The sequence below is a fragment of the Candidatus Microthrix parvicella Bio17-1 genome (assembly GCF_000299415.1).
GTDB classification, from domain to species: Bacteria; Actinomycetota; Acidimicrobiia; order Acidimicrobiales; family Microtrichaceae; genus Microthrix; species Microthrix parvicella.
This window is the reverse complement of sequence record NZ_AMPG01000002.1, coordinates 859,327-970,835: the sequence shown is the minus strand read 5'-3', so window position 1 is coordinate 970,835 and position 111,509 is coordinate 859,327. Positions and strand designations below refer to the sequence as shown.

Genomic DNA, 111,509 nt, shown 5'->3' with positions numbered 1-111,509 from the left:
GTTGTGAACGTACATGAGGCCAAGACGCACCTCTCTCGCCTGCTCGAACGAGTTGAGCAGGGGGAGCGAATCGTTCTCGGGCGCAATGGCCGACCCGTGGCTCGTCTGGTGCCCTACGTCGATGAGCGCCAGCCTCGGCGTCCCGGCGCGCTGAAGGGCCAGATCCGAATAGCGGACGATTTCGATGACACGTCGAGCGAGATCATCGAGTCGTTCGAAGGCATCGGGGACTCGTGAGGTTGCTGGTCGACACGCACGTGTGGCTGTGGTGGCTTGCCGGAGAGCCACTCTCCAAGAAGGCCGCCGACCTCGTTGCCGATCCCGTCAACGAGGTGTGGCTGAGTTCGGCGTCGGTGTGGGAGGCCGCCATCAAGGCGTCGCTCGGCAAGCTGGACGTTCCCGAAGGTGCGCTGGATGCGTCGCTGGGGTTCGATGAGCTCGCCATCAGGTGGGCCCACGCCGAGGCGGTGAAGGAGCTGCCGCTCCATCACCGCGACCCGTTCGATCGCATGATCATCGCTCAGGCACAGGTTGAGTCGATGACCGTTGTCACCCGCGACCACCAGTTCGACGCCTACGAGGTACAACTCGTCGCGGCGTGAGCGATGACGGCCTCCCGTGGGCGTCTTGGGTCATGGCGACTGCAAGACTCGGCAAGGGAGGTCGCATGGATTGCGCACGATGCAAGGCAACGGTTGAGTCGGGCTCGCGTTTCTGTGGCTTTTGCGGCGCACCCGCCGCGGTTGAGGCGCGGCTGAACTGGGATGACCCAAAGTTGGCGGTGGCGTCGGATCCGCCACTGCGTCGCACCTACCGGCTGCTCCAGAGCTGGTACCGGGAACACGTTCTTGGCGCCGACTACGGATACACGCACGGCAAGACCACACGTCCGGTTGGCAGCTTGCTGGCACCTGATGCGGTGGCCAGCGACCGGGCGTTGAACTTCTTCGACGACCGGTCGATCCTTGACTATGTCGACCATCGGTTGCCCGAGGTTCAGGCGGAATCCGGCACCCTTGAAGAACACCGGCTTCGTCACAACATGTTGTCGTCGATGCCGATGGCGTTCAGCTTTGTCGCCGCGCTCCGTCAGGCCGAGGACCGTGCCCGCATCGTGTCGCAGTTGTTCGGAGTCGACTGCGCCGAGGTCATCGAGGTGTTCGCTGAGTGGACACCCAACCGGCCGTCAGCTGAGCTCCTGAACGATCGCACTGCGTTCGATGCAACCATCCTGTACCGCTCATCGACCGGAACGACCGGGCTCATTGGGATCGAAACGAAGTACACCGAGCCGCTGTCGCAGCGGAAGTACCTCAAGGATCGGTACGTCCAGGTCACCAACGACTGCGGCTGGTTCCGGCCAAGCGCCGAAACGGCTCTGGTGGCCAGCAAGACCAATCAGCTCTGGCGCAACGCCATGCTCGCAGCGGTGAGCGAACGCTTGATTGTCGATGAGGCTCGATTGGCAATCATCGGGCTTGACCAGGACGCCAGCCTGTGGAAGTCGGCCGATGCGCTGACCGCGCAAATGGCCAAGCCCGAGCGGATTCTGTCTCGCACCTGGGAATCGGTGATCGAGTCGCTCAGTAGCAGCTCGATCGCGTCGTTTGCGGCGCTCTTCAACGGGCGCTACCTCGACACCAGCCCGCTCGATCGTGCCCAAGGAGGCTCCGCGGTTGCGTCGGTCGACAGCCGCTGCTGAGGGCAACGACGGTGGAGTTTCGTCGAGTGGCCCCGGTCAGGTAGTGGGCACCTTGAAAGTGCCGATGCGTGGTCGGTCTTGGTGCCGATGGTGTGGCGGGCGCTCAGCGACCCCACTCGCACCTTGGCGATACCTGCCGCCCCGCCCAACGACTTCGACCGCACCCTGGGTTGGTGGGCTCCGTGCATTGATCTCATGATCTATGAGCTTGGCTGGCAGTCTCCTGCTCGAGCTTTGACCAAATGGATGGGCGCGGGGCGGCCGCCCACGGACGTCCGCTTGTCGCTGATCGAAACCGTCTGGGGCCGGCATCTCGATGCCATGAGCCACTTCCTGTGGCATGGCCACGAAGAGTTTGAATGGCAAGCGGCTTCCTTGCTCAGCCTCGCACCGCTTCATCGTCCTGACAGTCCGCCGGAACTCCCTGTACTCACCGAAGCATCGACGACTGTCGGGAATCCGACCACAGGAGGGTCGGACCCACTGCATCTCACCAAGCATTGTTGGGATCCACTTGTACGAAATCCCTCCGGACCGGGCACGGTGAGCATAGGGACATTGAACTCCGACCCCCAGTGTCCGGGGCCGACGGTGAGATCCCAGAAGATGTGTAATCACCATGTTCTATAGTCGACCACCCCCAGACGCCAACTCATGACGGGCAATCGGAACTCCCGCGCGAGTCAGCGCTATCGGGTGAACGCACAACTTTAGATACACACGAGTATGTATCTGAACCCGAGGTGGATAGACGGATGGACACGGCCAGCCCAGCCTCCGGGTTGTTCCATTTGAGGCGTACCTCCTCCCCAAACTGACTTCCACCCTGGTAGCTGTCCAGTGCCTGACCATTAGCACGGGTGATTTGGAATCGGTCTGGCAGATCGATTGCTACAGCAGAAGCGGAGTTTGGTTGAAGCCTGGTATCCGCCGGAAACTGTAAAGACATTTCCCAAATGCCGCAGTTCTCAGAGAGTGAACCCGCCGCAGCCACGTTGTAGCCCTTCGAAAAGCCCTCTTCTATCAGTACGTCAGCGCTCACGCCACCTTTTTCGTAGACCTCAATGTTCCTTTCGATTGAGTAGGCAGCCGATGAGTCTTGGAAGCACGGTGAATCAACAGTGACACCAGCTCCACACTGGATTGAATCAACGCTCACTGGTTGGTCGGAACTATTGATCGCTGTTGCTGCAATACGCATCTCATCACCCCGCTTTAAGGTCTGGAGATTCCGCAACGCCAAGCCGTCCACATCGAAAGTGTGTTCGTTGGGACTGGCCGGTGGTATTTGAACTCGTTCGTCAGCGAAGACCTGAAACGACGAGATAGTCAGGAACGCTCCGAGTAGGCAGCAAGATAGCCACACCCAGGGCTTTGTGAATAGTGGCGCCAGCGGGTGGGTGTGGACTAGCTGCCGAATTGAGGTCCATAGTCCTAATGCGAAGATCCAAAATAGAACGACGCCTGTCGCCGCCATGAGAATGTACCACAACGTTGCGACGCCCGAGCGCGTACTTTTGGAAGAATAGAGCTGCACCACCAAGCCAGTAAACAAGGCACCGGCCGGGGTGAACATCCGAGCGATCGAACGGAAATCCACCAGGCTCGGTTTAGTCTGCCTCAGCCCGAGGCTGGTCATGACCGCTCTTGCTAACACTCGCGCCTTCGCAATCGGACCGTTGGGCCTGTCGCAAGAGAACATGGTCTGCCCGGTCGAGGGTTTGGTGGCGTTGTCACCACCCCGACGGGACGATTCATGGTCCGGCATGACGACTTCATTTCGGTCATTGTCCGGCATAGCGACTTCATTTCGGAAGCGTCTGGGCGAAGCCCAAGACAGGCTTCGTCGGTCCTTACAGCTATCATAGAGGCTCGTGGGCATCAGTGGACGACATTGTCTCAACGCAAAACGCCGCGTCGCGAGTTCATTGCCTCACGCAGGAACCACTGCGTATGGCCGGGCGTGGACGGAGGGCGAGTTCCAGGGGATGCTCCTATGAAGGTCAAGGGCTGATGTTGAAGTCTGCTCGGATGGCTTGGTAGACCTCGCGGACGATGTAGCGCTTGAGGCAGCGGATGATGTCTTGGGTGGATTTCTGTTCGGTTGCACGTCGGGCCCGGTAGGCGCGGGTGGTGTCGTCGTGTCTAGCCGGCAGAGGGTGATTCGGTAGAGTGCCGCGTTGGCGTGGCGCTCAACATCTCCCCGATTGAGGCGATGGCGTGTAGTCCGTCCTGAGGATGCCGGGACGGGGGCGACACCGCAGAGGTGGGCGAACGCTGCTGAGCTCTTGAGTCGTTCGGGGTTGTCGCCTGCGGTGACGAGGAGTTGCACGGCGACGTCTGTCCCGACGCCGAAGAGGTTCACCAGGGTTGGAGCGGTTGCTTCGACGAGGTAGCCGAGGTCTGAGTCGAGATCGGAGATTTCGTCGTCGAGGCTTCGGACCCGTCGGGCGAGGGTCTTGAGTGCTGCTTTGGTGGCGCCGGTGGTGCTGTCAAGGTGTCCTTCCCCGGTTCGTGGGACCCGGAATCAGACTCTCCGGTGTATCGGGTGCATTGGGGTGCGAGGGAACTCAAAGACGTGGGAGCGCTGGCTGGGTACGGCGCCGCAAAGGTCGCCGGTCCGGCGGCGCTCAAGAAGGCGGCCATGTCTGCCACAAAGTCAGGCGCGGCCAAACTCAGCGCTGTTGGTCCGATGCTCGCTGCCACCGGTCTCGCCAAGAATCCTTGGCACGTTGCGAAGAACCGCGTCAACAAGACAGGGGTCGTCTTGGCCGATCTGCTTGCTCGCACTGATTGTTGACCGCCAGCTTGGATGAGGATGGGCTGGACACTCATGGTGAGGATGGATTTGGGGTGTGCGTCCTCATCGGAACTGTCGTTGGCGGGTTCTCGGGCGCGACGAAGCAGACCGGGATGGGTGTCAGCCGGGTCTCCACCACTGCTTTGAGAGGGGCACGTTCGCGATCAGCAGCCAGCCGCCGGTGATGAACGACCCGATCTGCTGAAGGGTGCCGGTCAAGCCGGGCACCGGTGGGGCTGTTCCGAAGCGCCGCTTCCACGCGCATGCTGCACCGGCGACCGTGTGGACCATGCACGCCAGCGGCGTGTCGAACTTTGGAAGATGATCGGGCTTGTAGCGCTCCAGGTCGGACCGGAAGATTCTGGCTCGATTCGCGATGATGTCGCTATTGGCCCGTGCTCGACGCAGCCAGCCTCTGACCGTTGTGGCGGGCACCCCGACCTGTTCGGCTACCTTCCGGTGTCCCAGCCCCTGAGCGGCGGCGGCGAGGGCCGCCCAGACGGTCTCGATGCTGTCGGTGCGTCTCGGGAACGCCCGGACTGGGATGAACACGTGGGTGCGATCGCATTGACGGCAGCGTGCGCGTCGTGGGGTCACCGAGTCGGTGCCACCACCGAGAAGCCGCACCGGTCGGGTTCGTGCGGAGCCCCAGGGTTGGAAGAATCCCGAGCAGTCCGACGCTGGGCAGGGCTGGACGCCATCCGCGACGCGGGTGGCGGCGGCTTCGGGATCGAGCACGAACAGCAAAGAAGAGCATTCCTTGAGTGTGGCCGTCGAGACGGCCGGCGGGGAGGGCGAGTTCGTGTTGAAGCCTGACCTCCGATTGGCGTTCACCGCCAGAACGGTCGGTTCGTCCTGATTGCCCCTTCGCTCAGGGTGGACATGATGGTGAGGACGACCCCGTCCTCACGCAACGTGTCTCAAACCCTGGCCCCCATGCTCATCAGGCATGGCGCTCAACAACTGATGCAGATTCCTACGTGCTGGTGGGCCATAGCCTGGGCGCCAGGGTCATGGTGGTTGCCGCTCAGGCCTTGGGGACCAAGAAGGACGGCCCCCGGGTTGAGGCCGCCCACCTCGTCGGGGCGGCAATCGGCGCCAAGAGTGACTGGAGTCCGTTGACCGAGCGGGTCAACGATGCGGTCTACAACTACCACTCGACCAACGACAACGTCCTGAAACGCCTGTACAGCGTCGCTATGGCAGGCCAAAAGGCGGCTGGCCTCACCGGCTTCACGCCGACTCCTCCCAAGCTCAAGAACGTCGACGTCTCAGACCAGGTCAGGCGCCATTCTGACTACTTCGCGAACATCGCCATGGAGTGATGCGGCTTGGCGACGTTGCTCTCCAGATGGGTCAGACCGGCAGTTCACCATTCAGCATCGAAGTCCATACGCACGCTCAACAGCGTGACGGTGCCATCCGAGTCGAGCACCCCAGTCACCAGAATCCTTGGTGCAAGCACTCCGACACTGAGAGACGCGCGGTAGTCGGGACGGCCCGGGATCGGTTGGATGAGCTCGTCAAAGTCCGTTGAGAAGCGATCCGCGATTGCAGGGAGGTCGGCGAGCAAGAAGTCGGTGGCGGTGGGCTCTCCGTGGGCTCCGCGTTCAGATCCAAGTTGTTGGTCGAGAAGTTCGAAGAAGCGGTCGTCGACCTTGACCGGTCGACGTCTACTCATGGGGCAGTTGGAGGTGCTGCCGATCCGACGTCGGCGATGTGGCTTCGAATGTCGGACCGGGCTTGTTCCAGCAGATCTGCTGGAACCTTGTCGATGTCGGTGACGATGCTCTCCTGAACGACGGCATACCGCTCGTTGGGCGTCATCGCAAAGAGTTCGTCTGCGGTCCAGACCTTGCCTGAGTGCACAAATGTCATGGTAGCTCCTTGGTCGCGTTTCGATGCTTCGTCGAGCACTGTGACCAGGGCGTGTGACAATGAGGCGGGCAGGCGGCTGTTCATGGCGGGTCAGGCATCTGCCTGCCCCGCCACCGCCGAATGTGTGACTCGCCTCCAACGGCCGCCGGACATCCGGGCAGTCCACCTGATGTTGACGACCATGCCCAGAGTCTCACTGGTCCCCTGACAGGTCTCCACGCAGGCCTGCGAGACCAGGGCTGGTATCGAGATCTACACGGGCAAGGGAACGAGTTGCCGGGTCGCCCCCAAGGTCATGGTTGGCGGGTGGATGTCATCGCGGACGAGATCGGCTAGCTCGGGAGGTACCGACGATACCGTCAGGCGAAGCGGTGGTTCGCAGGTCGCCATGCGGTCCACCAGCTCGGAGCGATGTGACGGGGCCATAGCGGCGGCGGTTGGGTGCGCGCAGGCCACGGCGCGAGGCGGCATCCTTTTTGGTCGGGCGATCATCGACCCCATGAGTGGCTGCATCGATGGATAGTCGGCCATGACGTTCGTTCGTCGGTACTCACGTGGTCTCCTCGTTGATAGCGACGCCGCACTCGATGATCGCCGCCCACAACACGTCCAGGTCGAATTGGGCCACAGGGCGCCCCGGCGCCCCGTCGCACCTCCGAGATGATCGAGCTGCAGGAGACTGGCGAGCGGCCTGTTAGGCGCCACGTTCGTTGGGCATGAGCGAGGGCCTTGGTGACACTGACGGTGGGCACCCCGACGATGCCCTGACGCGCAACCCGCGCCAACGTTGGGGACGCCACGTTCGACGCGTTTTGGTCAAACGCGGTTCGGGAGGTTGAGTTTGCAACACCAACTCGCCCTGCCCACCCGGCCTGGGGGCAATCACACTGCTGGAGTGCCTCATCGTGATGATCGTCCGCGACACTGCCGCCACCGCCAGACAACTGGCCGAAGGCCACTACTTCCGTTGCCCTTGGGATGGCTGTTGCTGCACCAAGTTGTCGGCAATACGTGGCAAGGAGCCACGGATGACCAAACCATCGTGGATCCCTACGAGCGCCTCGTACTCGCCATACTGTGCGTGGAAGTGGGGAGGACTGCGGTCTCGCAAGTACATGAGGATCACGATCCCGTAGAACTCGCTGAGGCGGGGCATGTGGTTGACGGTATTGGCGTGCTGTGACAATCATTGGGACAGCGGGCGGTACAGCAACGGAAACCTCTGGGGGCGAGGCGGAGGCAGCGGTCCTGGCTGGCCCTGCGTCGAGTGAGCGCTGAGGCGCTCGACAAGCGGTGGCTATCGGCGGGCGACTCGTTCGGCGAACTGGTCGAGGGCGCGAGGATTTCGGGTGCCTGCCAGCGACGGTTTCGTTGGCCAGAGCCGATCTGGCGCAGAGCGTCGATTGATACCAGGGCGTCGATGGCATCGCCCGCCCGGCGATCGCTGATGCCCAACGCTTGGCTGATGTAGGCAACGTCGACGACGGGCTGCTTACTCACCACGTCCAACGCGCGGTGAGCTGCAGCATGGGAGCGAACCTTGAGTGCGTCCTGCCATCGGGCCCGGACCTCGGACAGGTCGGCGGCAATTGCTCGACCATGGTGCGCCGCAGCAAATGAAGCATCGGCGAAGCACTCGACGACCGGCGAGGGGTCTCCTGCTCGGTAGCGGGTGAGCGCAGCGAAGTACTGGTCGACGTCTTGCAGCAGCCCGGCAGAGACGGGCACCGTGACGTTTCGGGTGAGTCCCTTCGCCCGAAGGATGCTGTGGACGATCGCCCGGCCAGTACGGCCGTTGCCATCTGGAAACGGGTGGATCGTCTCGAACTGGGCGTGTGCGATCGCTGCTTGTTCGAGGACCGAGACGTCGTCTCGGGCAAGATGGGCGATCAAGTCGTCGATCGCCGCCGGCACCCGCTCGTGCTTTGGCGGAACAAAGTCCGCGGTGTGTGGGCCGTGGCGACTGCCCCCAATCCAGACCGGTTGGGTACGCCAGTGGCCGACGATGTCCGGGCGCATTGGCTCCATCAACTGCCGGTGCATCTCGATGATGGACTCAGCGTCGAGGCGATCTGCCAGCCTGATGGCGGCAGTCATCATGGTGCTGTTGGCGATAATCTCCGCAGCGTTGCGTTGGGATGTGTCGCCCAGTTCGGCAGCGGCGATGGCTTGAGCGGATGCGGTGAGATGTTCGATGCGGCTCGACGATGCGGACTCCGAGCGAAGCAAGATGGATGCCAATGGGGCGATCTCGTTCGACATGTCGGCGTCAAAGCGGGCGATGTGGGCGGTGGCCTCATCGAGCGCAGCCCTGGTTCCGGCGGAGAGATGAGCGTTGGCTGATGCGATGGGAGGGACGACGTTGGCCTGGTAGTCGCCGGAGTAGGCGCGCCTGTGTCGCCGGGGAATGGCGTCGACGTCGCCGACCTACCGAACCGACTCGAGTGTGGTCGCAGGCCAGCCTGTTGGTGAGCCCGGATGTGTCGCCATGGCACCTTACCGACACTTTCTCGTGGAAGCGTCGGTAATCTCCCTGTGAACCGGGCAGCGATGCTGCAACCAGAATGTCACCATGCCCCTGCTTGGGCAGCGTCCATGGTGGCTTCGGTCAGACGGGTGCCTTGGGCCGCTCGCTCGGTTTCGGAGCGAGGGGGTCCCCAGCGTTTGGACATCACGCGCGGAAGGCGCTGCCCGCACCTACCTCGCCGAGCAGCACATCGATCCTTGGTCGCCGGCTCGTCCAGATCTCGTGCTGGGAAGTAGCTCAGGTGAAATAGGCCTGCAGCGCCACGGTCACGGGTGGGATGGCCACGATCATCCCGACCATCCAGCGAGTCTGGGTTGCGAATCGATCCTGAATGCGGCCTTCCAGCTGCGCAATCTGAGCTGCCAGGTAGTCGCGGGTTACGGGTTCGTCAATTTCTCGGGCGGGGAAGTTGGTCAGCATCTCTTCGAGGGCTTCCTCTTCGATGATGTCGGTGAGGCCATTGTAGATAGCCGTGCGGCTCTTGTTGGTTAATGCCATGATGTGCTCCCGCGCCTCTCTCGTCAACGCCTCGCCAAGCGTCGTTTCCAACGTATTGATGGGTGGAGACCTTGAATATGGGTCGCGGTCTCCGGGGCGTGGTCCCCGGGTCGCGCTCCCCCCGGACGGCGCCGCGGCGCCGTCCGCCCTGCCCCATACGGGATTGCTGACCCGCATGCGACAGAACGGGTTGATGCCGTCCCCGCCCCGTGCATGTCGAAGGTTGCTGTCACGTGCGCCGCGGCGCTGTGCGGGTGATAGCAGCAGGTGGGTGCGCGAGGGTGACGTTTCCGTCGATCACCAACGTCGTGCCGATCGCTGGGCGTCATTGCAACGAGTTCGTCTGCGGTCCAGACCTTGCCTGAGTGCCCGGATGTCATGGTGGCTCCTCTGATCGCGTTCTGATGGTTGGGCCAGGGTGCCCGAGAGGTGTGACAACGAGCCGCTCAGCGAGGGCGGTCGGTGACGAATTCCGGCTGCCCTCGCTCCAACGCCGAGGTGCGACGCCCGACAGGTTTCGGGGGTCGCACCTTCCCCCGATGTTGCGGAACTGGAGGGGTCTCGCTTGCGGAATTGGAGGATCAGTCCCTGGGCGGGGAGGTGCTGCGATCAACCGGTGGGGGCGGGGGCCTCAGCGGTTTCGCGTGTCGTTGGGGTGGCCGAGTAGCGCGAGCTAATGGCGGCGATCGAAGCGACGGCCACGTCGGCCAACCCGGCGGAGAACTCGTCCTGGCTGGGGGAACCGACCGATTGCCACGACTCGATGGCGGAGAGCGCAAACCCAAACAGTCCGTCGATCATGATGGTGAGGACGTCGGTGGGGACTTCGATCCCCACGTTGCGCACCAACACCTCCGCCCGCAGGCGCACGACGCGGCGAGTGCGTTGTCGACCAGGCCGCGGTCTTCGCTGCGGATCGATCGCATGATGAACGACCGCAGCTCCGGTTCGGCGACGACGGTGTCGACCAGACCGTCGATGTAGGCGGTGACGATCTCCTGGACCGGCGGATCGGCGGGCGACCCGGTCGCCTGCGGGATGCGTTGCTCGACGATGTCGGCGAGCACCACGCTGATGGCGTCGGCAATGCCGTTCTTGTCGCCGAACTCGGCGTAGAGCACCGGCTTGCTCACCCCAGCGGAGTCGGCGATGTCGGCAACCGAAACGTCACCGCCCCCTGCTCGGACAGCGTCCATGGCAGCTTCGGTCAGGCGGGTGCGTTGGGCCGCCCGCTCGGCGTCGGAGCGAGGGGGTCGCCCCCGGCGTTTGGCCATCACCCGAGGTTGGCAGCGACCCTCACCGATGATCAACTCCGGGCGCCGTGACCAGGTACGCGGTCGCAACCTCGGTCCGGGCCTCACCCGACGGGTGGTAGCCGGGGTCGAGATAACGGGGGACTGCTTTCAACAGCAGTGACGTGGTGGGCAGCAGTCCGGCTCGCCCCGCCAGGTGAAACCGAATGATGCTGGCCCGCCGTTGGCGACGAGGAACGCTGCTGTCGTGGCGGAGCAGATGGTCGGTTCCAGCGATGAGCAGCGAGAACAAGCCGATGCAGGTCGCCAACATGACGAGACAGCGGCGGATGTAGCCGCCGCCCATCGCTTCGTAGGCGTCAAACGCCACGCTGCGATGTTTGCGGGCATGGGTGGCTTCCTGGCCGATGAACGCTTTGACGTCGCGGTCCAGATCGGGGTCGTCGATCAACGGCAGCGCCTTGCGGTACACCTGGCCAAACCATCGTTCGCCGGCCGGCAGCAGCAGGTGCAACACGTTGATGACGTGGGTGGTGTTCGGGTAGCCGGGCACCCAGTGGTCGGCGGTGGCGTCGTGGTCAAACCGCACCCGCCGAGGGCGGAACGGCACCTGCTCACCTGCGGGGTCGAGGGCCACCGGGGCGGTGGAGCGGGTGATCGTTGCGATCATGTGGTTGATTCCTCCGGGATTCGGTCGGTGACGGTCGGCGTGGGCTGGCGAGCCGAGTTGTTGGGGTGCGCTGCGATGCCTTCGGCGATCAAGTCGGCGACGCGTTCGGGGTGGGTCCGCGGCGACCAGCGGCCCGCAGCAACCTCCGAACGGGTGAACTCGTCCACGTACTGCTCGGAGCACGCCAGCACGCTGGGGCTGACATAGAAGTCCTTGGTGGCGACGATTTGATGGACCGGCACCCGCGTCCGGCGGGGGTCGGGTGCGGCCACCTTGCGGGGAATGTTGCTTCGATAGAGCGGAACCGCCGCGATCGCGTCGGCGGCCAACCCGGGTCCGAGATAGTCGCCCCTCGGATCGATCCCTTCGGTCAGCTTCAGCCAGTGGCGAAACAACGGCGCCAGCCAGAGCCGCCACAGCACGGTTCGCACGATCGGAATGCTCAACACCAGGGTGTAGAGCGACTTGGCCCCTTGGCCCCTTGGCGCACGGCGGCCTGAGGGCTGGATCGCATCGCTTCGCCGGTGTGGTCGAGGTTTGGGCCGGACACGGTGGTGAACGACTTCAGCTTCGTGGTGCAGCGATCGGTTGAGACGTACTCCCAGCCGATGACGCCACCCCAGTCGTGGCCCACCAGATGGACGCGCCGGTTGGGGCTGGTGGCGCCGATCACCGTGTCGATGTCGGAGGCCAATTTGTCGAGGGTGAAGGGCTGGTGCACGGTCGCGGGCAGGGAGTGGCCAACACCGCGGGTGTCGAAGGTGACCACGTGGTGGCCGGGCACGCGGGACCCGTCCGCCAGACGCTCGGCGACCGGACCCCACAGATCGCTGCGGTCGGGCCAGCCGTGCACCATCACGATCGTTTCGTTGTCTGTCGTTGGTGTTCCCCGTTCGGTGACCGCAAGCGCGGCGGTACCTGAAACCACTGTTGAACGCTTCACCGTGCCGCCTCGCTCAGTGCCCGACTGGGTGGCGACACGTCCAACGACGACGGGGAGCCCCGGTGTGTTTGGCCCGCCCGAAGGAAGGTGCCGGTGCGGCGGCTTCGCTCGAAGCCTGGGTCGAACGCTCCGTCTTCGAAGACGACCTCGCCTCCCACGAGGGTCGCCCGGACAGTGTCCTCGTTGCGTCGAACCATCCGAGACAGCCCTCCGAAGTGCGGCATTGGGGCTTCGTGGTAGTCGCCGATCGTGTCGTCGAGATGTTCGGGGTCGACGATCACCACATCGGCTCGGTCGCCGAGGCGCAAGTGCCCGGCGTCGAGACCAAACCAGTCGCTCAGCTCACCGGTGAGCCGGTGCACTGCCCGCTCGACGCTCATGAACGGGTGGCCGTCGCGTTCGGCGTCGTGGACCCGTCGAAGGAGATGCAACCCAGAGTTGTAGAACGCCATGTTCCTCAAGTGAGCCCCGGCGTCGGAGAACCCGATCTGCACGCTCGGAGAACCGGCGATGCGTTCGAGCATCTCAGGTCGGTGATTGGCCACGGTGGTTCGCCAACGCACGTTGCTGCCGCCGAGTTCGACCAACAGGTCTCAGAACGCGTCGAGCGTGCCGACCTTCCGCCAGCTGTTCGGGAGGATCGCCGCCGGAAGTTGTCCGAGACGATCTGCGACATCTTTTACAACCGGAAAGGCCGTCAATGGCACGGCGAACCGCCTCAAGTTTGAACTCTTTGCTGTAGTGAATTCCTGAACCATTGGTGGGCTCCTCTCGGATCACGCTACCGCTCGCGCCTTCGCGAAATCCGGTTCTCCTGACGTTTGTGTGGGTGTTCAAGCGGCCTGAACTTGGGTCGGGTGGGGGCCGGGGATTGGTGTGGGCCCGCAGCACAGGTTGATGATTGAAAGGGCAGCTTCGGCGGTGTGGAAGCCGTGGGCCCGAGCGAAGATCGTGCGGATCGCGGAGTGGGTGCCTTCGTTGCGGGCGTTGGTGATCCCGTAGAACCAGGCGTTGGTGACCTCGTCGAATCGTGTGCGGAGGGTTTTGGCCAGCTTGATGAACTGCGACAGCTGGGACCGTTGAGCCCTTGAGATCCAACGGTCGAGAAGCCACCTTGAGTCATCAAAGCTGAGCGAGTGGTCGGCGTAGATACTCCTGAGTGCTTCTTTGAGCTGGTAGGCACGCCAGATGCCCCGCCCGTAGCGTTTGATGTCGGTGAGCTGGGTGGCCTGGTTGTCGGTGAGGTTCTCGGGGTTGTGGAGGAGGACGTAGCGGGTTCGCTTGAACGTCTTGGCCTTTTCGGGATCGACTCGCTTCATCTCTGCGACGAGATCGCGGCGGGTTTCGTCGAGGGCTTTGGTGGCCATGGCCACGGCGTGGAAGGGGTCGAGGCAGATCGCCGCGTTGGGGGCGCACTCGCGGGCGGCTTTCGCGTATGGGGCACCGAAGTCCATCGAGATCGCCTCCAACTCGGCGGTTTTGTCGGGGCCGAGCTGCTCAAAGAACGCCTTCAGGGTGACCGCTGTGCGGTCTTTGGCGCCCCAGATGACATCACCGGTGTCGTGATCGACAACCAGGGTGAGGTATTTGTGGCCGCGTTTCCAGGAGATCTCATCGACACCGATGTGGACGAGGTCTTTGATGCGGGAGAGGTCCGGTGTGGCGGGGACGACCCGTTCGATGATCTTGTTCACGGTCCGCCACGCCACCCGACACAACACGGTGGCGGCGGTGCGGTCCATGCTGGTGACGCACCACACCACCAGGTTCTCGAAGTCGCTGGTGACCCTGGCGCCGGGGCGGGCGAAAGGCACCTGCTCGATCCGGACCCCGTGATTGGGGCACGCCAGGCGTCGAAGCGAACACGCAATGGTGAGGGGTCGGCCGCAGACGTCGAGGTGCCGCCATGTCGACGGTTTGGGACGGTGGTCATAGACCGCCCGGGTTGAGAACGTGCAGTCAGGGCATCGGAGCCGCCGGCGGGCCAGGCGGACGGTGACGATGATCTGGTCGGGTTCGAAAGCAACGGCCTGTACCCAGGTGGCAGACAGGCCAAGAAAACGGTTGAATGCTGTGGTGACGCGCACGGGTGATCTCCGTTCGAGGTTCAGGCGTAGACACCCCGAATCTTGACCGGCCCACCTGTGCGCGTCACACCCGACCGTTGAACCCCAAAACTCACCGCCCTACCGGCCGCTCCCAACAACGAATCCGCCGTTCTCAACCCGAAATCAGGCCCACACGAACGTCAGGAGCGCCCAAAATCCGGACGGCCTCCACGGATAGGTTAGAGGGCGCCAGAGCGCTTTTGGCCCTCGATTCCACCTCGCTCTGGTATTGGTCCGATGAGCACATTGAACGAGGCCTACCGTGCATGGACGTATGGGATCAGGTGCAGTCTTCGGCGGACTTAGCGAATGCCTGGATAAAGTTCATCTGCGGTAGTATTCACCGCTTAGAAGACGTGGCTGGCCATGTGGTGGAGTTGTGAGTCAGTCCGATCCGCATTTGGGCCGAAGGGAAGAAATGTGAGTTCTGAGGCTCAGTATTCGGTAGGGCAGATTGAGCGGGCAGCGGGTTCCTCCAAGACCTCGGCGACTGGACAGCTCGCCTGGGAGCTTGTCCATGCTGGTATCGATACCTTCTTCGTCGTGCCGGGTAGCCCCGCCAGCAGATTGATTTCAGATCTGAGTCTTCTTGGTGCACGGGTAGTGGACGCCCACGATGAGAAGTCGGCAGCAGAGCAGGCCTTCGGGTACAGTCTTTTCGGAGACGGAGCCGCTGTCCTAATCAAGGGGAATGGCGCGCTCTTTGCCGCAGAGCCGCTGCAGAACGCGGCGGCGCACCGATCTGGTGGCCCGCTCCTCTTCATCGTCGGCGACGACACCACCGCGACCGCCTCGACGGTGCCCACAGATGCTCGGTCCCTCGGACATCAGTTCAACCTTCCGGTGATAGAGCCGATCGGCTCAGCCACAATGCGCGCTACCGTCTGTAGCGCTATCCGTATGTCGCAAAAGGTGCAGGGGCCCACGCTGCTGCGTTTCACGAGCCAGCTTCAGGCCGTTCGCGGGTTGCCGCCGCCTGAACACCGGCTCCGAAACACCCCAGCGGAGTTGCCAACCCGAACGCGTGATCGGGTCGTTGATCATCAGCAGAGTAAGGACAGCCGGTGGGCGGACTATGCGGGCAGAAGGCTCTCCCTCATCCAACAGGAGGCTGATGAGGCTCCAACTGAACGTCGAGAGGGAATCGCTAAGCTCGGCGTGATCGTCGCTGGGAGTCTCTGGCAATCGTTTGCTCAAGTGTGCATTGACCAGGCAGTCATTCCGGCCCTTGCCCTCACGGTGGTTCATCCGTTGCCGCGCGTGGCAGTCCAGTTTGCTCAGGAGTTTGAAAAGCTACTCGTGATCGAGGAGGGCACGCCGTTCGTCGAGCGAGCACTTCGCAATGAGCTGGCCGTGCAAGGCTCGCCCGTAGTCATCCTCGGTCAAGACACCGAACACATCCCGCCCGGAGGTGCTCGTGGAGCGGATGAGGTCGACCGGGCTCTGACTGGCGAGTCGCCGGTTCCACCGCGGCCATCAATCTGGAAGGAGCACGACGCTGGCCGTGAACATCCCTACGCACCGGTGTTTGATGCCCTGCGCGAGCTGAGACGCGACTCGGAGTTGTTTGTTGCTTCCTGTGTCGGTTCATGCATTGCCGGTGCATACCCTCCATGGCAGGTGATCGACGTTGCACTAAATCTCGGAGGCGCGATCAATGTGGCTAGCGGTGTGGCTCGCCGAACCGGGGTCCCTGCCGTCGCTCTGATCGGGGATTACGGCCTATTCCACTCTGGGCTTTCGGGTCATGACCAAGTCTACCAGCAAGGGCTCGCCGTTCTCTCGATTGTGTTCGCCAACGGGCGGTCGGACAAAACAGGTGGACAACCCTCTCCCATTTCCTCCGATCTCGTCGATGGTGATCCGGTGGATTTGGGGCGAGTCCTTACCCGGGTCGCGGACACAGGGCGGGTCCACCACTATCGCCTCGACGGACACGATGCGATGTGGGTCCGACATGAGCTGCAGCGCCGCCTTCTGGACCTTCCGGCAACGGTTGTCTTGGAGGTGGGCGACGATGTTGCCCCAGCGAATATTCCGGGAGGGCTATCCTGATGAGTGTTCACGCCGTTGTGCTCGCTGGTGGTTCGGGGACCCGACTTTGGCCGGTTTCCAGTGATGCCCATCCAAAGCAGTTGCAGGCGCTCTTCTCCGACAAGCCGCTCCTACAACAAGCGGTCACCCGCTGCTCACTCTTTGCGCCGTTGGATCGTACGTGGGTGGTCGCCGATGTATGCGTGGCGCCCCAAATAGCGACCGTCCTCCCTGGGTTTGGCTTGGAGCGCATCATCGTTGAACCCGAGCGGAAGGGCACGCTTGGGGCGGTGGCTCTCGCAGCGGCACACGTAGCCACATTAGACCCCGAGGCCGTCCTCGTCTTCTTGCCGTCCGACCACTTGTGTGACCAGCCGAGCGTTCTGGCGGACGCCCTTGCCAAGCTCGCTCGGCACCTACCGCCTGGCGCTGTGGGGATCGTTGGCACTCCGGTCGAGCGGATCAACCCTCAACTTGGGCATTTTCACATGGAGCGTTCGGACTCTGAGAATCTCATCGGTGAGCCAGCGACGGTCGACCGGTACATCGAAAAGCCAAGTCGGGCCGAAGGCCTGACGCCTGGTGATTGGTTTGCCAACATGGGTGTCGTTGTTGTGTCTGCGGCCACGGTGGGCTCTCTCGCCGGGACGGCCGCGAGTGCCGCTCGGGCACTCATTGAAGGCGAAACGAGCGCCAGAGCTCAGTGGGATGGTCTCCCTGAACGACGCTTTGAGGACGTCGTGCTGCCGGTCGCAGATCGCCTCGTCGGGATTCAAGTTCCAGTCACGTGGGTCGACGTGGGGACCTGGGGCACTCTGAGCGACGCGGCCAGAGGCGGCGACCTGTTCAGCGGGCCGGTCACTGCCGCCAGTACCGAGCGCTGCGTTGCTGTGTCGACTGACCTGCGAATCGACCTCATCGGGGTTGAGGACCTCATTGTCATTGCTGCGGAGGGACGAGTCATCGTATGCCACCGGGATCGGATCAACGAGCTTGACGCGCTCCGAGCGCGGTCTGGACTAGAGGTTCAGGAGGAACTCCACAATGACGTCCGCTGACCCTTTGCCACGAGACACGCCAACGCGCGTATTGCTATGGACCGGCGCGGGCGTTTCGCATCCGGCGCCCACCAGCCTTCCACTGGGAGGTCTACTCACGCGGCGAGCGCTTGAGGACCTTTGCGTGCCGGGAACGCTTGAGGAGCTTGAGAAGGTGAGCGCCGTCCTTGGCCTAGTCGACGCCAAAGGCAAACCCCTCCCTCCTCGGCTCGAGGTCGTCCTTGGTGCTGCGATCGGTGCTGCGCCGGGAGCCGTGGCGGACCTCCTTCACGCGATCATCGATGCGCCGCCGAACGATCTCCATGAACTGGCCGCTGCCATCATTGGGGCTGGAGGCGCTTCGATTACGGTGAACTTCGACACCTGTATCGAGCGCGCCATAAACCCATCGAGTGATCGACCGCTTGATGATGTTCTTCACCTGCACGGGGCACTGCGGTCCGTCTCCGACTTACAGCACCTTGGCGCCTATTTTCACATCATCGAGCAGGGTCTTCCCGAGGAGGTCTCGGAGCAGCTAGATCGCCTGCTCTCCCAGGCGACCGATCTCTGGATAGCTGGCTACAGCGCGTCGGACTATTTCGACGTCCGCCCCTACGTCCGCAGCCTCCACACACGCGGTGTCGACCTCGCGGGTCTGCAGGTCATGTGGATAGTGCACGAGCCTGGGGCGGATCCAGTTGAACTCAACGAGTACATCTCGTGGTTGGAGGCGGCAGGGGCGACCGTGGATGTCGAGCGCGGCGCAACCGACGAAGTCCTGGTTCGACTAGCAGCATCAGCGGGGGTCTCCTGGACTCCGTCGACGTATGCGCCAACCTCTAGTGCCGACCCTTCGAAGATGCAACAGGACGATCCTGCTCGCGCCCGGGTGACGAAACGGTTCTTCGATGCACTGGGTTATACCAAGGGCATCGAAGACCTCATTGACCGAGAATTGGTGGTGCCTAGCATCGATGATCTGGGGCGCATCGCTTGGGCAAAGGGCGCCTTCAACACTGCTCGACGCATCTACCGAAATGCCCCGGCAGTGAGCCGGGCCGATCGGATGCATCGCGCCGAACGAACGGGTGCCTGCTTTTGGGCTCAGGGTCGTCTCTCTGTCGCAGCGTTCGTACTCTGGCGATCAAACGGGCTTGCAACCGCCTGCTTGGAGTCGCTTGACCCTGGGGAGGTGAACGAAGGCCTCAACTGGCTCGACACCTGCATTCGCACGCTGGACCACATGGAAAAGACCGAGCTGCGCATCGTTCCACAGGCGGAAGTACGTCGTCGCTTGCGAATCTTGCTGCCGACCTCACTCGACTCCCTACCGTTCGATCTGCGGGCACGGATCGGCGAGGTGTCAACTTGGCTCATGCACGGCACTGGCTCGGACGAGGCTCTCGCTGCTGCAGCGAGCGCTCAGGAGGGAATGGCCGAGGCAACTGCCTTGAGCGGGAACTTGAACTACCGGCACCGTGAGATCCGAGATCGCGTGTCGGATGGCGAGCGCGTGCCACCGGAGGAGTACATGTTGCTCCAAGTGCATATGCAGGAGATCGGTGCAGGCGGCGACGCCGCCCGTGTGGTGCTAATCCCGGGAGCGGAGGCAGCGTTCACAATGCCGAAGGTCGTCCGCGATGTCTTCTCCGTGCAGTTTGGGAACTGGCAGAGACTTCGGATTGTCGGGGTGTTCACTCTCAAACGGCTTCGAATACGTGCAGGAGCGTTACAGAGTCGTTAACTCCTCTCGTTTTTGGCTTCGACGGACCTGCCATTGCAACCACCCACCCCCAAGAGCTCCCCCGAGTGTGTTAAGAGCGACATCGAGTAGCGATGGGTAGCGCGTTGACGTGGCAAACAGCTGGAGCAATTCGATCATCGATCCGAGGGCTAGTGCGGATGCGAAGGGGGCCCACCGTGGTTGGAGGCGATCAGCGACCCATCTGCCGACCGGCACGAACCAGATCACGTTGAACACCAGTTGCGCCCAAAAGACCGGATCGTCCGTTGAACCGGCTTGTGGCAATAGGAGGCCTTCTAGGCGGTCGGAAGGAGGCATCCCATCCATACAGCCCGGACCGAGAACCGCTCCTGGGACCAAGCCGATAAGGAAGCACGATGCAGAGGTGCCGAGCATCATCGCTGCAGTGATCGCGATCCAGAGAGGGGCAAGCCAGTGCCGACTGTGGTGACGTCCTTTCCTGTCCACGTCCTCATCAATCATCAGAACGACCAGCGCACCGACGCGACATCGGTCCCCGCTCGATCCCCTGCAGTTCTCGATCATCCTTCAGATCCATAGCCAGTTCCTCTTCATCACCGGCGCCGGCATGTGGCTGCCCGCAAGGCCGTCCATAGAACGCCGCAGTCAGCGTCGAGTTTCAGTCGATCGAAGGACGCGACTAGTGAGGGCCAGGGGTGTTGCATTGGGTTTGGGTCTTGGACTTCGACGATTCGGGTCCAGGCGGACGGAAGAGTCTACCAACGAAGAGGCGTCAAGCCTCGAGTGCTGTCGCTCGATCATGTCGCAGGTGTGTCGGCCATGGGCGGACTATCCGCCTGTATGACCGTTTCAGGCGGTTGCCAGGTCCGGGCCTATGTACGATTCAAGGGTATGGTTTCTCGTCCACGGTCATGTCGGTCACGGTTGGGCTGCTGAGCGCAAGGGGCGTCTCGTTGGGAAGGACTGGTCAGTGCCGAAATGGTTCAGAAGTCGAGTAGTCCAACGTTGGGAATTGCTGCGCGGCGTATGGCATCGTCCGAGCTTTCGGACCAGGCTATTGATCAACTTCTTGGCATACCTGGGCGCAACTACCACGCTCTATCAACTCCTGCTCTGGATCTCGAATCGAGACAGCCTCGGATCGGCCCTCGTCAACGCGGTGCTCTTGATCGGAGGGGCGGTGATCGTACTACTGCGAACTCTGCCGTCCAGCCATCTCAAGATGAGGCATTCGAACTACTCTGCCGAGTTCGAGCTCCGAACGGCAGACATCTTCGCGGCTTCGGACGCACCGATTGTGGTGACAGCCAATAGGAATTTTGATGTATCGGGTCGCTGGGTGTCGGAGCACAGCCTGGTGGCCTTGCTCGCCGAGAATTGGTTCGCCGGTAGCCGGTCAGAACTCAAGACTGCGATCGGATTACAGGTCGCGGGCACCGCCGAGGCACCCATTGGGACGATCGTCAGGCTGGACGCGGATCTCGGAACCGCCCTGCTCCTGGGGGTGGCACGCCGCGATCCCGTGACCACTTCAACGGCACTTGTCAAGGAGATTGCTCAGGCCGAGTCAGCTCTCTGGGAATACGTTAGAGCGAACAACCTCGCCGAGATCACCGTTCCGCTGATAGGGGCGGGCTTCTCCAGGACCAAGGTAGGCCCAATTCCTCTCCTTATGGTTCTTCTCATCTCCTACGTGACGGCATCGATGGAGGTGCCAACCTGTCGGCTCCAGATCGTCTTGGGGACTGACGTGAATTTGAGCACTGCAATCGAAGTTGTAAGAGAGTTCGCAGATGCACTGGGTTTTGTTGAGATTGATTGAGAGTGGACGAATTGTTCCGCCCGGCAGTCGCTGGATTGGCCGCGTGTCTGGTGGTCGCTACTTCTCTGTGATCATGTCTTGGGACCTATTCTTGCCCACAGAGTGCGATGTCGTACCCATCACGCCGAGATCCGGGGATCTGCTGCTGGCCACCCCGACCGTGCTCCTTGTGTCGGCCTGGAGGCCTGTTCCGATAGTCCAATGTGCGAGGTCAGCAGTTGGGCGGGCTCGTCGTCTTCCAGGCCAGAGATGCGCGGCGGTAGCCGAGGCGACCCGAAGCAAACTGGTCAAGCAACCCGGCATCTCCCGGACCGACCTCTCTGGCGTCGGAGTGAGGCAGCCGCTCGCCGAGCATCCTCATAGGCGGGCCCGGGTCGGGCCGATCCGCACCAGCGCCTTGGGAGTTCTGGCTGGACCATCGCGTCAACGGCGGTGCCAGTGCCTTGCACGAGGCGGCGTTTGCGCGCCAGTCTCGGCATCACCGTTCCGGACCTCAGCCTCCGAACTATCGGACTTCTGCCTCCGATTCCGGCGCTATGGGTGAAGATTCCGCCTGGTCGGACTGGATCACGTTCGCTGCCGAGGCGGTTGCTGGAGCGCCGAGCGAGCCAGGGGTCTACCTCTTCCGTCAATCGGCGTCTCCACAGGTGATCTACGTCGGTTCGGCGGGGCCTCGGTCTCGCAACGGTGCCTCCAAACCGAGAGGCATTCAAGGTCGACTGAGGGCGTACCTGACTGGCAAGGGACTCGTATCTGGATTGGGGGAAAGGGCGTTCGACCGAGCGCTTGCCGATCCTGCCTGGGTTGGGGAGCGGCTGCACGAGATCGAGGAGGGTTGCCCGAGGGGGGCAAAAGAGTGGGGAGGGCTCGCCATGAGGCGAGCTGAATTGGAGATCTGTTGGGCAACCACAGGCATTAGGGCGGAGGCGGAGCAGCTTGAGCAGTGGATGATTGCTCGGGAGCCGGATTTGTGGAACCTGCAACGTCGTCGCGAGCTGCTTACCGGGATCGGTACAAGTCATGCAGAGGGAAGTTCTCGCTTGGAGTACCGTTCACGGAGTTATTCTTTAACCTCGCAGTAACTCCGAGTCCCTCCACCGGCCGTCTGGCAGGTTTCGTAGGCTTAATTATCGCCAACTCGTTTACGAAACGCGAAATGGGAAGAAAGCTCATTGAGGAGTTCATTCCCCACTGGGACCTCACCCATGTCGTCGACACTGATAAAGCCCGACTTTTTGATAACAATTCGGTAACAGTAATTCTATTTGGACGCAACCAGCGGCCGGTAGCGGACACGATCCGGACAGTCCAAGGAATCCGTGGCGAGCCAGCCACCCCAGCTGATCCAGCAAAGGGGCTTGTCTGGTCAGCAATCATCGACCAGATCGATGATCCCGGAAGTGAGTCTGCGTACGTCAGTGTTGCCGATATCGAACGGTCTCGATTTGCGAAGCACCCTTGGAGCATCGGCGGAGGTGGAGCCGCCGAACTAAAAGAAGTCCTGGATAAATTCGAATCAGGGAACCCAGCGACCTCTGTCCTGAGGAGAGAGCTTCATTGGTGAGCCGAGCCAGAGAAACGTAACTGGGTGGCGGTGCGACAGTTCACCCTGGATCCACCGGTGTTTGATAACAGTCGCGGATTGTGACGTTTGACTGACGCCCATTCATGGTTTGGTGTGGTTTCTGTGGTTCGGGGCGCGCCGAAACCAGGATCGTGGCAGGGTGGGGTGTGTCCGGACGGTCGGTGTTGTATGGCGGGTTCGGGGCCGCCAGGGTGGGAGCTATCCCGACCAGCGGGGCATGGCCGCGATCGAGGAGTTGCATGCTTGGATCCATTCGGCTGCGGGCCAGTCGAGAGGTCCGGAGATCCTCGGTTTGCCTTGTGGGCGACACACCCGGACCGCGAACGCGATGTACAGGTGCCGGATCGTGGCGAGGGTGGTGCGTTGTCGGACCGGGAACCCGTCGGTGTCGAAGTTGGTCGCCCAGCGGGCGATGTTGTGGGCGATCCCCGCGCAGATCACCCACGCGGCGTTGGCGTGACGGTCTGCCGACGGGATGTGGGCGAGCCCAGCGGCTTTGAGATCACGGATGTTCAACTCCACGATCGCGTGGGCACGATGGTAGGCGTCGGCCTCGACGGTTGGGAGCCCGTTCGAGGTGATGAACGCGTGGTGTTCCCACGTATCAAAGAGCGCACCGTCGGCGGTGTTACGGACCCGACGGCAGATGATCCGCCCCCACTTGTCATCGAAGATCTGGGCGACCTGGGCAACACCGGCCGGATAGACGATTGGCTCCCAACGGTCCTCGGGAACCGTGTTGATCAGGTCCCACATCCGCGAAGTTCGTTTCACCGTCACCGAATACCCGACATTCAGGTGAACACACCGGTCGATCAACTTCTCGGACCAGAACCCCGAATCGGCCCGGATCTCGATCGGTCCGACGTGCCCCGCCCGCCGAAGCCGACCAACAACGATCGACAACATCCGACGCGAACCGGCAGCGGTGTGGGCGTTGCCGTCACGGTTCCCACACGCGACGATCTCCCCGGTGTCGGCGATCGTGGCGACCAGCGGGTGATAGCCCAACTCTTTGGTGTAGCCGTAGGCGGCGCCTTCCTTCGCGGAGGAGAACACCCGGGCGATCGTCGAGTCGAAATCGACGACGACGGTGCCGTGACGCCACGGGGCCAGCCCGGCGTTCCACGCCCGGACGAACAACTCACCCGCGAGCAGATCGAGCTGGGTGACCGACACTTTGTCGAAACACCGAAGCCACGTGCCCAACGTGGACGGCGCATACGTGTGATGAGCCAACAGCTGGTTGGTAGCACCAGCGCGGAGCCGGTTGGCGTGGTCGATGTGGGAACCACCCGCGATCATCGTGGCGACCAGCGTTTCCAGCTTCGGTCCGACGTTCGCCGACCCATCCCCTTGGACGTTCACCCACCGCTGTGCGGTCTCGGCGACACCCAACCGTTCGAACATGGCTGAGACCAACATCAGCCCGCCATCACCAGACAGTTTCGGATCGTCAAAGTCGATCTTGATCGGACCGTTGCCATAGACCAGACTGCTCACCGGCAGTGCCTCCTCGTGCGTGGAAATCTTTGTGCTTTGAACACTCGAAGTTTCCCACCCCAAGGGGGCACTTGTCGCGTTGAGGAACATTCAACTCATGTCACACGCAAACCCCACCGGTGGATCCAGGTTCACCCAGCCCAACGTTGGTGGGGCTTATGGTTCAGTACGTCGGCAATGTATTTTCCGCGCGACTGGCCAGGGGCGGTGAAAGCTTCCCACTCTTGTGGCGGACAAGCTTGGTAAGCCCACTCAACCCCGTCCGGAAACCGTACCAAGATTGTTTCGGTGGCGGGGTCGTAGGCTTCCGCGACGATTCGCGTAGATCCATCTACTGCAGTCCATTCAATCATATGAGGGGATCCTAGTCAGCCCCCCGCCAACCAGCGATGGGAGTCGAAAAGTCTGGAGCAGCTGATTCTTTGCGCCAACTTTCCAGGGACGGGTCATCAGCCATAGGGAGCGGGTCTGGAAGGTCAAGAAGCGCTCTGGCGGGAAGAGCAAGTGCCTCCCCGCTGATCAGAGCCTCACCTGTTCTTAGAGATGGAAGTACGGCTGCGATCGTAGCAACGGTGTCGGGCAGCGCAGACCTGATTTTGGATTGGTCTGCCGAATTAGTGAGGCGCATTGCTACCAGTGAGCCACATTGCGCTAGGGCTGTGTCAGGGAGTTCTGAAGGTCTCTGGGTAACTAGCATTAGCCCGACCCCATACTTCCTGCCCTCCCTCGCGATGCGGTTGGCTGCGGTGCGTGCCATGTTGGATGCAGACTCTCCTAGGTAGCGATGAGCCTCTTCAAGAACCACGAGCAAGGGTCGAGAGCGTCCGATGCCATGTCCACTATCTCCCGACCTAACGGCTATCTCGAACAGCAGATTCAGCACCACTCCAATCGCAAGGTCGCTGGCAGGCGCCGGCACACCACTGAAGTCGAGCACCGAGATGGGCTTCTCTTTACCCAGCCATTCCGCGACAACCTCTGGCAGTGGGTCGGGACCTGATGCGATGCCCAGGGGCTCGCGAAAAAATCTCAATCTTTGGTCTCTCAAGCCGAGTCGAAGAAGCTCGGGCACGCTTGCATGGACCCCGTGGAGAGGTCCCTTGAAAGGTGCATTGTTTACAGGTGAATAGGAAGTGAACCCTGCAGGAGATAGGGCAGCTGAATCTCCCTCGTCTTCAGTGCATACTGAGTTCGGGTCTGACTTGATGGTTCGTGTTTCGTTGTTCTCAAAGTCGAGCTGGTACCACACCTTTCGAAGATCAAAAGGGACTGGCGTGTCCGGTGTAACAGCTGCTGTCGCCAGTTTTAGCCATGGTGCCGCCGTCACAAAGGCCCGTCGTTCGTCGGTCACGAGTTCGTCAAAGCGGCTTCTGGTGGTAGGGCTGGCGCTACCTGCGAAGACGCTGAGTATGTCTCTTGCGGGTAGCGCCCAATACGGAACCCGAAGGGCTGCATCGCCGTGGCCAAGCACAGAGCGCACCGCCGCGTCCTGGTCAAGCGCCTGCCCGTACTCACCGTGCGGATCAATCACCACTATGTTGGCCCCGGGCCAATCATCGCGAGCGAAATGCTGAAGAAGTGACACGACAGCACTGGTCTTGCCGGCGCCCGTTGACCCGACTACGGCAGAGTGTCGCATGATGAGCTTGCCAACATCTAGGCAAACGGGAACATCTTCGGCAGCGGAAAGTCCCCCGACTCGAACGCGGCCGGGGTCATCGGACGGGAAGACGATTCGAAGGTCGTCGGCGGTGGCGAAGTGCACGGGATCATCGAGACCAGGATATGAACCTACTCCGCGCCTGAAACGTGATGTGCCTCGGTCGATCTCTCCCAGCAGCTCGACCTGGAGCCACCGCTCGCCTGTCTGAACGATTTCGCTTGGCTCTGGCGCGCCTGCCAGTTCTGCGATACCAAGTAGGTCCACTTGACCGATTAGATCGACAAGACCCTGGGGAAGTCGCACAAGCGACCCGATCTGACCCAGTGGGAGCAGCTTGCCGTTGTGGATCGGCGCAACCCCCGCGAGATCAGGATCTATCGCTACGGTGACCCGGCTGCCCAGGACGTGGCGAACGCGGCCCACGCACGTCGGGTGCCGTTCAGGCACCGGCTGACTCCGCTGCCGTTGCTAGTAGTTCAGCCATCCTCGCCTCCAAGTCGCTCTGCGGGGGCGAACTCCGAGATAGGAAGGTAGCTAAGTTCGAGAACGACCCAAGTCCGAACTTATCGTCGTTCCATAGTTCGGTTGGAGTGTCGCCAGGAGCGGTCCAGCCACTCCTTTTGCAGCCTATGATAGCCTCATTGGCTCCGAGAGCCTGGAAGTTTGGTGTCAGCAAAGCTCGTTCTGCGACCTCGTCAGGAATCGATCCGTAGCTGAACGCAATAAATTCGGATCGTTGTTTCCGGGTAGCTGCATCAAAGATCATCTCATTGAGATGAGCGTCGCCGAACGAGTAGCCGCTGATCAGGACCAGCGATTCTGGATGATGGAGGGCCCGCCGAAAGCGGTCCTGAAGCACGACGAAGGGCACACGACGCGACTCGTCGTACTTTGCATCGGACGGGTAGATCGCAGCCGGTTGATCATCATGCACTGGGCCTCCCAACCTGACGACGTCGGCTCGAGGATCGTTTTCCCATGCCCAGTTCACTGACCCGTGGAGCTTCCACAATCTGGTGAAGAAGGCTGGTAGCCAGCTAGCCGATTCACTCGGGCCAGCCTCGACGTATTCTGTACGGAAGCGGGCGCGAAGTGACCCCATGAAGCCATCAAAATAGGGCAACCCAAGAGAGTCGAATGCTGTCTCGAGAAGTAGGTCGTAGTTGACGGTGAAGATCTCGACCGGGAGGTGATAGTCGGCTCGCGCCGCCCATGCCGCCAGCCGCAAGACTGGTGTGGCGTCTGCTGCTTCGAGCGAGACGCCGTCGACGATTTGACGACAAATATCTTGGTCGAGTTCTTTCGCAGCTGCGCCTGTTAGACCGTCCACCGTTCCTTCACCATCATCCAACAGCGTCGAAATCCGTCGCAGTCGACTCAATACCTGTTCGAGATTTTGATGCTCCAGCTGGGACGTGAACACATCTGCTAGAGCGTCATCTAATCCTGCCTGTATGAGTCGAGTGAGACCAGTCATATCCGGTAGCCCACACGCCCGTGACGACCCAGCCCCGAGAAAGAGGCAGACGTGGCGTGAGCGGGTCGCGAGTTTGGCCGACAGCTCATTTGCGAACCCGAGGACTTGATGCGCTGCCATGGACACGCAGCGTAGCCGTAGGTCGATCGTTGTTCGGGTTTGCTTGGCGTGAGGGGCTGGTGCCGAATCGATCTCCTGACCGTTCAGGCTGAAGTTGAAGGCGTGGCGGAGCCGTAGAGCAGGCTGCCCAAACTGCGAATCGGTGGATGAAGGGCTGAAGCTTCACAGTCGGAGGGCCAAGCTTCCAGTTTCAAACGAATTGTTGAGGCCAACTCCTCGCCGGAACAAGAACGTGTTCTAGTCTTGCGCCGTCCCGGCTGGATCGCTCCTGCGTTGATGGCTGGCGGCGACTTGTTTGGCCGTGCATCGATTAAGGGGGAACATGGCTGCTGAGACCATCGACGAGGTGCTGCGTGCGCCGCTTGTCATCGAGTACCCATTCCGGCGAACGACCGGGCCGGTGATCGGGGCGTTCTTCACCGCTGTGCGGGAGGGTCGCCTGCTGGGCATCAAGGCCGCCGACGGTTCGGTGATCTGTCCGCCCCAGGAATATGACCCGGTGACCGCCGAGCCGCTGACCGAGCTGGTGCCGGTTGGCGACACCGGCACTGTCGAGTCGTGGACGTGGGTTACGGAGCCCCGTGAGGGCCAGCCATTCGATCGGCCCTTCGCTTGGGTGCTGGTGCGCCTGGACTGCGTCGACACGCCGATGTTGCATGCTCTGGACGTTGCTTCCCCCGACGACGTGTCGGTGGGCCAGCGGGTACGGGTGGCGTGGGCCGAGGAGCGCACCGGCGCCATCACCGACTTCCACTTCGCACCGGAGACCGACGAGAGCGAGGCCTCGTCATGAGCGCCGACGACACAACCGATCGACCCATTTCCACGCTGCCTGGGGGCCTGTGGAGCCAGCCGGCCGTCGACACGTCGGCGATCGACGTGCTGGCCGACGCCGAGACGGTGGCCAGCATCCGCACGCCTGCTGCGCTGACCTACAGCTACACACCCGGCACCGCCCGATCGGCCTTTCTGCGGGGGATGGCCGAGAAGCGCCTGCTGGGGGAGCGGGACCCCGAGTCGGACACGGTGTACACACCGCCGACCGGTGTGATCCCCACCAACGGCCTGGCGGCCGCCGAGCGGGTGGAGCTGGCCCACAAGGGCACGGTGACGAGCTACTGCGTGGTGAACGTGCAGTTCAGCGGCGGCGATCACGAGCTGCCGTACGTGACCGCACTCGTGGTGCCGGACGGCTCGAGCGTGCCGCTGTACGGGCTGATCCAGGAGGTGCCCTTCGACCAGATCCACTCCGGTATGCGGGTGGAGGCGGTGTGGGTGGACGACGCCGACCTGACCACCAGCTTCGAGAACATCAAGTGGTGGAGACCCAACGGCGAAGAAGACGCCGACCCTGCCAGCTACGCCCAGTTCGTGTGAGGTGCTCATGACCCATTCAAACTTCTCAGCGGGCCAAGACGTTGCCATCGTCGGGTTCGCCCAAACCAAGCACGTGCGAGCGGCCGAGACGCTGAGCGAGATCGAGATGATCCAGCCGGTGATCGCCGAGGTGATGGAACAGGTGGGGCTCAAGCACAACGAGTTCGACTTCTACTGCTCCGGCTCGTCGGACTACCTGGCCGGGCAGGCGTTCAGCTTTGTGATGACGCTCGACGCCATCGGCGCCTGGCCGCCGGTGGCCGAAAGCCACGTGGAGATGGACGGCGCCTGGGCGCTGTACGAGGCGTACCTGAAGATCCGCTCGGGCCACGCCGATACCGCCCTGGTGTACGGCTACGGCAAGTCGAGCCCCGGCGACCTGCCCCGGGTGCTCAGCCGCATGTGCGAGCCCTATTACACCGCCCCGCTGTGGCCCACCTCGGTGGAGCTGGCCGCCCTCCAGGCCCGGGCCTGCATCGAGGCCGGCGTCACCTCCGAGGCCGAGATGGCCGAGGTGGCCGCCCGCGACCGTCGCAGCGCCCGGGACAACCCCAACGCCCAGCTGGCCTGGGACCGCAGCGCCGCCGAGCTGCTCACCGGGGACTACCTGGCCAACCCGCTGCGCCGCGACGACTGCGCCCCGATCACCGACGGGGGCGCCGCCATCGTGCTGGCATCGCCCGAACGGGCCACCGAGCTGTGCGCCCGGCCCGCCTGGATCACCGGGCTGGACCACCGCATCGACGCCCACTCGCTGTCGGTGCGCGACCTCACACGGGCCCCGTCGGCCCGCCTGGCAGCCGAGGGCGCCGGCGTTGGCGACGGCCCGATCGACGTGGCCGAGCTGCACACCTGCTTCACCCACCACGAGGCGATCCTGCGCAACGAGATGGGCCTGGCAGACGACGTGGTGATCAACCCGTCCGGTGGGCCGCTGGCCGCCAACCCGATGATGGCCGCTGGCATGATCCGCATCGGAGAGGTGGCCAACCGCATCTTCGACGGCACAGCCAACCGCGGCGTGGCGCACGCCACCGGCGGACACCTGATGCAACACAACCTGGTGGCGGTGCTCGACGCTGAGCGATCCAGTGCATCCGACCAACTATCTACATCCAACCAGCCGGAGGGCAGCCGATGAGTTCCAACCGCGTTGCCGTCGTCGGAACCGGACAGACCAAGTACGCCTCCACCCGGGGCGACGTGTCGTTGCCCGGGCTGCTGCGGGAGGCCGTGTATCGGGCGCTCGAGGACGCCCACATGACGATGGCCGACATCGACGCCGTCGTCGTCGGCAAGGCGCCCGACTTCTTTGAGGGCGTCATGGTGCCCGAGTACGCCCTGGCCGACGCCATCGGCGCGGTGGGCAAGCCGCTGTTGCGGGTGCACACCGCCGGGTCGGTGGGCGGCTCGACCGCCATCGTGGCGGCCAACCACATCGAATCGGGTGTGGCCCGCCGGGTGCTGACCGTGGCCTGGGAGATGCAGAGCTGCTCGGAGGCGATGTGGGCGCTGTCGTTTCAGATCCCGTTCCAGCAGCAGCTGGTGGCGGGTGCGGGCGGCTACTTCGCCCCCTACATCCGCAACTACATCGCCCGCTCCGGTGCGCCCGACGACATCGGCATCCAGGTGGCGGTGAAGGACCGGCTGAACGCGCTGCGCAACCCGTATGCGCACCTGCACGAGCCCGAGATCACCTACGAGTCGGTGCGCGAGTCGCTGATGCTGTGGGATCCGATCCGCTACTCGGAGACCTGCCCGTCGTCCGATGGTGCGTTTGTGATGGTGCTCGGCGACGAGGCGACCGCTGATGCGGCGGCCGCCGAGGGGCGCCAGCCGGCGTGGATCCAGGGCATGTCGATCCGTTCGGAGCCCGCCATGGCCGCCGGACGCGACCAGGTGAACCCGCAGGCCGGCCGCGACTGCGTGGCCGACGTGTATGCCCAGGCGGGGATCACCAATCCGATCGAGGAGATCGACGCGGTCGAGTGTTACGTGCCGTTCAGTTGGTATGAGCCGATGTGGATGGAGAACCTGGGCTTTGCTGAGGTGGGGGAGGGCTGGAAGCTGACCGAGTCGGGTGCCACCGGCCCCGACGGGAAGCTGCCGGTGAACATGTCCGGCGGCGTGCTGTCGTCCAACCCGATCGGTGCGTCGGGCATGATCCGCTTCGGTGAGGCGGCCATGCAGGTGCGGGGCCAGGCCGGCGACCACCAGGTGGACGGCGTGCGCCGTGCGCTGGGCCACGCCTACGGCGGCGCCACCCAGTTCTTTGCCATCTGGGTGGTCGGCACCGACAAACCCTGACAGAGTCGCTGCGGGGTCATCGGGCCTCCACTTGTCTCATCCGAGCCGTAGACTCTGATCCATGAGCAGGAACTATCAGCCTGGTGTTGCCACAAAGGTGACGTCCGCTCGCGAGCTTCTGGAGTGCCTCGGCGGAGTCGACCCAGGCCTCGACGATGGCACCCCGGCGCAAGCGCCGGTGCACCGAACCTTTGATGGCTCTGAAGCTGAAGTCCAGTTCCTGATCGACAATTACAAGCGCGAGTTCCCGGATACCCACCGGTCGGGCGCAGGCCTCCGGATCATCGCAACAGCCCCCCGGTTTCCCGACATCACCCGAGACGATTGGGACGAGCTGTTCACTGACCTCGAACCGCCGACTGAGGATGACGTCCCGTGGAAGTTCCCAACGCGCTCCCGATGAACATCCAACCGGCCCGAGATGTTTGAACCCGACCGCTGGGTCGAGCATCTGGACGCCCATCGGATCTCATACGTCTTGGTGGGTGGATACGGGGCCACGCGCAGAAGGCGACGCAGTCACGCCCGAAGTGCTCATCGAACGTGAGGTCACCACCTGGCAAACCAGCCTTGGCAGAATCGACGTCCTGGTCGGCATCCCGGACGCAGATGGGATGCCAGTCGGCTACGAAGCCCTTCAACAAGGGGCGATCGCGCTGCGACCGGCTGGGACTGACATCGACGTCGAGGTTGCCGACCTCGGCGACATCATCATTTCCAAGGAGTTCGCCGGTCGCTCGAAGGACACACAGGCTCTCCCCGAGCTTCGACGAATTGCTGGCCAAGCATCTGACCCCAGCCGACCAGATCGATGACCGAGGCGTTGGCCAAGATCCAGGATGCAGCCGAAGCGGACGAGCGGTCGATGTCAGCAAGGAGTCTCCTGAGTTGCTCGCCAGGGCCTGCCGCAAGGTCGATCCGTTCGGAGCCGGCGATGGCTGCCGGACGAGACCAGGTGGACCCGCAGGCCGGGCGTGACTGCGTGGCCGACGTGTACTCCCAGGCGGGGATCACCAACCCGATCGAGGAGATCGACGCGGTCGAGTGTTACGTGCCGTTCAGTTGGTATGAGCCGATGTGGATGGAGAACCTGGGCTTTGCTGAGGTGGGGGAGGGCTGGAAGCTGACCGAGTCGGGTGCCACCGGCCCGGACGGGAAGCTGCCGGTGAACATGTCCGGCGGGGTGTTGTCGTCCAACCTGATCGGTGCGTCGGGCATGATCCGCTTCGGTGAGGCGGCCATGCAGGTGCGGGGTCAGGCCGGTGACCATCAGGTTGACGGCGTGCGCCGTGCGCTGGGCCACGCCTACGGCGGTGCAGCGCAGTTTTTTGCGATCTGGGTGGTCGGCACCGACAAGCCGTAGGCGGCGCCGCGGCGCCGTTTCCCCCCAGCACGCCGAACTCGGGACGATCCTGCCGGTCCAGACCGGCACGATCGTCCCCGGTTGGCCAGCAGAGCTGCGGCAGCCTTGCGAGAAAGTTGATACAATTTACTCTCATGAGTATGGCGCAGAATGTTCGAGAGCATGTTGAGCGCAACCCTGTCCGGTGCTTCATCTCACCTGCGTCGATCCCGGGCTCTCGCCGCGCAGTGGAATGCGAAATGTCTCGTCTCGCCGCCGAAGGCGAGGTCGTGCGAGTCCGCAAGGGCCTCTATTGGAAAGGGCCCAAGACCCGGGCGGGCATGCCGCTGCCCCGCCCGCTCGAGGTTGCGTTGGAGATCGCTGGCCTCGGCTCGGGGCCCTCTGGAGTATCAGCTGTCCAGAGCCTCGGGCTGACCACACAGGTTCCCGCCATCGAACAGGTTGCGGTAGCGGGCAGGGTCCCAGCACCGATTGTTGGGGTGCGGTTCGCGTCCCGTTCAATCGAGCGCCGCATAGCAGGGCTGCACCCCGTGGAGGTCGCGTTGTTGGAGGTGCTTCGGGCTGGTCCGGGAGTCGTCGAAGCGCCGTGGATTGACGTGGCCGATGTGGCCGGTCGGTTGGCCAAGGGGGGAGCGATCCGCCCAGAGCTGCTCGCCCAACAGCTGGCCCGCGAGTACCACGTCGCAGCTCGGGATCGATTCGATGAACTCGGGCTCGATCAAGCTGTGAGCGCATGACCGAGCATGCCGAGTCCATTGGGCTCCCGATCGATTTCGCTGAATCGCAACCCGTCAGCATCCTCGTGCTTGAACCAATCCGGACGTTGGTCGACAAGCTCATGTTGCTCCATCACACAGCGACCGAAGGCGACGCACAACGCAATCTGTGACCGCCCGCCACTACTACGACGTCGACCGACTACTGCGAAACGATGACGTGGTCGCTCAGCTCTCGGAGCCTCCCGTCGACGTGCTCGCCCGCGAGGTCACCGAACACTCCCGAGCCGCCGGACTCCCCACCGTCGATCGGCCCAAAGGTGGGTTCGCCGCAAGCCCAGCTTGGGACGCCACCGCATCCACAGAAGCTGCCGATGCCTACCACGACATCGTGTTGGCGAATCTCGTGTGGGCTGGAGCGCCCCGATCCGACTTCGAGTCCTGTTGCGCTCGCGTGCACGAACTCGCTCACCTCCTGTAGGTGTCCGGCGAAATGGTGCGTTTGTGATGGTGCTCGGCGACGAGGCGACCGCGGATGCGGCGGCCGCCGAGGGGCGTCAGCCGGCGTGGATTCAGGGCATGTCGATCCGTTCGGAGCCCGCCATGGCCGCCGGACGAGACCAGGTGGACCCGCAGGCCGGGCGTGACTGCGTGGCCGACGTGTACTCCCAGGCGGGGATCACCAACCCGATCGAGGAGATCGACGCGGTCGAGTGTTACGTGCCGTTCAGTTGGTATGAGCCGATGTGGATGGAGAACCTGGGCTTTGCTGAGGTGGGGGAGGGCTGGAAGCTGACCGAGTCGGGTGCCACCGGCCCCGACGGGAAGCTGCCGGTGAACATGTCCGGCGGGGTGTTGTCGTCCAACCCGATCGGTGCGTCGGGCATGATCCGTTTCGGTGAGGCGGCGATGCAGGTGCGGGGCCAGGCCGGCGACCATCAGGTGGACGGCGTGCGCCGTGCGCTGGGCCACGCCTACGGCGGTGCCACCCAGTTCTTCGCCATCTGGGTGGTCGGCACCAACAAGCCCTGAGCGGGTCTCGGGGTCGGTTTGGGTCCGTCGAGCCGTCGAGCGAGAACTCGGTCGCACGGGCAAATGGGTCGACCTGCATGCCCGCAAACCCTGTACTTGTATGCTCGCAAATCCTGTACTCTGCTGTCCTCGTCTTGGTCGTGGGCCCGAGGGGAACCGGCAAGTCAACTTCGATGAGTGCGTTTGCCGACACCACGCTGGACCTCTCGGAGCCGGGCACCCGTCTGGCGGTCACCGAGGATCCCGACGGAAGTCTCGCAGCAGCAAGCGGGACTGTGCTGATCGACGAGTGGCAGGAAGCGCCCGAGGTGTTGGGGGCACTCAAACGGGCGGTCGACCGCGACCCATCGCAAACGGCCGGGCGGTTCATCGTCACCGGCTCGATCCGAGTGGCCCATCAAGCTGCCACTTGGCCGGGGACCGGCAGGCTCATCCGAGTCCGAATGTATGGATTGACCCAAGCAGAACTCCGCCACGATCCGAGATTGAACCCGATCGATGCTTGGTATTCGGCACCACAGCCCTCGCCTGTTCGGTCGGACTACACCCGCGGTGACTACCTCGAAGCCATGACCCAAGGCCGATTCCCAGCGGTGATAGGCCGCTCCGGGCGGGGACGCGACCGTTGGTACCAATCCTATGTTGAGCAACTCGTCGATCGAGATGCCGCTCAGATCAGCGATCGCACCGCTCGACCCGGAACGCTTCGCTCCGTACTTTCCTCGTGCGCCGTTCGCACCGGGCAGGAACTGAACAAGCAGGCGACTGCGGAGGATGCTGAAGTCGATTTTCGCACCGCCGATCGCGCGATTGGGCTCTTGGAAGACCTGCTGGTGATCGCTCGGGTTCCGGCCTGGCACTCGAAACGGCTGAAGCGGCTCACCCGCACTCCCAAAGTTCACCTCACCGACCCCGGTATGGCCGCGCACCTCCTCTCGGTCACAGCCGAACAGCTCGGACGCGAGCCTGGGCTGGTCGGGCAGATGTTCGAGACGTTCGTGGTGTCCGAACTGATCTCCCACATCGAGACAGCGGGGGAGCGAACGGAACTGTTTCACTTCAAGGACCGTGATGGTCGCGAGGTTGACGCCGTTCTTGAGCGGGCAGGACGGGTGGTTGGGATCGAGGTCAAGTCCTCGAGCAGCGTCGACAGAAAGGCCGCCCGTGGGCTGATCTGGCTCCGAGATCAACTCGGTCAGTCATTCCACCTCGGTGTGGTGTTGTACAGCGGGGCCAATCCGTTTCAACTCGACGACCGGATTTGGGCGCTTCCAATCAGCTCGCTCTGGCACGCCAGCCGAAGGGGCTGAGGCGGAGGGGTCACCGTGCGGGAAGTCCGCGGCACCGAGTCCGAACGCATCCAGCGCGAACGGCTGCTCGTTCCATCTACGAGCTTCGCTCCATCCCCGTCCGAAACGATCGCGTGCGGGTCGCGCAACTCAATCTTGAGCGGGCTCAGCTGAGAGTCGCTGACATGCAGGCCGGTGGCTTGCCCGGGTTTGAGGGTCTCCCCTTTCGTGCCACGTGGTGTCGCGTCTCCTTCGCTGCTGTCGACCTTCCGGTGAGCGATAGCTATCAGTTCACCGTCACTCACCGAGGGACAACGACCTTCTCGGCAGATCAGCTCGCGGCCGACGGAAACGCCGTCCTGCTCGCTTTGGGTTGACTGAGACGCAGGTCGCACCAGTGGCCCAGCTGGTTGAAGCTCAGGGCGGCTCGTCCCCAAAGGGTGCCCCACGGGCCCGATGGCGGCCGGGCAGACAACGAACCTTGTCTGCCGTCGGGCGGCCAGGTAGATTGTGGTGGTAATCCGGTCATCGTTCACGCAATGAAGTTGAGAGCGAAGTTCACCATCCTCTGATGAGGAAGTGATCACTCATGGCACACACAGACGAAGAAATCGATGCGGCCTCGCGTAGGTTCGAACAACTGGTCAACGACTTCGACCCTGCGGCGGCGGTAGTAGACAACATCGACGAGCTCAGCCAGGTCGCAGCAGCTTCCGAGGCTGTCCGCGCCGGCGAAGCCAAACTGCGCGAATCCGTTGCGATCGCTCGAGCGCGCGGCCGGTCGTGGAAGGAAATCGCCCTGGCTCTCGGCGTGACTCGACAGGCTGCTCGACAGCGATTTTCAGACAGGGCGAGCGCCTGATCCAGATCCGCGGCGCGGCCTCGACCGACATGACCGAGCTTGGACCAAGCCGGGCCGCAATCGCAATCGACCGGTCTGGCCCAGCGAAAGATTGCCCGCCTGCGACAGTTTTCCGAAGTGGAAAACTCAACGTTCTGGGAAACTCGTCTGAGTTGTCAGCAAACCTCTCGAAGCCCTGCCGGTGAGGTTCAGCCGCCGGTGACTGGCCAGCCGGAGGTGGGGGTGGGGGTGGCCGGGAGGTGTTGCGCATATGCTTGCAACATGGATGCGGCGGAAGTGCTCCATTTTGCTCGCAAAGACGCAGAGCTGACAGTTCGGGAGTTGGCAGAGCGTGCGGGGGTCGCCGCGTCGACGGTTTCGCGGATCGAGCGACGTCAGATGGACCCAACGGTCGGCATGCTCGCTCGGCTGATCGCTGCCGCTGGTCTCGAGCTTGAACTCAGATCTCTTCACACGTATCGAGGGAACTTTGGTGCGCTAGCGGACGCATTGGAAGTTGACCCAGATGGGACGACGCATCCGGACTGGACCCGGCTGCGAGCAGTCCTCGACTACCTCTACCTTCACCCCACGCTGACCCAAGCGGCGATAGCCGACAAGCCTGAGCCCTCGGGGTCCGAGTTGTTGGACAACCTTCTCGCTGGAATCGCCGAGAAGATCAGCGACGACGCCGGCCTGCCGCGCCCATCCTGGACCAAGGACGTCCCGGCGCTCACAGCGCCCTGGATCTCGCCGGGGACGCCCCGGATGCAGGCTGTGGACCGAAGTGAGACACCTCCTCAGTTGGCGGTCAGGGGTATCACGCTCGCGGCCAACAACCTGTGGCGTGACCGGAGGACCGAGGTTGCCTGAACGCGCGCTCACTGGTGCCCAGATTCGGCGCTACCTGGCTGAGGTTGCCGACACGCTGGATCCGGTTGGCCCTCAACACACACTGATCCTGGTGGGAGGGTCGTTGCTCGCTTGGCACGGACTTCGAAGCACCACTATCGATGTGGACAGTGTTCGACGGCTGGACGATGAGCTCAGCGCCGCTGTGGCATCGGTCGCGATGCGCCACGACCTCGCATCGCGATGGGTGAACTCCAACGCCCTGCCGTTCGCGCCGGCGACGTTGGTGGAGGCGGATTGCGAGGTGCTGGCCGACCATCCGCGTCTGAAGCTTCTTGGTGCGCCGTGGTCCCAGGTCTTCGTCATGAAGCTCTACGCAGGACGCACGCGAGACCGGCGGGACCTCCCAGAGATCTGGCCTCGGACGGGCTTCACGTCGGCCGGTGACGCAGCGAGGATGTTCCGTGAGGCCTTTCCGCACGCTCCAGACGATGAGTTCCTCAGCAACTACATCGAGACCGTCGTGGCTCAGGCGCCGGACGGCCCCCAAGCGATCGAGCACCGCTGCCACCCGGCCTTTGTCACCGGTTGGCGGCGGCCAGGAGGGCGTCGAGGATGAGGTCGAGGCCGAACTCGAACTCCGAGCGGAAGTCGTAGCCGGGCTGGAGCACGTAGTCGGCGGTCAACTCCGCCAGGTGCGGGTACGTTTTCGCCGGCATTCGTTCGATGATCGACTCGGCGAACTCCGTCATGTCGGCCCCGCCGGTGGCGGGGAGGTTCGCCTCCTGGAGGGCGAAGCCATACACGTAACTGTCGATGAGCGCATAGGCGTGAGCGGTCATCTCCAGCGAGAGCCCGCCCCGCCGCAGGCATCCAAGCACCGCATCGTGATGGCCGAGCGTGGCGGGGCCCGGGTTGGTGCGCGACTCCATCAGCGGCGCCGCCCACGGGTGGCATGCCAGGACGGCCCGGGCGGACAGGCAGCGCTGTCGGATCGCCGGTTTCCAGTCGAGGTCGACGGGGGGCGGATCGATCTCGGCGAAGACCAGGTCGATCATGCCGTCGAGGATGGCCTCCTTGCCGGCAACGTGGTGGTAGATCGACATCGGCCTGGTGGCGAGCGCATCCGCGAGTTTTCGAATGGTTAGCGCCTCGACGCCGATCTCGTCGGCGAGCGCCACTGCACCCTCCAGCACGCGCTCCGCGCTCAGCCGTTGTTTCCTAGGTGTCGCCCCAGCTGCTGCCATCGGCCTCCTCCAGATTTCCCGTTGCGCATGGTACTTAGTACGAGTACCGTACTCCACAACCGACTGGTACAAAGTACGAACATCGCGGAGGCGCGCCATGCGCACGACATCGAGCCACCTGACCAACTCCGGCTCGCAGCACAGCGTCGGGAGCGCCCGCATGCGGGCGGTCACCCAGGTCGAGTACGGATCGTCCGAGATCCTGGAACTCGTCACGATCGACCGGCCCACCATCGGTGACGATGAGGTGCTGATCGAGGTGAGGGCTGCCGGCCTGGACCGGGGCGTCTGGCACCTCGCCACCGGTCTGCCCTACCTCGCCCGCCTCATGGGCTACGGATTCCGGAAGCCGAAGCAGCCGGTGCCCGGCCTGGACGTGTCCGGTGTCGTGGCCGAGGTGGGCCGCGACGTCACCCGCTTTGCGGTCGGCGACGAGGTGTTCGGCATCGGCACGGGCACCTTCGCCCAGTTCGCCGCCGCCAAGGAATCGAAGCTGGTGCACAAGCCAGCCAACGTCACCTTCGAGCAGGCCGGCGTGGCCACGATCTCGGGCATTACCGCCCTGCAGGCGCTGACCACGGCCGGTCGGCTGACCTCAGGCCAGCACGTGCTGGTGATCGGCGCCTCCGGCGGGGTCGGGTCGTTCGCAGTTCAGCTGGCCAAGGCGCTGGGCGCCACGGTCACCGGCGTGGCCAGCACGGCCAAGCTGGACGCGGTGCGGGCGCTGGGCGCCGACCGCGTCATCGACTACACCGAGCGATCGATCGACGATGGCACCCAACGGTACGACCTGATCATCGACACCGGCGGCGCCAACCGACTCTCCCGGCTTCGGCGAGCGCTGACCCCCACGGGCACCCTGGTGATCGTCGGGGCCGAGACCGGGGGTCGCATCGCGGGCGGCATCGGGCGCCAGGTTCGCGCCATGATGCTGTCGCCCCTGGTCGGCCAGCGCCTGGGGGCCATGTTCAGCCACGAGACGCTGGAGAACATCGAGTCGCTGGCCGAGCATCTCGCCAGTGGCGCCGTGACGCCCGAGGTTGGGCAGCGCTTCGAACTGGACCAGGTGCCAGACGCCTTTGTGGCCATGGAGGAGGGAAGGCTCGTCGGCAAGGCCGCCATCAACGTCTCGGCCTGATCCCCCTGGGGTATCGCCAACCGTGCCACGCTCAGGTGCCGCTACCGTTCCCCGTCGTGGCCACTGACGACCCGTCCGCCGAGCAGCCCGCTGGCTCGTCCACCGCAGGGTCGCTGCTGAGGGTGCTGACCGCCCTTCCGAAGCGGAGCGACAACCTGGTGGCGGTCGTCAACGGTCTGTTCGGCGATGCACTCGACGACCGGGACTCGTCCTGGGCCACACCAATGACGATCCGTGCGCGCGACACGGTGCTGCCGCTCGACCGTGACTCGCTGCGCAACTCGCTGTCCACCGTCGACGTTGGCCCGCGCCTGTGTGTGCTCGTTCATGGGCTGATGTCGACCGAGTCGATCTGGCGCTTCCCTGGCGACCGATCGACCACCTTCGGCACGCTGCTCGCCGACGACCACGACGTGACCGTGCTGTCGGTGCGCTACAACACCGGTCGCCACATCTCCGACAACGGGCGGGAGCTCGCCCAACTGCTCAGCCACCTCGTTTCGGCGTGGCCGGTGCGCGTCCGCGAGATCAACCTGATCGGCCACAGCATGGGCGGGCTCGTCATCCGATCTGCAGGTCACTACGCACGCCGCCAACGGACGCGCGGTCGACGGCTGCCGATCGGGCGGCGCTGGACCAGCAAGGTGCGTCGGGTGGTGCTGATCGGGGTGCCGAACACCGGCGCCGGTCTGGAAGCTGTCGTCCACTCCGCCAGCGCTGCCTTGTGGGCGCTGCCCATCCCCACCACACGACTCGTTGGCCTCGGGCTCGACCAGCGCAGCGCCGGCATCAAGGACCTTCGCTTTGGCGCCATCGTCGAAGAGGATTGGGCCGAGCGGGATCCCGGCGCCCGTCAACGCAACTTCCCACACCTGCCGGATCGGCTTCACCGAGCCAAGCATCTGGTGATTGGCGGCACGATCACCACCGACCCCGACCACCCGCTGGCCAAGATGCTCGGTGACGTGCTTGTCACCTCGCCGAGCGTCTCGGGTCGCTCCACCGACGGTGACCTCTTCCCGCATGCGACGACCCGGACGTTCCCGAAGATCACCCACAACACGTTGGCCCACCACCCCGACGTCTACCAGGCGATCACCGACTGGTGGTGAGCGGCATTCCAGCGTTCCGTAGTCGATCTCCTTCGATCAGACGTTGCGACGGTCAGCCGGCGCAGGCGCGGTACGCAACGCCTGCGGGCCACGACATCTGCGGGGAGTCGATGGGCTCCACGCCCTTGGCGTCGATCGTGCGCCCGGCGGTGAACCACGCGGCGGGGCCGTCGGCGATGCGGACCTGAAGTTCGATCTCACCGTCGCCGGGGTCGATGTCCTCGACAGCCTGGCAGTCGGTTACGCGATACCAGGCGGTGAGGTCGACACTCTGGTCCGGTTCGAGGCGGAGAGGGAACCGATCGGACGGGCTCTCGGTTGGCGCGAACTCCGATGAGGCGTTGGGCTCGGTCGTGTAACCCATCAGTTTGAGTCCCGGGCGAGGACGGGCGCCGTCGACCACCTCGATGGCGACGCGCGAATCGTTCATCACCTCGGAGGTGACGCCCACCGGCCCGGTACCGCCCCACGCCACCACGCTGGTGGACACCTGCGGAATCACCGTGCCCGACGTGGCCGCCCATGAGATCGCAGCGACCATCCCGAGGAACGCCACCCAGAGAATGGCCCGCCGCCACAGCGGGCCGGGAGGTGGAACCAACTCGTCGAGGAGGTGCTCGTCGATCGGTGGGTTGAGGGTTGCGGACTCGGGCACATTGTCATACTGTCCTATGACAATGGGACAGTCAAGCAGTGCCTCACTCGCTCCGTCGGTCGCTGACGTGCTCGTCAGCCGGTTCATCGAGCGGTCGCAACGCTTCCGGCGAGCGGGTGCCATCGTCGGCATCCTCGGAATGATCTGCTCTCTGATCGTGGTCGCCGCAGGGGGCGACGGGGGCATCGAATTGAACCTCACCTTGTTCGCCTCGATCGGGCTCGCCGGCTCGATCGGAGGGTCGGTCCTGGCCGAGGGGTTCCGGATGCGGCGCAGCGGTCCTCGGATCGTGTCGCTCGAGGTTCGCGACCCGGACGTCTATCGGGACCGGATTGCGGACCAGCGGGAGCGCGTTCTGCTGGTTTTGGCTGCTCTCGGTGTCGTTGGAGCAGTGATCACGGGCCAGCACTTCGTGCGGGTGATCGCTTTGGGGGTCGTGGTGGCGGTGCTTGCGCTGGTCCGTCCCTGGGTGATGCAGCGGATCGCTGTGCGATCGCGGCCCGTCGTGCCGGCCGAAGTGGCGGCAGCCGACGACGAAGTGCGACGGATGGCCTCATCGGCCGGGATCTCTCGGCCGATGGTGACCTTGGGCGCCCTCGTTGTCTCAGCGCAGTGGTATGCCGTGTTCTCGTCTGGAACGGTCTCCGACTCGTCGCCTGCGGTCGTGTCGTGGCTTGCGTTGCTGGGATCGATCGTGCTCTTCCTCACGGCGTGCCGATGGTGGTGGACGAATCGGTCGTTTGGCCTGTCCCAACCGCAGCTTCAAGCGGCCGGCGGGTCACACTCGCACCTGGGCGGGTGGGTCCTGGGCATCGTGGCGGTCCTCGTCGTGATGATGGCGCTGCTGGTCCTGGCCCGGAGCATGGGCTGACCGTGCTGCTCCGCGTCGATGCCGACCTGCCGCTGCCGGTGTACGAGCAGATCCGCGTCCAGGTGGCTCGTCTGGCGGTGAGCGGCCAGACCGCCGCCGGCACCAGGCTGCCGACCATCCGCCAGCTGGCATCGGATCTGGGGCTCTCGAAGGGCACGGTCGAGCGGGCCTACGAGCTACTGGAGGGCGATGGGGTGGTGGAGCGCCGCGGGCGGGCCGGGACGTTCCTGCGCGTCCGCCCGACGAGCGGTGTCGGAGCGCACGACCTCACCGAGCTTGATGAGGCGGCTGACGCGCTCGCCGTCATCGTCCGTCAACTCGGCGTCGAGGAAACTGCCGCTCACGACGCGCTGGCCAGGGCCTTCGACCGCCTGCGGTGAGCACCCGGTCTCCGTCACGAATACATCATCGATCGGCGTGTAGCCGTCTTCGCCGCCGGGCTGCTGACCCTCGAGCGCCATGGTGTGGTCGACAGCGGCGACCTCCGAGGCGGCTTGGGCCGAGCCTGCTCCCGCACCGTGACGATGACAGCGAGCGCCGCCGAAGGCACCCCCCGACGCGTGCGAGCGTTCGGATGATCGGCTCGTGGCGACGCACCGCACCCCCGATGGTGTGACCCATGGTCATGGTGGCCGTCGGTCGGGCACGTACCGGATGACCCTCATCCTTGACGCCGGAGCGTTCGTCGCGCTCGAGCGCAACGACCGGGCGATGTGGCGACGGTTCAAGGCCGCACCACTTGCGGGAGTGCCGCCGCGGACCCACGGTGGCGTGATCGCTCAGGTTTGGCGTGGGGGTGCAGGCCGTCAAGCGCCACTCTCGCTGGCTCTGATCAGATCATCACTTCGGATCCGGGCGACATCGCAGCGCTCGTTGACGCCGCCGAACTGCGAAGCGACGTCGTCGCTTCCTGACCGGGACCAGGCCAATCGGGGGCAGCCGGCCATCGGAGGCTCTCCGAGCCCGTTGTCCCAGGGTGTCACCGGGTGGCGGCGCCGCTGGCAGCCTGGCGCCGTTCGAGACGGATGGCGTAGATGCCGCTGGTGACGATCACCGCGCATCCGGCGAGGGTGAGCGCATCGGGGATCTCGGCGAAGACGAGGTAGCCCAAGACGACGGCGCCGAGCAGCGTCGTGTAGCGGAAGGGCGCCGAGACGCTCAGGTCGCCCACGCGCACGGTCTGGATCGTGAAGACGTAGCCCACGGTGAGGCTCAGGCACGCCAGGACGACGAGGAGCGCGGCGCGTGGCGTGACGGTGTTCCAACCGGTGAAGACCGAGATGGCACCGGTGAGGATTGTGAGCCCAACCGCAGTGATCAGGGCGACCGAAACGGCCGGGATCGCCTTGGGGACGAGTCGGGTTGCGAACTCGCGCACGGTCATGAACCCGGCGCCGGCGACGACGACCAGCGACCACAGCGAGAAGCCGTCGGTCGCCGGCTGCACCACCAGAAGGACCCCGGCGAATCCGGCGAGGACCGTGGCGTATTGGCGTCCCGTGACGGGCTCACCCAGTGCGAGCGCCGCCGTGAGGGTGACGGCGAACGGGACGAGCAGCAGGATCGTCTGCGCGTTGGCGAAGTCGAGGTTGATGAGCGCTGCGAAGAACAGCGCCGTTCCCGCCAGCTCGGCGGCCACTCGGCCGACGAGGGGTCGCGTGAACTGCTGCCGGGTGACACGGACGCCCCGGCGGCGGGTGATCGTAGCGAAGATCGCCGTCATCGCAATCCCGCGGAGACAGAGGGCCTGGTAGACGTCGAGCCCCTCCTCGGTAGCGGCCCGAACAAGTGCGTCGTTGGTGACGTAACCGACCGAGCCGACGATCATGTAGAGGGCGCCGAGCGAGTTGGGTGACAGCCCGGCGAAGCGGGCGCCGGCGGTCGAACGGGCGGACACGGCGCCGACGGTAACGGCCCGCCTCCGGCCTCGCCGCTTCACGATGGCCCCACATGGACCGCCGCCTCGGGTGCGGCGCTTCGAGTTAACTGAGAATCCGAGATCAACAACCAGTGGGGGACCGATGGCCGAGCGAGTGACCTGGGGAACGATCGAAGACCAGACGATCACGTTTCCGATGAACGTCGACGACTTCAACGCCGCCACGATGGGCTTCAGCGTGCCCGCAGCGGCGGCGGCCGCACTCTTGCCCGGCGACGGCTTCGAGATCATCGAGATCGGGCCGGGCGTCGCCCAGTTCATCATCAGCCTCTGCGACTACCGCGACAACCCGTGGGGTGACTACAACGAGGTCAACCTTGGGTTTCTGGCCCGGCCGGCGGGGGCGGGCGACGACGTGATCGGCTCGTTCATCTACCGCATGCCGGTGGACCAGCAATTCACCTGCGAGGCCGGAAATCTGGTGATGGGCTTCCCCAAGGTCGTCACCCGGATCGACGCCGACTACACCGACGCGCAGGTGACCTTTCAGCTGTTCGACGGCGGCGAGCTTGCGTTGAGCGTGACCGTTCCCCGCGTCCGGACCGACGACGACGCCGTCCGGATCGAGACGACCAGCTACTCCTACTTGAACGGCGTCCCCCACGGGACGCCGCTGGCGATGGACATGTCGGCGGCGGTCGTCGAACCCGGCGACGTGCACCTGACGATCGGCAGCGGGCCGATCGCCGATGAGCTGACGTCGCTCGGGATGCCCGCCGAGCCGGACTTTTGCAGTTGGGGTGAACATCTGACCGCGACGTTCCAGCTGGGGGCACCGCTGTGAGCGCCGCGACGAACCACCTCGAGGGACGCACCGTGATCGTCACCGGCGCAGCGGGCGGTTTCGGGCGCCTGCTCGCCGAGAAGGCCTCGGCGCTCGGCGCCAACGTCGGTGCGTGTGACATCGACGCCGACGCGCTGGCGGACCTGGCCGGCGAGCGGGTGGAGATCGGCACGGTGGACGTGACCGACCTGGCGGCGATGCGGGCGTTCGCCGACCGGGTTGTCGCCCGCTTCGGTGCCATCGACGTGATGATCAACAACGCCGGGGTGATGCCCCTGGCGTTCTACGCCGACCACGAGGCCGCCGCCGACGCATGGGACCGCTGCATCGACATCAACATCAAGGGCGTCCTGCACGGCATCATCGCCGTGCACGACCAGATGATCAGCCAGGGCCGAGGCCAGGTCGTGAACATCTCGTCGGTGTACGGCAACGCACCGGTCGGCGGCGCCGCCGTCTACGGCGCGACCAAGGCGGCGGTCAACGTGCTGTCCGAATCGTTGCGCCAGGAGTCGCTCGGCAAGATCAAGGTGACCACGGTGCGCCCAACCGGCGTGCCCGGCACCGGACTGGCCGGCGGGATCATCAACGTCGAGGCGGTCAACCCGGTGCTCGGCGCCAACAAGGACCAGTTCTACGACAAGCTCGCCCAGGTGTTCTCCGAGAACCCGCCGGCCCGCCTCACCGACGAGGACAGCATCGAGCTGGCCGCCCTGGCGCCGGGCCAGATCGCCGACCAGGTGATCCACGCCATCAACCAGCCTTGGGGTGTCAGCATCGCTGACATCACCGTCAGGGCGAGCAACGACGACTACATCGTCTGACCGTGACCAGAATCGCTGCTGGCGGCTGAGCCACGGTCGATCAGGCGCGCACGGACAAAGTTGAACGCCCCGCCGAGCAGAAACAGGGCGCTGCCCACGACGTACTGGGTGGCGAGGAAGGCATCGACGGTTCGCGTGTCGGCGGCGCTCTGCAGGCTGAAGAGATAGGGGATGGATGCGACGAGGAACAGCACCGATCCCGTCACGAAGGTGATGGCGGTGAGGTTCATGTACTGGAGAATGCGCAGGTCCCGGGCCTGGATGATCTGCAGCACGTTGATGACCGCTCCGCAGACGAACAGCAGGCTGCCGACGATGAAGCACACGGCGCCGGCGGTGAACATCCCGACCGATGACAGGAAGAAGATGCTGCCGACGGCGAACAATACGCTGCCCGCCACGTAGCTGGCCGCAGCCCATGCCTCGATGCGGTCCCAGATCGTCGGCGTCCCCTTGAGTGATTCCCGATGCCGGATCACCTCGAGCAGGTCGTGGCCCGTAACAGCGAGGTACATCAGCGAGGCGACGAAGAAGACCCACGCGCCGCGGTTGGCCCGGCTCTCGAAGGCCGGGAAGAACAGCACACTGCCCCAGACGAACATCACCCCGCCGACGAGGTAGACCCCGGTGTTGATCGCCTCCCACCTCCGGTTGTCGCGGTCGCTTGCGTGGGGGTTGAGGACGGCATGCTGCCTCGGACGGTTGACGAACATGTGGGGCACGGCGGTCACCTTCCGGCGCCGTCCGAACCCACGGCAGGCGCTGCGCTTGGATCCTAGGTCTTGACCGCCGGGACACCACCCAGGAGCGTGGGTCGGTGACCGATAGATGGGTGCCGAACTCGCATCGAATGGTCGACCCGATGATTCCTGGTGGGTCCCAGACCACGCTGGTCTACCTGCCTTCGTAGAAACTGTCGACCTGGTACCGGGTCCCAGGCTTGCTCTTCTCCCAGCAGCTCGCGTAATGCATTCCGAGGTTGTGCGCCGGAGCCAGATCGGCCCAGCCCCCAGCCCTCAGCCCTCGCGCCGGTACGACCAGAACGTCGAGGTCGCTCAACGACTCGAACGTGGAGTCGACGGGGGATGCTAGCCCCGCGTCGGCACTCTGGTCGTTGAACGCGGTGGTGTACGCCTGCGGTGTTCGGTTGCGATCAGGGGGTGTGACACTCTTGATGACCCTGACCGCTGCCGGTGCGGCTGAGATTCTTGGTTGAGCAGACTTTGCCGTTGAAGTATCTAATATAGAAGTTAGGGAATTCGCCAGAAGTTGGAAACATATAGGTGTAGGATGAATCTTGGGGGTATAGGTAGCCCGTCCATTTGCGGGTCTTGCCGCCGTATTTGCCAGAGCATGTGACTTTTGTATTACCGTTTGTAAGTTGTTTGTCAAAGCAGTAAGTATCCCTGACGCCTTGCTGGCTAAGAGTCCAGGTTATGTCGCTCGTTGTTGGGTGGCAGCCTGCCGCCAGCACCAACGTCATCGCTGCGACAATGGCCACGCCGGTTCGTTTAATATTCATGAACAAAAGCCTTTCTGAATCGTGAAGGTTGAATCCCGAAGTATACCGGTCTGGGTGTCGCCGCTCTACCGGTGCTGAGAGCCACTGTTCCTTGGTCACTTCCGGCACGGGGTCACCGACACCCGCAGGGACTGTTGCATGCGGGCTTTGAGCCGTCTGCCAAGACCGACTTCCAGGATCGGCAGCTGGCGCTCTCGATCCGCACATATCGCCGCCACGTATCTGCGGTAGCTAGTCCGCTTGCAGCGCACTACTTCGGCCCTTCCTGAACGCCGCACAATCCCGGAGATGCAACCGAAAGCGTCGAATACACGGCGCATCTTGGCTTCTTCAGGCGGATCGAAGTGAGTGTCACTCCAATCTGGTCCGGTCGCAGGGGCCCGGCTCACTCTCGATTGACGCGTGGAGGCCGTCGATGATGACAGCTTGGCCGGTCGGTTCGTAAAGGAATTCGTCCGCGTCCGCGAGGTACCCGCCTGCCGGGTACAGCAGCGTGTTCGGGGTGGGTGTCGGTGCGGTCTTGGTGGCTGTCATAGAAAGGTTGCTCGGGTGCTTGGGCGGAGCTTCATTGAATGGATCACTCGGTCTGAAGTATGGGCCGGAACGTAGACACCTTCCAGTACCTGACCATCACGGGCAGACCTACAACCAAGAAGGGGCGACTGGGATGTAGCCGTCTTGCTGAGTTGGCGGCGGCCGGTCTTGGTAGCGCGAATAGAACGGTTTTGCTGGGAGGCTCTGGCCGCGGTCGGTGCACCGCGAATTCGGACCAAAGGTGGGTAGTGACGCAGCCGCAGGCGGATTGTCAGCCGCGTTCGGGCCTGTCTCAACCGTGTGCCCGTCGAGTGACCCCCGAGTGTCCAAGACGGTGGCACCGGCATTCGGTGAGACGTTGATTGCGGACACAAGTTGTGAACGCCCGCCGGCGCCCTTCTGCTCGGCTTCGCCGGGGCCTCTCATATACGGTGGTTTGTGAGACTGCACAAGGCCCGGCCGTTCCGCCCAACTGCGGCGCCACGGAACCGGCGCATTCGCCCGGCTGTTGACCTGGACTATGCAGAGCTCGGCTAGCGATTTCATCGCCGCCATCTCCGAGAGGGGGAACGTTCCTGGTTCTAATCAACGACCATTGTTGCTTCGACGCATGGCCGTTAGTGTCGAACACGTGTCACCAGGACGAAGGATGCCCATCATGTCGACGATTCCCACCATTTCACGCCGAAGCCTCACCTCGGTTGTCGCCCTGGTCGGACTCGCAGCCAGCAGCTTCGGTTGCGCATGCGCTGCCCCGACGCCAACCGGCCCGCCAGCTGCGTTCAAACTGTTCAACCAGCTCCGCACTGACCACTGCACCAGCCTGGGCGAACTGTCCGACGCGGTCCAAGCCACTCGGGGCCCGTCAGCCAACGAGGTCACCATGAAGCTCCGCTCGGGCGACCTTCTGATTCTCAACACCAAGAAGAAGGTTGTCTACCCCGTTGGCGGACCTACCAAGGTGTTGAAGCCATACAGCTACTCATTTAACTGCGATCCGGACATCTTCCAGGGAACCCTGGACCACTGATCCGCTGGGCCAGGATTGGAGCGGATGAGCTGAGCCCTTTCGACTGGCGCACGACAAACTGGTCAAGAGTGGGTGGGCAGGTTCTAACGGTCAGTGCGGGCGCGGGCGCGGGCGCCGGCGTAGCGCTCATCGCTCCGAGCCTCCTCCCCTTGAGCATCTCAAATACGCCGTATTTGAGGCGGCCGGGTTCGGGCCGGTGAGCGTTATGCGGCGCCCTCACTTGACCGGCGGCGACCGACTTCGCCGTATACCGAGTGGCCGCTCGCTTGGTTGGAGTCGCAATGATCGAGTGGCTCGGAACCAGGCTCGAACCGTCAGGAACACCCGACTCTTGCCAACACCCATCGAATGTAGCAACATTGCTACATTCGATGAGGAGGCACACCATGCCCACGAAGCAGCTCACCAGCCGAGAATTCAACCGGAACACCGGCAACGCATAAACCGCAGCCAACAATGGACCGGTCTACATCACCGACCGGGGCAAACCCTCCTACGTACTGCTCACCTTCGCCGACTACCAACGGCTCGCAGCCAACCGACCGAGCATCATCGAACTCCTCGCCGAGCCATCTGGGGCCGAAGAAATCGGCTTTCACACCCCAGCCTCCTCCGAGATCGCCACACCCGCCGAGTTCGACTGATGTTCGTCCTGGACACACACGTCGTCTCCGAACTCCGGAAAGCGGCAAGTGGCCGTGCCAACAAGGGCGTCACGGATTGGGCAAAGAGCGTGCCCGCAACACTGATGTTCCTCTCAGTCATCTCACTTCACGAACTCGAACACGGAATCCTGCTCGCCGAACGCAGCGACCCACCGAAGGGAGCCATCCTCCGAACCTGGCTCGACTCCAGCGTCATGCCCGCCTTCGAAGATCGACTCCTGCCAGTCAATGCCGAGATCGCCCGCCAAGCAGCGGCGATGCACGTACCCAACCCCGCTCCCTTTCGAGACGCACTCATCGCCGCCACCGCCCTCCACCACGACATGACCGTGATCACCCGTAACACCAGCGACTTCGACCGCTTCGACAAACTCACCGTCACAAACCCGTGGACCTAAGCGAGCCCGACATGGCACCGCTCCCCAAAGTTCAACGAGAATGGGCGCACCAGACCTGCACATATCCCGCCACAGCATCCCTGCCCCGGAGTGCGGGAACAGCGCCCTGTAACGGCCCCAGTCGCACGCTGCATAGTCCCGGCCAACAGCCAGCCTGAATGTCCCGGACTCGTGACCGAGATTGGTCCGAGCGGCCGGCGCCTCAGATGAACACCGCACGGCGGAAACGTAGGGCGACCCGCGCAACCGGCCGAGGATGCACCACCATGGCTGCACTTCCCGCTACGCGGCTGGTCCGCCCAGTCTAGGTTGCAGTATCGAACCCAACCCGCGAACACGAGGAGCGCCAGGTGAGCAACGATGCGCCCAGGATCGACGGGCTGACACACACGATCATCCGCCCGGGTGGCGACAACGACGTGCCCTGGATTGCGGTGCGCAGCCAGCGCAACCCCGACGGCACCGAGTCGCACGTATGGGAGCGATGGGTGGCGTTCTCGGTGGAACCGCTGTACCTCGCGCTGTTCGCCAGGTGGGATCCGGGCATGATCGTGCGCCGTCACGGGCACCACAGCCCGCACACGCTCACCGTGCTGGCGGGCGAGTTGACCTGCGACGACGAGCTGTGCGGCGTGGGCACGCATCTCGAGCTTCCCTACGGCGCCGCCTTCGGGCCCTTCGTCGCTGGGCACGCCGGCGTCGAGCTGTACGAGGTGATGATGGGCGATCCCCGCTCGTGGAGCGACGAGCCCGAGGCAATGCGCCGGATCCTGGCGGAGCGGCGGGTCGAGCAGCTGCCCGACCCGCCCATCGAGCTGCCTGCCGGGCTCGATGACCTTCGGGGCGTCTTCAGCGTTGGAGGTTCCGGGTAGGGGTAGCCGGCCGCTCACGGCCGCCGTCGATCCTTGTGTTCGCGGGCCCGAGAGGAGGTTGACACCGCAGACCTCGGTTCCTCGGATCTTCAAGCCACCTGGCCAACGCTGAGCTGTTGGCCTCCTCGAACACCAGCTGATCGAGCGGTGTCAATCGTCGCGCCGACGCCACGACGCGCGGAGGTGCTCGCGGTTGACGGTGGCGATGGCGGTGAGCGGGACCGAAGCCGGACACACCTCGGCGCACTCGCCGTGGGTGGAGCACGGGCCGAACTCGGCGTCGAGCAGGTCGACGGTGGCTCGAGCGCGTCGACCGCGTTCGGCCGAGCCGCGCCCGGAGATGGCGAGATGGGCCAGCTTGGCTCCGGCGACGAGATGGGCCGCCCCACTTGGGCAGGCGACCACGCACGCCCCGCAGCCGATGCACGCAGCAAAGTCGAGCGCCCGCTCGGCCGCCTCGTGCGTGGTCGGGGACGCGTCCGCGTCCGGCGCGGTGCCGGCGTCGACGCTGACGTAGCCGCCGGCTGCCAGCAGGCGGTCGAGGGCCACCCGGTCGACCACCAGGTCGCGAACGACCGGGAACGACCCGGCGCGGAACGGCTCCAGCGTGACGGTGGCGCCGTCGGCGAAGCTGCGGACGTGCTGGTTGCAGGTGGCGACGTTGGCGACCGGGCCGTGCGGCACGCCGTCGATCGTGATGCCGCACGCACCACAGATGCCCTCTCGACAGTCCGAATCGAACGCAATCGGGTCGACCCCACGCTCGGCCAGGGTTTCGTTGAGCCGGTCGAGCAGTTCGAGCACCGTCATGTCCGGTGCGGCATCGGGGACGGGGTACTCCTCGAACGCCCCGGGCTGGTCGGCCCTGCGCTGGCGCCACACTCGCAGCAGCAGCTTCATGCGTAGCTCCTGGTCTGGAGGTGGACATGGCGGTAGTCGAGCGGCTCGCGATGGCGGACGGGCGGCTGGGCGGCGCGGTGCTCCCACGCCGACACGAACCGCCACTCGTCGTCGTTGCGGAGGGCCTCGCCGCCCGCCGTCTGGTGCTCGATGCGGAAGTGGGCACCGCACGACTCGTCCCGGTCGAGCGCGTCGATACACATCAGCTCGGCCAGTTCGAGGAGATCGGCTACGCGTCCGGCCTGCTCCAACTGCTGGTTGAATTCACCGGGCGTTCCGACCACCTTGAGATCCCTCCAGAACTGCTCGCACAGCTCGCCGATGGCGACGATGCCGGCCCTCAGCCCCTCGGCCGACCTGCTCACCCCGCAGTGCGTGTACATCAGCGCCCCGAGCTGGCGATGGAACCAGCTGGGCGGGTGCGTGCCGTCGATGGCGCACAGCCGTTCGACGCCGGCGCGGACCTCGTCGACGACCGCTCGAACCGCCGGAGCGTCCGGAGCGAGTGCGGGGGTGCCGAGCAGAGGAGCGAGGTGATCGGGCACGGAGTAGGGGAGGGTGAACCAGCCGTCGACCGACGCCGACAACAGTGAGTTGGCGCCCAGGCGGTTGGCGCCGTGGTAGTTGTTGCCCACCTCGCCGCCGACGAACAGGCCGGGGATCGAGGTGCGCTGGTCGTAGTCGGTCCACAGCCCGCCCATCGAGAAGTGCGCGCCGGGGGCGATGCGCATGGGCACCGTGTACGGATCTTCGTCGGTGGATTCCCGATAGAGCTCAAACAGGTTGCCGTAGCGCTCGGCGATGACGTCGCGGCCCAGCCGATCGAGGGGATCACGAAAGTCGAGGTAGACGCTGTTGTTCAGCGGGCCGACGCCGTGGCCGGCGTCGATCTGCTCGCGAGCGGCCCGCGACGAGATGTCGCGCGGCGCCAGGTTGCCGTAGCTGGGGTACTTGCGCTCCAGGTAGTAGTCGCGATCGGCCTCGGGGATGTCGTTGGGTGGGCGGTCGTCGGCCGCCAGCTTGGGCACCCACACCCGGCCGTCGTTGCGCAGCGACTCGCTCATCAGCGTCGTCTTGGTCTGCCATGGGGCGTTCACCGGCAGCGCGGTCGGATGGAACTGCATGAAGCTGGGCGAGGCGAAGTAGGCGCCGCGCTTGTGGGCCCGCCAGGCCGCCGTCGGGTTGGAGTTCTTGGCGAGCGTTGAGTGGTAATAGACGTTGCCGTAGCCGCCGGTGCAGAGGACCACCGCATGACCGGTCACCGCCCGCACCTCGCCGGACACGAGGTCCCTGACGACGACGCCCTGGGCGCGGCCGTCGACCACGACCAGGTCGAGCATCTCGTGGCGGGTGTGCAACGTCACGTTGCCGCACGCCACCTGTCGCAGCAGCGCCTGGGATGCCGCCACCTGCAGCTGCTGGCCGGTCTGGCCGCGGGCGTAATAGGTGCGGCTGACCTGCACACCGCCGAACGAGCGGGTGCGCAGCGACCCTCCGTACTCGCGGGCGAACGGCGCCCCGATGGCGTCGAGGTGGTCGATCACCCGGCCCGACTCCTCGGCCAGGCGGTACACGTCGGCCTCGCGCCCGCGGAAGTCGCCACCCTTCACGGTGTCGAGCACCATCCGCTCGACGCTGTCGTTGTCCACCTTGCGGGCGCGGGCGGCGTTGATGCCGCCCTGGGCGGCGACCGAATGGGCGCGTCGCGGCGAATCGTGGAAGGTGAAGCACTCGACCTGATAGCCGAGTTCGCCGAGCGCAGCCGCGGCCCCGGCACCGGCCAGGCCGGTGCCGACCACGATCACCTTGAACTTGGGACGGTTGGCGGGGCTGACCAGCCGGTAGCCGAGCCGGCGATCGGCCCACAGCCGGGCGGGATCGTCGCCGGTCGGCGCCCGGCCGTCGAGGTCTTCGCCGAGGTGGCGTAGACCATCGAGGTCGGGTGCGAACGTCTCGCTCGTTTCGGACATCAGCTGATCACCCCGACCATGACGGCCAGCGGGATCGAGATGTTGCCGACCATGACCACTGCGGCCAGCACGGTGCCGACGATCCACCCAACGCGCCTGCTGCGACCGGCGGTTACACCGAGGTCGTTGATGGCCGCCCACGCGCCGTGCATCAGGTGTGCGCCCAGGAACACCATGGCGATGATGTAGAACACCGCAACCGCCGGCCGCTGAAAGCCGGCGACGAGGTTCTCGTACGCGAAGTAGCGGGTGTCGCCCCCGATGGTTTCGGGGTGCCGGAACCCACCGGCGCCGGTGGTGCCGACGGTCAGGTCGAGGACGTGAAACACGATGAACGCACCGATCACGATGCCGCTGGTCGGCATGGTGCGCGACGTGAACGAGCGCCACCACACCACCCGGTGACCTCGGCTGGTTCGCATCGCTCCGGCGGCCCTCGCCCGTCGGGTGAGCATCCACGCTGCGCCGATGTGGCCGACGAGACACACGATCAGAACCACCCGGAGGGCCCACAGCACCGATTCCTGGGGCAGCAGCGGCACCAGAAGCTCACGTAGGAACCCGGCGTAGTCGTTCATCGAGTCCGCCCCGAGGTACACCTTGAGGTTGCCGATCATGTGAACCGCGACGTAGCCGATGAAGACGATGCCGGTGACCGCCATGGTCATCTTGAGTCGTGCGTTCGACAGCCTCGGGCGGAACACCGCCACGACGGCGGGACGCGCTGGCGGCCCTACCATCTTGGCCCCCCACAGGTGGGTAACCCGCGCACTGCGAACATGATTCGTCCTCCGTGGTCACAAGGCGCAATCTGGCTTCGGAGCAACGCGGGTGGGAGCAGACTCGATCTTGCTTCGGGCGACAGTACACGAGGCCGAACCGGCGGTTACCTCCCGTTGCGCTCCCGGTGCTTGCACCCGGGCCAACAGCACGGGCGCCGCTTGCCTTCCTCCAACTCCTCGTTGGTCCGACGAATTCGACGTGCGCGTGTGGTGTCCTGTTTGGCGTCTTCGACCCAGCAGATGAACTCGTTGCGGGCAAGGGGCGTGATGTCGTGCCAAGCGACGAGCGCGGTGTTGTTCGCCCGTAAGGCGTCGCGTAGGTCCACCGGAAGCTGGTGGACCACGCCTCCGGGTACCTCCTCGTCGTTCATGGCTCCCACGGTAGCGACCTGCGGCCTTCAAACCCGGGCGAAACGCAGTTCCAGAGAGACCCGCGTTTGATCCGGCTCGAAGTTCCGGCCGCCGCCGTGGATGAGATATGGGGAGAAGATGAGAGCCTCGCCCGGCCCGGGGTTTGGTCGAATTGGGCGGAGTGGACGTGTGGCGCCGGTAACGGCGGGAACCGAGAACTGCACCCCATCAACCTGGGTGCCGGCGACGGTGCGTTCGGTCTCTGACTCGGGCCAAAGGTGGCTGCCCGGCACGAGCGGAAGCGACGACCGCGAGGTGCTCCCCACCAGCGGGATGTAGAGCGTGATGCTGTCCTTCAAACGATCAAGCCATGAGTCGCGGTGCAGCGGATTGCTGTCGCGAGAGCCAGGTCGAACCATGCGAACCCCGAACACCTGCGGGATTTCCGAGTTGGCCATCACTTCAACCTGAATTGCGAGAAGCGAGGAGAGGCGGGCCTCAATCAACCCGATGTCGATGGGGAACTGGTCGATCCCGAAATAGAAGCTGCGCAGTCGGGATATCTCCAGGTGTTGCTCGCTGGTGGTGACAATCGTGTGGTACCGGTCCAGGCTGAATCCGGGAGGTACGTCATGGCCGAACCTCCTGAGATCCGCAACGATGAGTTCTGTCGTCCCTGCCAGCAGTTTCGCATCCTCCTCAGCCGTCACGATCTTCTCGACGGTGTAGCCGTCGGCGCGCCAACCGGACCCGGCAGTGAGGTCGTCCTCGTGATCGAGGAGCACCTCGTCGTCGCCGAACTCGACGGCGCCATCGATGACGTACTCCAGAAGGTCGTCGCCAATCGGAACCTCAAACCGGCGGGATTCGCCCCGTTCCAGGTGGGACGTTGCTCGATCGGACTGAGAACCCATGATTCGATGATACGGCGGCCTCGGAGCCAAACCCCTGCCCCGGGTAGAGTTCGGCCGCCCACAGGCAGCCGTGGATCGGGCTGGACGCGTCGGCGCACTTGAAGGAGACCGTGTGGTGCCAGGGGAGATACAGCCTGAGGCGGTGACCGTGGTGGTGCCCACGCTGAACTCGGGGCCGTGGATCGAGGGCTTCGTCGACGTGTTGATCGCGCTGCTCCCCGGCTCGCCGATCGTGTTGGTCGACGATTGCAGCGGTGAGGAAACACTGCGGGTGTTGCGGAGGTTGGCTGCCCAACGTGAGGTCCTGACCGTGATCGAAAACCCGGAGCAGGTGGGCCAGGTGCAGGCGACCCTGGCAGGATGCCGGATCGCAACGACCGAGTGGATCGTCACGGTGGACGACGACTGGCGGCTGACGAGCGAGATCCTGGGCAAGCTGCGGGACCTTGGCGAGCACCACGATGCGGTCTACGGACATGCTCGTCGACACTCGTCGCTGGGCAATATCGGACTGTCGCGGGTTGCACGGCAACTCGGTCCGCTGTTCGGGGTGCCACGATCGGTGTGTGAAGCCAGCTCAACTCGGCTGTTCAGGCGGGAGTTGCTGGATCCGGCTGCCGATTCCCCCATCGATATGCAACTGTTTTTCACCGCGCAGCGCGTCGCGTCGTGCGACCTCGATCTCGAGATGATCGATGGGGCGCAACGCCGCACCAGCCTGGGCTCCCGGTTGGGGATGGCCGCCTCCTACTTCAAAAATCGGATACCTCGGCGGGCACCATGGCGATAGCGCGAGCGAGGGTGTACCACTCGGTGCCGTTTGACGTTCGCAACCTGGTGACGTCCTCGGTGGCAACGCTGCGGTCTCAAGGTCCGCCCGATGACCAGGTGGTCGAGACGTTTGAGCGGCGCTTCGCCGAGCACGTCGGAGCAGCGCATTGCGTGTCGTTTGCCTTTGCCCGCACCGCGGTGCATCAGGCCTTGGAATCACAGGCGCTATCCCACGGCAGCGAGGTGCTGATGCCGCCCATCACCATCTCCCCGATGATGGACGCCGTGCTCTCGCTGGGGCTCAGGCCGGTGTTCGTCGACATCGACCCAAACTCGCTGATCTTCGACGTCGAGGCCTTCGAACGCGCGATCACCCCGAACACGCGGGCAGCGCTGATCACCTACCTGTTTGGTATCGCCGCCGACCCGACGCCCTTGATCGAGGTGGCGGCGCGGGCCGGCCTGTTCGTCATCGAGGACTTCTCCCACAACCTGGGCGCATCGGTCGGGGGCAGGTCGCTGGGCACGTTTGGCGATGTGGGTGTCTACAGCTGCTCGGCCACCAAGACCCTTGACGCCTATGGGGGAGGGTTGGCCGTGACCAACTCGACATCGCTGGCCGGGCTGCTGCGTACCGCGCAACGGAGGCTGCCGCATCCGCCCGCACGCCGAGTACCGCCCAAGGTGCTGGTTGACCTGGCTTGGAACGCCGGATCGCACAAGTCGATGTGGAGCGCGGTGGCCTTTCCGCTGATTCGGGCACTTCGGCGCTGGGCGCCGGGCGTCGAGGACGCCATCTCCGGCGCCAACACCCCCGGGGCGGGCACCGGCGAGCTGGCCCCCGAGGCGTTCGAACGGCTGAGCGCGCATCAGGCACGGGTGGGTCTGGCCGTCCTGCCCTCCGTAGAGCCCGGTAACGAACAGCGCCGTCGAGACGCCGAGCGGCTTCGAGGGGCGCTGCGGGGCCTCGGCTGCAGCGTCCCCCAGGGTGCGCCGGCCGGAGTTCACGTGTTCTGGCAGACGGTGGTGGTGGTGGACGACCCGGCCGGGTTCCAACGGGCGCTGGCCAGGCTGGGGATCGATACCGCGCCGACCAACCTGCCGCTGTTGAGCGACGGCGGTCTGTACCCCGACGTGGCGAAGTCGTGCACGGTGGCGGAGCGGATCAAACAGCGGGCGTTCTACGTGCCCATGAACAACCGGATGAGCCGACGAGACCGAGCCCGGGTGACCGACGCTGTGGTGCAGGTGCTGGGCGGCAGGGGAGGCGGTTAGTCCTTCGGTGAGTCGCGCGTCGCCACAACCCAGCATCCGGTGCCGCATCCGGGGGAGTAGCCGCGCCGGACCGCCGCACCCTCCAGGCGCTCCAGCCGGGCGGCGACGGCGTCCATGAGTGGGCTGGCCATCTCCGAGGCCACAGCGTCGCCGGCCGGTGGGCGACGCTGATCACGCCAAGCAATCATGCGGGCGGCCGGCCAGGCCCAGCTGTGGAGAAACCGCCGGCTCACCACCCGAAGGCCGGCGGCCTCGCACGGTTCGACCAGGTCGATGATGTCGAAGCGGCGTCCGGTGTGGCTGACCCGGTCCTGCTGGCGGAACAGCCGTTGGTCTGCTGGCTCCTCCAGCATCAGCAGACCGCCGTTGGCGACCTGGCGGGCCAGTGATTCGACAGCATGTCGAGGGTCGGTGATCGACCGGTGGTAGAGCGAGTTGAATGCGCTGACCACGTCGAAGGTCTCGTCGCCGAGCAGATCGTCCAGTTGGTCCACGCCGCCGAGGAGGAACCGTGCATCCGGGAGCCGTTGGGTGACCCAGCGCTGTGAGGCCGTTGACGGGTCGATGGCGGTGATGTGACCGTAGCTGGACAATTCTGTGGTGGTTCCGCCGGGCCCGCATCCGACATCGAGCATGGTGAGGGCGCCGGCGCCGGGCCCCCACCGCCCGAGTGTCGCGGCGATGCGATCGGCCCGCTCCCGGTAGAGCCAGTGCCACTGGTCAACTGTGGCGAGGGCATCGATCCAGCGATCATCCATCGGCGGGTTCCTCCTGCTGGTTGGTCATTGCCAGGGTGACGATCCGGTCGGCGTTTGCCATGGCCGGCAGGGTCACGGTGGTGGCCGGCAGGTCGGGAAAGACCGAGGTGTCGACCACATGGGTTCGCCGCCAGGCACTTGGACGCCCGAGGACGTCGGTGTCGAGCGGGGAACGTCGCTGGTGCCGCATCGGTAACGAGCCGCCGACGTGCCAGGACACCGGGCGCTGATCGACCAGCTGACCTCGGGGCGGAAGGGTCGCCACGCCTGCGCGGGCCAGCGCACGACGAACCGGGTGTGCCGCCATCCGCGCTCGTGCCGGAAATCGGTCGTTGGCGACGGTGCGGATTCGAAGCTCCGGGATTCGGCCTGGTTGCCTCGTCAGCGTCAGCAGGTGATGACCGGCCTCCGACGAATGGAGGTTGCCCAACGCGGCCAGTGAGCGCCGGGCCACCAAGGTGGCCAGCGCATCGCCGACCGGCAGGCGTTTGAGTCGTCGGGCCAGCTCGGTTTGGGTCAGTTGGTTGACTGGCCCGATCTGGGTGTGAACCCAGTGCGGAGAGTCGGCCAGCCTGGATTCGATGAAGAGCGATGCCAGCGACGTGGGCCGGGTGTACACGATCATTCCGGGCGGGAGCAGGATCGGCAGACCGAAACCCTGCGTGGTCGCCAGGCGGACCGGGCGATCCCACAGCCCGAGGCTTTCCAAAACGATCCGGGTGGAGGCGATGGCCCCTGCCGCGACGAAGACCCGGTCGGCCTCGATCGTGACCGGCCCGGACGGCCCGTCGGCCGCCACGGCGACCCGGTCGTCGCGCTCGATGATGCGACGCACCACGGTGCCGGGCCGGTGATCGATCGACCCGTTTGCGGCCAACCGTTCGAGGGGCGGGGCGCTGGACCAGATCGATCCGTAGGCGCACCCGAGATGGCAGCGGCCACAGGCCCGGCAGGCGAGCGAATTCTCGGGTTCGGACTGGACCGCCACCCGTGCGTGTCCCGCGATGATGCCGTGATCGGGACGAGCCCGGCCCCGGCGCAGAAGCCGAGTGAGGATGGTGGTGGCGGCGGTGGGGATGGGCAGCTTGCCGACCGATGCGGTGTAGAGCGGAAAGTCGCGATGCAGCGGGTCTTCGCCGCCGCTCAGCGGGACCTGTTGCATCACGGCCCGATAGTGCGGTGCGAGGTCGGCCGCACCGATCGGCCACGAGGCGAGGTCGGCCTCGGCGATGGGAAGCATTGCCCCACTCCAGACGCTGCTCAAGCCACCGACGGCCAACGATGGGACGGGAGCGCCGGGGAAGTCGCAGTCGATCGGGGCCCGTTCGTCGTGATCGGCGTATGGGTAGCCCGAGCCAAACGCCAGGTGCCGCGGAAGGGGGCGGACGGTCGCTCGGTCACCGGTCAGCAGCGCCGAGTCGGCCTCTGAGAGTGGTGCAGGCGGGTGGGCGGCGAGTCGGTCCGCCATCCGCCGACGGTCGGTGTCGAGGGTGGTGCCCCCGTCGAGGACGATCGGTCGGTACCCGAGCTTCACCAGGCGATGCGCGGCGGCAAAGCCGGTGGGCCCGGAGCCGATCACCACGGTGACGGGTGTGGCGTCGCTCAACCCTCGGGCGCCACGAGCGGACGCTCGCCGATGGTGCCAAACACCCGATCCCAGAAGACGGTCGTGAACCCGAAGTTGGCGCGGGCATCGAGGTTGTGGTGACGAAGGTGGGCGTTCCAGGGGGAGCGCGACCGGGCATCGGGCGTGAACGTCTCGCTGTGGGCGTAGCGGTGCGACAGGGAGTAGGCGATCGAGCCGATGCCGACGCCTGTTGCAAGCAGCAAGCTGGAGCGACCGAAGACGATGGCGCCCAGCGCCGCCACGCCGGCAAGGGCGAGCAGGAAGGACCCGCCAAACGCGATGGAATCGCGCCACGTCAACCCCAATGGATCTCGGTGGTGCTGGGCGTGGGATCGACGGATGAACCGCGGCCCCATCTCGCTGTGCATCAACCACCGATGCCCGCAGTATTCAACCAGTGTCCAGAGCACGAAACCCGCTGCGAGTTGACCGGCGATCACGCCGACCTCAACCGGGGACATCGCCGTCGCTCGTTGCAGTCGAGAGGTGCGAAGTGGGGGAGATGAACAGAACCTACCGGAGGCTTCGGCGTCCGGCCACCGGTAGCCGTGGTCAGATGACGCCGACCCCGACCCGAGACCCGGCGAGGGCTCGGCCGCCCAAACGGCCCGCAGCGACCCCATGAGTCCTGAAGTAGTGTTCACAGGCGATTTGATGGCTGGAAGCCGGGAGGTTCCCGGAGGGGAGACGCGTTGCTGGAAGCGGTAGAGGCATCGCCCGAGGAGTTGCTGGCCTCGTCGGCAGCGATCGAAACCGACGACCCGTACACGTCGACCGCCGCCTACGCGATGCTGGGTATCGACCGGTCGGGTGAGCTTTCGCCGGCCCTCCGGTCGACACTGGAAACCCGGGGCGCGTTCGCCCGCATGATCGCGGGCTCCGCTGGGGGGCCGGGCCTGCTGACCGTGCGAACCGACCGACCGGTGACCGAGCATTTTGGCGTGGCCGCCTGGTCGGTTGATCACGTGCTCTACGGCGGGGAGTCCGGTCGTGCGGACGGCATCGAGGAACTGCTCCGCTCGGCGCTTGGCGAACTCCGGGAGCGGGGTGCATCGTTGGTCAGCGTGCGGGTGCGCGCCGATGATCTGGCCGCGTTGGCGGCGTTCCAGAGCCACGGCTTCCAGGTCACCGACACCATGGTGACGCATTCGATCAAGCCCAGGCGTCCCGACCAGCCGATGGCGTTGCGCCGCGAATACGGCGACTTGACGATTATGGCGCACACCACCGAACTGCTGCCCGACGTCGATTCGAGCGTGGTGGATGCGTTTGCGGACCTGCTGTTTCGCTACTACCGGACCAGCCGGTTCCACGCGGATCGACGGCTCGACCCCGACCTGGCCAGCTCGTACTACAGCCGCTGGTGCCGGGAGGCGTTTGCCGGCCGCTGGTCCGACGGGGTGATCGCCGCCTATCGAGGTTCCGAACCGGTGGGTTTCGTGGCAGGCAAGTTTGATGACCTGGCCATCGAGGCGAGCGGAATCAAGATCTACGGCACCGGCCTGGCGGTGTCGAGCGGCCACGGCGGGTTCAGCGCCCTGGTGACCGCAATCGCCGACGACGTCGACACCGACATCTCCGAGTTCACCACCCACGTCTCCAACTTCCCGGTCCATGCCGCGATCGCCAACCACGGCTCCCCGCGCACCCTGTGGGCGACCCACGCGCTGCACCTGTGGCTGGATTGAACCGAGGCTCCAGCGAGCGTTGGCGGCGCCTCCGTCCCGGTGTCCTTCGCGCGCTCCGAGTGGGTGCGGTCGCCATCATGGGGGCCTACCTGCTCGGCGCAGTTGCCACCAACGTGGCGGGTCGAAGAAACGACTCAGGGTGGACGCCCTTTGGCGCCGAGAGCGAGTCTCCGACAGAACGGGTCTCGAGCCAGGAGATGGAGCCGCTCGACCTGCCCGAAACACTCTTGTGGGCGTTCGTCCCGGACCTTGGGGCCGCCACCGACCTGCTGGTTGCGTCGGAAGGTGGCGGGACGGAGATTGAACCGTCGATCCGCGACTGGAACGTTGGAGTGGCCATCACCGTGCAGTACTCCGCTTTTGCTCCCGACGGGCGTGTGACGATGCACGGGAGCACGGGCATCGCAACGCTTGAGTTCCGTCCGGCAACCGGCGATGTCGCGCTTGAAGCCAAAGACGGCGCCGGTATGGTCACCGCCGCCTTTTTAAAGCCTTGGGTGCAATCGGCGGCATCGGGGAGCGACGAGGTGTTGCTCGTGCGGCGCGACGAGAGCATTGGAGTTTGGCTTGACCGAAAGTACCTCGGTGACGTGGTGGTGGGAACTCCGGAACGCTTGATCGTTGGCGGAAGTGCCACGTCGTCGGTGCTGGGAGTGCAGCAGGCCGAGGTGACCAGGTGAGCGCGTCGAGCTGGCGTCGGGTGCTGATGGTGATCTCGGCCGTCTACCTCCTCGTGCAGATCGCCAACGTCATCCTGGTGGGAAGGTCGATCGGTTTCGGTCAGCTTTTGGAGCTCGGTGACTCCACCCTGTTCATCCAGTTGAGCTCCAAGCCCTGGCTTTCCGGCGAGCTCTGGGGCGGCGGTGGCATCGTTTTTGGTTATCCGGTGCTGCTGAAACTGTTTGGACTGGGCTTCGGCATGTTGCTGCTGCAAACCCTCGGCTCTGCAGCGGCCTGGCTGGTGTTGGGGTGGGAGGTGTTCCGCGGGTCTCACCGAGCGTCGGTCGGGGTGGTGAGCGCCGGCTTTCTCATGGTGCTGAGCCTCGCGCCGGAGGTTTCCTACCTCCATCAATTCATCATGACCGACTCGTTGGGTCTGAGCGGGTTCGTCGTGATGGTGGCGATCATGTTGCGACTGCTGCGTACTGGATCCCAGGTGGCGTGTGCGCTCGTCATACCCGTGGCGTTGGTGTGGGTGGAGATCCGCCCGACCAACATCGTGTTTGTGCTGCTCCTGTCGCTCGTGGCGGTGGTGTGGGCCGCGAGGTCACGACGACGTGACATTGCGGTGCTCGCAGCCGGCGGACTGCTGCTCTGTGCCGGGTTTGCCGTGTTCCACTCCCAGCAACGCGGACAGGTGGTCACCAAATGGGTCGTTGATGTCGGCTTGGACGACCCCGAGATTCGGGCGTTTCTTGTTGCGCAGGGCATGCCGATCAACGAGACGGTGCTGAGCCTCGGAGACGGGGCCGGCATTTCAGGCGACTATGCGGGCAGGATGGCGGCCGACCCGAGTCTGCGCGAATTCAACAAGTGGGTGGAGGACGAATCGCTCGACGCCTACACCAAGTGGTTGCTCCGTGACCCGGCTGCGTTCACCGCCGATGCGAGCCGATCGTTTGCAGCCTCGCTTCCTGAGAAGCCGCCGGACTTCATCATTGTGGGTCAGGAGTTTGGCAAGAAGATCACCCCGACCGCGCGTGATGCGGTTTGGCCGATCGGCGGATCGATTGGATCGCTTGCCTGGGTGAGGCCACACCTGCTGTTGGGGCTCATCGTCGGGTACACCCTTGTTCTGGCCACGGTGGTGCTGCGGCTCCGTCCGAAAATGTGGCGCGATGCCAGGTGGCTGACCGGCTGGCTCATGCTCTACATCCTGCCCGTCCACGTGGGGGTGTCGTTCTTCGCGGACACGGTTGAGGTGGTGCGCCATGGGCTGGGCGCCGCACTGCAGTTGCGGGTGGCGCTCGTCCTCTTGATCGCGTGGAGCGTGGACGCGCTCTGGGTGGGTCGAAATGTTCAGCCGACCGTGGGGGGCCGGGGAACCTCCAGCTCGACCCGGTCCAGTGCCACGGAAGGCTTGGTTGCAACGACCGTCGACTCGGACTTGAACTCGCCGGCGTTGCCCGACGTGGATGTGTCGAGGAGCAGCTCCGTGCCCAGCTCCACGCGGAGCTGAGACCCTTGGCGCTGGAGCCTCACCGTTGGGCTGTCGCCCAGCGCCTCAGACCACGGAATCGAGCGGACCGTGCGGCGACGGCCGTTGCGATCGGCGATCAGCCGAACGTCGTCGTCGGTGAACGCAACGATCCAGGTTTCGTTCGGCCACCAGCCGGCATGCAGCTCGCTCCCGGCTGGTGAGCCGAGGTAGTGCACCGTGAAACTCGCCGGCCGTCCGTTCTCGGAGCCGACTTCGAGCATCGCAGGCCGGCTTGTCGGCCGCAGGGCGGTTCCGTCCGACACCCATGAACCCTCGGGCACGGTCCAGCCGTTCGAGTCTGGGGAGCCGAGCGGCCCGGGGACACGAAATCCGTTGGTGACGAACATGGTGGGCGAGCTCGGCTCCCCAGCGTGGGTGACGCCGCCGCTCAAGGAGTAGGCGACGATCACCACAAAGCTGAGCAGAGCAGGCAGGCCCACGAGTGCAGGGAGCCGCCAGAGCCGCCATGGGCTGCTGGACTGCGCATCGGATCGGGTAGTCAGGGCGGCGACCTCAAGCCTTCAGTAGTCGGCCGTGGGTTCGCCTCGTCCGAAGCGGACCCTGGGGCCTCCAGCCTACGCCGCAATCCCCGGCGCCGGGCCAAGGGCTACGCGACGGCTACTGCACGCCGACCACCCGCAGCGACATGGCCAGATCGCCCGACCACTTGTTGGCGTTGTGCACCTCGACGGCGATGGTGTTGGCGCCGGGTTGGAAGGCCCGGCTGGGCAGTGTGTACGACACGGGTGTCCGTTCCGGGGCTCCAAAGAGCACGGTGAGAGCGCCGGTGGACGGGGTGAGCACACCGGAGGGAAGGTTGTCGCGCACCACCTCGGTGCCGTTGATCGAGATGGCGGCGCCGTCGTCGCGCACCAACTCCAGCCGGATCGAGCTGAACTGGGACGGGTTGGGCAGGTTCAGCGTGGTGCGGAAGTAACCAACCATCGGGAAGGGGCTGGCGTTGGCGTTGGAGATCACCGTCGCAAGGTCGCTTCGGCCGAAGCCGAGCTTGGCCGGCCCTTGGACCCACCCGGTGGGGCTGACCTTGAGCGCCTGCCAGCCGGGGGGTGCGAGCGCCGGGTTGAGTGTGAACTGCCAGGCGGCATTGCTCGGCATCACCTCGGTCTCCTTCGGAGGAGCGATGAGCTGCAGGCTTGATGGCACGGTTGAAGGGCCGATATTGCCCTCCGCGTCGATGGCCGCCACCGCGTACTGGTGCTTGCCGGAGGGAATGTTGCGGTCGACGTAGTTGCCGCCCCAGCTGTAGCCGACGACCTTGCCATCGCGAAACACCAGGTAGCGCAGGTTGGCCGATGGGTCCCTCGCCGCGCCCCAGGTGACCTCCACGGTGCCGTCCGGGCGCAGCTGGGTGGTGTGGCCGTTGGGAGCGGTGGGGACGCTGCGGTCAACCGCCGAGCAGTACTTGGTAAAGCCTCCGGCCCAGTCCAGGGCGGCATTGCCCGAATAGCTGTCCCGCTTGGTGTCGCCACCCTGCCAGATGCACTCGTTGGAGTCCTTGGTCATCGCCCACGGGCCGTCGCCGGTGCCCGTGCTGATCGAGGGCAGCCACCAATCCTGGTAGGCGCCGGTGGCACCATCGTAGAGACCGACCTGCTGGATGCGGTCGGAGCGGGTGGCCCCGTTGTTCAGGTCGCGGTTGTTGCCGTTGTAGATGGTCTTGCCGGAGATGTTGACCCCGTCGGTACCGCCGCAGTGACAGGTTCCGAACATGTATCCGAACGCCTGCTCGGCGGCCTGGTAATCACCACCCTGGACGGCCAGGTTGGCTTGGGTTCTGGCGCCGGTGTCGCGGTTGTAGGCAGAGAAGAAGTGCTCCCGACCGCCGACGAAGACCTGGTTGCCGACCTCCTTGACGGTCTGGCTGTAGGTACCCGACGGACTGGACGAGGTGCGGAGCCAATGCAGCCCGGTCAGCGGGGCGCCGTCCGAGCTGCGGGTGGCGTAGGGCTCGCCGGCCACCCCGTTGATCTTGGTGAACCAGCCGGCGATGTACACCCGGTCTCCGCGCTCGGATGCGTTGATGTCGAAGACCGTGCCATTGGTCTGAGGCCGCCAGCCGCCCACCTGACCGGAGATCGCATTCACCTCGTAGGTGTTGGGCGCCGGCGCGACCCGCCCCCCGTTCACCGCAACCCCGTTGAACTGTCCACCTAGGAACAGCCGATCGCCAAGCAGGTCGATGGTCCGCACCATTCCCCGGCCGCCGTCCTTGGTGATGCGCACCCGGAAGTTGGTGTTCAGCTGACAGGTGGAAGGGTTCAGCTTGGCCAGCCCAGAGGCCACCGGGTTGCCGTTGACCTGCGTGAAGTCGCCGGCGATGAGCAGCCCGCCGTCGCTTGAAACGTCCATATCCCAGACCCGCCCGTTGAGGGTGGGCTTGCACGAAGAGATCCACGCACCGGTGTTCAGGTCGAAGGCAGCGAGGAACTTCCGGTTGATCGACCCGCCGGTATTGTTGGTGACCTTGGTGAAGGAGCCGCCCACGAACATGCGGCCGCCGGCCTCCTTCATGGCCAACACGTAGGCCTTGGATGGATCGGCGGTGGAAATGCGGCCGGTCCAGTCGGGTGGGCCGCCGACCCCCCAGGCGAGGTTCTCAGACTTGGAACTGGGCACCCAGGGAACCTGGTGGGCCGGCGAGCCGCCGGGGGGCAGGGCGGCCGGCACCGAGTCCAGGATTTTTGGGCGCAACCACACCTGGGTGAACGGGATCGGCCATCCGCCGCTGGGGGAATACCAGTAACCGCTGGTGGAGGCGCTGATACTGCCCAATGAGAAGCCCGACTGGTTGGCTCTCGAGGGTGCCTTCCAGTAGCTGTGGGTGAACACGCGGTTGGCGCCATCCGCCCCGGAGCCGGCCTGGGGCAGGTTGGTGACGCCGTCGTTGCCCTTGGTGTCGCGTGTGGTGCCTGCTTTCCGGTAGACGGTGCCGTTGATCGACATCGATGCCAGCGGCTTACCGGCGGAGAAATGCCACGACCAGGGCTCCCGGTTGGCAAGGAACCAGCGAACGTCCTGCCAGGAGGTTCCGGCCGGGTTGGCGGCACGTCGAAGCCGGATGCCGTCGGGCAGCGCCGAGGCCGCTCCGCCGTCGAGCAACCCGTTGACCTTGTCGGCCGACAGGTGCACGGGGCTTTGGGTGGCCAGACCGCTTGGATCGTTCTGGAGAAGGGCCTGGCCGCCTTGGGCGGCAGGCGACCAGTTCCAGCCCTCGCGTCCCCGGCCGATCAGCACCCACCCGCCGCCGTTGGTGGTCATGTCACACGTGAACTGTTCAGGTGCGACCAACGTGGCGGTGCGAATCCAGAAGAGACCGTTTGCGGAGGTGGGGAAGCGCTGCTTGATGCCCCAGCAGGACGCACCCGCCGTCTCCGGCGTGGTGCCGTCGCCGGACTGGGCGGGGGGTGTGGCCGCCTGCGCACCGGACCATGCCACCACCGGGCTGACCACGCCCGCCAGCATCAGTGCCCCGATGGCGGCGCGCTTCGGGGAGGTCGCCCGAGTCCGCCCGCCAAGGGTCCGGACGCCGCGAAGGGGTCCGTTGTTGGAAAGTCCGCCAAGTTTCATAGGTATCCGCCTGTGTTCTGACCCGCGTCGAACACCATCGGGCATTCGAGGCCGTGAGAAACGTCCATCCGCCGGACCGTTTCGATGACAAGGGCACGGTACGCACCTGCGGGCCGGAAGACAACGGGCCGTTGGGCCCGGGTCACCTACCCTGACGGCATGCGCAGCGCCACACGACGCGCCGGACCTCGAGGTTTGGTCGAGCCCTTGGATGCGACGGTCCCGGCGCAGTTGACCGAGCGGGCCGTCATGGCGTTGATGGTGGCGGGCGGCGCGTACGTGGCCGCATCGCTGATGGCCAACGTGATGTCGGTGCGCATCCTCTCGCTGGGAGGTTGGGCGGTGGATGCGGGCACGCTGACCTATCCGCTGACGTTCACCCTGCGCGATGTGGTGCACAAGGTTGGCGGCACGGCGGTGGCCCGCACCACGGTGGTGGCCACCGCCGGCTTCAACGTGATGTTGGCGCTGGGGCTGTGGGCGGCGGCGGCGCTTCCGGGAGACCCGGCCACCGTTGGTGCGGGCCAAAGCGAGTTCGGCAACGTGCTCAACCCGGTGTTGCGCATCACGGCGGCGTCGATCATCGCGCAGGTGATCGCAGAACTGGTCGACACCGAGGTGTACCGGGCCTGGGTGGCCCGCTACGGCGTGCAGTACCAATGGGGACGGGTGCTCAGCTCCAATGCCGTGTCGGTGCCGCTGGACTCGGTGATCTTCGCTGTGATCGCGTTCGCCGGGCGTTTGCCGGCGAGCGTGGTGTGGTCGATCATCGTGGCCAACATCGTGATCAAGGGGCTGACCGCAGTGGCCTCCACCCCGCTGATCTACACCGTGAAGGATCGCTGGGTTGACCGAACCCCGCCGACGTGAGGGTTGCGCCGAGCGGCGTGAAACCGTCGATGGTGGATCTCGTCGAACAATGCCCGATTACCCGTCATGGGCGGTGGACACTCGTCTAGGTTGTCGGCGTGTCAACGGTTCATTTCGACCAGGTCACCAAACGCTTCGGAAAGACGACGGCAGTCGACTCGATGAGCCTCGACATCGTCGATGGCGAGTTCATGGTGTTGTTGGGCCCGTCGGGTTGTGGCAAGTCCACCGCCCTGCGCATGATCGCCGGCCTGGAGTCGATCACCGAGGGCTCGCTGAGCATCGACGGCGAGGTGGTGAACCACGTCGACCCGCGAAAACGCGGGATCGCCATGGTGTTCCAGAGCTACGCGCTCTACCCCAACCTGACCGTGCGTAAGAACATCGAGTCGCCGCTCAACGCAAAGGACGTGCCACCCGACGACGGAGGGCCGCCCCGCAGGCTGAACGCCGAGGAACGCAACACCCGGGTGGTCGAGGCCGCTCGCATGCTGGACCTCGAGCCCTACCTGGACCGTAAACCCGGCGCGTTGTCGGGTGGGCAGCGTCAGCGGGTGGCGCTGGCACGGGCGATTGTGGCCCGCGCCAAGGTGCTGCTGATGGACGAGCCGCTGTCCAACCTTGACGCCAAGCTGCGGGCCCAGACCCGGGCGGAGTTGATCGACCTGCACGAACGGCTGGGTGGCACGGTTGTCTATGTCACCCACGACCAGATCGAGGCCATGACCATGGCCGACAGGGTGGCCATCATGGCCAACGGGGCGTTGCATCAGGTGGGTACCCCCGAAGAGGTGTACGACCGGCCGGCCAACACGTTCGTTGCCGGGTTCATCGGTACGCCACCGATGAACCTGATGGATGGCGTTGCCACGTCGGGCGGGGTCAGAGTGGCCGGGGCCATGCTGAGCGCTGCCCACGATCTGGCCGACGGCGTCAAGGTGACCGTGGGCATCCGCCCCGAGCACCTCGCACTTGTCGATGGAGACAGCCCACCGAGCAGTGCCTTGGCGGTGGAGGTTCGGGCGGTCGAGTGGCTGGGCTACGAGAGCCTGGTGACCGCCGACCTGGTGGAGGCGCGTCCGACCGACCCTCAGGCCTCCGCTCGGGCCGCCGCCTCACCCGGAAGCGACGCATCCGGCAGCGATTCATCCGATACGAAAACGCTCGTGAGCGATGCGCCCATCGACCACGACGACCCCGAGTCGGTCGGTGCCACCCGACGTCGGGTGATCCTCCGGGCCGACGGCCGTGTGAACGCCCGCAACGGCGACACCGTCAGGGCCGTCCCAACATCCGGCTCGGTGCAGTTGTTCGACGCAGAGACCGGCGTCCACCTGTGATCCGGCGGGTGACGTCGGGCTGTGTTGGAGGTGGGCGCTGATGGGAGTGTTGCCCGGCGCCGATGCCGCAGCGAGCAGCGGCGTCCACGGTCGCCGTGTCTTCGGATACGACCTGAAGGAGACGGGCCTGGCGTTCGCGTTTCTGGCCCCGTCGCTGGTGATCTTTGGTGTCTTCTTCTACTTCCCGTTCGCCCGGCTGGTGTCGTGGGGCTTCTACGAAAGTCGCCAGCGAGGCGCGACCTACCAGAACGTGGGGTTCAGTCACTACGTCGACGTGCTGACCTCCTCTGAGTTCCTTGACGCCCTCTGGATCTCGGTGCAGTTTGTGCTGCTGACCGTTCCCGCCGGCCTGATCCTGGGCACGCTGCTGGCCGTCGCAGCGCATCGTCGCCTGAAGGGGATCAAGATCTACCAGACGATCTTCACCTCGACGATCGCCACGTCGGTGGCGGTCGCCGCCGTGCTGTTTTTCGGGCTGATCAACCCGGCGGTGGGTGTGTTCAAGGTTGACTGGCTGTCCAATCCGTCCACGGCGTTGCCGGCCCTGGCGTTGGTGGCTGTTTGGAAGAACCTCGGCCTCAGCTTCGTGATCGTGCTCGCCGGGCTTCAGGCGGTGCCCGACGAGTTGACCGAGGCCGCCATGATCGATGGCTACGGCGCCATCGGCCGATTTTTCAAGGTGACGGTGCCCGCGCTCAAGCCGGTGCTGACGTTTCTGGTGGTGGCGCTCACCATCTTCGGCATGCAGGAGTTTGCGCTCCCCGACATCATCACCGGCGGCGGTCCGGAGGGCAGCACGTCGACCCTGGTGTACACGATCGCCCAGAAGCTCGACCCCACCAACATCACCACCGGCTCGGTCATGGCGGTCGGCCTGTTTCTCATCACCTTGGTCGTGGGACTGGGACAGTTTGTGCTGCTTGAACGGGGGATGAACCGTGACTGATGCGACCACCAGCGCGGTGATGACCGACGATCGTCGGGGCTCGGATCAACCGATCGTCGAGGCCCCACCTGTCACTGCGCAGTTGAAGAAGGCGGGCTGGTACCTGCTGCTGACCGTGTTGGCGCTGGTGATCCTGTACCCGCTGTACATGTCGTTGATGCGGGCGTTGTCCGATCCGGCCGCCTACGCCAGGGCCGGCAACCCACCGTGGCCGGTCGACGCCGAGTGGGACGTGTTCAGCCGAGCCTGGAACGGCGGCAACCTGTCGGTGGCAACGTTCTGGAGCTTCGCCATGTCGGTGGTCATCACCGTGACCCAGGTGATCACGGCCGTGCTGGCCGCCTACGCCTTCGTGTTCCTGCGGTTTCCCCTCAAGCGGCTGCTGTTCATCCTGTTCGTCGCCACCCTGATGCTGCCCCTCGAGGTGACCTTCGTGGCCAACTCGTTGACGATCCGCCAGTGGGGCTGGATCGACACGCTGCAGGGCCTGGTGGCCCCATTCCTTGCGTCGGCGCTGGGCACGTTCCTGTTGCGACAAGGATTCCTGGGTATCCCGAACGAGTTGCGTGAGGCGGCGTTCCTCGACGGTTACGGCCACTTCAGGTTTATGACCCGAATTGCGGTTCCGCTGACCGCTCCCGTGGTTGCATCCGTCGGCCTGCTGGCGTTCCTGGCATCGTGGAACCAATACCTCTGGCCCCGGGTCGTCACCGAACAGGAGAACCACCAGACGCTGCAGATCGCCCTCAAACGGCTGGCCGCGCAGAACGTTCAGCAACTGAACGTGGGGGTGGCCGGCGCCGTGCTGGCCGCCGTACCCATCTTCGCCCTGCTGATCGTGTTCCAACGGGCGATCGTTCGTGGTCTGACCGCCGGCGCGGTGAAGGGATGATCATGTTCCGCAAAGCACGAGCCGGTCTGCTGGGAGCGGCATTGTTGGCGGGGGTGACGGTTGCATGCGGACCGCCCCCCACCATCGAGGCCCAGGGTGGCGAACCGGTGGCGGCCGACAATCTGCCCGCCTGCCCGATGGCAGCGTTGGACAAGGCCACCGGGGTCACCAACATCGTCGTCTGGCACGCCCTGGGTGCCGAGCCGGGCAAGGCCCTCGAACAGATCACCAAGTCGTTCAACGACAGCCAGGACAAAGTGAAGGTGACCCTGCAAAACCAGGGAGCCGATTACGACGAGGTGCTCCGCAAGTACACCGCCGCGGCGGCGAGCGGCACCGGCGTTCCAGCGGTGGTGTTCTTGGAGGACACCACCATCCAAACCGTGGTCGATACCGGAACGCTGTTTCCGGCTCAGTCCTGCGCCGAGGAGGTGGGCTTCGACATCGACGCGGTACAGCCTGCGGTTCGCAGCTACTACACGATCGATGGTGTCTTCTACCCGGGTTACGTCAACATCTCCGGACCGATCCTGTTCTACAACCGCACTCATTTCAGGAAAGCCGGCCTGGATGTCAACAAGGCACCCAAGACCCTTGCCGAGGTGCGCACGGCGGCGGAGGCCCTCAAGAAGTCGGGTATCGAGAAACCCCTGGCTCTGAAGCTTGAGCCGTGGTTCTTCACCTGCTGGGTGAACGGCGCCGGCGAGGACATCGTCACTCCGGACAATGGGCGGTCGGGCCCGGCCAAGGCGGCCAACCTGGTCAACCCTGCGGCCATCGAGTCGCTGCAGTGGGTGCAGGACATGGTGGCCGACGGCCTGGCCGACCCCATCTCCGATACGCCCGGTCAGATCAACCAGTACCTCAACGTGGCCCAGGAGAAGTCGTCGATGCTGATCGAGACCTCGACCGCGTCCACCTCCATCAAAGCATTTCTCGGAGGCAACCTCGACACCGGTGGCCAGGATGCGTCCTCGGTGGATACCGCAGGATTGGACCCCGCAGCGGTGCCGTTCCCAGGGCTCAGCGAGCCTGGCCAGGTGCGCGTCTCGGGTGGTTACTTTGGCATCTCCAACCGCGTGCCCAAGGCACAGCAGGCAGCGGCCGCCCGGTACCTCGGCTTCATGGCCCAACCCGAGCAGGTGGTCACCTGGCACCTCGTCGGGTCATACCTTCCGGTCATCGGCGACGTTGCCAAGGACCCCCGCATCCAGAAGTTCTGGGCAGAAGATCGGGCGGGACAGCTCTTGAAGGTGGGGTACGACCAACTGTCGTTGATCGACCCCAAGCGGCCCGGACCACTGATCGGCCCCTACCCCGAATACGTCAGCGCCATGCAGACCGCGCTCGAGTCGACTGCCCGCTCCGGCACCACGCCCAAAGCGGCGCTGGAGAAGGCGAACGCACAGGTCAACGCCGACCTCAAGCAGTACTACGGGTAGCGCGCAGCGCGTGAGGCGACCGACCCCGTGAGGGCCGGCGGCTGTTATACCTTGCGCCCGAGGAAGGCCGCCAGTTGCGTGGCGTTGTTCGCACCAGCGGGGGCGTGCTGCTCTGGGCCGAACAGCGAGCCGTCCTCGGTGCGGAATGCCGGTTGGATGGTATGGCGGGCGCCGACGAGAGCCTGAGCCGACAGTTCTGGTGCCAGGTCGTTGTTTTGACCGGTGGCGGTGGCCAGATCCCATGCGTGGCAGATGGTGTCGGTGACGGCCAGGCCGAGCAGCCCCGTGGCCGGCATGTCGCCGAACCCGGGGTTGACCGTGCGCTCCATGGCGCCGTCTTCGCTGAACGCATCGAGCGCGTCCTGGGCGGCTGCCTGGAACGCGCCGTTGAAGTCGCCCTGGGACGCACCGGCGGCATCGCGCATCTCGGATCCTCGAATGCCCGAGGCGGCCCAGTGCTGGGCGCCAACCAGATGGTCGATCAGTTGCCCGACGTTCCAGTTGTCACATGGCGTGGGCAGATCCAACTGCTCTGACGAAACGTTGGACATCACGTCGGCGGCCACCTGCTGGGCATGGTTGAGTACCTGTGGGTCCATCGAAAATCTCCTCTGGCTTGCGCGGTGACCGGTTGCCCCCGGTGGGGGACACTATACGACTCCCACATCGTCCACGACGTTCGTTGTCCCTGCCCGTCGTTACGGTGACCCCACCTTTCGCAGTACAAATCGCCCAGGGCCGTCACCGGTCGTGTGGGCGCCGTCGTCAGCCTCGGATCGGGCCGTCCTCTCAAACTCACATCGACTCCGTTGTAGGCGCTGCGTCGCTGGCGGGGGGAGGCACGGCCATGGCACTTCAACTCGTTCAGGACGCGATGCACGGTCCCAACCTAAGACTTGTCAGTCCGTCTGCGGTCGAGCCCGTTGGGTTGGGGGATCGGCTGGTGGAGATGGGCTGGCGGGCATCGGACAGCCATCACCAGGTGGTCCGCCTGGCCGCCGAATTTGCCGGCACCGTCGAATGGTCCGTTGCGGGTTGTTCCTCGGCTGCCCAATGGATGAGCGAGCGTCTGGATGTGGCGCTGCGAACGGCCCGAGAGTGGATCGCCGTCGGTCGCGCGCTGCGAGGGCTGCCGGTCCTTGATGCGGCCTTGAGCGACCGCACCCTGTCGTACGCGAAGGTGCGGATGCTGGTGCGCACGGCGACGCCGGAGACGGAGAGCGAACTGGTGGGGTTGGCTCGATCCGTCTCCGCCGGTGCGTTGGGGTCGGCGGTGGCGGCCTGGTCGCGGGCCCACGAACCGGAGGACGTTCGTGATGAGCGGCACCGCGAAACACGGGGTCTGCCGTGGCGGGTCGAGCCCGATGGCCTGACCACCGGCACGCTTCGGCTGCCGGCGGACGTGGCCGGTGGGGTGATGGCACTGATCGATGCGGCGGTGATGCGGCACCGACGGTCGAGAGGAGATCGTGACGCAGCTCATGTCTCCGACCCCGAGTTCATTGAGGACGACCTGGGGGGCACCGCGCCTTTCCCGACCCTGGCGCAGCAACGGGTTGATGCGTTGGTCAGCGTGTTGTGCGGCGGTGGAGCGGACCTGGTCGCCGAGGTGGTCCTCCACGTGCGTGGCGACGGGGCAACGTTGGACGACGGCAGCCCGATCTCTCAGTCGGCCGTTATCGGTGCGTTGTCAGGTGGTTTCGTGCGGGCACTGATCCATGACGCGGCCGGCACGCCGGTGAATGCATCGGGTCGCCAACGGCACCCGACCACTCGTCAAAAGCGGGTGGTCACCGAACGCGACCGTCGTTGCGTGGACTGCGGTGGTCACGATCTGCTGGAGTTCGATCATGTGCCGGAGTTTGCGATCAGCGGGCACACGTACGTTGACGAACTGCAGCTTCGGTGTGCGGCTTGTCATCGAGCCCGGCATGTACGGTCGGGCCTGCGTGGGTCAGGACCGGCGCCAACCCGGGAACGAGGAACACCCTGAACGCGCAAAAAGCGCTCCGGAGAGCGCTTTTGCCAAGGTAGTTGGCTCAAACCGGGCGGGCCGACAAGCCCGCCGCCGGTCAGTTGCGGCCCAGGTTGGGCTTGCGGCCGTGGTTGGCCTTCTTCTTGCGGGCGTTCTTCTTCTTGCGTTGGGTGCGCTGCGACATGATGCAAGGGTATCGCCCCCGGGCCGCGCCCCCAAGCTGTGGGGCCAACGACCGCGGGCTGCAGGACCCTCCCGGTAACGTTGATCCGGTGGGTGCCTCCTTCTGGGAACAACGCTGGGTCGGTCGATGATCGAGGCGGGCCCGTTACGGGTATCGCCCGGCTGGTGGCGCGACGTTGATGAGGTGGTGCACGACGGCGAGGAGGTCACCGAGTCGGTGCCATGCACCCGGGAGGAGCACCTCGAAGAGATTCGTCGGTTGCTGAGCGCGGCATTCGAGGTGCCACGTTTCGACACTCTGGACTATCTGCGGTGGTACTACACGCAGTGCCCGTTTGGGGAGACCTTCAGCACGCTCACACGACGTCGGTCGGAGGCGATCAGCCACCTGGCGGGCTCGCCGCGTCGGCTGCGCACGGTGGATGGCACGGTGGACATGTGGCTGATCGCCAACGTGGGGTCCATCCCCGGGGCGCGGCGCGAGGGGGCCTTCCTTCGCATGTGCATGCAGGCCTGGCTGATGATCGAAGGTTTCGACCAGGCGGGTATTTACGGGGTGATGAACGACCAGTCCCGCGAGGCCCTGGCGGCATTCGGGGTGGTGACCGAGGCGGAACTGCCGACCAAGGTGCTCAGCCCCGCCCCGTGGAAGCGGGCGTCCTTCAGCCACCACACGGTTGACGAACTGCTGCTGAGCAGCGACCGCCTGGACGAGTTCTTTGCCGACACCGACCTGGCGCCGCGCCGAGGGGTGCGGTTGTGGTGGCATCTGGACGTCGTCCGATGGCGCCTGGCCAGCCCGCTGAGCACCTACACCCTGCATGTCGCCGACGACCTGGTGGCCGTATCGACCACCACGACATGGCGCGGGGCGAAGGTGGCGGTGCTGATGAAGGTGCTGGTGCGCAGCGGGCGACGGAAGGCCGATGGGCTGGCCAAGACGCGGTTGACGCCGTCGATGGTGGGAGAGGTGTGCGCCCACCATCGCACGCCGTTGGCCCTCCACGTGGGGCTGAACTCCGACGTGAGCGTCGTTGGCGCCACCGTGCCCCAACGCTTCCTGCCGTCGCCGCTGCACCTGTGTTTCAAGACGGTGCCCCGGCGAATCGGCACCAGCGACCTGCGCTTCGACAGCTTCGAACTGTTGGACTTCGACGTGCTGTAAGACGGTCGTTCGGCGTGGTCAACCGGGCGGGTCGCGCTGCCCGTCGGCCCGCTTGCATGGCTCCGGTAGGCTGCCGCACCTCATGGAACGCTTCGGATTCGTCGGACTGCCCAACGCCGGGAAGTCATCGTTGTACAACGCCCTCGCGGGTGGTGGCGCCCTCGCAGCGCCATACGCGTTCGCCACCGTTGACCCCAACGTCGGCGTCGCGAAGGTGCTCGACAGCCGCCTGGACGCGCTGGCGGAAATGAGCCAGAGCAAGAACGTGGTGCCAACCGCCGTGCAGTTTGTCGACATCGCGGGGCTGGTGAAGGGTGCGTCGCAGGGCGAGGGGCTTGGCAACAGGTTTCTGGCACACATCCGAGAGGTGGACGCGGTGGTGTTCGTGCTGCGGGCTTTTGAAGATACCGACGTGCCCGGATCGTCCGACCCGGCCGAGCAACTGGAGATCCTGGAGCTCGAGTTGATCACGGCTGATCTTGAGGCGCTGGAGAAGCACATCGACAAACGCCGGAAGGCGGCCCGGTCGAACCCCGCCCAGGCACCCGAGGTGGCGGCGATGGAGGCGGCCATCGATGTACTCGGCGGCGGAACGCCCGTCTGGCGTGCGGGCCTGGACGAGGACACGATGGCGCTGCTCAAGGCCGAGCAGCTCCTGACCTCCAAACCGGTCATCGCGTTGGTGAACCTTGGCGAGGATCAGTTGGACGAACCGGACACGTATCTGGCCGGCGTGCGAGCGTTGCTGGGAGACACGGCGCCGGTGATCGGATTGTCGATCCAGCTCGAGGCCGAAGCGGCCATGCTGGACCCCGAGGATCGCACCGAGATGCTCGAGGCCCTCGGGCTGGGGGAAGGAGCGCTTCCCACCTTCCTGCATACCGCCTACCAACTGCTTGGCCTCCGTACCTTCTTCACCACGGGCGAGAAGGAAAGCCGGGCATGGACGTTTCGAGAGGGCTTCACCGCGCCGCAGACGGCAGGCGTGATTCACACCGATTTTGAGCGTGGGTTCATCCGAGCGGAAACGATTGGTTGGGACGTGCTGTTGGAGGCCGGTTCGTGGTCGAAGGCCCGCGACGAGGGCACGCTGCGCATCGAGGGCAAGGACTACAAGGTGGTGGACGGTGATGTCATGGAGTTCCGCTTCAACGTCTAGGCAAACGGTGCCGCCAGGCGGGGGATGCCCGGACGTGGCCCGACCCGATGGCGTGGTGACCACCGAGCTGGGAACCTCGCTGTTGTTTCGCCGGGCCGGGGGACCGGTGGGGCGGGCCAGGGGGCTGCATGCCCATCCCGGTCTGCTCGGCTGTGACGATGCTGGTGGCGATGATGAGGATGACGATCCGGTCGGCGATCTTCCGGCGGCCCTGTGGCTGGGGCGAACCCCGCAAGTGCACACCGTTGGTTTGGCGAGCCCGATCGCAGTGTTGACCGCCGGTGTCACCCACCGCGGAACGACACGCGGCCGGCCTGGGGCACTGCGTGTGCAGCGGGTTGAGCTGTTGTCCCCGGGCCGGGTCGGCCGTTGGTCGTGGCCACCACCGGTCACCCTCGAGTTGCATCCAAGCGTCCCAGACCGCCTGAAGCTGGCTGAAGGGTCGTTGCTGGACGTTCATTGGGGTGTCCCCAACAACACGGGCGCACTGTGAGCAGCCGGCCACCCGAGGGTGACGATCGCCGGCGCATGGAGCGCGCGCTGGCCGCACTGGCCGGTTCGGGGCTGGACAGCACCAGGTTTACGGTGCTCGCTGAAGTCGGCGATGCCAGGGGTCGCCTGGATCGATCGATGACCTCGGTGCTCGCCGTGCCGCCGGGTGGCATCGGCATGGTTCTCGATGACTTGGACGCCGGAGGCAGTGTCGCCTGGGTCGCCGACCCCTCGGCTGCTCCGGGTGGAGCCTCGACCGCTGATGCGGAACCGGTGGCGGAACCGGTGGCGGAACCGGTGGCGGAACCGATGTCGGATTGGAGTTTTGGAACCGTCGCGGATCTGCGAGCCGAACCGCCGATCGACGCCGATCGGCAAGCAGGCTGGCTGATCGTGGAAGCCGAGGTTCCCGGCAAGGCGAGCGACGCCGAGGTGACGGCGGCAATCGAGGAATTGCTCGCCGGGGGGACCTCTCCGTCGAGAGCCGCCAAGGAGGTGGCGCGCAGGTTCGGGGTACCCAAGCGACGGGTCTACGAGTTGGCGCTGAGGGCGGAACGCTGAGGCGGAGATCGTCGACGTGGTACCGGCAGCCCACTATGGCGTGGGAGCGGGACACTCCTGAGCCACCGAGCCGTAGAACCGAAGCAGGTCGTCGAGAAGGTTCTGGTTGTCGGAGAGAAACTGCACGAACGCACTGGACCGGATCGTCCCGCCGGAGGTGTCGACCCGTTCCTGCACGGCCTCGATCGTCCCACGGGCGCCGCCGAGCTCCTTGAGGAGTTGGCCGCTGAGCTGAGGCTCGACCTGGTCGGCGGTGGTCTGCCACCCGACGAAGTACTCCGCCAGCTCGGAGCGCGAGAGCGTGGCGAGCAGTTTGAGGTCTGGAAGGGAGGTGAGGGCGACGAGGCTGTCGCAGCGGGTGCCCCCCGACGCCGCCTTGTCGAACCTGGCGAGGACGACATCGTATGAGGCGCCGACCTGCCACGGGGCGATCTTGGCGGTCAGCGGATTGTCCTCTCCCAACAAGGTTTCATCCTCGGCCTGAGTCGAGTTGGTTTCGCTGGGTGTGGACGGCTGGTCGACGGCTGCCGATGGGGTGGAGCCACCGTCGGAGATCAGCGTGAGCACTCCGACAAACGCTGCCGCAATGATGCAGACGGCGGCGAGGAGGTGGCGCTCACCCATGGGAAGGCACCGTCACGATGTTGGATTTGGACACTGAGCCGCAACGGCCACATAAAACGGCAGAACCTTTGGGAGCTCGGTCGGCCGAGCATCGAGCAGTATCCGGGCAGCTTGAGCGTTGACCGTGCCGCCGTCGTCAGCGATGGTCTTTTGGATGAACTCGATGACCTTGCGGGCAGCGTCCATCTGGTTTGCGAGTTCATCGCTGAGTCTCGGCCGGATTTGGTCGGCGGTGGCGAACCAGTTGGCGAAGTACTCGTCGAACTGGGCCGCTGACAGGTCTGGAAACACGTTGAACTCGGGGGTGGAACTCAATGCGACCAACGGGACACACAGATCGTCGCTCTCGCCAACCTTCTCGAACCTGGCACGGACCTCCTCGACCGGCACGTCGAACTGCCAGGGGGCGATCTTGATATCGGCCAGCGAGTCGATGGTCGTTGGCGGGTTGCCGCTCGCAGGCGATGCGGCATCCGTCCCGGCCTCGCCTGCGGTTGCCGGTGTGGGATTCTCACCAACAGCGGGAGCGGCAGTGGTGGGAGGAGCGGTGGTCGGAGCCGTTGTGGCGGGTGCGGGAGCCGTTGTGGCGGGTGCGGGAGCCGTTGTGGTGGTTGCCGGCGGCATGGTGGGTGTGGACAGGGCGGAGGTGGACTGCGCCTGATCGCGCGCGTTGACGTCGTTTCCGGAGTCGTCGCCGAGGACGACGATCAACCCGCCCAAGACCAGGATCGCAGCAACGATGCCTCCGGCGATCATCCAGGCTCGTTGACTCATCGCAGGTCTCAGTTCCATCCGTCGTAGCCGTCGGGCGTCGACCGATTGTAGCGCACCATGGGTCGCTGGACGCTTCTGACACCCGAGACGCACCAGGTGGCCAGGTCCTCACCAGGTGGCGCTCCGCGGTGAGGTTTGAGGAGATGGACAGCCCTATACTTTGCCGATCGCACCCCTCCCTCCCGGATCATCCGCCGATGCGCCGACCGGCGGGTTCTTCCGACGCTGGGTGGGCATTGCCACGGCGTTGGGGGCGGCCGTGGTTCTGCTCGACATTTTGGTCGTCCGACCGCAATGTCCCAAGGACACCGTTCGGCCAGGTTGCTTTGCGGTTGTTGGGGATGCGTTGGGGCTGCTCTCCATGGCGCGGTTGTTGAGTTGGGGCAAGTTCTTCATCAGCCCGGCGCTCTACGAACTCGCCGGCGGCATCGAGGCACCGTTTGTGGGAAAGCCTCCGGCACTCGTGGGCTACATGGGCGCCGTGCTCTGGCTGAGCGAGCGGCCGCTGGTGGTCCAGGCCCTGATCGTGATGGTGGTCGGCGCGGCGGTCGCGTGGGTTTTTCGGAATCGTTGGAAGCACCCGGCGCGACGGGTGGCGGAAGTGGCCGTTCCGATCCTGGTCGTGGTGTCGTTTCTGGCCGACCGTCCGACGATGCTGGCGCGTGTTGCAACCAGCGCGATCGCATTGTTGGCGATACCGGCAGTGGCCATGGTTGGGCGACGGTTGGCCGACGAGCGGGTTGGCGTGGTGGCGGCTTTTCTGGTCGCACTGGCTCCGGCCGTGTGGGTCAATGCATCGATGTTGACGGTTGAGTCGCTCTATATCGTCGCGCTGCCGATGGTGTTGCTTGCCACCTTGCGGGCCTTCGACTCGCCAACCACGGCCCGATACGCCCAACTTGGCGCCGCCATGATGGTTTTGTCGTTCACCAGGTTGGAAGGTGCGGCGGTGGTTCTGGCCTTGTTGGTGGGGCTGGTGATCACCAACCATCGCACCGAACGCATCGGGCGGCGGGTGGGGCTGGCGGTGATGGCGCTGATGATCGTGGTGGTCCCGCTCGTCGGTTGGTCGACGATGAATGCCATGCGGCAGGGTCGGAACGCGGGGGTCTCACCGGGTGGCGGCAGCGTTCTGTGGAGTGGTGCATGCGACGAGGTGGTGTACGGCGAGCTTCGAGGCTTTTGGACGCTGTGCCCCGTCGAGGAGACCATCAAGGAGCCGGTGGTCCTCACCGAGGCCGTCGATGACGCGATCGGCATGACCGGATACGCCGAAAAGGTGTTGGACCCGAACAACGAGAGTTTGTCGCGCGCGCTCGATCGGCCGGCGCGCTCAAGCTCCACCCCTCTGGTGACCTCGGAGGGGGTCCGAGCGGAGTATGCCCGAGTGATGGGCAGGCTCCCCGATGGCAGGCGGGGCGTGGGCATCTGGGTGGATGGTCGCCCGGTGGGTGATCCGGACATGATGCTGCAACCGGGTGACTTCTTGCAGGTGGGGCCCAATGCACTGTCGGGATTCAGTGAGGCTGAGATGGACGCGGGCGCCGGCGTGCGTGCGATTCGCTATTACAAGGAACGCCCCAAGGAACTCCCCATGCTTGCCGCGGCGAGGGTGGGGCGGGCAGTTGGGGCCTACCGGCCGGTGCAAACCGTGCGGCTCGATTCGTTGGTGGAAGGTCGCGGCGCGTGGCAACCGTGGGCTGCGATGGTGTTCTGGTGGGCGTCGCTTCCGCTGGCGGTGATGGGATGGCTTCGTCTGCGAGGCCGTCGTCCCCTCTGGCCGTTCGGCACGCTCTCGATCGTCGTGATCGGTACCGTGGCCATATCGCTCGGCATCCCGCGGTACCGGCTGGGTTTGGATGTGGTGGCCTGCGTCTTGGCCGCAGTGCCGATTGCAGCTTGGATCGGACGTCGTTGGCCGGCCACGGGCCCAACCTTGAGCGAACAGTTGGCCGCCGAACCCGAGACGGTGGAGAGCTCAGCCGAGACGTGACCGTTCGGCCAGGGTGGCGAGACCGACCCCGGCCAGCACGAGCACCGACACGTCGAAGGTGGAACGAAACCTCCAGAGCCCGTACACGATGGCCGCCATTGCGATGGCCAGGGCCATCTGCGCCAGGAGGAGGCCCAGTACCGTCCGCTGCCGGCGCCGGTACAGGGTGAGCGCCCCGACGGCGGCGAGGGGTAACAGCAAGGTCATCTCGACGATGGCGATCCAACCGAGCCAGGGCTGGCGCCCCTCGCCGGTGCCGTACTGCAGCGTGTCGCTCGGGTGGTACCACCCGAGCATCCGCAGTACCCGAAAAGAGGCAACCCGGGGGAGGTCACCACGGTGATCCTTGGCGTACTCCACCGCGCGCTCGCGGTAGGCGGCGGCGACCTGTGACTCGTCGAGCGCGCCGTAGGGGTCGGTGTCGCCCAGCAGTTCGGTGAGGTCGTCGGTGCCGTCGTTGTCGAGGTCGAACTCTCGAAGACACCCGAGGGTCCAGAGCCCCACGCCCGGGCCGTCCCAGACGTCGTCGCAATACGAGCCGATGAGGGTGAAACCGTCCTGGGAGGAGGTGAAGGTTGGCTCGGCGAACACGGCAGCGTTGCGAAACACCCATGCGCCGGGTAGTACCAGGGCGGCCCCGACGGTCAGGGCCGATAACGCAATGGTTGCTCGTCCTGCCCGCCACGCCCCGAGGATGCCAACCGCCATCACGATGGGGGCGAGGATCACGAACTCGCTGCGTCCCAGCATCATCAGGCCGACGAGCGCGCCGAGCGCAACCGCCAGGCGCACGCTGGGATCGCGACGGAAGCGAAGCGCCACCAACGTGGCTCCGAGCAGCACCACGATGCTGGGGGTCTCCGACATGACCGACCCATCGCTCAGCACCAGCGGTGCGGCCACGGCGGCCAGCCCGGCGGCGGCCGTGGAGGCCCGCGGGCCGGCGATCTCCAAGGCAAGGCGGCCGATCAGGAGCACCACCACCACCCCGAGCAACACCATGGCGAGGCGCAGGGCCAGAGGAGCGGCGCCGGTCAGTCCCGCAACCGGGGCCAGCATGGTGCTGGTGAGTGGCGGGTGGGCGGCGGTCGGGTGACCCACGAAGGACTGAAGCAGCGTGTTGGGCCACAGGTACCACTTGCCGCGGGTGAGTTCGAACGCCTGGTTGGAGTAGAAGAGCTCGTCGCCCGCCAGCGGGTCGCCGCGCTTGGCCACCAACACAAAGGCCAGACGCAACACGAACGCAGTCTCCAGCGGCCACCTGGCCACCCCCCACACCGTTCTGCTCGAAGGGCGCTTTGCCCTCGCCGGGCCCGTCGGGGGAGAAGCGTCGAGGCTGTTGGCCTCGTCCGACCCAACCGCATCGGTCGGCGGACTTTTATCACCGGTCACGCAACAACACTACGGCCTCACCTGCTGAGGTCCGGCACGCTCCCGGCGTGCGTCGGGGCGCTAGCCTCATCCCGGTGAGCGGCTCTGACCAACCGGCGAGGAGCGACACCCGCCGTCGCTGGATGTCGCTGTTGGCCTGGTCGGCGGCGGTGGTTGCGGTCGTCGCCCTGGGGGTGGGGTTTGACCGTTGGTTCGGTGCCCGTGACCGACTCGGCAGCGCCGAAGCGCGGGCATCGCCCGTGCTGGCAGAGGCCGATGGGTTCAACCGGGCAGACCAGGAGGGGCTGACCCGCCCGGACAACCCCGACTTCTGGCAGACCGATGGTGTCTGGAACGTGGTCGGGGGACAGGCGAAACCGACCGGCCCGGCGGTAGCGCTCACCAGGGTGCTTGGTGGGCCTGGGGCCTTCGAGGTGCAGGTTCGCGATGCCACACCCGGCACAGCGGTGGTGTTTCGATGGGAGGACGCCAACAATCATTGGCGGCTCCGGCCTCTGGAGGACGGTCCTTGGGTCGTCGAGCGGATGGAAAACGGGCGAAGCGTCGGGGTGACCCGCACGGCCGACCTCCTGGGCTTCGAGGATGTGCGACTGCTGGTCGAGTTCAACGGTGACGAGGTGTTGGTGCGGTCCCAGGGGCGTCTGCAATGCACGGTGGTTGACGCCACTTTTGTGGACGCCGACCAACTGGGCTTCTCCAGCGATGGTGTGGGAACACCAACGTTCGACAACGCCATCTTCTGGTTTCCGCCGCCATCGTCGTCGACCGGCGACCCCTGATGTCGGCCGCACGACCGGAGCCGCAGCCACAACTGGATGCGATACGCGGGCTGGCGGTTCTGGCGGTGGTGATCGGGCACTCGATCAGCCCGTATCTGGCGGTTACCCCAACGGTGACCAACCGGGTGATCATCGTCTTCGGGGTGCTGTTGGGCCTCTCGTTCTTTCCGCTCTCGGCCTACTTGCTGGGCCAGCCGATGGCGGCGGCGTTGCTCTCGGATTCGAGCCCGGAACGATTTGGCTCGTTTATGGGTCGCCGCGTCGCCAGGGTGGTTCCGGCCGCCTGGATCGCCGTCATCGTGTCGGTCTGGGTGGTTCACTCGCTGGCCGCTCCCGACGGCTGGGGCGAGTGGTTGGTCGTGCTGGGGTTCTCTCAGGAATGGCGGGCCGAATGGCTGGCGTTGGGGCTCTCGCCCATGTGGACGCTGGGTATTGAGTGGTTGTTCTACCTCGCACTGCCGCTGGCGGCGCTGTGTGGCGCCCGGGCGTTACCCAAGGCCGCCGGACCCGAACGGCGGGCACGCCTGTTGATGTGGGCCATCGCGCCAATGCTGATCATCGGTCCGGCGTTCAGGCTGAGTGCCTCCGTTTTGGGCTACCAGTTCATGGGCGTCGGCGACAGCGTTCAGCGGTGGCCGTTTGCGTTCTTCGATTGGATCGGCATCGGCCTGATGCTGGCGGTTGTGCGGGCGGGCCTCCACCTGGGGGTGCCGATGCCGCGGCCGCTGTCCTGGTTGCTGGAGCGGCCCAGGGTGATCGCCGGGTTGATGATCGCCGGGTTGTGGCTGACCTACTCGACGCACTTGGCGTTGACCCCGGGGAGCATCGCGTTGGTGCCCTCGATTCTGTCGTCAACGATCCTTCCGTGGGTGTCGGGCCTGGGGGTGTTGGCCCTGGGGTTCACCACCCGAGACACCCCGTGGTTGCGTGTGGCCCGCACCCCCGCCCTGGCATGGATCGCCACCGTTTCATTTGGTGTCTATCTGTGGCACTGGGCGGTACTGGCCATGCTGCATCAGAAGATTGCAGACCTGAACTCCTGGCCCCTCATGATGAGGGCAGGGGTGTTGCTGGCGATCAGCTTGATGCTGGGAAGCCTGTCCTACTACGGCCTGGAGCGTCCGATTGCCGACTGGTACTCACAACGCAGGCGGCGGTTGCGGGCCCAACGGTCAGCCTGACCGGCGGCTGCGGGTGCCTCAACCGCCTGCCACGGCGATACCGACCGCAGCCGCGGTGTCCTCTCCAATGATGCCCCCGCAGTTGAAGAGCGCCCCAAGGTCGGCGCCGAGGCGTTGGCGGGAACCCGCCAGGCCGCTGACCTGCTCGGCCAGTTCCACCAACTGATACACGCCGGTCGCTCCGATCGGGTGACCGCGGCCCAACAAACCGCCCGAGGGGTTGACCGCCGGGAGGTCACCGTCCGGTTCCAGCCGCCCGGCCGTGAGCGCACCGGCTGCCTCACCTGGGGCCGTGATGCCGATTACGTCGGTGGCCCACAACAGCTCCGAGGCGTTGGCGTCATGGAGCTCGACGACGTCGGCGTCCCGGGCCTCGATGCCGAGCTGTGTCCAGAGCCGAGCGGCCACGTCGCCAACCCGGGAGTGGTAGTCGCCGGTGCCGTCGCCGCCGACCATGGTCGTTGCCGTGATCCGGGGGCCGTCACCGGTGGCGCTCAGCACCACGGCGGCGGCGCCGTCGGCGAAGCCGGAGCACATCTCGACGCGCAGCGGGTCGTTGATCAGCCTGGATGTCGCCGCATGCTCGTGGGTGATCGGTTGAGTTCGGACGCCCACGGGGTTGGCGGCGCCCAGCCGGGCGGCGCGCACTGCCGCCTCAACCAGGACATCGTCACCGAGGCCGTGGCGCGTCATGTACTCGCGTGCCCAGCGGGCGTTCAGGGCCATAACCGGGGTGCCCCGGCCCGCGGCCATGGCTGTGTACATCTGCCGATCGTCCGGAGTCATCGCGCGATGAATGGCGTCTACGGTGGCGCGGGTTGATCCGACCGTCATCTGTTCGACGCCGATGACGAGGACGGTTTCGACCCCGCTCCGAACCAGCTTGTCCGCCGTGTAGAGCGCCGTGGAGCCGCCGGCACAGCTGTTGTCGATGTTGATCACGCCCGCACCGCCAAGACCGGCGTCCCGCAACCATGCCTGCCCCCGGATGTTGTCCTGGGTTTGGAGCGGGCCGCCGAGGGCGTTGGCCACCAGAATCAACTGCGGATCCGGGTTTCCGGCGGAACGCAATGCCTTGGTCGCTGCGGCGACCGTCAAGGCGGCAACGTCGCCTGGCTCTCTGCGAAGCGGGAGCGCATGCCAGCCGGTGATCACCGGGTCATCCACGATGAGGTCCTCCTGTGGTGTGATCCGAACGCCCGGTCACTGTTGAAAGAAGTTTGACGATCTGGCCGAGGTGGGCGCGAGGATCGTCCATCGTCACCACCAGGCTGAGGTGGTTGGCGCCGGCCTGGACGAACTCGCCTGCCCGCTGCGCCAGTCGCTCATCGGCGGGCAACACCATGCGGGGTCCGATGCCGGGCAGGTTGTACAGGGACTCCAGCCACTGCCGGCCCGACTCCAGATGCTCCGGGGGACAGCAGAAGAGGAACGGGCCCCGCATCGGCGGCACGATGTGCAACCCGCTCAAACGGTTGAATTGAGCTGCGAAGTGCGAGGGACCCAGAAACGCCGGCAGCCAGTTGGCGCCAAGGGCTGCGACGGCTCGTTGCGACCCGGGGCCGCGTCCGCCGATCCATGGGCGCGGCGCGCTTCGTCCGCCGGTGCTGAGCGCGGCGGCGACCGCCCGATGGTGTTCGACCATGGCGTCCCAGCGATGTGTCGGCGCGGTGAGTCGCTCGGCGGCGTCGTACTCCCGTTGGTGCTCGCCGACACCCAGACCCCAGCCGAGGCGACCCTCGGCGACGTCGATCAGTGACCCCAACGATGCGGCGAGTACCAACGGAGGGCGCAGCAGTGCCTGGAGCACCCCGGGCCCGACCGCGATGCGGTCGGTGGCCTCGAGGCCGATGGTGGTGGCGGTGAGGGCGTCGATGAACGGGCTGTGCCACAGGATGTGATCGAAGCACCAGAGTCGATCGAAGCCCGCCGTCTCGGCTTCGTGTGCGACCGAGCGCACCAAACCCGGGTCTGGTGCACCGAATTGGAGAAAGGTTGGCAACGCCAGGCCAAGATCGAGTGCGGTTGATTCGGTTGATTCAGCCATCGCCGCAAACCCCCCAAAGCGACAGTACCTGGGTTTCGGCCACCGGGCAGAAGCGCTTTTGGAATGCGACCTGTGCCGCAGGGTCGCCGGCCTCGGCGGAGCGGTTGGGTTCGGCCAGGTTGGGGCGGGACGGCGACACGAGCACCCAGTCGGCCTGCGCCAACTCGTCGGGCAGGCTGGAACCCGCCACGTTGGTGAAGCCCGGGTCCATCTCGGAGTGGTAGGTGCCCACGGCGAGGTCGGGAAACAAGGTGTAGAGGGCCACCGGGTTGTCGTAGGCCCGGGCGAGGTCGCTGGGGGCGACGATCAGCCGGTCACCGGGCCCGGCCCTCGCCGCCAGTTCGTTGACGGTTCGCTGAACGGGCGACTGCACCGACGCGGCCACAGGCAACGAACGGTCACCTACGGTGACCACCCCCGCGTCGCGCGTGCTTTGCCCGGTGGCCGCCCGGCTCCACGGGCCGAGCACAGGTGCGGGGAAGAGCACCAGGATCAGCAACAGCGGCACCAGTGGTGCCAGCGCCAGAATGTCTGGCCTCGGGGACGACTTCCTGGCAACGAGCAACGTGGTGATGGTGACCGGCAGCGCGGCCAGGGGTACGGCGGTGGTCAGCGCCAGGTGGCCCAAATCGGGCCGCTGCACCAGCTGCGGCAGCAACGCAAGCGCCAAGCCTGCGACGGGCACCAGCGCCGGCATGCTGCGCCGAGCCGCCCAGGCAGCCGCCACCAGGAGCAGTGTGGCGGCCACCGACACCCAGAACCACAGCGCCACCTGGGCTGCCAGCGGCGGCGCGGGCAGCGGCCATTTCGGGGAGAGGCTCAGGGTGCGGCTGAGCCCCTGAAGGTCGGCGAACGGGGGTGGCGGCAGGCTTCGGTAGGGGCGCAACGTGAATACGGGGCCGGTCACCAGCACCCGCCAGGCCTTCGCCGGGCCGACGATCAGCGTGTAGGCCGCCAAGGGCGCCAAACCGGCGGCAAACCCGCCCAGCATCGGGGGCCACGCTCGCCTGATGGCCGCGCGGCTGCGTGCGGCCCACAGCGCCCCGCCCCCTGCCAACACCACGGCCAGGGCCAGGTCGGGACGGAACCCCAGGGCCAGACCAAACAGCAGCCCCGCACCGGCAAGACGAGCAAACTGAACCGGGGTTGAGGACGTTGCCAACGGCCCCCTTGTTTGCTCTCCGTCCAACAGGCCCGGTGGTACCTCCCGGAGCAGAAGCACGCCCCACAGCACCGCGGCCAGCCCGAACCACCAGGCGACCGCCACCAGGGTGCCGGCCGAATAGACGGTGATCGACGTGACCACTGCTGCGGCCGTGGCCACGTTGCGTCCCCACGGCCGCAGCAGTTGGCGCACTCCCAACACGATGGCGATCAGCAGCAGGGCACCCACCACTCGTTGCGCGCCGATCGAAGGACCAAACACCTTGAACCAAAGCCCCATGAACCATGGGCCGAGAGGGCCGTAGAGCGCGTGGAAGTCGACGCCCGGCGTCTGTCCCTGCAACACGAGTTCGGCGTGCAGGACGGTGAAGCCCTCCTCGTACAGAGGTCCGGGCGCACCCCGCAGACCCCATGCCGGCGCCAGCGCGGCGAACGCGGTGATCAGGTAGCCGGCCTCCCGGGGGAGGACCCACGTCGACCTGGTCGGCGCCGCCGCCGACGTTTCAGCGCCGGGGGTTTCAGGGCGGGCACTCCGGGGGTCGACCGCTTTGGGATCAGCGCCGGTCACGAAAACCTCGCAGTGGCAGGTCGTTGCGTTGCAGCCAGTTGTCGGACGGGTAGTGGGCTGTCGGATCGATGGCGTGCAGGGTGTAGGCGGCTCGACGCCGTTGGGAACGGTTGGCCAGGCTGTAGTGGGGGAGCAGCCCGTCCAGCACGATCAGCGTGCCCGACCGCACCTCGAGGGGGACAAAGCCGGCCTCGGCGCCACCCGCCGGCGGTTCGTCGCCCAGCACCTCCATCGTGGTTCCCCCTCCGGGGGCACGGCGGAAACGGCGGGCAGGCTTGCGACGGTGTCCGCCGGGCAGCGCCCACAGGCAACCGTTGTCCAGCGTGGCGTCCTCCAGCGCAAACCAGAAGCCGACGACCGACCTGGGCTCCGTCCGCAGAAACGTGTGGTCGGTGTGCGACGACACCTCGCCGCCGATCCCCGGCTGCTTAAAGATGAGCATCGACTGCACCAGCGCATGACCACCGACGCCCAGGCGGCCGGCCAAGTCGGCCAGGCGTTGGTGGCGGCTGAAGTCGTCAAAGACGGGTTCGAGGTCGTGCTGGGCATGACCGAACTTGTTGATCGCCCGGTCCAGCGGCACCTGGAGGTTGCCGTTGGAATCGAAGGCCTCGGGCTCAAAGAAGAAGCTGATTCGGTCACCCGAGGCCAGGAAGTAGTCGTCAGACGTGCGGGTCTGCTCGTTGGTGGAAAAGATCGACCGGGTGACCTCATCCGGCTTGAACGCCGCCACCAGTTCGTCGGCCCTGGCGATCAGGGTGGCCGCCTCGTCTGATGGAAAGAAGTCCTCCAGTACCAGGTAGCCGTCGGCTTCAAATCGTTCCCGCGGTGCTGCGTCGGTCGGCCCGGTCGTCATGGTGCCAGTCTCGCAGGAACCGGGCCGGTGCCGCCCCGACACATTCTCAGGACGTCGGTTGGGCGCCGTCACGACTCGCTGCGCAACCGGCGAACGTCGGACGGCCCGAACCCCCAGGGCAACAACTCGTCGATGCCGTGGGGACCGTCGTCCAACAGCACTCCGATACCAGCGCACACTCGGCGCAGAGCGACAGACCGATCGAGGCACACTCGGTGTTGGAGCCCTCCAGCACCCGGCTGTCGGTGGTTTCGGCGGCGGCGGCGCCGACCGGCACGCCCGAGTACGGGGCGTGACTGCGTTCGGTCGCACGCCGTGCGGTGTCGAGCAACAGCGCCCACGGGTCCGGCGTCACGAGGCCTCGGTTGCGTCTATTGGGCTTCGCCCCGGCGGAACGGGATGCCGAGTGCCTTCGGCATGCGCAGCTTGCGCAGCGCAGTGGCCGCCACCACCAGGGTGACGATGTGGGGCGTATAGGGCAAGAACTCCTTTGGCAGCGTCTGGGTGGTGAGGTACCAGATGAGGAGACCCGCCGAGACGAGGCCGGACATGATCGCGTTCTTTCGGCGTCCCTGAATGGCGGCCACGATCGCCACCAGCGCGGTGGCGATGGCACCGGAGAGCAGGAACGCGTGCACGGCCACGCCGCTGGCGCCCCGCAACCGAACCGCGTCGCTGTAGCCGAACAGCGTGGCGGCCCCAACCGCAGACACCGGTCGCCAGTTGCCGAAGATCAGCGCAGCCAGGGCGATGTAGCCCCGTCCGCTGGTCTGGCCCTCCGAGTAGGTGGACGTGGTGACCGTCACGATGAACACCCCGGCCATGCCCGCGAGGAGCCCGGAGATCACGACGGCGATGAACTTGGTGCGGATCACCTTGACGCCCACCGACTCGGAAGCCCAAGGGCTCTCGCCCACCGAGCGCAGCCGCAGACCAAACGTGGTTCGCCACAGGATCCACCAGATGATGGGTACCAGGAAGATGGCGCCAAGGGTGAAGAGCGACAGGTCGGTGATCAGGCCCCGGGCCATGCCCGCCGCATCGGAGATGAAGAACCAGTGATGTTGCTCGATCGAGCCGAGCGCGTTCGACAGCGGCCAGATGGTGATCGTGGGAAAGTCGCCGCTGACGGGCGGGCTCTGGCGCACGCCCGCGCCCTCGCCGACGTTGGCGTAGACGGCCGCCGACAGGTAACGGCACAAGCCGGGAGCAAGCAGGTTGATGGCCACGCCCGAAATGATGTGGTCCACCTTGAAGATCACGGTGGCGGTGGCGTGCAGGCCCCCGCCGAGCGCGCCGCCCAACATGCCAAAGGCCAGGCCACCCCAGACACCCCAGTGCCAGCCGCCGTAGGCGCCAAACCAGGTACCCAGGATCATCATGCCTTCCAAGCCGATGTTGACCACGCCGGCCCGCTCCGAGAACAGTCCACCCAGAGCCGCCAGCGCGAAGGGCACGGTCAGCCGCAACGTCTCGGTGGTGAGGCCCGAGGAGGTCAGGTCGGTGGCTCCGGACAACACCCGGGTGATCGACAAGATGGCGACCCCGGTGACGGCAAAGAGGGCCCAGCGCTTCTCGGGACTGAACCAGGGTTTCGTCGGCTTGTCGGGCTCGAGCAGGTCCTCGTCCAGCGACCGGGGAGTGATTGCCGTGGTCATGAGGCCGCCATGTGTTCGGGTGCGGTGCGATCGTTGGGTTCGGACCCGGTGGTCAGCTCACGGGCGGTCGCCCGCTGCATCTGAACGTCGCCCAGACGCTCTGCCACCCCGTAGGCGATCACGGCGGTCAACAAGACGACACCCTGCATGATCGTGACGATCTCGGGCGGAACGTCGACGAGTTGCAGTCCCTGCCCGGCCCGGTCGAGAAACCCGAACAACAGCGCGCCGGCGGCCATGCCCAGCGGATTGTTGCGGCCCAGCAACGCCACCGCGATTCCGGTGTAGCCCAAACCGGTGGGGAAATCCTGGGTGTAGCGATGGAAGATGTTCTCCGACAGCAGCACCGGCAGGCCGACGGTGCCGGCGATGGCCCCCGAGATGAGCATGGCCTTCATCGTCATCGCCTTGGGGCTGACCCCTGACACCGCTGCGGCGGTGGGGTTGGCGCCCGACATGCGCAGGTCGAATCCAAACCGGGTGCGGTTGATGACCACCCACATGACGGCGCCAAGTCCGGCTGCGATCAGCGCAAACACCGACAGTTTTTCTGCGCTCGACACCTGAGCCAGGTTGCCCACCCAGCCCGAGGGACCAATCGGCTTGGTCTTGATCAGCTGCGTCTCGGAGGTGTCCCTCCACCGATTGACGAGGAACGCCACCGTACCTGCGGCGATGGCGTTCATCATGATGGTGGAGATCACCTCGGACACGTTGCGGGTCACCTTCAACACGGCGGGCACGGTGGCCCATGCCGCACCGGTCAGCATGGCCACCACGATGATGAAGGCCACGTGGAGCGGGGGAAACAGGTTCACCTGGGCTCCGGCGGCGGCGGCCACCACCACTGCCACCGCATACTGGCCCTCGACCCCGATGTTGAACAGGCCCATCTTGAACCCGACGGCCACCGCCAAGGCCGACAGGTACAGCGGGACGGCCTTGTTGGCGGCCACCAACAAGGAGCCTTCGGTGGTGCCGAAGCGGAACATCTCGGCGTAGGCGGAGAACGGATTGTGGCCCGACACGGCCAGGATCACCCCGCACAGCAGCGCCGCCAGTGCGACCGCCACGATCGGTGCCGCGATCGACGGCACCGCCCGCCGGGCTCGAAGTTGAAGCGCCGTGGAGTTCACGCCACCTGCTCCTGACGGCGTCCGGCCATGTAGGTGCCCAGGTCCTCGGGAGTGACGTGGGACGGGTCGAGGTCGGCGGTGAGCGCTCCCCTGAAGATCACCAGCAGGCGGTTGGACAGGCCGATCAGCTCATCGAGGTCGGCGGAGATCAACAGCACCCCAAGCCCATCGCCCCTGGCGATGCGCAACTGTTCCCAGATGGCCGCCTGGGCGCCGACGTCCACGCCTCGGGTCGGGTGGGCGGCGATCAGCAGGGTGGGTTCGGCGGTCATCTAGCGGCCCACGATCAGCTTTTGTTGGTTGCCGCCCGACAGCGCCAGCGCCGGGATGTCCGAACCCGGGGTGCGCACGTCGTAGGAATCGATGATGTCGACGGTGTCGGCACGGGCGGCTTTGCGTCGCAGCCACGGGCCGCGTCGATAGCGGCGCCCCTGGTGACCCAACATGACGTTGGACCACAGCGACTCGCCCAGCACCAGACCCTCCCGGTGACGGTCGGTGGGCACGTATCCCAGACCCGCATCGCGGCGCTGCCGGGTGGACATCGGCCGGAGGTCCGCCCCGTCCAACCGCATCTCGCCGGACTCGGGATGCCGGAGACCCAGCAGGGCTTCGATGAGCTCCTGCTGCCCGTTGCCCTCCACCCCGGCGATGCCCACGATCTCACCCTGATGAACGGTGAGGTCGACGTCGTCGAGCAGCCGGCGTCCGCCCTCGGCGGTCAGCGTCAGCCCGACGGTCTGGAGTGCGACCGTGTCGCTGGGAAGGTGTGGCTCAAGGGAGGGTGTGGGCAGTTCCGAGCCGACCATCAACGTGCCCAGGTCGGATTCGTCAACGTCGCCCGGCTTCACCGTGGCCACGGTGGTGCCCGCCCGCATCACGGTGATGTCGTCGGAGATCTCGAGTACCTCGTCAAGCTTGTGCGAGATGAACACGATGGTGACACCGCCGTCGCGCAGCGCCTGCAGGTTGGTGAACAGCTCGGTCACCTCCTGGGGGATCAACACCGCGGTGGGCTCGTCCAGAATGAGGATGCGTGCGCCCCGGTACAGCACCTTGAGGATCTCCAGGCGTTGGCGCTCACCAACGCTGAGCTCCTCCACCAGGCGATCGGGATCGAGGGGAAGTCCGTGGCGTTTGCCCAACCGGCGGATCATGTCATTCGCCCGACCCAGGTTCAGGACGCCGCGGTCGGCCTGCTCGGCGCCCAGAACGATGTTCTCGGCGACGGTCAACTGGTCGGCCAACATGAAGTGCTGGTGCACCATGCCGATTCCGGCATCGATCGCTGCCGCGGGTGAGCGAAAGGCCTTGACGGTTCCACTGACCTCAATGGTGCCCTCGTCGGGCTGGTGCATGCCGTAGAGGGTCTTCATCAGGGTGGACTTCCCCGCGCCGTTCTCGCCGATCAGCGCATGGATCGAGCCCGCCGCCACGGTGAGGTTGACGTCGCGGTTGGCAACGACACCGGGGAATCGCTTGGTGATAGCGGTGAGCCTGATTGCCGGTGGTGGTTGCTCACCGGACGCGACGGGGGGACGTCCCGGACCTTGCTCCGAGACATCCCCGCCGCCGTCGTTGTCCACAACCGTTCCCCGGTCCCTGAGTGACTCAGCCCTCGGGGGTGGTGGGCACCTCGATCTCGCCCGAAATGATCTGCTCCTTGAGCTTGTCCAAGTCGGCCGAGATGTCGTCGACGTACCCGCCCGACGTGGAGTAGTCCACGCCGCCGGCCTCGAGGTCGAAGGAGGTGACCCCGCCCTCGGTCTTGCCGGCATCGAAGTCGGTGATCGCACCTGCGACGGCGACGTCAACCTTCTTGAGCATCGATGTGAGGATCACGGCCTGCTGGTCCTTGGGCACCAGGTTGTACTGGTCGGAGTCCACGCCGATGGCCCACTTGGTGGTGTCCTTGCCGCCGTTGGCCTCGACCGCGGCCTCGAAGAGTCCGCTGCCGGAGGCGCCCGACGCGTGGAACACCACGTCGGCTCCGTCGTCGTACATCTTCTTGGCGATCGTCTTGGCCTTGGCCGGGTCGTTGAAGCCGTCAAAGTCCGGCGGCTGGGTGATGTACTGCGATTGGATCTTGATGTCCGGGTTGACCTTCTTGGCCCCGGCCTCGTACCCGGCCTGAAACTTCTTGATCAGATCGGTCTCGACGCCGCCGATGAAGCCGATCTGGCCGCTCTCGGATTTCATGGCCGCCGCGGCGCCCACCAGGTAGCTGCCCTGCTCCTCGGCGAAGACCAACTGCTTGATGTTTTTGGTCTTGGCCTCGTCCTCGGGCGGATAGGCGTTGTCGACGATGGCGAACGTGGTGTCCGGGTGGGCCTGGGCGGTCTCCAGAACCGAGTCGGCGAACAGGAAACCGACGCCGATCACGGGGTTGTAACCGCCTGCCGCCAGGCTCTCGAGCAGCTCGGCGCGGTTCTGACCGCCCTCGTCCGGCTCGAGTTCCTTGGTGGTGTAGCCGAGCCTGTCGGCAGCCTCGTTGAGCCCCTTGGACGCCGCGTCGTTGAACGACTTGTCGCCCTTGCCTCCAATATCGAAGACCAGGCCGATCTTGCCCTTGTCCTTGGCGCCGTCCGTGGCGTTGGCATCGTCCTGACTGTCGCCGCACGATGCCAGCATCAGTGCGGGCACGCTCAGCATTGCGGCCGCTGCCAGCACTCTCCGTCGTGATGTCACAGAAGATCTCCTTGGATCCGGTTGTCCCTCGTCGCCCCACCGCGTTGGTGGGTGTGACGATAGGCGCCCATGTGGCGGCGTGCACAAGATCCTGACTCCACCCGACCGGCCCTGCGTTGGTGGGTTGCACCGTCGGCTCCGGCCCGCCGGGAACGGCCCGGTAACATCGCCCATTCCCCCGACCTCCCCCCGAAATCACCCAGCTGGAGACCACCCATGTCACATCATGATTCGCCGCCGCCCGCCTCGATCCACGTGGCCGGAATCGGCAATGCGCTGGTGGACGTGCTTGCGTCCGCCCCGGAGGAATTGATCGACGAGTTGGGCCTGGTGAAGGGCGCGATGGGTCTGGTGGATGCCGACCGATCGGCGGAGATCTATGACCACATGGGTCCCGGCACCGAGATCTCGGGTGGCTCGGTTGCCAACTCGATGGTGGGCGTCGCCTCGTTCGGCGGACGTTCCCACTACCTGGGCAAGGTCCGTCAGGATCAGCTGGGGGAGGTGTTCGTCCACGACATCCGTGCCAACGGTGTGGGCTTCACCACGTCGTTGGCCACCGACGGGCCCGCCACCGGTTCGTGCCTCATTCTGGTGACGCCGGATGCGCAGCGAACGATGAACACCCACCTGGGCGCGGCGGTGCACTTTGGGCCCGATGATGTGGACCCGGCGGTGGTCACCGATACCGAGGTGCTGTTCCTCGAGGGGTACCTGTTCGATCCACCGGCGGCCCAGGAGGCGTTCAAGGTGGCCGCCAGGCTGGCCCGCGACGCGGGACGCAAGGTGGCGGTCACCCTGTCCGACCCCTTCTGCGTGGAGCGCCACCGAGCGGCGTTCGTCGACCTGGTCGACCACCACGTGGACGTGGTGGTGGCCAACCGCGACGAGCTGTGCTCGCTGTACGAGACCGACGACATCAACGAGGCTCACAGGATCGTTGCGGATCGCTGCCCGATGGCGGTCGTCACCCATGGCCCGGACGGGTCGTTCGTGCTCACAGGCGACCAGACCGTGCGAGTGGCCGCCGAGCCGGTGGCCAACGTCGTCGACACCACGGGCGCCGGCGACCAGTACGCGGCCGGGTTCTTCTATGGGCTGGCCACCGGGCTCGACCTGGAGACCTGTGGTCGTCTGGGCTCGATCGCCGCCGCCGAGGTCATCTCCCACCTGGGCGCCCGCCCACAGGTGTCGCTTGCCGAGCTGGCCGCACCGGCGCTCGCCGGCCGCAACCAGGGCTGACCCGCCACGCCTGATCAGCGACCGATGAGTTCGACGGCCGAACCCAGGCTGGCTGCCACCGCAAAGCGGGGGTGATCGAGCGGCGGCTCGGCCACCTCGTGGATCCACTGGTTGACCGACGGCACCCAGATTGCCCATCCGCCCAGCTCCAACACGGGCACAATGTCGCTGCGCACCGAGTTGCCGATCATGACGAAGCGTGCCGGGTCGACTCCCCAGCGGCGCAACACGGCGTTGTAGTGCGCCAGGTCCTTCTCGGGCAGGATCTCGACGCCGTCGACCCACTCGGACAGGCCACTGGCGGCCACTTTGGTCTCCTGTTCGAACAGGTCGCCCTTGGTGATGATGCTGCGTCGCAGCCCGGTGCGTGCCAGCAGGGCCAGGGCCTCGGTGACGCCGGGATAGGGCTCCAACGCATTGCCGAGCATCTCCCGCGACCAGTCGAGGATCCGGGCGATGTCGTCGCCTCCCACGGCGCCGTCGGACAACATGATGGCGGTTTCGATCATCGACAGCGTGAAGCCCTTCACCCCATAGCCAAACACGGCAAGGTTTCGGCGCTCGACGTCGTCCAGGTGGGCGCCGGCCACCGCATCGGCAAGCAGGTAGGGCGCCATCAGCGCCTCAAATCGGCTTGCGATGTCCTGGAAGCCACCCTCGGTCTCCCACAGCGTGTCGTCGGCGTCCAGCCCAACCAGATCCAGGTTTCGAGGTGCCTCGACGAACCAACTGGTGGGGACCTCGGCGCTCACGACGGGCAGTCTCGCAGGTACGGTGCGATATGGCTCCAGCGACCCGTCACCCGGCGACATGGCACTGACCAGCGGCATCGGGACCCCCTCGGAGTTCGACCGTGCGCTGCTTGTGCACAGCGCCCGCCGCCTGGACCCGACGCCGCCGACACCCGAGGCGTTGGCGACCGCTCCCAAGGTGCTGTTGCACGATCACCTCGATGGCGGTGCCCGACCCGCAACGCTGATTGAATTGGCCGAGGAGCAGGGCTCGTACGACCTGCCCGGAACCGACGCGGCCGAGCTGGCGCAGTGGTTTCACCAGGGCGCCGACCGGCGCGACCTCGGCCTGTACCTGGAGACCTTCGGACACGTGGTGGCGCTGATGCAGCGACGTGACGCCATTGTGCGAATCGCCCGGGAGTGTGCCGAGGACCTGGCCGCCGACGGCGTGGTGTATGCCGAGGTGCGCATGGCGCCGGAGCTGTGCGTGGAGGGCGGCCTCTCGATGGACGAGGCGACCGACGCCATGCTCGAGGGACTGGCCCAGGGATCGGCCGGCACCGAACTCACCGTGCGGCTGCTCTGCACCGCCATGCGCACCGCCGCCCGATCGGTTGACGTGGCCCAGGTGGCGCTCAATCACCGCGACGATGGCGTGGTGGGCTTCGACATCGCCGGCAAGGAGGACGGGTTCCCACCCAGTCGACACCTGGATGCCTTCCAGTTGGTGATGCGCGAGGACTTCCACATCACCATCCATGCCGGTGAGGCGTTTGGTCTGCCGTCGATTGCCGAGGCCCTGCATTACTGCGGCGCCGGACGGCTGGGACACGGGGTGCGGATCGTTGACGACCTGGTGCTCACCGGTACCGAGGACCGCGGTCCCGGCCTTGCACCCGGTATCACCGAGGACTCCGCCGTACACCTGGGGCGAACGGCGGCGTTCGTGCGTGACACCCGGGTGCCCCTCGAGATGTGCCCGTCTTCCAACGTGCACACCGGCGCGGCTGCGTCGATCGCAGAGCACCCCATCGGTCTCTTGACCGACCTGCGGTTTCGGGTCACGGTCAACACCGACAACCGACTGATGTCCAATACGACGATGACCAAGGAGTTTGGCCTGTTGGTCGACGAATTGGGCTTCGACCTGGGCGGCCTGCAGTGGCTCACCCTCAACGCCATGAAGTCGGCGTTCCTCCCGTTCGATCAGCGGCTGGCGATCATCGACAACGTCATCAAACCCCGCTACGGGGCGCTGCGAGGTCAGCCGGTGTAGGTGGCACGGCCGGAGACCGCCGCGGCCACCCTGGCGGGCGTTGCGGTCATGGGCACGTCAAGCCCGACCGGCAGCTCGACCGAGCCCACGTCGCACCCGCGATCGCCTGATCGGCTGCGCCCCTGGCCGTCCGTTTTGACATGTGCGAGGCACGTCGGGGGAGGCACGCGATCCACCAGCACACCGTTGGGCACCGGCGGCCGTGCAGGCACCGGCGGACGCTCCTGAAGGTCTCCCTGGTAATACCCGAGCAGGCCGACGCCGTCCCGGGGGCCGTCGCTCAGGTCGCCGACGCCAGAGCCAAACCCGCAGCTGGGATCGTCGCCCACGTTGTAGCCGTGGCTGGTCGCCCGTTCCACCGAACACGAGTTGGGCGCCCCGGCGCCCCCGGCGACGTAGCCGGCAAAGGAGTCGAGGTTGACCGCCCCCAGTTGCCGCCCGCCGGAGGGGGAGGTGGTCGAGTTGTCCACGATGGTCGAGAAGACCAGGGTGGCATTGGTGGCCACGGCACCGCCGTTGGTCATCGCCAGGTTGTTGGTGATCGTGGAGTTGGTGGCATGGAGGTCGCCCAGCACCCACACGCCGCCGCCGGCCGATCCGGCGGAGTTGCCCGACACCACCGAACGGATCAGGTTCAGCTGTGCGGGTGGGCCGGACAGCGTGACTGCGCCGCCGGTGTCCTCCGCCGAGTTGGAGGTCAGCATGGAATCGCTGATCGTGATCTCGGAGCTGCCTTCGGAGAGCAGCGCGCCCCCCGAACCCTGCCCGAGCGGCGCCGTGGCCTGCCCGCCGGCGAGCGTCACCTTTGACAGGTCCACCCGGTCGTCGCCCGTGACGTGTAGCACCCGTTGACCGGGGCATTCCTGCACCACGGTGGCCCCGTTGCCTTCGATCCTGATACCGCCACCCACCGTTGAGAGGTCCAGGTCACCCCCCTCGTTGTCGTTCTCGTCGGAACCCTCCCCTGGTCGAGCGTCCGTTCGGCGACACCCCTTCGTCAACCTGTAGGTGGTGGGTTTGAGCACGATGACCGTGTCGGTGCCGCTTCGCGTCGCCGAGTCGACCGCATCTCGCAACGACCCCGGGCGCCCATCGGCCGAGGTGGTGGTCACGATGCGCTCGGCCCGCTCCCAACCTTCGGGAAGCGCTCCGGTGCCCTCGTCGTTGCCCACGACGCCGATGGCCAGAGATCCTGGCAGGAGCAGCGCCAGCGTCACCGCGGCGAAGACGAGGAGCCTCCACCGGAGGCTTCGTCCCGATTCGTCGTTCTCGTCGTTCTCGCTCGCAGACGCCGTCGGGGCACCGCCCTTCCCTCCTTCGATGACTGGTGGGTCGGGCTCCGAGGCGCCTCGATCGGGCATCGCCCGGTCGAGGCCGCGGCGTGCGCCGGACAGGCCTCGGTCGCGGAGACCGCTGAGCAATCCCATCAGTTGGGTGGTCTGCGGCCGTGGAGCCGCGGATTGCCGTCGGCCGTGCCTGTTGGAACCGGGCCGCCAGGAACCGGCGCGCCAAGAATCGTGCGGACCTCGTGTTCCATCCATTCCAGCCGGGTGCCGGCGCGTCGCCTGGCGGCTCGAAGGATCCGCTCACCGGCGCGGCTCCCACCGGCAACCTGCTCGACAACCTCCAGGTACGCCTTGAACTTCGGTTCGGTTCCCGACGGCCGGAAGGCCACACGGTCGCCACCGCGAAGGAACAGTCGCACCAGGTCGTCGGATGGGCGGTCGACCGATTCCACCAGCCTGCCGCCCAACGCCGTCGGTGGGTTGCTTTCGAGTCGGGCCACCAGCGCATCGCGGTTTCGAGCCCAGCCGGTGCTGTCGAAGCGCACCGACACCTGGGAGGTGGTGTGAACCCCGTGCTCACGCGTCAGGCGGTCCAGCACCGCAAGGGGATCGGACCCGGTGTTCAAGAGCCGACCGCACAGGTCGGCGACGGCGAGTGCGGCGAGGAGCCCGTCCTTGTCCCGACAGCCGGGGCCGACCGCGTAGCCCATCGCCTCCTCGTAGGCCACCAACTGCAGCCACTGGGGGTGGGCCAGGGCCGGACGGCACAGCCACTTGAAGCCGGTCAGCGTTTCGGCGTAGTGCACGCCCGCTTGGGTGGCCATCTTCTCCAGCAACTGGGACGACACCATGGTGGTGGCCAACAGGCGGTCGGGAAGGCCTTGGCTTCGCTGGAGGGCCCACCAGGCCAGCAGCGCGCCCACCTCGTTGCCGGTCAACGTGTGCCACTGATCGTCCGCGTCGGGTACGGCGACCGCGAGACGATCGGCATCGGGATCGTTGGCGAGGATCAGGTCGGCCCCGAGCTCGGTGGCCAGCGCAATGGCGGCGTCGAGCGCACCCGGCTCCTCCGGGTTGGGGAAGGCGACGGTGGGAAAGTCGGGATCGGGAACCTGTTGTTCGGGCACCGGGGTGACGCTGGTGTAGCCGGCGGCGCCCAACAGCTGAAGCAGTGGCGCCCCGCCGACGCCGTGCAGCGCGGTGGTTACCACTTGAAGGTCGGGGTCTCCGGCGGCCCCGACCTGGTCCAGCGTGTCGGCCAGATACCGATCCACCATGAGGCGGCGGGTGTTGACCGCACCGGAGCCGGGGTGGGGCGTCAGCCTGCGGTCGCGGGCCGCCGCCTCGATGGCTGTGGCGATTCGGGCGTCGATCGGTGGGATGATCTGTGCCCCGTCGCTCCAGAACACCTTGAGGCCGTTGTCGGAGGCCGGGTTGTGGCTGGCGGTCACGCACAACCCGGCGCCGAGCCCGTGCTTGGAGACCGCCCAGGCCACCAACGGTGTCGGGACCGGCCCGGCCGGCTTCATCACGCTGATGCCATGAGCCTCCAACACCTCCACCACGTCCTCGGCAAACCGGGCGGAGCGGTGGCGGGCATCGTGGCCCACGATGGCGGTTTTGGGCACCCCTTCGGAGATCATGACCCGGGCGATACCGGCGGCGCTCTGGCGAACCAGCAACCGGTTCATTCGGTTGGGGCCGGGCCCCATCGCCGCTCGCAGCCCGGCGGTCCCAAAGGCCAAACGCTCACCAAAATGCTCGGCCAGGTCGGCTTCGTTGCCCTGCTGGAGGAGCCGCGTCGTGGCGTCCCGTGTTTCGGCATCGGGGTCGAGTGCCATCCAGGTACGGGCGGCGGCCCGCAACCCGGCCTGGTCAACGTTGGGTCGCAGCTCCGCCATGACCTCGACGGTACTGCCCCGGAGGCCGCCCGACCCGACTCCAGCTCGTCGCCGCCGTCGACGCCGGCATCGTCTCGCACCCGGGTGGCGGCGCTCGGCCGTATTCGCCAAGCTGGACCATGGCGTTCTTTGATCACCACTGTCACCTGGCGGACCTGGATGACGGGCAGGAACTGTTGGATGCGGCCCGGTCGCAGGGGGTGAGCAGGTTCATCGACGTGGGCGTCACCATTCAGTCGTCACGCGCCTGCCTTGAGTTTGCGAGCACGAGGGATGGGGTGTGGGCCACGGCGGGCGTGCACCCGCACGATTCGAATGAGGGACCGGTCGATGAGCTGATCGTTGCGCTGGAACAACTGGTCGATGGCGGCGCGGTCGCCGTGGGCGAGTGCGGCCTCGACTATCACTACGACCACTCCCCTCGAAACACCCAGCGGGACGTTTTTGCGGCCCAGATCCAGCTGGCTCTGCGGCTCGATGTGCCGCTGGTCATTCACACCCGGGAGGCTTGGCAGGACACCTTCGCCGTCCTCGATGACGAGGGCTGGCCCAGGCGCACGATCCTTCACTGCTTCACCGGTGGTCCCCAGGAGGCGGAGCGGTGCCTGGCCGGCGGGGCGGTGCTGTCGTTCTCGGGCATCGTCACGTTCAAGGGGGCCGCAGACGTGCGCGAGGCGGCCAAGCAGGTGCCACCCGACCGGTACCTCGTTGAGACCGACACGCCGTTTCTTGCGCCGGTGCCCCACCGGGGTCGACGAAACCAGCCGGCCTGGGTGGTCGACGTGGCTCGCGGGCTGGCCGAGGTCCGGGGCGAGACGGTCGCCGAGGTTGAGGCCAACGCCTGGGCCAACACCCACGCGGCCTACGGCCTGGCACTCCCGACTGTCGGCTGAGGCCGTTCCGGACCTGCTCGTCAACCGGGATGCCAAAGCCCGCAGTAACCTTGTCCTTAATGGCCCAGCACCGATCCACGCCGACCCGCATCCGGATCGCCGCCGGACTGACCGGGGCGGTTGTCGCCGTGCTGGCCGTGGTGTTCGTCGTCACCCTTGGCGATGATTCGGAGGAGGCCGCCACGACCACCGCCGTCACCACCACATCGGGGGTGCCGCTGCCGCCACCGCTCTTCGAAACCGATCCGTCGTGGAACATTCGCGGTCATTCCCGATTCGCCGACGCCGAGCGGAGCAAGCGGGAACCGGGCGGCCGCGGCCCGTTGGTCGAGGGCGTGGAGAACGTGCCCCCGACGCGATTGAACATCACCACCACCACCATCGAACAGCGTGTCATCAGCCTGGAGGAGTCCGGGGCGTTGACCACGAGGACCACCTCAGGGCCCTCGGTGACGACGTCGGGTGTCGGATCCTCCAGCGGCGGAACCGGTACATGACCCCACAGGCCGGACCGCCGCTGCTCACACGCTCGACGATCTCGGAGCTGCTGGCCCGGTACCGACATCTGCCACGCAAGACCCTGGGTCAGAACTTCGTGGCCGATCCCAATACGATTCGTCGAATCGTCACGCTGGCGGGCGTCACCGAGGAGTCCTCGGTGGTCGAGATCGGACCCGGGCTCGGTTCACTCACGCTGGGCCTGGCCATGACGGCGGGACGGGTGGTGGCGGTGGAGGCCGACCCGTCGCTGCTGGAGCCGTTGACCGAGGTCACCGCCGGCACGGGGGTGGAGGTGATCGGCGCCGATGCGTTGTCGTTGGACTGGGCCGAAACGCTGAGTGGTGCCGCCGTGGCATCCGCCACTACCCCGAAGGTGACCGAGTGGGACCTGGTGGCCAACCTGCCCTACTCGGTCGCCACGTCGTTGCTGTTGGGTGTGGCCGAGCGGGCGCCGATGATCACCCGCGGCCTGGTGATGGTGCAACGCGAGGTGGGGGAGCGGTGGCAGGCCGAGCCGGGCTCGCGAACCTACGGCATTCCCACCGTGATGCTGGCTCGATGGGGCACGGCGTCGATCGTCGGCGAGGTGCCCCGCAGCGTCTTTCTGCCCGAGCCCCGGGTCGACTCCGTGCTCGTCCGGTTTATCCGCCACGAGCGCTCGCCCATCCCAACGGACGGTGTCGACGATGAGCGTCTCGATCGGGTGGTGCGCACCGCGTTTGGGGGCCGCCGCAAGATGTTGCGGCGGTCGCTGAGCGGCATCGTCTCGCTCGAACACTTCGAGGTGGCCGGCGTGAATCCGACCGATCGCCCCGAGCAACTCGCCCTGGCGGACTTCTCACGGCTGGCGGCGCAGCTCCCCGCCGGCCGGTAACTTGGCCTGGTGCCGGATCACGTCAAGGACCCGCTCGATCAAGCGGTGACGCTTCAGGCTCCAGCCAAGATGACCTTGAGCCTGCGGGTCACCGGGGTTCGCCCGGACGGGTACCACACACTGGACGCCGAGATGGTCTCGCTGTCCCTGGCCGACCGGCTGGTGCTGGGGCCCGGCGAGGGTCTCACCATCGAGGGTGAGGGTGCGTCGGCCGGCGACGACTCGGTGAAATGGGTGGGTGCCACCAGCGACAACCTGGTGACACGGGCACTCGCGCTGGTGGGGCGCACGGCCTCGGTGCAACTCACCAAGCACATACCCGCCGGTGCGGGGCTTGGTGGTGGATCGGCCGATGCAGCCGCCATCCTGCGCTGGGCGGGGTGGACCGACCTGGGCGCCGCGGCCCGACTGGGTGCCGACGTGCCGTTCTGCGTCGTCGGCGGGCGCGCCCGGGTGAGAGGTATTGGGGAGCTGGTCGAGCGGCTGCCCTTCAGGGCCCTTGACCTCACGCTGTTGACGCCCCCGCTGGGGGCATCAACACCTGCGGTGTATGCCCGTTGGGACGCGCTTGGCGGGCCCTCCGGCGACAACGGCAACGACTTGGAGCCCGCAGCGTTGGCCGAAGTGCCCGAGCTGGCGAAGTGGCGTCATCGCCTGGGCGATGCGTCCGGCCAGGTGCCACGGTTGGCGGGCAGCGGTTCGACGTGGTTCGTCGAGGGCCACCACCCGGGACCCGGGCATCGCCTGGTCAGCACGGTGCCCGCCGCACCCTGAAGGTGGCGGCGAGGCGGAGGCTACTTCTTGGAGCGACGCTGGTGACGCGTCTTCCGCAACAGCTTCTTGTGCTTCTTCTTCCGCATACGCTTGCGACGCTTCTTAATCAGTGATCCCATGAGGGGGGGCACTGTACCGGTCCCCAGCGAATCGAACCAAGGCGGCGCCGGCGGCGGACGGCCGGTATCGTGTGGCCAACTACCTTTGGCGGGTAGTTCAATCGGCAGAACGCCTGACTTTGGATCAGGAGGTTGCAGGTTCGATCCCTGCCCCGCCAGCGAACAACATCGACGCACGTATCCCCAACAACACGTCGACCTCCGGGTCGGAGGAGCACACTGCGGTGGAGCTGGTCACCAAGAAGAAGCTGTTGCTGGTCGCTGGTCGGGTCCACCCCGAACTGGCCACCGAGATCTCCGAGCGCCTTGGCGTTCCCCTGGGCGACGTGGAGCTGGCCAGCTTCCCCAACGGCGAGCGCCACTGCCGTTATGGCGAGTCGATCCGGGGCGCCGACCTGTTCATCCTGCAGACCCACGACAGCATCGAGGGCACCACGATCAACGACGCCATCATGGAGCAGTTGATCATGGTGGATGCGGCTCGCCGGGCCTCCGCCAAGCGCATCACGGTGGTGGCGCCCTTCTTCGGCTACTCCAGGCAGGACCGGAAGGCCACGGGGCGCGAGCCGATCACGGCCAAGCTGGTCGCCAACCTGTTCGCCGCGGCCGGCGCCAAGCGACTGGTGTCGATCGACCTGCACTCGGGCCAGATTCAGGGGTTCTTCGATGGGCCGGTCGACCACCTCACAGCCATGCCGGTGCTCGTCAACTGGATGAAGGCCAACCTGCCGCCCAACGTGGTGGTCGTCAGCCCCGACTCGGGCCGGGTGCGGGTGGCGGAGCGCTACGGCAACCACCTCAACACCGATATCGCCATGGTGCACAAGCGCCGGGTGAAGGTGGAGGGTGCCGGTGCCGACGGCGAGCAGAGCATCGTCGAGGCCAAAGGAGTGGTCGGCCAGGTGAAAGGTCGGCCGTGCGTGATCATCGACGACATGATCGACACCGCGGGCACCATCTGTGCCGCTGCGGAGCAGTTGAAGGTGGAGGGCGCCACCGAGGTGTACGCCGCAGCCACCCACGGGGTGCTCTCGGGCCCGGCGGTCGACCGGCTGAAGAACGCGCCGATCGAGAAACTGGTCATCACCAACACGCTGCCGATCCCACCGGAGAAGAACTTCGACAAGTTGGTGGTGTTGTCGGTGGCCGAGATCATCGCGGACGCCCTCGACGCGGTGTTCGAGGACACCTCGGTGTCAGAGATCTTCGCCGGTCAAAACCACAGCTGATCGTCGTCCCGCGTACATGGTGGGCAGCGGCTGAACCCAGCGGCCGTGGTAGTCGGCGTGGGCCAGCAGCGTGCCCGAGCCGCCCGGCCAACATCGCAACTGCACGGCCGCCCGGTCGCGACGGAATTCGTCGGGTTCGAAGCTCACCCTCACCAGCGGCGCGGCCTTGGTGGCCCGCTCGCCGGCCGCCTCGATGGCCCGGGTGATCGGCCAGCGTTCAGCGGTGGGCACGTACTGCCACATGATCGACTGGAACACCATCGTGGGGCGAGAGCCCGCCCGGTCTGCCAACACGCCGTCCAGCGTGGCTGCGGTGTCGTCGGTCTCGATCAGCGTGGCCGGCACGGCGGCCGCCAGTTGGACCGCTCCGTCGAGGCGTTTGCGCCGCTCGGTCTGATCCGGCCAGAGGTAGCTGTGCAGGCGCAGCGCAACGTCCGGGTCGGTCGGGTCGGCCGGGTGTGGGTCGAGACCGATCCGATCGTCGACCTGCCACTCGTGCAGATGTGGGGCTCCGCCGACCCACTCCGGCGCCAGGCGCACCAGCGAAGCCGGATCACCCGCCAACGGTTGCTCGCCCGTCGACCGGTGGCCGTCGAGGTAGGCGAAGCGGTCCATTCGGAGGTTGAGCCCCGCCGACGTGCCCACCTCCACCAGCGAGATCGGACCGCTCAAACCGGGCATGCCGGCGAGCGCCGAGAGACCCAGGGCCAGGGCGGCTGCCCGCCCGGTCTCGTTGGTCTGCACAGCACGATGCAGAAAGTCGGCGGCGTGGTCGGGGTGTGAGGCGAGCGCCTCGAACACCGCGTCCGCCGGCGGCGCAGCGCCGCCCAAGCGGGTGTTCGGCCGGCACGATGGGTAGGCGGCTGCGAGCGCCGGCGCGTCTCCTGACAGTGCCAGCGCGTGGGCCGCTCCCATGAGCCGCAGGGGCATGGCGTCGCCGAAACGCCACCGCTCGAGCGGCGCCAGGAGCGCGTCGTAACGCCCCGACCGCACCTGCTCGCCCACGTTGGGCACGAGCGCTCCATAGAGGGGCGAGCCCAATGCGGCGCAGCTTCGGCCCTGTGAGTCAAACCAATCGCCAAGCGTCGAGCGAAGTTGGGTCAGGTCGGCCATGGCGCCATGCTCCCACGGCGAGGCCTTGCCGCCGGGTTGCCCTGCCGCCGGGTTGCCTTGCCGCCGTGGCGCTGCTGGTGCGGTCGGTCCGATGGGGCGATGGGGGGCCCATCGAATCCGGCGTCTATCATCGTCCCCGGCCCGGGGACGCTCGGGAGTCCTCGGAACCCCCGGGGAACGAAACCAGGAGACGTCTCAAGCCATGTCACAGCAGACAGAAACCATCGCCATCAGCGCCCAGGTGCGCACCGAGATCGGTTCGGGTGCCGCCATTCGTGAGCGCCAGGAAGGTCGCATCCCCGGCATCCTCTACGGTCTCGACAAGGGTAATGTGCCCATCACGGTCGAGCGGGCCGACCTGCGTCATGCGCTGGCCACCGAGCACGGCGAAAACGCCATGCTCACGCTGACCGTCGGCGACGAGGTCGTGCCCGTCATCGTCAAGGAACTGCAGCGTCACCCCGTGCGGCGCAACGTCACCCACTTCGACCTTCAGCGGGTGTCGGCCACCCAGCAGGTCACGGTGGTGGTGCCCCTGTACCTCGTCGGCACCGCCAAGGCGGTCATCGCCGAAGGCGGCATGGTAGAGCGCAAGCTGTCCAACATCGAGGTGCGGGTGCGGGCCGACTCGATCCCGGAGCGCATCGAGGCCGACATCTCCGAACTGACGATGGGTCGTTCGCTGCAGGTCCAAGACCTGAACCTGGGCGACGGCATCAAGGTGCTGACCGACGGACGCAAGGCCGTGGCGTCGGCCCACCTGACCCGGGCCGCCGTGGTGGCGACCAACGCCGTCGAGGGCGAGGGTGCCGAGGGCGAGGGTGCCGAGGGTGAGGAGGCCTCGGCCTGAGCCCCCGAGGCTCGTCCGACGCCCGACCGAAGCGCCGGGGCACCCCGGCAGACCTGGTGGTGGTTGGCCTGGGGAACCCCGGATCCCGCTACGAGGGCACCCGCCACAACGTCGGCGCCGACGCAGTGGCCCTCTTGGCCGAGCGTGCAGGCGATCGGTTGCGGCCGTCGAAGGACGAGGCGCTGCTGAGCGAAGCCCGTCTCGGCGGTCACCGCGTGCTTTTGGCGTTCCCCACCACCTACATGAACGACTCCGGTCGCTCGGTGGTTCGGCTGTGGCGCCGAGGTGGCCAGGAGGACTTCGATCGCCTGGTCATCGTGCACGATGAACTGGACCTGCCCCCTGGACGGGTGAAGGTGAAGGTGGGCGGCGGACTGGCCGGGCACAATGGGCTGCGGTCGGTGGAGGCACACCTGCACACCCGTGATTTCACCCGCGTTCGGATTGGGGTGGGTAAACCGCCCGGTGGCAAGGAGCAGGGTGTGGGGCACGTGCTGTCCAAGACCACCGGCGCCACCAAGGAACTGCTGGCCGTGGCCGTGGTCGAGGCGGCCGACGCCGTCGAGTTGATCCTGACCGAGGGCGTGGACGCCGCCATGGCAAGGATCAATGCCAGGTGATGCCGAACTCCCATGGTGAACCGGGTCGGACGCTGACGCGGGTGCAGGGGTGAGCCGCCGCTGGTACGGGGTGGTGATTGCAGCGGCCGTCCTGGCCACGGTGGTCGCACTGCTCGGTCAGCTGCGAGGCACGGAGGATCGAAGCGCCGACGCCGACCAATGGGGTACCGGCGAGTTGATCGAGACCGACGACGTGCCGATCGTTGTCGACAACACGTTGGTGGCGTCCGCCGACAATGCCGAGGTGCGACGACGCCGTCTCGTCACGGTCCCGGCGGTGGGCGTGGAGCCCACCGCCAAGGGGTTTCGGCTGGGCTGGGAGGAACCGGCGGCGTGTCGCGGCGAGCGGATCCTGATCCACGAGTCCCCGGTCGAGGTGTTGGTGGAGGTCACGTCGGCCGAGCCCTTCGCCACGCCGGAACGCACCGGTTGCGCACAGCGGGGGCCCATGGGCGACGACGTGGTGGGCGTGCTGCCCGTGCACGTGACGTCGGTGACCCTGGCCGAGCCGCTGGGCGATCGTCCGGTGCTCGACGCCGCCCGGGCTCATCTGCTGTTGGTCGTCGACGGTTAGCCGCCTTCTCAACCCAAACGCACTCACCCTCAACCCAGGCGCGTCACCCCACCCGCAGTGCCCCCGGCGCATCGGCCGGCACGACCGGGTGATGCGGTGCCACCGGGGTGAGCGGGCGGTACGGGTCGCCGGGTTCCGGTCGGGTGTCGGGCTCGCCGCGGTTGGGCCAGTAGGCCATTGCCCGCTCTGCTTGGGCGGTGATCGTCAGCGACGGGTTGACCCCGAGGTTGGCCGAGATTGCTGCGCCGTCGACGACCGACAGGCCCGGGTACCCGTGGACGCGGTGGTATGGGTCGATGACGCCGTCCTCGGCGGTGGCGCCGATCGGTGCGCCGCCCAGGATATGAGCGGTCATCGGGATGTTGACGACGTCATTCCAACCGCCGCCGGCAAAACCGTCGATCTCCTCGGCGATCTGCCGCACCGCCTCGTGACCCACCGGGATCCAGGTCGGGTTGGGCTCGCCATGACCCTGCTCGGACGTGAGGCCGCGCCCCCAGCGCTTGGGCCTCAGGTTGATCGAGTTGTCCCGGCTCTGCATGACGAGGGCGATGATCGTCTGCTCGGACCACTTTCGCAACGACAGGTTGCGCAGGAACGTCCCCGGTTGCCTCATCACCTCCGACAGCCATCGCAGCGCCCGCCGAGGGCCGCCGTCGGCGAGCGCGGTGGTCAAGAGCCCCATGGCGTTGGAGCCCTTGCCGTAGCGGCAGGGTTCGATGTGGGTGTCGGCGTCGGGATGGAACGACGAGGTGATCGCCACCCCCTTGGTGAAGTCGACGTCGTCGCGAAACGTGCGCGCCCCGAGGATCGCCTCGGAGTTGGTCCGTGTGAGCCGGCCGAGCACCGGTGAGAGGTGAGGCAGGCTGCCGTCGTTGGCCATCGCATGCAGCAGCTTCTGGGTACCGAGCGTTCCGGCGGCGAGCACCACCCGGTCGGCGCTGAAGACGGTCCGGCGGCGTCCCCCGGTTGCGGTGGTCTCGACGCGGAAGCCGCCGCCGGGCCGGGGCACGATGGCGGTCACGGTGGTCATCGGCCGCACCGATGCCCCCGCCTGCTCGGCCAGGTACAGGTAGTTCTTCAGCAGCGTGTTCTTGGCGCCGTGGCGACACCCGGTCATGCACTCGCCGCAGTGGATGCAGCCGGTGCGATCCGGGCCGACCCCGCCAAAGTAGGGGTCCTTCTCGGTCACTCCCGGCGTGCCCAGGTAGACCCCCACCGGCGTCGGTCCGAACGTGTCGCCCACCCCCATCCGGGTTGCGACGTTGGCCATCACGCGATCGGAAGGGGTCGTCCGGTTGTAGCGGGTGACCCCCAGCATGCGGGACGCCTGGTCGTAGAACGGGGCGAGCTCACGTTTCCAGTCGGTGATGTCCGCCCACTGCGGGTCGTCGTAGAACGCATCCTTGGGCGTGTACAGCGTGTTGGCGTAGTTCAGCGAACCTCCGCCGACGCCGGCCCCGGCGAGCACCATGACGTTGCGCAGCAGCGAGATCCGCTGCATGCCGAAGCACCGCAACGCCGGCGCCCAGAGGAACTGCCGTAACCGCCATGAGGTTGCCGGGTACGTGGACTCGTCGAAGCGTTGGCCCGCCTCGAGCACGGTGACGTCGTACCCCTTCTCGGTCAGTCTGAGTGCGGCGGTCGATCCGCCGAACCCGCTCCCAACCACGATGACGTCAACCCGTTGCATCTCCATGCCTGCGTTGTAACACAGGCCGGGCCTCCGCAGGCCTTCGGTGGGCCCGATGACGGCTGCGTGCTTCCCGGAGCACGCAAGTATCCTCCCCGGGTGCCCCTGAGCTCCCTGGCAGCGCTGCTTCGAGACGACCCGTCGGTGCGTGATGCGCTGGGCCGGACGGCCGCCACGGTGGCGGTCCCCGAGGCGGTGCGGGCGGCCTACATCGCTGCAATCGCCGAGACCTCCAGCCGTTCGCCGATTGTGGTTGCCGTGCCCACGGTGGCCGAGGCCGAGACGCTCTGCGACGACCTGGGCACGTGGTTGGGGCCCGACGCGGTTGAGTGGTTTCCGGCTTGGGAGACGTTGCCCTTTGAGCGGGTGAGCCCGTCGACCGAAACGATGGGTCGCCGCATGCG

General features: G+C 65.8%; 112 protein-coding genes, 1 tRNA gene and 4 pseudogenes (2 of these 117 only partly in view). 63 read left to right on the top strand and 54 right to left on the bottom strand.

The annotated features are described in order from the left end of the window. From MPARV_RS0112705 to MPARV_RS0112695, 3 genes are all read left to right on the top strand, one after another. Nucleotides 1-237 carry the 3' portion of a type II toxin-antitoxin system Phd/YefM family antitoxin gene (locus tag MPARV_RS0112705; protein ID WP_020378521.1) on the top strand. The gene continues 3 nt to the left of window position 1, outside the view, so the window shows 237 of its 240 coding nt (coding positions 4-240); its start codon lies beyond the left edge, outside the window; it ends in the stop codon at nucleotides 235-237. Then, complete coding sequence (locus MPARV_RS0112700) at nucleotides 234-602, top strand: type II toxin-antitoxin system VapC family toxin (RefSeq protein WP_020378520.1); 369 nt, start codon at nucleotides 234-236, stop codon at nucleotides 600-602. The genes MPARV_RS0112705 and MPARV_RS0112700 overlap by 4 nt, the downstream gene beginning before the upstream one ends. A gap of 65 nt (nucleotides 603-667) precedes the next feature. Next, a complete protein-coding gene (locus MPARV_RS0112695; RefSeq protein ID WP_157789605.1) occupies nucleotides 668-1,702 on the top strand; it encodes a PGN_0703 family putative restriction endonuclease in 1,035 nt (344 codons plus the stop codon). 652 nt (nucleotides 1,703-2,354) lie between these two features. On the opposite strand, the gene MPARV_RS24805 is transcribed toward MPARV_RS0112695, so the two are convergent. Both MPARV_RS24805 and MPARV_RS26090 read right to left on the bottom strand, forming a co-directional pair. Then, a complete protein-coding gene (locus MPARV_RS24805) occupies nucleotides 2,355-3,500 on the bottom strand; it encodes a hypothetical protein (RefSeq protein ID WP_157789604.1) in 1,146 nt (381 codons plus the stop codon). Nucleotides 3,501-3,705: 205 nt separating this feature from the next. Next, a pseudogene (locus MPARV_RS26090) lies at nucleotides 3,706-4,181 on the bottom strand (transposase); the annotation flags it as partial. A gap of 18 nt (nucleotides 4,182-4,199) precedes the next feature. Between MPARV_RS26090 and MPARV_RS0112690 the strand changes: the two are divergent. Then, nucleotides 4,200-4,502, top strand: coding sequence for a hypothetical protein (locus MPARV_RS0112690; RefSeq protein ID WP_157789602.1), 303 nt, complete (start codon nucleotides 4,200-4,202; stop codon nucleotides 4,500-4,502). Between the two features lie 120 nt (nucleotides 4,503-4,622). Here the strand turns inward: MPARV_RS0112690 and MPARV_RS22795 are convergent, their stop codons facing one another. Continuing rightward, the gene (locus tag MPARV_RS22795) at nucleotides 4,623-5,054 is read right to left on the bottom strand and encodes a helix-turn-helix domain-containing protein (RefSeq protein ID WP_238538860.1); all 432 of its coding nucleotides are present in this window, start codon (nucleotides 5,052-5,054) and stop codon (nucleotides 4,623-4,625) included. 428 nt (nucleotides 5,055-5,482) lie between these two features. On the opposite strand from MPARV_RS22795, the gene MPARV_RS0112675 reads away from it, so the two are divergent. After that, nucleotides 5,483-5,827: a DUF726 domain-containing protein gene (locus MPARV_RS0112675; RefSeq protein ID WP_031278508.1), complete on the top strand. Its 345-nt coding sequence runs from the start codon at nucleotides 5,483-5,485 to the stop codon at nucleotides 5,825-5,827. Between the two features lie 44 nt (nucleotides 5,828-5,871). On the opposite strand, the gene MPARV_RS0112670 is transcribed toward MPARV_RS0112675, so the two are convergent. The 12 genes from MPARV_RS0112670 to MPARV_RS0112615 all read right to left on the bottom strand — a co-directional run bounded on the left by MPARV_RS0112670 (nucleotide 5,872) and on the right by MPARV_RS0112615 (nucleotide 14,358). Continuing rightward, nucleotides 5,872-6,183, bottom strand: coding sequence for a hypothetical protein (locus MPARV_RS0112670; RefSeq protein WP_020378517.1), 312 nt, complete (start codon nucleotides 6,181-6,183; stop codon nucleotides 5,872-5,874). After that, nucleotides 6,180-6,380 (bottom strand): hypothetical protein, encoded by a 201-nt coding sequence (locus MPARV_RS0112665; protein WP_157789601.1) that lies wholly within the window; start codon nucleotides 6,378-6,380, stop codon nucleotides 6,180-6,182. The genes MPARV_RS0112670 and MPARV_RS0112665 overlap by 4 nt, the downstream gene beginning before the upstream one ends. Nucleotides 6,381-7,338: 958 nt before the next feature. After that, nucleotides 7,339-7,497, bottom strand: coding sequence for a DUF4160 domain-containing protein (locus MPARV_RS26085; RefSeq protein WP_420886259.1), 159 nt, complete (start codon nucleotides 7,495-7,497; stop codon nucleotides 7,339-7,341). Nucleotides 7,498-7,502: 5 nt separating this feature from the next. Further along, nucleotides 7,503-8,642, bottom strand: a complete 1,140-nt coding sequence (locus MPARV_RS21320; protein ID WP_051011980.1) for a Fic family protein — start codon at nucleotides 8,640-8,642, stop codon at nucleotides 7,503-7,505. Between the two features lie 502 nt (nucleotides 8,643-9,144). Then, nucleotides 9,145-9,405 (bottom strand): hypothetical protein, encoded by a 261-nt coding sequence (locus MPARV_RS0112645; RefSeq protein WP_031278505.1) that lies wholly within the window; start codon nucleotides 9,403-9,405, stop codon nucleotides 9,145-9,147. 609 nt (nucleotides 9,406-10,014) lie between these two features. Next, nucleotides 10,015-10,242: a hypothetical protein gene (locus MPARV_RS0112640; protein ID WP_157789600.1), complete on the bottom strand. Its 228-nt coding sequence runs from the start codon at nucleotides 10,240-10,242 to the stop codon at nucleotides 10,015-10,017. Then, nucleotides 10,203-10,679, bottom strand: a complete 477-nt coding sequence (locus MPARV_RS0112635; protein ID WP_031278503.1) for a TetR/AcrR family transcriptional regulator — start codon at nucleotides 10,677-10,679, stop codon at nucleotides 10,203-10,205. Before MPARV_RS0112635 ends, MPARV_RS0112640 begins: the two co-directional genes overlap by 40 nt. A gap of 22 nt (nucleotides 10,680-10,701) precedes the next feature. Further along, entirely contained in the window at nucleotides 10,702-11,328 is a 627-nt protein-coding gene (locus MPARV_RS0112630; protein ID WP_020378511.1) for a metal-dependent hydrolase, read from the bottom strand. Further along, nucleotides 11,325-11,774, bottom strand: coding sequence for an alpha/beta hydrolase (locus MPARV_RS22790; protein ID WP_157789599.1), 450 nt, complete (start codon nucleotides 11,772-11,774; stop codon nucleotides 11,325-11,327). The genes MPARV_RS0112630 and MPARV_RS22790 overlap by 4 nt, the downstream gene beginning before the upstream one ends. Next, on the bottom strand, nucleotides 11,771-12,271 hold the full coding sequence (locus MPARV_RS22785; RefSeq protein ID WP_051011979.1) for an alpha/beta fold hydrolase: 501 nt from the start codon (nucleotides 12,269-12,271) through the stop codon (nucleotides 11,771-11,773). Before MPARV_RS22785 ends, MPARV_RS22790 begins: the two co-directional genes overlap by 4 nt. Continuing rightward, the gene (locus tag MPARV_RS0112620; protein WP_157789598.1) at nucleotides 12,268-12,795 is read right to left on the bottom strand and encodes a hypothetical protein; all 528 of its coding nucleotides are present in this window, start codon (nucleotides 12,793-12,795) and stop codon (nucleotides 12,268-12,270) included. The genes MPARV_RS22785 and MPARV_RS0112620 overlap by 4 nt, the downstream gene beginning before the upstream one ends. Before the next feature lie 309 nt (nucleotides 12,796-13,104). Continuing rightward, nucleotides 13,105-14,358 carry an ISL3 family transposase gene (locus MPARV_RS0112615; RefSeq protein WP_020378508.1) on the bottom strand — a complete coding sequence of 418 codons (1,254 nt, stop codon included), beginning with the start codon at nucleotides 14,356-14,358 and terminating at the stop codon, nucleotides 13,105-13,107. Nucleotides 14,359-14,799: 441 nt separating this feature from the next. Here MPARV_RS0112615 and MPARV_RS0112605 point away from each other — a divergent pair, with 441 nt between their 5' ends. The 3 genes from MPARV_RS0112605 (at nucleotide 14,800) to MPARV_RS0112590 (ending at nucleotide 19,197) form a co-directional block, all read left to right on the top strand. Continuing rightward, entirely contained in the window at nucleotides 14,800-16,434 is a 1,635-nt protein-coding gene (locus MPARV_RS0112605; RefSeq protein WP_172636580.1) for a thiamine pyrophosphate-binding protein, read from the top strand. After that, nucleotides 16,434-17,471: a sugar phosphate nucleotidyltransferase gene (locus MPARV_RS0112600; protein WP_081582270.1), complete on the top strand. Its 1,038-nt coding sequence runs from the start codon at nucleotides 16,434-16,436 to the stop codon at nucleotides 17,469-17,471. Before MPARV_RS0112605 ends, MPARV_RS0112600 begins: the two co-directional genes overlap by 1 nt. Nucleotides 17,472-17,595: 124 nt before the next feature. Continuing rightward, nucleotides 17,596-19,197 (top strand): hypothetical protein, encoded by a 1,602-nt coding sequence (locus MPARV_RS0112590; RefSeq protein WP_157789597.1) that lies wholly within the window; start codon nucleotides 17,596-17,598, stop codon nucleotides 19,195-19,197. On the opposite strand, the gene MPARV_RS26080 is transcribed toward MPARV_RS0112590, so the two are convergent. After that, the gene (locus MPARV_RS26080) at nucleotides 19,183-19,515 is read right to left on the bottom strand and encodes a VanZ family protein (RefSeq protein WP_420886258.1); all 333 of its coding nucleotides are present in this window, start codon (nucleotides 19,513-19,515) and stop codon (nucleotides 19,183-19,185) included. The two genes, MPARV_RS0112590 and MPARV_RS26080, sit on opposite strands and share 15 nt — an antisense overlap. A 733-nt stretch (nucleotides 19,516-20,248) precedes the next feature. On the opposite strand from MPARV_RS26080, the gene MPARV_RS0112580 reads away from it, so the two are divergent. Both MPARV_RS0112580 and MPARV_RS24800 read left to right on the top strand, forming a co-directional pair. After that, nucleotides 20,249-21,001: a macro domain-containing protein gene (locus MPARV_RS0112580; protein WP_157789595.1), complete on the top strand. Its 753-nt coding sequence runs from the start codon at nucleotides 20,249-20,251 to the stop codon at nucleotides 20,999-21,001. Nucleotides 21,002-22,157: 1,156 nt separating this feature from the next. Then, nucleotides 22,158-22,565, top strand: coding sequence for a hypothetical protein (locus MPARV_RS24800; protein ID WP_157789594.1), 408 nt, complete (start codon nucleotides 22,158-22,160; stop codon nucleotides 22,563-22,565). Between the two features lie 219 nt (nucleotides 22,566-22,784). Here the strand turns inward: MPARV_RS24800 and MPARV_RS0112575 are convergent, their stop codons facing one another. The 4 genes from MPARV_RS0112575 to MPARV_RS0112565 all read right to left on the bottom strand — a co-directional run bounded on the left by MPARV_RS0112575 (nucleotide 22,785) and on the right by MPARV_RS0112565 (nucleotide 27,175). Further along, nucleotides 22,785-24,089 (bottom strand): IS1380 family transposase, encoded by a 1,305-nt coding sequence (locus MPARV_RS0112575; protein WP_020378501.1) that lies wholly within the window; start codon nucleotides 24,087-24,089, stop codon nucleotides 22,785-22,787. 131 nt (nucleotides 24,090-24,220) lie between these two features. Further along, entirely contained in the window at nucleotides 24,221-24,442 is a 222-nt protein-coding gene (locus MPARV_RS26075) for a KTSC domain-containing protein (RefSeq protein WP_081582268.1), read from the bottom strand. Between the two features lie 11 nt (nucleotides 24,443-24,453). After that, complete coding sequence (locus tag MPARV_RS23690; protein WP_202948832.1) at nucleotides 24,454-26,199, bottom strand: ATP-binding protein; 1,746 nt, start codon at nucleotides 26,197-26,199, stop codon at nucleotides 24,454-24,456. Then, nucleotides 26,192-27,175 (bottom strand): SIR2 family protein, encoded by a 984-nt coding sequence (locus tag MPARV_RS0112565; protein ID WP_020378498.1) that lies wholly within the window; start codon nucleotides 27,173-27,175, stop codon nucleotides 26,192-26,194. The genes MPARV_RS23690 and MPARV_RS0112565 overlap by 8 nt, the downstream gene beginning before the upstream one ends. Nucleotides 27,176-27,671: 496 nt before the next feature. Between MPARV_RS0112565 and MPARV_RS0112560 the strand changes: the two genes are divergently transcribed. The 14 genes and pseudogenes from MPARV_RS0112560 to MPARV_RS0112485 all read left to right on the top strand — a co-directional run bounded on the left by MPARV_RS0112560 (nucleotide 27,672) and on the right by MPARV_RS0112485 (nucleotide 37,745). Beyond that, nucleotides 27,672-28,142 (top strand): Zn-ribbon domain-containing OB-fold protein, encoded by a 471-nt coding sequence (locus tag MPARV_RS0112560; protein WP_020378497.1) that lies wholly within the window; start codon nucleotides 27,672-27,674, stop codon nucleotides 28,140-28,142. Then, on the top strand, nucleotides 28,139-28,726 hold the full coding sequence (locus MPARV_RS0112555; protein ID WP_020378496.1) for a Zn-ribbon domain-containing OB-fold protein: 588 nt from the start codon (nucleotides 28,139-28,141) through the stop codon (nucleotides 28,724-28,726). The genes MPARV_RS0112560 and MPARV_RS0112555 overlap by 4 nt, the downstream gene beginning before the upstream one ends. A 7-nt stretch (nucleotides 28,727-28,733) precedes the next feature. After that, nucleotides 28,734-29,867 carry a thiolase domain-containing protein gene (locus MPARV_RS0112550; RefSeq protein WP_020378495.1) on the top strand — a complete coding sequence of 378 codons (1,134 nt, stop codon included), beginning with the start codon at nucleotides 28,734-28,736 and terminating at the stop codon, nucleotides 29,865-29,867. Then, entirely contained in the window at nucleotides 29,864-31,033 is a 1,170-nt protein-coding gene (locus tag MPARV_RS0112545) for a thiolase domain-containing protein (RefSeq protein ID WP_020378494.1), read from the top strand. The genes MPARV_RS0112550 and MPARV_RS0112545 overlap by 4 nt, the downstream gene beginning before the upstream one ends. 61 nt (nucleotides 31,034-31,094) lie before the next feature. Next, on the top strand, nucleotides 31,095-31,436 hold the full coding sequence (locus MPARV_RS0112540) for a hypothetical protein (RefSeq protein ID WP_012225464.1): 342 nt from the start codon (nucleotides 31,095-31,097) through the stop codon (nucleotides 31,434-31,436). A gap of 82 nt (nucleotides 31,437-31,518) precedes the next feature. After that, entirely contained in the window at nucleotides 31,519-31,848 is a 330-nt protein-coding gene (locus MPARV_RS0112535; RefSeq protein ID WP_020378492.1) for a hypothetical protein, read from the top strand. Nucleotides 31,849-31,925: 77 nt separating this feature from the next. Next, a pseudogene (locus MPARV_RS0112530) lies at nucleotides 31,926-32,396 on the top strand (thiolase C-terminal domain-containing protein); the annotation flags it as partial. A gap of 239 nt (nucleotides 32,397-32,635) precedes the next feature. Further along, entirely contained in the window at nucleotides 32,636-33,133 is a 498-nt protein-coding gene (locus tag MPARV_RS0112525; protein WP_020378490.1) for a hypothetical protein, read from the top strand. A gap of 148 nt (nucleotides 33,134-33,281) precedes the next feature. After that, nucleotides 33,282-33,593 (top strand): hypothetical protein, encoded by a 312-nt coding sequence (locus MPARV_RS0112515; protein ID WP_020378488.1) that lies wholly within the window; start codon nucleotides 33,282-33,284, stop codon nucleotides 33,591-33,593. A gap of 11 nt (nucleotides 33,594-33,604) precedes the next feature. Further along, nucleotides 33,605-34,144 (top strand): annotated as a pseudogene (locus tag MPARV_RS0112510) (thiolase C-terminal domain-containing protein); the annotation flags it as partial. A 77-nt stretch (nucleotides 34,145-34,221) separates the two neighbouring features. Continuing rightward, a complete protein-coding gene (locus tag MPARV_RS0112505; protein WP_081582267.1) occupies nucleotides 34,222-35,454 on the top strand; it encodes an ATP-binding protein in 1,233 nt (410 codons plus the stop codon). A 568-nt stretch (nucleotides 35,455-36,022) separates the two neighbouring features. Then, nucleotides 36,023-36,295, top strand: a complete 273-nt coding sequence (locus tag MPARV_RS0112495) for a hypothetical protein (protein ID WP_020378484.1) — start codon at nucleotides 36,023-36,025, stop codon at nucleotides 36,293-36,295. Between the two features lie 261 nt (nucleotides 36,296-36,556). Then, nucleotides 36,557-37,147 carry a helix-turn-helix domain-containing protein gene (locus MPARV_RS22780; protein ID WP_012225478.1) on the top strand — a complete coding sequence of 197 codons (591 nt, stop codon included), beginning with the start codon at nucleotides 36,557-36,559 and terminating at the stop codon, nucleotides 37,145-37,147. Beyond that, complete coding sequence (locus MPARV_RS0112485; protein ID WP_020378483.1) at nucleotides 37,140-37,745, top strand: hypothetical protein; 606 nt, start codon at nucleotides 37,140-37,142, stop codon at nucleotides 37,743-37,745. Before MPARV_RS22780 ends, MPARV_RS0112485 begins: the two co-directional genes overlap by 8 nt. Here MPARV_RS0112485 and MPARV_RS0112480 read toward each other — a convergent pair. Beyond that, nucleotides 37,708-38,373 carry a TetR/AcrR family transcriptional regulator gene (locus MPARV_RS0112480; protein WP_031278481.1) on the bottom strand — a complete coding sequence of 222 codons (666 nt, stop codon included), beginning with the start codon at nucleotides 38,371-38,373 and terminating at the stop codon, nucleotides 37,708-37,710. The genes MPARV_RS0112485 and MPARV_RS0112480 overlap by 38 nt on opposite strands. 97 nt (nucleotides 38,374-38,470) lie before the next feature. On the opposite strand from MPARV_RS0112480, the gene MPARV_RS0112475 reads away from it, so the two are divergent. Next, entirely contained in the window at nucleotides 38,471-39,511 is a 1,041-nt protein-coding gene (locus MPARV_RS0112475) for an NAD(P)-dependent alcohol dehydrogenase (protein ID WP_020378481.1), read from the top strand. A 56-nt stretch (nucleotides 39,512-39,567) separates the two neighbouring features. Next, a complete protein-coding gene (locus MPARV_RS0112470; RefSeq protein ID WP_157789593.1) occupies nucleotides 39,568-40,623 on the top strand; it encodes an esterase/lipase family protein in 1,056 nt (351 codons plus the stop codon). A gap of 52 nt (nucleotides 40,624-40,675) precedes the next feature. Here MPARV_RS0112470 and MPARV_RS21305 read toward each other — a convergent pair whose 3' ends face one another. Beyond that, a complete protein-coding gene (locus MPARV_RS21305; RefSeq protein ID WP_020378479.1) occupies nucleotides 40,676-41,278 on the bottom strand; it encodes a hypothetical protein in 603 nt (200 codons plus the stop codon). 22 nt (nucleotides 41,279-41,300) lie between these two features. Between MPARV_RS21305 and MPARV_RS25230 the strand changes: the two genes are divergently transcribed. Then, entirely contained in the window at nucleotides 41,301-42,149 is an 849-nt protein-coding gene (locus tag MPARV_RS25230) for a hypothetical protein (RefSeq protein WP_193788470.1), read from the top strand. 2 nt (nucleotides 42,150-42,151) lie between these two features. Beyond that, complete coding sequence (locus MPARV_RS0112455; RefSeq protein ID WP_012225487.1) at nucleotides 42,152-42,529, top strand: GntR family transcriptional regulator; 378 nt, start codon at nucleotides 42,152-42,154, stop codon at nucleotides 42,527-42,529. A gap of 599 nt (nucleotides 42,530-43,128) precedes the next feature. Here MPARV_RS0112455 and MPARV_RS0112450 read toward each other — a convergent pair. Continuing rightward, nucleotides 43,129-44,046, bottom strand: coding sequence for a DMT family transporter (locus MPARV_RS0112450; protein ID WP_020378477.1), 918 nt, complete (start codon nucleotides 44,044-44,046; stop codon nucleotides 43,129-43,131). A gap of 124 nt (nucleotides 44,047-44,170) precedes the next feature. Between MPARV_RS0112450 and MPARV_RS0112445 the strand changes: the two genes are divergently transcribed. Continuing rightward, complete coding sequence (locus MPARV_RS0112445; protein ID WP_020378476.1) at nucleotides 44,171-44,872, top strand: acetoacetate decarboxylase family protein; 702 nt, start codon at nucleotides 44,171-44,173, stop codon at nucleotides 44,870-44,872. Then, nucleotides 44,869-45,696 carry an SDR family oxidoreductase gene (locus MPARV_RS0112440; protein WP_020378475.1) on the top strand — a complete coding sequence of 276 codons (828 nt, stop codon included), beginning with the start codon at nucleotides 44,869-44,871 and terminating at the stop codon, nucleotides 45,694-45,696. The genes MPARV_RS0112445 and MPARV_RS0112440 overlap by 4 nt, the downstream gene beginning before the upstream one ends. Here the strand turns inward: MPARV_RS0112440 and MPARV_RS0112435 are convergent. Beyond that, a complete protein-coding gene (locus MPARV_RS0112435) occupies nucleotides 45,684-46,409 on the bottom strand; it encodes a YrhK family protein (RefSeq protein WP_031278475.1) in 726 nt (241 codons plus the stop codon). The two genes, MPARV_RS0112440 and MPARV_RS0112435, sit on opposite strands and share 13 nt — an antisense overlap. Before the next feature lie 440 nt (nucleotides 46,410-46,849). Further along, entirely contained in the window at nucleotides 46,850-47,218 is a 369-nt protein-coding gene (locus MPARV_RS24795) for a hypothetical protein (protein ID WP_157789592.1), read from the bottom strand. Nucleotides 47,219-48,410: 1,192 nt separating this feature from the next. On the opposite strand from MPARV_RS24795, the gene MPARV_RS0112420 reads away from it, so the two are divergent. The 3 genes from MPARV_RS0112420 to MPARV_RS0112410 all read left to right on the top strand — a co-directional run bounded on the left by MPARV_RS0112420 (nucleotide 48,411) and on the right by MPARV_RS0112410 (nucleotide 50,717). Further along, complete coding sequence (locus tag MPARV_RS0112420) at nucleotides 48,411-48,782, top strand: hypothetical protein (RefSeq protein ID WP_012225503.1); 372 nt, start codon at nucleotides 48,411-48,413, stop codon at nucleotides 48,780-48,782. A 205-nt stretch (nucleotides 48,783-48,987) separates the two neighbouring features. Continuing rightward, the gene (locus MPARV_RS25895) at nucleotides 48,988-49,845 is read left to right on the top strand and encodes a type II toxin-antitoxin system VapC family toxin (protein WP_320408789.1); all 858 of its coding nucleotides are present in this window, start codon (nucleotides 48,988-48,990) and stop codon (nucleotides 49,843-49,845) included. Nucleotides 49,846-50,195: 350 nt separating this feature from the next. Next, a complete protein-coding gene (locus MPARV_RS0112410; protein WP_012225509.1) occupies nucleotides 50,196-50,717 on the top strand; it encodes a hypothetical protein in 522 nt (173 codons plus the stop codon). Between the two features lie 150 nt (nucleotides 50,718-50,867). Here the strand turns inward: MPARV_RS0112410 and MPARV_RS0112405 are convergent, their stop codons facing one another. From MPARV_RS0112405 to MPARV_RS0112385, 5 genes are all read right to left on the bottom strand, one after another. Further along, nucleotides 50,868-51,617: a succinate dehydrogenase/fumarate reductase iron-sulfur subunit gene (locus tag MPARV_RS0112405; protein WP_020378469.1), complete on the bottom strand. Its 750-nt coding sequence runs from the start codon at nucleotides 51,615-51,617 to the stop codon at nucleotides 50,868-50,870. Next, nucleotides 51,614-53,587, bottom strand: coding sequence for a fumarate reductase/succinate dehydrogenase flavoprotein subunit (locus MPARV_RS0112400; RefSeq protein ID WP_020378468.1), 1,974 nt, complete (start codon nucleotides 53,585-53,587; stop codon nucleotides 51,614-51,616). Before MPARV_RS0112400 ends, MPARV_RS0112405 begins: the two co-directional genes overlap by 4 nt. Then, entirely contained in the window at nucleotides 53,587-54,255 is a 669-nt protein-coding gene (locus MPARV_RS0112395; protein ID WP_202948830.1) for a succinate dehydrogenase cytochrome b subunit, read from the bottom strand. Before MPARV_RS0112395 ends, MPARV_RS0112400 begins: the two co-directional genes overlap by 1 nt. A 218-nt stretch (nucleotides 54,256-54,473) precedes the next feature. Then, nucleotides 54,474-54,740 carry a YdeI/OmpD-associated family protein gene (locus MPARV_RS0112390; RefSeq protein ID WP_012225517.1) on the bottom strand — a complete coding sequence of 89 codons (267 nt, stop codon included), beginning with the start codon at nucleotides 54,738-54,740 and terminating at the stop codon, nucleotides 54,474-54,476. 27 nt (nucleotides 54,741-54,767) lie between these two features. Next, nucleotides 54,768-55,634 carry a phytanoyl-CoA dioxygenase family protein gene (locus MPARV_RS0112385; RefSeq protein WP_020378466.1) on the bottom strand — a complete coding sequence of 289 codons (867 nt, stop codon included), beginning with the start codon at nucleotides 55,632-55,634 and terminating at the stop codon, nucleotides 54,768-54,770. A 115-nt stretch (nucleotides 55,635-55,749) separates the two neighbouring features. On the opposite strand from MPARV_RS0112385, the gene MPARV_RS0112380 reads away from it, so the two are divergent. Both MPARV_RS0112380 and MPARV_RS22775 read left to right on the top strand, forming a co-directional pair. Continuing rightward, complete coding sequence (locus MPARV_RS0112380; RefSeq protein ID WP_012225523.1) at nucleotides 55,750-56,424, top strand: glycosyltransferase family 2 protein; 675 nt, start codon at nucleotides 55,750-55,752, stop codon at nucleotides 56,422-56,424. A gap of 23 nt (nucleotides 56,425-56,447) precedes the next feature. Further along, a complete protein-coding gene (locus tag MPARV_RS22775) occupies nucleotides 56,448-57,680 on the top strand; it encodes a DegT/DnrJ/EryC1/StrS family aminotransferase (protein WP_162143567.1) in 1,233 nt (410 codons plus the stop codon). On the opposite strand, the gene MPARV_RS0112370 is transcribed toward MPARV_RS22775, so the two are convergent. The 3 genes from MPARV_RS0112370 to MPARV_RS24790 are packed head-to-tail and all read right to left on the bottom strand — an operon-like array spanning nucleotide 57,677 to nucleotide 60,526. Continuing rightward, on the bottom strand, nucleotides 57,677-58,438 hold the full coding sequence (locus MPARV_RS0112370; RefSeq protein WP_020378463.1) for a class I SAM-dependent methyltransferase: 762 nt from the start codon (nucleotides 58,436-58,438) through the stop codon (nucleotides 57,677-57,679). The genes MPARV_RS22775 and MPARV_RS0112370 overlap by 4 nt on opposite strands. Beyond that, nucleotides 58,431-60,044 (bottom strand): GMC family oxidoreductase N-terminal domain-containing protein, encoded by a 1,614-nt coding sequence (locus MPARV_RS0112365; protein ID WP_020378462.1) that lies wholly within the window; start codon nucleotides 60,042-60,044, stop codon nucleotides 58,431-58,433. The genes MPARV_RS0112370 and MPARV_RS0112365 overlap by 8 nt, the downstream gene beginning before the upstream one ends. Then, entirely contained in the window at nucleotides 60,041-60,526 is a 486-nt protein-coding gene (locus MPARV_RS24790) for a sterol desaturase family protein (protein ID WP_012225531.1), read from the bottom strand. The genes MPARV_RS0112365 and MPARV_RS24790 overlap by 4 nt, the downstream gene beginning before the upstream one ends. Before the next feature lie 231 nt (nucleotides 60,527-60,757). Between MPARV_RS24790 and MPARV_RS24785 the strand changes: the two genes are divergently transcribed. The 3 genes from MPARV_RS24785 (at nucleotide 60,758) to MPARV_RS0112345 (ending at nucleotide 63,932) form a co-directional block, all read left to right on the top strand. After that, nucleotides 60,758-61,753, top strand: coding sequence for a hypothetical protein (locus tag MPARV_RS24785; protein WP_012225533.1), 996 nt, complete (start codon nucleotides 60,758-60,760; stop codon nucleotides 61,751-61,753). Nucleotides 61,754-61,830: 77 nt separating this feature from the next. Further along, nucleotides 61,831-62,433 carry a hypothetical protein gene (locus MPARV_RS0112350; protein ID WP_157789591.1) on the top strand — a complete coding sequence of 201 codons (603 nt, stop codon included), beginning with the start codon at nucleotides 61,831-61,833 and terminating at the stop codon, nucleotides 62,431-62,433. Further along, the gene (locus tag MPARV_RS0112345) at nucleotides 62,430-63,932 is read left to right on the top strand and encodes a hypothetical protein (protein ID WP_031278467.1); all 1,503 of its coding nucleotides are present in this window, start codon (nucleotides 62,430-62,432) and stop codon (nucleotides 63,930-63,932) included. The genes MPARV_RS0112350 and MPARV_RS0112345 overlap by 4 nt, the downstream gene beginning before the upstream one ends. Before the next feature lie 639 nt (nucleotides 63,933-64,571). On the opposite strand, the gene MPARV_RS0112335 is transcribed toward MPARV_RS0112345, so the two are convergent. Further along, the gene (locus MPARV_RS0112335) at nucleotides 64,572-67,541 is read right to left on the bottom strand and encodes a fibrinogen-like YCDxxxxGGGW domain-containing protein (protein WP_020378458.1); all 2,970 of its coding nucleotides are present in this window, start codon (nucleotides 67,539-67,541) and stop codon (nucleotides 64,572-64,574) included. 159 nt (nucleotides 67,542-67,700) lie between these two features. On the opposite strand from MPARV_RS0112335, the gene MPARV_RS0112330 reads away from it, so the two are divergent. The 5 genes from MPARV_RS0112330 (at nucleotide 67,701) to MPARV_RS0112310 (ending at nucleotide 73,031) form a co-directional block, all read left to right on the top strand. After that, nucleotides 67,701-68,411: a queuosine precursor transporter gene (locus MPARV_RS0112330; RefSeq protein ID WP_020378457.1), complete on the top strand. Its 711-nt coding sequence runs from the start codon at nucleotides 67,701-67,703 to the stop codon at nucleotides 68,409-68,411. A 98-nt stretch (nucleotides 68,412-68,509) separates the two neighbouring features. After that, nucleotides 68,510-69,751 (top strand): ABC transporter ATP-binding protein, encoded by a 1,242-nt coding sequence (locus MPARV_RS0112325; RefSeq protein WP_012225547.1) that lies wholly within the window; start codon nucleotides 68,510-68,512, stop codon nucleotides 69,749-69,751. A 40-nt stretch (nucleotides 69,752-69,791) separates the two neighbouring features. Further along, the gene (locus MPARV_RS0112320) at nucleotides 69,792-70,697 is read left to right on the top strand and encodes a carbohydrate ABC transporter permease (RefSeq protein WP_020378456.1); all 906 of its coding nucleotides are present in this window, start codon (nucleotides 69,792-69,794) and stop codon (nucleotides 70,695-70,697) included. After that, entirely contained in the window at nucleotides 70,690-71,589 is a 900-nt protein-coding gene (locus MPARV_RS0112315) for a carbohydrate ABC transporter permease (protein WP_020378455.1), read from the top strand. The genes MPARV_RS0112320 and MPARV_RS0112315 overlap by 8 nt, the downstream gene beginning before the upstream one ends. 2 nt (nucleotides 71,590-71,591) lie before the next feature. Then, the gene (locus tag MPARV_RS0112310) at nucleotides 71,592-73,031 is read left to right on the top strand and encodes an extracellular solute-binding protein (protein WP_157789590.1); all 1,440 of its coding nucleotides are present in this window, start codon (nucleotides 71,592-71,594) and stop codon (nucleotides 73,029-73,031) included. A gap of 44 nt (nucleotides 73,032-73,075) precedes the next feature. Here the strand turns inward: MPARV_RS0112310 and MPARV_RS0112305 are convergent, their stop codons facing one another. Next, nucleotides 73,076-73,630 (bottom strand): TIGR03086 family metal-binding protein, encoded by a 555-nt coding sequence (locus MPARV_RS0112305; protein ID WP_012225552.1) that lies wholly within the window; start codon nucleotides 73,628-73,630, stop codon nucleotides 73,076-73,078. Between the two features lie 248 nt (nucleotides 73,631-73,878). Between MPARV_RS0112305 and MPARV_RS0112300 the strand changes: the two genes are divergently transcribed. Continuing rightward, nucleotides 73,879-75,024 (top strand): HNH endonuclease signature motif containing protein, encoded by a 1,146-nt coding sequence (locus MPARV_RS0112300; RefSeq protein ID WP_157789589.1) that lies wholly within the window; start codon nucleotides 73,879-73,881, stop codon nucleotides 75,022-75,024. 79 nt (nucleotides 75,025-75,103) lie between these two features. Here the strand turns inward: MPARV_RS0112300 and MPARV_RS25820 are convergent, their stop codons facing one another. Continuing rightward, nucleotides 75,104-75,238, bottom strand: coding sequence for a hypothetical protein (locus tag MPARV_RS25820; RefSeq protein WP_268744050.1), 135 nt, complete (start codon nucleotides 75,236-75,238; stop codon nucleotides 75,104-75,106). Nucleotides 75,239-75,316: 78 nt separating this feature from the next. On the opposite strand from MPARV_RS25820, the gene MPARV_RS0112290 reads away from it, so the two are divergent. The 4 genes from MPARV_RS0112290 to MPARV_RS0112275 all read left to right on the top strand — a co-directional run bounded on the left by MPARV_RS0112290 (nucleotide 75,317) and on the right by MPARV_RS0112275 (nucleotide 78,566). Further along, a complete protein-coding gene (locus MPARV_RS0112290; RefSeq protein WP_012225555.1) occupies nucleotides 75,317-76,354 on the top strand; it encodes a GNAT family protein in 1,038 nt (345 codons plus the stop codon). Nucleotides 76,355-76,436: 82 nt separating this feature from the next. After that, nucleotides 76,437-77,513 (top strand): redox-regulated ATPase YchF, encoded by a 1,077-nt coding sequence (gene ychF / locus MPARV_RS0112285; protein ID WP_012225567.1) that lies wholly within the window; start codon nucleotides 76,437-76,439, stop codon nucleotides 77,511-77,513. Between the two features lie 34 nt (nucleotides 77,514-77,547). Beyond that, nucleotides 77,548-78,006, top strand: a complete 459-nt coding sequence (locus tag MPARV_RS0112280) for a hypothetical protein (protein WP_031278460.1) — start codon at nucleotides 77,548-77,550, stop codon at nucleotides 78,004-78,006. Nucleotides 78,007-78,041: 35 nt separating this feature from the next. Further along, nucleotides 78,042-78,566, top strand: coding sequence for a hypothetical protein (locus MPARV_RS0112275; protein WP_157789588.1), 525 nt, complete (start codon nucleotides 78,042-78,044; stop codon nucleotides 78,564-78,566). Nucleotides 78,567-78,599: 33 nt separating this feature from the next. Here MPARV_RS0112275 and MPARV_RS0112270 read toward each other — a convergent pair whose 3' ends face one another. Together MPARV_RS0112270 and MPARV_RS24780 are read right to left on the bottom strand one after the other, a co-directional pair. Beyond that, complete coding sequence (locus MPARV_RS0112270; protein ID WP_012225572.1) at nucleotides 78,600-79,190, bottom strand: hypothetical protein; 591 nt, start codon at nucleotides 79,188-79,190, stop codon at nucleotides 78,600-78,602. A gap of 12 nt (nucleotides 79,191-79,202) precedes the next feature. Then, entirely contained in the window at nucleotides 79,203-79,964 is a 762-nt protein-coding gene (locus MPARV_RS24780) for a hypothetical protein (protein ID WP_157789587.1), read from the bottom strand. A 160-nt stretch (nucleotides 79,965-80,124) separates the two neighbouring features. On the opposite strand from MPARV_RS24780, the gene MPARV_RS0112260 reads away from it, so the two are divergent. Further along, nucleotides 80,125-81,957 (top strand): glycosyltransferase family 39 protein, encoded by a 1,833-nt coding sequence (locus MPARV_RS0112260; protein WP_012225577.1) that lies wholly within the window; start codon nucleotides 80,125-80,127, stop codon nucleotides 81,955-81,957. Here the strand turns inward: MPARV_RS0112260 and MPARV_RS0112255 are convergent. Continuing rightward, nucleotides 81,943-83,349, bottom strand: coding sequence for an ArnT family glycosyltransferase (locus MPARV_RS0112255; RefSeq protein WP_157789586.1), 1,407 nt, complete (start codon nucleotides 83,347-83,349; stop codon nucleotides 81,943-81,945). The genes MPARV_RS0112260 and MPARV_RS0112255 overlap by 15 nt on opposite strands. Nucleotides 83,350-83,423: 74 nt before the next feature. Between MPARV_RS0112255 and MPARV_RS0112250 the strand changes: the two genes are divergently transcribed. Both MPARV_RS0112250 and MPARV_RS0112245 read left to right on the top strand, forming a co-directional pair. Then, nucleotides 83,424-84,128 carry a hypothetical protein gene (locus tag MPARV_RS0112250; RefSeq protein WP_157789585.1) on the top strand — a complete coding sequence of 235 codons (705 nt, stop codon included), beginning with the start codon at nucleotides 83,424-83,426 and terminating at the stop codon, nucleotides 84,126-84,128. Then, nucleotides 84,128-85,309, top strand: a complete 1,182-nt coding sequence (locus MPARV_RS0112245) for an acyltransferase family protein (protein ID WP_012225585.1) — start codon at nucleotides 84,128-84,130, stop codon at nucleotides 85,307-85,309. Before MPARV_RS0112250 ends, MPARV_RS0112245 begins: the two co-directional genes overlap by 1 nt. Before the next feature lie 18 nt (nucleotides 85,310-85,327). Here MPARV_RS0112245 and MPARV_RS0112240 read toward each other — a convergent pair whose 3' ends face one another. From MPARV_RS0112240 to MPARV_RS0112195, 9 genes and pseudogenes are all read right to left on the bottom strand, one after another. Then, complete coding sequence (locus MPARV_RS0112240; protein ID WP_020378449.1) at nucleotides 85,328-86,476, bottom strand: thiolase family protein; 1,149 nt, start codon at nucleotides 86,474-86,476, stop codon at nucleotides 85,328-85,330. Further along, on the bottom strand, nucleotides 86,469-87,356 hold the full coding sequence (locus MPARV_RS0112235; RefSeq protein WP_020378448.1) for an LLM class flavin-dependent oxidoreductase: 888 nt from the start codon (nucleotides 87,354-87,356) through the stop codon (nucleotides 86,469-86,471). Before MPARV_RS0112235 ends, MPARV_RS0112240 begins: the two co-directional genes overlap by 8 nt. After that, nucleotides 87,349-89,088 carry a hypothetical protein gene (locus MPARV_RS0112230; protein ID WP_020378447.1) on the bottom strand — a complete coding sequence of 580 codons (1,740 nt, stop codon included), beginning with the start codon at nucleotides 89,086-89,088 and terminating at the stop codon, nucleotides 87,349-87,351. Before MPARV_RS0112230 ends, MPARV_RS0112235 begins: the two co-directional genes overlap by 8 nt. Further along, entirely contained in the window at nucleotides 89,075-89,944 is an 870-nt protein-coding gene (locus tag MPARV_RS0112225) for a phytanoyl-CoA dioxygenase family protein (RefSeq protein WP_031278452.1), read from the bottom strand. Before MPARV_RS0112225 ends, MPARV_RS0112230 begins: the two co-directional genes overlap by 14 nt. Nucleotides 89,945-89,990: 46 nt before the next feature. Next, on the bottom strand, nucleotides 89,991-90,299 hold the full coding sequence (locus tag MPARV_RS24775) for a cytidine/deoxycytidylate deaminase family protein (RefSeq protein WP_012225595.1): 309 nt from the start codon (nucleotides 90,297-90,299) through the stop codon (nucleotides 89,991-89,993). Nucleotides 90,300-90,315: 16 nt separating this feature from the next. Next, nucleotides 90,316-91,602 carry an ABC transporter permease gene (locus MPARV_RS0112210; RefSeq protein WP_012225597.1) on the bottom strand — a complete coding sequence of 429 codons (1,287 nt, stop codon included), beginning with the start codon at nucleotides 91,600-91,602 and terminating at the stop codon, nucleotides 90,316-90,318. Then, the gene (locus MPARV_RS0112205; RefSeq protein WP_012225599.1) at nucleotides 91,599-92,738 is read right to left on the bottom strand and encodes an ABC transporter permease; all 1,140 of its coding nucleotides are present in this window, start codon (nucleotides 92,736-92,738) and stop codon (nucleotides 91,599-91,601) included. The genes MPARV_RS0112210 and MPARV_RS0112205 overlap by 4 nt, the downstream gene beginning before the upstream one ends. Further along, nucleotides 92,735-94,240, bottom strand: a pseudogene (locus tag MPARV_RS21295) (ABC transporter ATP-binding protein). Before MPARV_RS21295 ends, MPARV_RS0112205 begins: the two are co-directional and overlap by 4 nt. Before the next feature lie 109 nt (nucleotides 94,241-94,349). Beyond that, entirely contained in the window at nucleotides 94,350-95,426 is a 1,077-nt protein-coding gene (locus MPARV_RS0112195; RefSeq protein ID WP_012225603.1) for a BMP family lipoprotein, read from the bottom strand. A 216-nt stretch (nucleotides 95,427-95,642) separates the two neighbouring features. Here MPARV_RS0112195 and MPARV_RS0112190 point away from each other — a divergent pair, with 216 nt between their 5' ends. Then, complete coding sequence (locus MPARV_RS0112190) at nucleotides 95,643-96,668, top strand: adenosine kinase (protein ID WP_012225605.1); 1,026 nt, start codon at nucleotides 95,643-95,645, stop codon at nucleotides 96,666-96,668. Between the two features lie 14 nt (nucleotides 96,669-96,682). Here MPARV_RS0112190 and MPARV_RS0112185 read toward each other — a convergent pair whose 3' ends face one another. Then, entirely contained in the window at nucleotides 96,683-97,420 is a 738-nt protein-coding gene (locus MPARV_RS0112185) for an HAD family hydrolase (RefSeq protein ID WP_020378440.1), read from the bottom strand. 58 nt (nucleotides 97,421-97,478) lie between these two features. Here MPARV_RS0112185 and MPARV_RS0112180 point away from each other — a divergent pair, with 58 nt between their 5' ends. Next, nucleotides 97,479-98,678 carry an adenosine deaminase gene (locus tag MPARV_RS0112180; protein WP_012225609.1) on the top strand — a complete coding sequence of 400 codons (1,200 nt, stop codon included), beginning with the start codon at nucleotides 97,479-97,481 and terminating at the stop codon, nucleotides 98,676-98,678. Here MPARV_RS0112180 and MPARV_RS0112175 read toward each other — a convergent pair. Beyond that, nucleotides 98,666-100,105 carry a hypothetical protein gene (locus tag MPARV_RS0112175; protein WP_012225611.1) on the bottom strand — a complete coding sequence of 480 codons (1,440 nt, stop codon included), beginning with the start codon at nucleotides 100,103-100,105 and terminating at the stop codon, nucleotides 98,666-98,668. The genes MPARV_RS0112180 and MPARV_RS0112175 overlap by 13 nt on opposite strands. After that, nucleotides 100,105-101,865 (bottom strand): phospho-sugar mutase, encoded by a 1,761-nt coding sequence (locus tag MPARV_RS0112170; RefSeq protein ID WP_020378438.1) that lies wholly within the window; start codon nucleotides 101,863-101,865, stop codon nucleotides 100,105-100,107. The genes MPARV_RS0112175 and MPARV_RS0112170 overlap by 1 nt, the downstream gene beginning before the upstream one ends. 119 nt (nucleotides 101,866-101,984) lie before the next feature. Between MPARV_RS0112170 and MPARV_RS0112165 the strand changes: the two genes are divergently transcribed. Genes MPARV_RS0112165 through MPARV_RS0112150 form a run of 4 tightly spaced genes read left to right on the top strand, consistent with a single transcriptional unit; the run spans nucleotide 101,985 to nucleotide 104,907 of the window. Next, nucleotides 101,985-102,758: a TatD family hydrolase gene (locus tag MPARV_RS0112165; protein ID WP_012225615.1), complete on the top strand. Its 774-nt coding sequence runs from the start codon at nucleotides 101,985-101,987 to the stop codon at nucleotides 102,756-102,758. A gap of 59 nt (nucleotides 102,759-102,817) precedes the next feature. Further along, a complete protein-coding gene (locus MPARV_RS0112160) occupies nucleotides 102,818-103,255 on the top strand; it encodes a hypothetical protein (protein ID WP_012225617.1) in 438 nt (145 codons plus the stop codon). After that, nucleotides 103,252-104,133 (top strand): 16S rRNA (adenine(1518)-N(6)/adenine(1519)-N(6))-dimethyltransferase RsmA, encoded by an 882-nt coding sequence (rsmA, locus tag MPARV_RS0112155; protein WP_012225619.1) that lies wholly within the window; start codon nucleotides 103,252-103,254, stop codon nucleotides 104,131-104,133. The genes MPARV_RS0112160 and rsmA overlap by 4 nt, the downstream gene beginning before the upstream one ends. Nucleotides 104,134-104,142: 9 nt before the next feature. Continuing rightward, the gene (locus MPARV_RS0112150; protein WP_020378437.1) at nucleotides 104,143-104,907 is read left to right on the top strand and encodes a 4-(cytidine 5'-diphospho)-2-C-methyl-D-erythritol kinase; all 765 of its coding nucleotides are present in this window, start codon (nucleotides 104,143-104,145) and stop codon (nucleotides 104,905-104,907) included. 20 nt (nucleotides 104,908-104,927) lie between these two features. On the opposite strand, the gene MPARV_RS23670 is transcribed toward MPARV_RS0112150, so the two are convergent. Then, nucleotides 104,928-105,026, bottom strand: a complete 99-nt coding sequence (locus MPARV_RS23670) for a 30S ribosomal protein bS22 (protein WP_012225623.1) — start codon at nucleotides 105,024-105,026, stop codon at nucleotides 104,928-104,930. A gap of 86 nt (nucleotides 105,027-105,112) precedes the next feature. Here MPARV_RS23670 and MPARV_RS0112145 point away from each other — a divergent pair. After that, nucleotides 105,113-105,185: transfer RNA gene (locus tag MPARV_RS0112145), tRNA-Gln, on the top strand. Between the two features lie 65 nt (nucleotides 105,186-105,250). Continuing rightward, nucleotides 105,251-106,255 (top strand): ribose-phosphate diphosphokinase, encoded by a 1,005-nt coding sequence (locus MPARV_RS0112140; RefSeq protein ID WP_031278440.1) that lies wholly within the window; start codon nucleotides 105,251-105,253, stop codon nucleotides 106,253-106,255. Here MPARV_RS0112140 and MPARV_RS0112135 read toward each other — a convergent pair. After that, nucleotides 106,223-107,368 (bottom strand): DUF2332 domain-containing protein, encoded by a 1,146-nt coding sequence (locus MPARV_RS0112135; RefSeq protein WP_020378436.1) that lies wholly within the window; start codon nucleotides 107,366-107,368, stop codon nucleotides 106,223-106,225. The two genes, MPARV_RS0112140 and MPARV_RS0112135, sit on opposite strands and share 33 nt — an antisense overlap. Before the next feature lie 202 nt (nucleotides 107,369-107,570). Here MPARV_RS0112135 and MPARV_RS0112130 point away from each other — a divergent pair, with 202 nt between their 5' ends. From MPARV_RS0112130 to MPARV_RS24770, 3 genes are read left to right on the top strand one after another with little or no spacing between them, the layout of a single operon-like run. After that, complete coding sequence (locus MPARV_RS0112130) at nucleotides 107,571-108,218, top strand: 50S ribosomal protein L25 (protein ID WP_012225630.1); 648 nt, start codon at nucleotides 107,571-107,573, stop codon at nucleotides 108,216-108,218. A 59-nt stretch (nucleotides 108,219-108,277) separates the two neighbouring features. Then, nucleotides 108,278-108,838, top strand: coding sequence for an aminoacyl-tRNA hydrolase (gene pth / locus MPARV_RS0112125; protein ID WP_238538859.1), 561 nt, complete (start codon nucleotides 108,278-108,280; stop codon nucleotides 108,836-108,838). Nucleotides 108,839-108,887: 49 nt separating this feature from the next. Further along, nucleotides 108,888-109,412, top strand: a complete 525-nt coding sequence (locus MPARV_RS24770) for a hypothetical protein (protein WP_020378434.1) — start codon at nucleotides 108,888-108,890, stop codon at nucleotides 109,410-109,412. A 43-nt stretch (nucleotides 109,413-109,455) separates the two neighbouring features. Here MPARV_RS24770 and MPARV_RS0112115 read toward each other — a convergent pair whose 3' ends face one another. Next, nucleotides 109,456-111,111 (bottom strand): FAD-dependent oxidoreductase, encoded by a 1,656-nt coding sequence (locus tag MPARV_RS0112115; protein WP_020378433.1) that lies wholly within the window; start codon nucleotides 111,109-111,111, stop codon nucleotides 109,456-109,458. Nucleotides 111,112-111,204: 93 nt separating this feature from the next. Here MPARV_RS0112115 and mfd point away from each other — a divergent pair, with 93 nt between their 5' ends. Continuing rightward, a protein-coding gene (gene mfd, locus MPARV_RS0112110; protein ID WP_238538858.1) for a transcription-repair coupling factor crosses the window boundary here: on the top strand, nucleotides 111,205-111,509 show its beginning. Its footprint extends 3,397 nt past the window's final position; 305 of the gene's 3,702 nt are visible here — the first part of the coding sequence; it begins with the start codon at nucleotides 111,205-111,207; its stop codon lies beyond the right edge, outside the window.

Bases quoted from the DNA above. Each gene is read 5' to 3' on its own strand.
- MPARV_RS0112165 (WP_012225615.1), top strand. From the start codon at position 101,985: ATGGCGTTCTTTGATCACCACTGTCACCTGGCGGACCTGGATGACGGG.
- MPARV_RS0112670 (WP_020378517.1), bottom strand. From the start codon at position 6,183: ATGAGTAGACGTCGACCGGTCAAGGTCGACGACCGCTTCTTCGAACTT.
- MPARV_RS24795 (WP_157789592.1), bottom strand. From the start codon at position 47,218: ATGAATATTAAACGAACCGGCGTGGCCATTGTCGCAGCGATGACGTTG.
- MPARV_RS0112175 (WP_012225611.1), bottom strand. From the start codon at position 100,105: ATGGGATTGCTCAGCGGTCTCCGCGACCGAGGCCTGTCCGGCGCACGC.
- MPARV_RS0112275 (WP_157789588.1), top strand. From the start codon at position 78,042: ATGGAGCGCGCGCTGGCCGCACTGGCCGGTTCGGGGCTGGACAGCACC.
- MPARV_RS0112545 (WP_020378494.1), top strand. From the start codon at position 29,864: ATGAGTTCCAACCGCGTTGCCGTCGTCGGAACCGGACAGACCAAGTAC.
- MPARV_RS0112560 (WP_020378497.1), top strand. From the start codon at position 27,672: ATGGCTGCTGAGACCATCGACGAGGTGCTGCGTGCGCCGCTTGTCATC.
- MPARV_RS0112225 (WP_031278452.1), bottom strand. From the start codon at position 89,944: ATGACGACCGGGCCGACCGACGCAGCACCGCGGGAACGATTTGAAGCC.
- MPARV_RS0112525 (WP_020378490.1), top strand. From the start codon at position 32,636: ATGTCTCGTCTCGCCGCCGAAGGCGAGGTCGTGCGAGTCCGCAAGGGC.
- MPARV_RS0112600 (WP_081582270.1), top strand. From the start codon at position 16,434: ATGAGTGTTCACGCCGTTGTGCTCGCTGGTGGTTCGGGGACCCGACTT.
- MPARV_RS0112480 (WP_031278481.1), bottom strand. From the start codon at position 38,373: ATGGCAGCAGCTGGGGCGACACCTAGGAAACAACGGCTGAGCGCGGAG.
- MPARV_RS24805 (WP_157789604.1), bottom strand. From the start codon at position 3,500: ATGCCGGACAATGACCGAAATGAAGTCGTCATGCCGGACCATGAATCG.
- MPARV_RS21320 (WP_051011980.1), bottom strand. From the start codon at position 8,642: ATGTCGAACGAGATCGCCCCATTGGCATCCATCTTGCTTCGCTCGGAG.
- MPARV_RS0112335 (WP_020378458.1), bottom strand. From the start codon at position 67,541: ATGAAACTTGGCGGACTTTCCAACAACGGACCCCTTCGCGGCGTCCGG.
- MPARV_RS0112135 (WP_020378436.1), bottom strand. From the start codon at position 107,368: ATGGCCGACCTGACCCAACTTCGCTCGACGCTTGGCGATTGGTTTGAC.
- MPARV_RS0112635 (WP_031278503.1), bottom strand. From the start codon at position 10,679: ATGGCCAAACGCCGGGGGCGACCCCCTCGCTCCGACGCCGAGCGGGCG.
- MPARV_RS0112115 (WP_020378433.1), bottom strand. From the start codon at position 111,111: ATGGAGATGCAACGGGTTGACGTCATCGTGGTTGGGAGCGGGTTCGGC.
- MPARV_RS23670 (WP_012225623.1), bottom strand. From the start codon at position 105,026: ATGGGATCACTGATTAAGAAGCGTCGCAAGCGTATGCGGAAGAAGAAG.
- MPARV_RS24800 (WP_157789594.1), top strand. From the start codon at position 22,158: ATGGGAAGAAAGCTCATTGAGGAGTTCATTCCCCACTGGGACCTCACC.
- MPARV_RS0112405 (WP_020378469.1), bottom strand. From the start codon at position 51,617: ATGAAGCTGCTGCTGCGAGTGTGGCGCCAGCGCAGGGCCGACCAGCCC.
- MPARV_RS0112235 (WP_020378448.1), bottom strand. From the start codon at position 87,356: ATGGCTGAATCAACCGAATCAACCGCACTCGATCTTGGCCTGGCGTTG.
- MPARV_RS0112180 (WP_012225609.1), top strand. From the start codon at position 97,479: ATGGCACTGACCAGCGGCATCGGGACCCCCTCGGAGTTCGACCGTGCG.
- MPARV_RS25895 (WP_320408789.1), top strand. From the start codon at position 48,988: ATGCGGCGCCCTCACTTGACCGGCGGCGACCGACTTCGCCGTATACCG.
- MPARV_RS0112540 (WP_012225464.1), top strand. From the start codon at position 31,095: ATGAGCAGGAACTATCAGCCTGGTGTTGCCACAAAGGTGACGTCCGCT.
- MPARV_RS25230 (WP_193788470.1), top strand. From the start codon at position 41,301: ATGGGACAGTCAAGCAGTGCCTCACTCGCTCCGTCGGTCGCTGACGTG.
- MPARV_RS0112390 (WP_012225517.1), bottom strand. From the start codon at position 54,740: ATGAACGACGAGGAGGTACCCGGAGGCGTGGTCCACCAGCTTCCGGTG.
- MPARV_RS0112630 (WP_020378511.1), bottom strand. From the start codon at position 11,328: ATGATCGCAACGATCACCCGCTCCACCGCCCCGGTGGCCCTCGACCCC.
- MPARV_RS0112385 (WP_020378466.1), bottom strand. From the start codon at position 55,634: ATGGGTTCTCAGTCCGATCGAGCAACGTCCCACCTGGAACGGGGCGAA.
- MPARV_RS24780 (WP_157789587.1), bottom strand. From the start codon at position 79,964: ATGAGTCAACGAGCCTGGATGATCGCCGGAGGCATCGTTGCTGCGATC.
- MPARV_RS0112170 (WP_020378438.1), bottom strand. From the start codon at position 101,865: ATGGCGGAGCTGCGACCCAACGTTGACCAGGCCGGGTTGCGGGCCGCC.
- MPARV_RS0112495 (WP_020378484.1), top strand. From the start codon at position 36,023: ATGGCACACACAGACGAAGAAATCGATGCGGCCTCGCGTAGGTTCGAA.
- MPARV_RS0112320 (WP_020378456.1), top strand. From the start codon at position 69,792: ATGGGAGTGTTGCCCGGCGCCGATGCCGCAGCGAGCAGCGGCGTCCAC.
- MPARV_RS0112475 (WP_020378481.1), top strand. From the start codon at position 38,471: ATGCGCACGACATCGAGCCACCTGACCAACTCCGGCTCGCAGCACAGC.
- MPARV_RS0112420 (WP_012225503.1), top strand. From the start codon at position 48,411: ATGTCGACGATTCCCACCATTTCACGCCGAAGCCTCACCTCGGTTGTC.
- MPARV_RS0112695 (WP_157789605.1), top strand. From the start codon at position 668: ATGGATTGCGCACGATGCAAGGCAACGGTTGAGTCGGGCTCGCGTTTC.
- MPARV_RS0112245 (WP_012225585.1), top strand. From the start codon at position 84,128: ATGTCGGCCGCACGACCGGAGCCGCAGCCACAACTGGATGCGATACGC.
- MPARV_RS0112305 (WP_012225552.1), bottom strand. From the start codon at position 73,630: ATGGACCCACAGGTACTCAACCATGCCCAGCAGGTGGCCGCCGACGTG.
- MPARV_RS26085 (WP_420886259.1), bottom strand. From the start codon at position 7,497: ATGTACTTGCGAGACCGCAGTCCTCCCCACTTCCACGCACAGTATGGC.
- MPARV_RS0112395 (WP_202948830.1), bottom strand. From the start codon at position 54,255: ATGACCATGGCGGTCACCGGCATCGTCTTCATCGGCTACGTCGCGGTT.
- MPARV_RS0112550 (WP_020378495.1), top strand. From the start codon at position 28,734: ATGACCCATTCAAACTTCTCAGCGGGCCAAGACGTTGCCATCGTCGGG.
- MPARV_RS0112435 (WP_031278475.1), bottom strand. From the start codon at position 46,409: ATGTTCGTCAACCGTCCGAGGCAGCATGCCGTCCTCAACCCCCACGCA.
- MPARV_RS0112300 (WP_157789589.1), top strand. From the start codon at position 73,879: ATGGCACTTCAACTCGTTCAGGACGCGATGCACGGTCCCAACCTAAGA.
- MPARV_RS0112130 (WP_012225630.1), top strand. From the start codon at position 107,571: ATGTCACAGCAGACAGAAACCATCGCCATCAGCGCCCAGGTGCGCACC.
- MPARV_RS0112620 (WP_157789598.1), bottom strand. From the start codon at position 12,795: ATGCTCGAACGCATCGCCGGTTCTCCGAGCGTGCAGATCGGGTTCTCC.
- MPARV_RS0112210 (WP_012225597.1), bottom strand. From the start codon at position 91,602: ATGACCACGGCAATCACTCCCCGGTCGCTGGACGAGGACCTGCTCGAG.
- MPARV_RS0112190 (WP_012225605.1), top strand. From the start codon at position 95,643: ATGTCACATCATGATTCGCCGCCGCCCGCCTCGATCCACGTGGCCGGA.
- MPARV_RS0112505 (WP_081582267.1), top strand. From the start codon at position 34,222: ATGCCCGCAAACCCTGTACTTGTATGCTCGCAAATCCTGTACTCTGCT.
- MPARV_RS0112645 (WP_031278505.1), bottom strand. From the start codon at position 9,405: ATGGCATTAACCAACAAGAGCCGCACGGCTATCTACAATGGCCTCACC.
- MPARV_RS0112370 (WP_020378463.1), bottom strand. From the start codon at position 58,438: ATGGATGATCGCTGGATCGATGCCCTCGCCACAGTTGACCAGTGGCAC.
- MPARV_RS0112160 (WP_012225617.1), top strand. From the start codon at position 102,818: ATGGCCCAGCACCGATCCACGCCGACCCGCATCCGGATCGCCGCCGGA.
- MPARV_RS26075 (WP_081582268.1), bottom strand. From the start codon at position 24,442: ATGATTGAATGGACTGCAGTAGATGGATCTACGCGAATCGTCGCGGAA.
- MPARV_RS24790 (WP_012225531.1), bottom strand. From the start codon at position 60,526: ATGTCCCCGGTTGAGGTCGGCGTGATCGCCGGTCAACTCGCAGCGGGT.
- MPARV_RS0112270 (WP_012225572.1), bottom strand. From the start codon at position 79,190: ATGGGTGAGCGCCACCTCCTCGCCGCCGTCTGCATCATTGCGGCAGCG.
- MPARV_RS0112310 (WP_157789590.1), top strand. From the start codon at position 71,592: ATGTTCCGCAAAGCACGAGCCGGTCTGCTGGGAGCGGCATTGTTGGCG.
- MPARV_RS26080 (WP_420886258.1), bottom strand. From the start codon at position 19,515: ATGCCTCCTTCCGACCGCCTAGAAGGCCTCCTATTGCCACAAGCCGGT.
- MPARV_RS0112290 (WP_012225555.1), top strand. From the start codon at position 75,317: ATGATCGAGGCGGGCCCGTTACGGGTATCGCCCGGCTGGTGGCGCGAC.
- MPARV_RS0112400 (WP_020378468.1), bottom strand. From the start codon at position 53,587: ATGTCCGAAACGAGCGAGACGTTCGCACCCGACCTCGATGGTCTACGC.
- MPARV_RS0112350 (WP_157789591.1), top strand. From the start codon at position 61,831: ATGGGGGCCTACCTGCTCGGCGCAGTTGCCACCAACGTGGCGGGTCGA.
- MPARV_RS0112330 (WP_020378457.1), top strand. From the start codon at position 67,701: ATGCGCAGCGCCACACGACGCGCCGGACCTCGAGGTTTGGTCGAGCCC.
- MPARV_RS22780 (WP_012225478.1), top strand. From the start codon at position 36,557: ATGGATGCGGCGGAAGTGCTCCATTTTGCTCGCAAAGACGCAGAGCTG.
- ychF (WP_012225567.1), top strand. From the start codon at position 76,437: ATGGAACGCTTCGGATTCGTCGGACTGCCCAACGCCGGGAAGTCATCG.
- MPARV_RS0112555 (WP_020378496.1), top strand. From the start codon at position 28,139: ATGAGCGCCGACGACACAACCGATCGACCCATTTCCACGCTGCCTGGG.
- rsmA (WP_012225619.1), top strand. From the start codon at position 103,252: ATGACCCCACAGGCCGGACCGCCGCTGCTCACACGCTCGACGATCTCG.
- MPARV_RS0112445 (WP_020378476.1), top strand. From the start codon at position 44,171: ATGGCCGAGCGAGTGACCTGGGGAACGATCGAAGACCAGACGATCACG.
- MPARV_RS0112665 (WP_157789601.1), bottom strand. From the start codon at position 6,380: ATGACATTTGTGCACTCAGGCAAGGTCTGGACCGCAGACGAACTCTTT.